Raw genomic sequence first — 115,343 nt, forward strand, 5'->3', positions numbered from 1 at the left:
TTCTTCCGCTTTTAGCAGTTATTTTATATCAAAAATTATTTAAGAAACAAAAAATAGTTCATACATTTGGAATTTCACGTCCAAAAATAAAAACACTAATTTTCTCCATATTATTTCCACTACTTCTAGGACTATGTCTCCATTTTTATTTTCATATTTATGATATAAAGTTCTTATATCATGATTGGAATGAATTAGGATTTCTCTTGCTCGTTGGTCTTACAATTGGATCTTTATCTGCATTATTAGAAGAAATTATATGGCGAGGGAATTTTCATTACTATTTACGAAAAAAATATTCATTCATGCAAACAGCTATTATTATAGCTTCGCTTTGGTCTTCATGGCATTTACCAGTAGCTATCTTTTATAAAAATTATGAGTTTCAGTTTGTAGGAATATTAAGTTATCTCTCTTTATTATTTATATTGTCTTTAATTTTGACGTACACGAGAGAATATGGTGGTTCTGCAATATCACCCGCAATTTTACATGGTATGTTTAATGTATTTTATTTAGCAGATGTAGCGCAAAACAAATGGGATGCCAGCCTAATAGAATTAATTAAATTTATAATACTAGCAATCATACTCGGCATGATGTATCTTATACATCACAAAGTTAGAAAATAGTTAAAAAGCAAAGAAAAAAGGTGTTTCCGCTTTTATTTGAAAGTACCTTTAATAGATTATGAAGTACTTCAACACCTTGCAATTATTTAAAAATCGTATAGGTGTTGAAGTTTTATAACCTTAGTTGTACAACTTTGTTATCACAACACTTTTTTCTATCATGAAAAACAAAGCAAATTTAACTAAACCCTTTAATTCTCATTCCCAAAATTAACCACATTAATCTTTTAAATAAGGAAGTATGCACTCTTTAATTAACTCCCATTTATCCACCGCATTTGGTATAACCTCAGAAGCAATCACCACTACCAATTCTCTCTCTGGAATACAACAAACCATATTCCCACCATCGCCCATTGCGCAGTATGAAAAGCTTCCATTTTCTTCTCGTAACCACCATAAGTACCCATATTGATTTGGATTCATCACCGTTGATTCTTTTACCCATGATTTTGAAATGATTCGCTTTTCATTATGAATGCCTTCGTTCAAATACAATTGTCCAAACTTAGCCATATCTTTAACTGTTAGCGTAAGTCCCCAGCCGCCCGTCGAAATACCATTTGGATCGTGAACCCATCCTTTTACATCTTTTCCGAATAAGTCATCGAATCCAAATGCTTTCATATTGTAGTTTGGAATTTCTCTCATACCGAGTAGCTGAAATAGCTGTTCATTCGCAAATTCACGCGCACTTTTCCCTGTTGCACTCGAAATAATTGCTGATAGTACATGTGCTCCTGCAGATGAATATTTAAAAGATCCAATTTCTCCGCCGTGCCCCATTCTATTAAGTGTATACTGTACCCAATTCTGTTGTGTACATAGTTCTTCTAACGGTTCCTGCCAATCTGTAAAAGGGTATGGTGCTGTCATTGTAAGTAGGTGTCGCACTGTTACTTCAGATGCCTTAAGTTTATATTCAGGGAAAAACTCTATTACTTTTTGATTAACGCTTTTTATATAGCCCTTACCTATACATATCCCAATTAGCGCAGAGATTATCGTTTTTGTGACAGATGCTACATGAAATGCATCATCTGGACCGTGGCCGTTATAATATTTTTCAAAAATAATGTTATCCTTCTGCACTACTAACATACCGTTTATATTTTTATAGTCTTCTTTTATCTTGTAATCCAACTCTTCAAAAGTTTTCATTATTCTTCCCCCTTAATCTATGATTAAAAAGGTTCGATCGGTACATATATATCCACTATATGTTTATGTTCTGGATGCTTTCTTGGATCATTTCTATACACTTCAAAAGGATACGAATCTCTCGGCTTATATCCGCTATTTGGGAGCCATTCGCCGTATAAAAAATCCCATGCACCTTTATATTCATTTTGACGTATTTCAAAATGGCCTACCGCATATTTTCCTGAAGGTATTACCATTATTCCAATATCACTCGTTCCTACTGCGGATTCATCGGGAATTGTTATACATAAACTTGTTCTTAAATGATAGTCCTCAGTAAATTCATGATGATCGTGGTAAATGGTTAATACTTTCGTATCCCCAAATATATGATAGTTTTGCTCCGTTGCATAACGAAATAATTTCTCTATCATTTTCGGAAAAGCTATAGCTAACTCTTCATATGTACCGATATGTCTTATGTATGCGACATTTCTATCGTCCGCTGTTACAATTTCAACATTTCCCCGAACCTTCTTACATTCATTGTATTGAGAAGGTTCACTTACGTCTTTGCAATTCTTGCTATTGTAGTTTCGATATTGAGACGGACTTACTCCGTAATAATTTTTAAATGTACGGGAGAAAACAGCTGAATCTGTGAACCCGAAGTGATACGCAATGTCTGTAATCGTCATATCCGGACGATATGTAATAAGGTGAGTTGCCCTTTCTAGTTTCAATCGGTTTACATACCGAGATAAAGGCTCATCTACTATCCCTTTAAAAATTCTATGAAAATGAAACTTTGAAAATCCTGCTACATTGGCTAACTCTTCAATTGAAAGTGAATCATTTATGTTTGATTCTATATAATCTTGCACTTTATATATGCGTCTTATGTACTCATTTCTACTTTGAGAACTCTCCATATCCTTGCCTCCTCACAACAAAAAGGCTAACTTCATGTTAGCCTACTTTATACATTTTTTAAAAATAAAACTCTACTCCCGCCATTCCCGTCATAATTTGTATGTACGGATACACCTTCTATTTCATCATCCCCAGCCTCAATTCGAAAGCCAATTTCTTGATGAAATTGTATCGATTTTTTATTAACTGGTGATGTGATTGCTTTTACAACTTTACGGTTATTTGCACGAGCAATATCAAAGAAATAAGAATACAATGTCGATGCAATTCCTCTTCTTCTATACTTCGGATTGACATCGATAAAATGAACGTACGCTTCCTCTTTATGCGTTTGTGAGAAGAATCCGCATAAGAAACCTAACGTTTCTCCCTCTTCTTCAATGATAAAACTCGTTTCTTGAAAGTGAATGAAGAACAATTTTGGCAACATATGAGCCATATCTCTCCCGCCCCACCAATCATTTAATACAGAATGAATCTTTACATAATCTTCCCCTTGAATGTTTCTTACTCGCATGTATTTCTCCCTCTCACTCACTTCATTTTTTCATATATTTTAATAACCGTTTCTACTAATAGAATGAATACCCAAATACCAGAAAATACAAGCACCGACTGGAATATCGATCCAAGTATCATAATACCAATCGCACCTGATATTGAAAATGATACGCCACCAAACCCTGGATCTTGTATAAGTGATCCAGCAGAAAAAGCTGTTATAATAGATACGATTAAATAAATAACACTCATTATTTTTAATATTTTTATAGAAAGATACGAAGTTTGTTCTTTCTCCACTTGTGATAATTCGATTTCCCCACTCGCAATTCCTTTTTGAAGACAATCTTCACACAAAAATTCTTCCTTAATTTTTTTACCACCATGTATTGTACCCGTTATTTCTTTACACCTTGAACATTTTCGATTTATCATTTTGATATCACTCCAATCACCAAGGATTATCTTAAATATAATTCAACATTTACCTTATTATCCCTTTTATGTATTTTATAGAGAAAGATCGTGTTTTATGATTTCAAAACTCACATTTGGTTCTAAAAATCCCACCGTTCATTATGTATTACGGCCGAGTTGCTATGCGGTTATTTTTAACAATACTTGCTCAAAAATAGCTATCATCGAAAAAGGAGACCGTTATTTTTTACCAGGTGGCGGTATGGAAGGTAATGAAACAAAAGAAGAATGTTTGCATCGTGAAATACTAGAGGAATTAGGATGGGCAATTGAAATTGATCAATATATCGGTAATGCAGCGCGATATCTTTATGCAGAAAAAGAAGGGACATATTATTTAAACGATGGGTTCTTTTACATTGCGAACATAGTACATAAACAAACTGAAACCTCTGAAAAAGATCATGTTTTAAAGTGGTTACCTCCACTACTTGCTATAGAATATTTACTTCATGATCATCAAAATTGGGCTGTTGAACACGCGCTTTTAGTACGAAACAAAAAATGATCTCCTTCTATATGAAAGAGATCATTTTTTATTGTTAGCTTACCTTTTTTAAATTGAGAGCTGGCTTTTTGATTCCGCCTTTTTTTACAACATATAAACCCACAAAGATTATAAGTCCGCCAACGAGTTGCATCATATTGATTTGCTCTCCAATTGTTACAGCTGCAAAGATCACTGCGAATAATGGTACGAGATACATATAAACCATTACTTTCGTTGAACCGATTTGACTAATACCGACATACCACATTGCTAGTCCAAATATTGTCGCAAAGATGATTGAATATGCTAGTGAACCCCAGCTTGGCATGTCTACTGGCCACGTTAATGTGTTTACGTTGAATAAACAGTATATAACTAGTGGTACAATTCCAATTAAAGTAGACCATGACGTGACTCTCATTGCGGAGTATTTTGTAATAAGAGGTTGCGCTAATATTGGATACCATCCCCATGCAATTGCTGCGACTAATCCAATTATATTTCCGAGCCACGCATATTCGTAAGTAGCTCCTCCTGTATGCCCTGTTAATAAAACGAATGCTGCACCAATAAACGCTACTATTGAACCAATTTGTACTTTCATCGAAAAACGTTCTTGTTTGTGTAATACTGCTAATATCCCTGTAAAAATAGGTGACATCGCAATTAATAATGAGGCGTTCGTTGCTGAAGTATATTTCACAGATAACATAAACATCGTTTGATACATTGTCGTTCCAACGATGCCGACTGCTACTAATCGTAACCAATCTTTTCTTTCAATACGTAATGAGCGTTCCATAAAAAATGTAATAAGTAATAATACCGGTGATGCTACTAAAAATCGTAAACTATTAAATTGAATGGATGACATAAATGCCACGCCATACTTTCCAATTGTATAATTTGCTCCCCATACTAATGCTACTGATACTAGGAGCCATTCCATTTGCCATCGTTTCATCCGAATCTCCCCTTCCCTATTTAGCATAGTAAAATTGGCTGGATATAACACCGTCCAATTGGCTGTTTTTTTACCCAGCCAATTTGCTATACTTAATGTATTGAAAAGATACGGAGGCGTTTTTTATGGAATGGAAGCTAGATAACGACAGTAAAATCCCTATTTATCAGCAAGTTGTTGACTTTATTGAAAAACGTATTACATATGGAGAACTTCCTCCAGGTAGCTTCCTCCCTTCCGAACGGAAATTAGCTACACAGTTAAATGTAAACCGAAGTACAGTAACGACTGCTTATAATGAACTACGTGCTATGGGAATTGTAGAAAGTACAACTGGTAAAGGTACACGTGTAAGTACACATATGTGGGGTGTTTCTCCAACATTAACACCAAACTGGAGAAACTTCGTAGAAGGTGGTACGTTTTTACCAAACTTACCGTTACTTCGCCATATTCGGGCAGAAGTACAACAAAATGAAAATATTATAGATTTTGCAAACGGAGAACTCGGTTGTAATCTCTATCCTCATGATCAACTACAAGCGATTTTGCGAGAACAACCGTTAACGCATTCATTAAGTTACGATCACCCGCAAGGTTATCTCCCATTAAGACAAGCGGTAGTAAAATATATGAAGGAATATTTAAAAGTGGAAGCGACTGAACAATCCATTATGATTACATCCGGCGCTCAGCAAGCACTTCATCTTATCGTACAATGTTTATTAAATCCAGGTGATGCTGTTGCTTTCGAAAGTCCTTCACACTGTTATTCCCTGCCTCTATTCCAATCAGCAGGTATTCGTATTTTCCCATTACCTGTCGATGAACATGGGATTAATCCAGATGATGTACAGGAGTTATATAGAAAACACCGTATTAAAATGATCTTTTTAAATCCAAATTTCCAAAACCCTACGGGAACGATGCTTCATCCAAACCGTAGAAAAAAACTATTATCACTTTGCGCAGATTTACGAATTGCAATCGTTGAAGATGATCCATCCAGCTTGCTTACGTTAGAAAAGAAACAACCTTGCCCTACTTTGAAATCGATTGATGAAAATGGAACAGTCATTTATGTACATTCCTTATCAAAGATGATTGCACCAGGATTACGAGTCGGCTGGCTCGTCGCCCCGCAGTCTGTAGTAGAAAGGTTATCCGACGCAAGGCATCAAATGGAATTAGGTATGAGCATTTTCCCGCAGTGGCTTATGCAACAATTTTTCGAAACTGTACCATTTCAGTCTCATATCGTACCGTTACGAAAACAATTAGCGGAAAAAAGAGACGTTATCGTTCGCGCCTTAAATGAGCAACTTCACGACAAAATCTCTTTTTCAAACCCGACCGGCGGTATATACATATGGGGAAAATTAAACGAACCGATAAACGAAAAACAACTCATTATGCAAAGTTTAAAACAAGAAATCGCCTTTATGCCAGGCAGTATTTTCGGCGCGAAAGATGGTTATATTCGTTTATCTTATGGAAAAGTGAATATTAATCAAATTGAGGAAGGGATTTCTCGTTTACGTGAGGCTATTTTGGTTTGCGGGAAATAAAATAACTTTTTAATACATTTAAAACTTCTTTATTCATTAACTCCAGATAATAAGTTAGCAAAAAATAATGAAAAGAAGCTTCATTCCAAAATTAAATTATAAGAAAGCTCCTGATGATTGATACAGGGGGCTTTCTTTTCCAGATTTTTCGTTTTTCTCTATATTTCTTTCCTACTTCTAAGAATGATTCTTATAAATTGTAACTCATTATGATTAATTCACCTTTCCGCCCATCCTTAATAGTCCTCTTTCATATTCCTAACTACACATTTATTATAAATAGAGAAAATCAACTCTCCATTCTCACAATCTAGCTGTATACTTAATAAATACTATGGGATTTGAAGTTTTTATCTCCGCATTCTCACCCTCAAATATATATATTTGTTTATTTTCAATATCAATAAATGCCATAAGTCCATTCTCATTATATGCTTCTGAATATTCACCATCTATTTTTATTCTTTCAAAAGAAGAAAAAGAAGAATGTACTACTTGATATTCGGAAAGCTTCATCATTCGCTTTCCTTCCGGTACATGCACAATTTTCGGATCATCATCGGGTAAATATTCTAGTCCGATTTTATTCGGCGCAACGAAAATTAATAGATGCAATGGTTCCATTTCATTATTTTTATAGCCATGTATATGGTTCTTCCATCCAAACACTACCTCTCCTTTTGATGCACGAATTATTTTTTTATTTGAAATATAATAATCCAAATGACCTGACAACACAACGGCACAATCTTCTCCAAACGGATGGCTATGAGGTGGTATTCCTTCTTGCAATTGAAAAATCACTTCATACACCCAATACTTATCATCATTCGTTTTATAAATAAGATCATTTTTTGATATATTAATAGTTGTTTGTGATAAATCTAAACTCCTCATTCGGCCCTCCTGATTAATTTCAGACTTACTTATCTTTTGAAACCATTGCATAGAGCAGTAACATGAAATGATCCTCTAATTTAAAATACATTTTATTTATATATATTCAATCGCTATTTTATCCAAATAAACGCTATTAAAAATCAATCCGCAGAATGAAATTCAAATAAAACTTCCTAATACTTTCGTATTAAGAAATTTTCACATCACTACATATAACCACTTATTAAAATCTATAGTACATTCGTTATTTAGTTCGAAATATTCGTTTATCTTATAAAAATACATACGTATTAAATTGCGGAAGATATTACTCGTTTGACAAAACCTAATTCTACCATTATTATCAACACGAACCTATTTATAGGAGTGATAATAATGAAAATTTACGTTGATGCAGATGCTTGTCCTGTAAAAGATGTAATTATTTTTGAAGCTACGAATGCAGAAATCCCTGTAACCCTCGTTACTAGCTTTTCTCATTATTCTAATGCTAAGCAGCCAGCAGGTGTGGAAACAATTTATGTTGATTCCGGAGCAGATGCTGCGGATTACCGGATTATGCAGTTAGCAAAAAAAGAAGATTTAATCGTAACGCAAGATTACGGTCTTGCTTCGCTCGCTTTAGCAAAAGGCTGTATCGTTCTACACCATAAAGGTTACAAGTATACGAATGAAAACATTGACCAATTGTTACAAACACGTTATTTAAGTGCAATGGTTCGAAAAAGCGGCAAGCGCACAAAGGGGCCAAAACCATTTACAGCAGAAGATAAAGAGAAATTTAGAGAGCTCTTTAAAAGTATAATTTCACTTTAGAAATGAACCTTCTATTTGTAGGGAAAGCTTTGTAAAAAAAAGAAGAGAATATCAAAATGAACATTCTCTTCTTGGAGTTTACCCGTTTAAAATGATGGTAAATTATCTAAGTTATTTTCCTTTAGACCATCCGGTTCACTACGTATAATATCTCTACCATACTTATGAAATACGTCCACATGAGCTAGCTTTCCTGATTTTGCTTCATCAAGAGCAGTAATATAATCTAACTCTCTCCCGCTACTTGTTTTAAAGGCAATTAAATCCCCATCATCATTTTTACGAACGGCAACAATTTGTTCTGCTCCTGAATCAACTTCCTGAGCTACTTCTAATTGAGCTTGCTCTTCCCCTTGGTGTAAGTATTCATTATAAACTTTTTCAAAGTCTTTTTTATCCATAAAACTCACCTCCAACACATTTTATTAGTATGGTTGGGAAGTATTGGTTTTATGTAATTTGTTTTAAACTTAAGTGTTTTCAAATGAAAACATAGTCCCCTCACTATTTGATTGTAAAGTGTATTTTATATCGAACATCTTTGATATACCTTCAATATTTTTCAAACCGAGTCCCGTTCCTTTACTATTCATATCAAACCCAACCCCGTTATCTCTAAAGGAAACAATATCATTGTCTATGAGGATCTCAAGTTTTTTAGCTTGTGAATGTTTAAGGACATTTTGAAAAATGTTATCAAATAGCCTTTGAATCCATAACTCATTACTATTCCATGTCAACTCTTTATCTTGTGAATTATATACTAATTCAATTTTATGAATGCTATACAAATAGCTCCATTTTTTAATCATATTTTCTATTAAATTATGTATATTCACTTCATCATTCACAATATAAGTATTCTCTAAGGTCTCTGTAGATTGAATATTAAATTCGTTAGTTAAATCACTTATATATTGTATCTGCTCATACAGTGATTCAAGTACTGGCGCTTGTGCTTCGTATTCGCCTTCTAAATAATATAATTGTAATCTAACTGCAGTTAAGGGTGTATTAATATCATGCCGTAATTTATTTAATAGCTCTTTTTTTATTTGTTCCTGTTGTTGTAGTTCTAATTCTCGATAAGTTGTTCTTTCTATAAGCAGGTTTACTGACCTAATCAGTTCTCCCATCTCATCATCACTTTTGACATCTATTATATTAGGGATTTTTTTATCACTAGCTAAATCTCGAATCGTTTGATTTAATACATTAATTTTATTTAATAATGAGTTTATCGATTTTGAAAATACAAAAGCTAATACTAATAGTGATAATAAAAATATGATTAACATAGTAGGATATGCAAAGGATTCGTGAAAAGGAATGTTCTTATTTTTAGTTTTAAAGGCAACATTATAAATAACTGATACAAAAATACTAATCGACAACAATAACAGAGGTACGCTAACAATAGCGGAGAATAGTAGTAACTGATATTTTTTCTTTAAGTTCATTTCTTCATATAGGTATTTAGTCTATACCCTTCTCCATAAATATTTTGAATAATATCACCTGTTTTATCATCGATTTTGGCCCTAATTTTTTTTATATGTACGTTCATGATATTTTGATTTCTATCTTCAAGTTGCCATAAGTAATCAAAGAAATGTTCTTTTGTTAGAATTCTATCTCTATTTTCATATAAATAGAAGAATATTTTACGCTCAATTGCAGTAAAAGCAACTTCATCACGCAAACCATTTATGAAAACTCTTTTATATTCTGCATCTATAAATAAATGGTTAATTTGCGCGAAAGTACCATATTGATTATCTAACATTTTCTGAATCCTTAACAGCAACTCTCTAGGATCAAAAGGTTTTATCATGTATTCTTCTCCAATAGTCAAACCTTTTAGTTTACTATCCATATCATTCCTAGCTGATAGAAATATAATTGGAATATTTAGTCCTAGATTTTTTATTTTCTTTGTAATTTGATAACCATCTTCGCCTGGTAACATAACATCCATTATGACTAAATCTATGTCATGAATTACATCAAGAACTTTCCTTCCCTCTTTCTCCCAATACACATTATACTTCTCGCGTTGCAAAATTTTTTGTAATAAATCTCCTATAATCAAATCGTCTTCAACAATTAATATGTTATATACTTTCATTATGTATAGACCTTTCGTCGCTAAAATAACAATAGCTTAGTTCTTCACTACTTTATTATTAATAAAATCCATAGCAAATTTGTATATTTCATCAGGAGCGTATAAATAAATACTATGCGTACCTTCAATTATTTTTACATCAGCTATTAATAACTTGCTAGCAAACTCCTTATAATCTTCGTTTTTTTGCTTTGTATACTTCGAATCTTTATATTGCCTAGCAATCGCATCTATAAATAAAATAGGTGTTTCTTTTGGGATTGATAAGGAATTTGATTTTTTACCGTTATTGTAGCTTTGTAAAAGCTCTTGCTTCATATCATCATTAAAAGCCCTCTTGTATGTAAGCGCTTTATAAATATCTTTTTCCTGTTCGTTTAAAAAGGATTGCCTAATGACTTCAGGATTATAAGTGATAGAGGGAACTAATCTCTGAAAACCAATTTTCGTTAAAATATTTATTCCTTTTATTTTTAATGAATCAACCATGCCTATTTTATGAGTTACGTACTGTTTAGGTAAACCAATATCTAACGCAATAATCCCTTTTACTTCATTTGGATATTTTTGTGCCCAATAAATAGCCTCTATTCCCGATAGAGAGTGTGGTACTAAAATGTATGGTGGTTTATTTCCACTTCGAATAAGCGCTTCTCTCGTTTGTTCTAGTATCATATCAATATCTCTATCATCTTGAAAAACATCACTGTATCCATAACCAGCTCTCTCAATTACAGAAATCTTGTTTTCTTTTGAAAATTCACTATATAAGCCTTTCAATTCATACACAGGAGCGGCAATTCCAGATCCGGCCATAAATACAAACGTCTCCTCCCCGCTCCCCTCATTATAAACATTCACTTTTTTATTATTGAAATTAATAAGTTCACCTTTATTGTTCATTAATTTCGATTCCATTTTTAATTGATAGTTATGATATATGAATACAGCGCCAGTTCCAAGAAAAATCATACTAATACAAACAAAAAATATTATCTTTCCTATCTTCAATACTTTTTTCATTTAACACCCCTTTCAGCCTATACTGAAAGGGTACAATGTAAAAATAAAGTTCTAATAAATTTTTCAATATTAATATCTACTTATTTTTTCTAAGTATGGACCTTTTTAATACCTACGTGCTTCCTTTAAAGTCTCCAATATATCATCTGTAAAGGCAGTGCTTCCCTCTTTCTCTAAAGCTATGAAATATAAACTTCTTAAGAAAGCTCTAATATTTTGTACTAAAATAGCATGCTGCGGATGTCGGATATCTTCAACAGTTGCTATACTATGTAACCAGTTGCTCCACTCTTCTTCAGTTAAAAGATTTTGGTTACGTAACGACATAATTGGTGCTACTAATCTCTCATCCTCAAAGTGAATGTATACGTAGTCATGTAAGCGTACCTTCTGACGAACGGCAGCTAGTATTGCATATGAGAACTCACGATTTTGGATTGTACGCGCTAAAGCATCGAGCGCATCTGCTGCATGTGCAGTAGAGTGTGCCCAGCCTTTTCCTTCTACGTAGCCTCTTACATCTTCTTCTAAATATACATATTCCAGCACTTGTTCTGCCACACTGTACAGTTGTTCTTCAGATAACAGTGGTTCTCTTTCATGAACAGATAAAATAAGTGGTGGAATTAATACGGAGAATGCTCGTTTAAAAACAGAGTCTGTTCCCTTTTCACCAATTTTATAAAATAAATAATCAGGGCTAATTGCTTGCAGCATTAATCCCCGTAATTCTTTTTGTCTAAACACATCATTTGTAATCCATTTGTGAAGCGTACTATATATCAAATCATCGCGCAGTTCAGCATCCTGTGATCCGATATAATCTAGCATCCACTGTGCATATGGATATGCATCTACGTCTTCTGGTACAGCATAATTGTTATTTTTAATTTGTAGTAGTTCTTCTTTTAGTTCTAGTACTTCATTCATTATATTTCTTGTCCCCTTTTTGCGTTTTTTATTGTCTTATCCCCTTTTATTTGCTTCATAAAATTAATTTAATTATAACAATAAACAAAAGACTATACATATATTTCTGATTATGTATTACGCTCTTTCATGAAATATAATTTCTGGATTTCCTAAATCACTATTCTGAAATATAACATCCGCACACTCTTTCGGATTATGCTCATCTATATACATTTTACAAGCTGCATGATACCTGTTCAAAAACATTTTCTCTGCTTCTTCATAACTTCCAAAAGCTTCAGTTTCCCACTTAGCACCACGTTTTCTCGCAATCTCAAAATCTGTATCTATAAAAATTGTATAATCAAATAGATGTTCAACGTCTTTTTTCAATAAAAATGTTCCATCTACTATTAACACCATATTTGGCGGGGCCACTAGCGGCGCGTTTTGTACAGGTAGGTCCGTTTTTAAATTATGAGAAATCGTTTCATACTGTAAATTCCCGTTAGGTCCTAAAGGCATTAATAATCTTTCTTTGAAAGCTGTATAATCGTGTGCATCTTCATAATACCCTCTTGCAGATTCTTTTCCTTTTGCATAACGAATCACTCTTGGATTATGAAAATCATCAATGCTGGCGCGTGTTACTGGTAATCCTCGTTTTTTTATTTCTTCCGCTAGTTCGTTTGCAAATGTTGTTTTTCCTGATGCTGTAATACCACTTACTCCAACTCTTATTGGATGAGTTAAGTTTAGCTTTAATATGTGATCTGCAATTTCTGTGATTCGTTGTTTTCGGTTCATGATATCTCCTCCTGCAATTTGTTTACATAACATAATTACGAGTAACAATTCATGTCACTTTTTTGTCGGTAAGTCGATATCCTTTCTCGAATCGTTGATATATGATGATTGGCTTACTTTCCCTTAAACCCTCGATACAAAGCAGTCCGTAACTCCTGTTTATATTCTTCAAGGTCTGGCATATCGAGTTCTTCTGCTAGCCTGATAGCTAATTCAATATCATACGGTACACGTACGAGTTGAATAGAAAAGCTTGCGGCTTCTTTTTCATTGTACGTTCCTTCAAAGATTAAATAGGATGCTTGTGTAATTTCAAGAGGATTTCCTACACTACCAGCGTTACATAACGTTTTCCCTCTGAAATTTTGAACGAACGCTTGGTGAACGTCACCATAGCAAACGACATCTGGTTTTCTTTCCCCTTCTATATTTTCCGTCAGATCACTATTTTCGAACATACTAATACGTTCTTCTCTTGAAGCGTGTGGTTGAATTCTTTCATATAAACTTCTCGGTGAAGCGTGAAACATACGAATGAGTTTTCCGCTCATAAAAAATTCGATCGAAAATGGTAAGCTTCTTAAATAGTCATTTTGTTCTTCTGATAATTGTTTTTGATGCCATTTTAATGCTTCAAATTCAGTCGGTTTTGTAATAAAATCATCCCAATTCCCCATTACAACGCCTTCGCATTCTTTACGAATGATTTCAATTACTTCGCTTGAATGAGGGCCTTTTCCTACTAAATCTCCAAGACAAATAATGCGCTCGATTCCTCTTAATTTAATATCTTTCAGCACAGATTCTAATGCCGGAATATTACCATGAATATCTGAAATTACCGCTATTTTATCCAAATGAATCCCTCCGTTATTTATTTTTCATTATATCCATATGATAGGATTGATACCATCTTGGAACATAGGACGAAAAATGATTATGTTCTTCTAAAATTCCATTTAGTCTTTCCTTCATATCATCTACTAGGTGCGGTGTGCTTCGGTTTGTCCAAACGATATCAGCTGGGAATGTCATTGCTGCATATAAGGAGTACAGCTGCCAAAAGTGAAGTGACGGTTCGCCTCCGCAATAACCGTGAACTTGTCCAACCGCAAATGGTTTGCTTATTCTTGTAGTAAAAATCGCTACATTATAAAAATCGTGTATTGGATCGCCAAAATCATATCCACCAAAATCGATAACGATAAACTCCTTGTTATGAATCATACTATTTGCTGGATGGAAATCATCGTGTAAAAGTGTGATTAGACGATTTTTTAATAAGTCTTTATGGTTTTCTACAAAGGTTAATACTGGCTTCAAATCCAGAAAATTCACCTCGTAGTCTGCTAGTGCCTCTATGTATCTTTCGTATTTATTCCATCTAAATGTTTCCCATTTATTACTTGCACTTTCTCTTTCAATTGAGTGAATTCTCCTTAATACTTCTCCTGCTTTTCTTCCTACATCATACTGTTCTTCCACCGATAACTTCCGTAAGCTCTCTTCACCATTTACTCCGTCAATCCATTCAAATACTTGAACACATTTATTTAATTCTTCAAGTTTTATAAAATGAATTAACTTGGGCGTTGGAATATGTAATAACTCTATTTGTTTCATATACGTATATTCTTCTAGTTTTCGTTCATAATTAGCAGAATCACACACTTTTACAAAATACGTTTCACGATTCTCTAGTTCAATTTTATATTTCTCCTCATGCGAAAAACCTTTTGTAATGGCTATACATTTTACAATACAGGGCCATTCTAGTTTTCTTTCTATCTCTCTTACTATTTCTTCCAAAACATCCCCTCTATTCATATATGTACAAACTACCTAACACTTCATACTCTCGTTTATTCTCCCCTTTAAACTCCACTGCAAAAGGATATTCACCATTCCTAATCAACTGTTCTTTCACTAGCCCTTCCCCAATCGGTTCACAAAACTGTACATGAATGTCACCAAACGCTACACTTTGGCACTCAGCATTCCATTTTTCATTTTTTGTGACTGAACTTGCAGTTAGCCCCATTACTTCTTTCCACTTTCGCACTGTGTCTCGAACATTTTTCACTGCATAATGGATCACTTCAATGTGTTGCACTTTGTTTTTATGTTCCGTGATCGTCCCTATGTTGCGTAAGTCGTTTCTTCTTTCTTCATCGGTTTCATTCCACTGTATAAAAAAAGGTAATCTCGGCCCGCTTTCTTCTTGCTTTACAAATAACATTTTCCATTCTAAAAGCCGGCCATCTTTTCTCATACGTTTCCCTTCAAATGGCCCTATCGTATGTAAGCCATGCTTACTAAACTTAACTGCTAGTTCTTCAATAGCATCTGTTCGAATTGCAATTTGTAGCATTCCTTCTCCATTTTGTAATTTCACCACCGTTTCTTGTACTAATGGATTTTCTGCTTCTTTCGCTTTTTCTTCATGCTGCACAGCTAAAAATTCTATGTATGATAAATCAAAATAACATAAACTATTCCAAGTTCCCCAAGTAGTATGCTCTCCGCCTAATACAGTATGAAATCCACGCTCTTGCATTTGTTTTGCTGCTTCCTCCGGTGTACAAGGCACTGCGTGAACAAGATGATCAAATCGTAACATGTCTTTCTCCCCTTTCTCTCCATCCTTTTATTGTATATTTTATTTTTCTTTCATTCAATTCAAAAAACTTAAAAACCTAGTTGATTTATATGATTAATATGTATTATAATGAAACAAATTTAATTATTGCTGATTGGAAAAACCAAAGGCACTTTTCTCATACGGGAAAAGTGCTTTTTTCATTTATTATTACAGGGGGATTATTTATGCAGAAATTAATTGTCTTTGCTATTATTGGATTTTTCGCTCAATTGATTGATGGGGCACTTGGAATGGCGTATGGGGTAACATCTACCTCACTATTATTAATGTTTGGTATTGCACCAGCTGTAGCATCCGCATCTGTTCACTTAGCTGAAGTCGTTACAACCGCAGCTTCTGGTGCATCGCACATCAAATTTGGAAACGTTGATAAATATACAGTTTCCAGATTAACATTACCCGGAGCAATTGGGGCATTTGTTGGGGCATGTTTTTTAAGTAATTTACCTGGCGATGTGATTAAACCGTACATTTCAATATTTTTATTCACTTTAGGCGTTTATATTTTATTACGATTCATTATTCAAAAACAAATTGTTACTTCCAAAAAGCGCATGTCTGCCAAACAACTTGTGCCACTCGGCTTATTCGCTGGATTCGTCGATTCAACTGGTGGCGGTGGCTGGGGTCCAATTACGACACCTGTACTGCTAGCAAGAGGAAATGAAGCTAGAAAAGTTATTGGATCTGTAGATACGAGTGAGTTTCCTGTTTCGCTCGCTGCAACAATTGGTTTCTTCATCTCACTTGGCTGGGAACAAGTAAGCTGGGTTTGGGTATTCGCCTTAATGCTTGGCGGTATTGTCGCAGCTCCAATTGCCGCATGGTTAGTACGTATCGTTCCACCTCATTTACTTGGGGTATTAGTTGGTGGCCTTATTATCTTTACGAATATTCGTACACTACTTACAACATTTAAAGTGGATCCAACTATTATTTCACTTTCTTACGTGGCAGTTGGTCTTGTCGTTATTATTTCTATTTTCATTGCTGTCCGTAATCATTCCAATCGTTCTAACGCATCAACAGGCGGCTATCCGAAAGATCAAAAACAAATGCTACCATAATGATAAAAAATACCGCTCGAACTATATCGAGCGGTATTTTTTATTTTTCTATTTTCCAATTAATCATCGTATCTGTTGTATCTACTCTCTTCATATGTAATTTCTCTAATACACGAATCGAACTACCATTTTCAAAGAGTGTCTCCGCAATAATTGTATCTACCTTTCCTGTCTGGAAAGCCCACTTTATTAATTCATCTACAGATTCTGTAGCATACCCTTTATTCCAATATTTCTCAATAAAACCGTAACCAATTTCTACTGTACGTTTCTCGTTCGGTTTCCCTTTAAATCCTATATCCCCTAGTACGATGTTATCTTCTTTTCGAATGACATACCACGCACCCCACGGTAATAAATCCTTATCTTGTTTTATATTTTCTACATGCCCTGCAATATGCGGGCCGCTATTGTATCCTTGATTCTTCGCAATCTGAACCCATTCTTCCGTACACGGGATAATATGTAATCTTTCTGTTTCTAATTTCATAACGATGTCCCCTTTTTAATTAAACAGTACTTCAATTTTACTACAAAAAGAAAGAATATTCACTTTTTTTATTTGCACATATGTTTTTTCTTTAGAACAAAATAAAAGAAGTGATACCCTTCAATCGTTATGTCGAATTATATTTTCTGAATTTTCTTTTAATTTTAAAGGGTTTTTCATTATTTTTTGCGAAACATTTGTATAACAATTTTTTCTTTGTTTATTGCTACATAATAGTAGGTTCGGGTGGAGTTATGCAAGCGTTTCCTATACAATAACCGATATTTTTTGACTTTTCCTAACAAAATTCCTTGCAATATATTCAGAAACTCATTACAATTGCCATATATTAAATATCTTAGCAATATATAAATCCTCATCAATCCGATGAGGTAGAGGTTGCGACTTTTAAAAGTAAAACGGACGAGACACAGAGAATGTCACTGACTCCGTTTGAAAGGAAAAGTTGCCGAAGTTTGTATTTCTTCTCTGGAAGTATGAGCTGGGGCTGTCTCCGAAAGGAACAGAACTGTCACGTTTACAAAATTACCGTGTAAACGTGGGGTGCTATCTTAACGGAAGGGTATGATGGGGTGGTTATTTGTGAAACGTTCCGCCTAATTCCTTTGGCGGTTTTTTGTATTTTTCTCCCCCGCTCCTTCCTAACCTACAAGAAAAGGAGTGTTGAACATGAATAGCGCAACAAATCAATCTACCTCTAAAACGCAAACTACACAAGGACAAGGTGAATTAAAACGCGGATTAAAATCTCGTCACCTTACGATGATTTCTCTCGGTGGTACAATCGGTACCGGACTATTTCTTGCCAGCGGTGGTGTAATCCATTCAGCTGGTCCTGGCGGTGCACTAATCGCATACGCCGCAATTGGAATTATGGTGTATTTCTTAATGACAAGCTTAGCTGAACTTGCAGCTTACATGCCTGTTACTGGATCTTTTAGCACGTATGCAACAAAATTTGTTGATCCATCACTTGGCTTTGCACTTGGATGGAACTATTGGTATAACTGGGCGATTACAATTGCGGCAGAACTAGCGGCCGTAACATTAATTATGAAATTTTGGTTCCCTGATACCCCTTCCCTCATTTGGAGTGGATTATGCTTAGCTATTATTTTTCTCTTAAACTATTTATCTGTTAAAGGTTTTGGTGAATCTGAATATTGGTTCGCACTTATTAAAGTAGTTACTATTATTATCTTCTTAGTTGTCGGCTTCATGATGATTTTTGGAATTATGGGCGGCGAATCTGTCGGCTTTAAAAACTTCACTGTTGCAGATGCTCCATTTAACGGCGGTATCATGGCAATTATCGGTGTATTTATGGCTGCTGGTTTCTCCTTCCAAGGAACTGAATTATTAGGTGTAGCTGCTGGTGAAACGTCTGATCCAGAACGCAATATCCCAAAAGCAATTCGTTCGATCTTTTGGCGCATTCTTTTATTCTATATCCTTGCAATTCTCGTTATCGGTTTATTAATTCCTTATACAACTGAAAGTCTTGCAGCAAGTGATGTTACAGTAAGTCCATTTACACTTGTATTTGAAAAAGCGGGCGTTGCCTTTGCTGCTTCTGTTATGAACGCTGTTATTTTAACGGCAGTTTTATCTGCTGGTAACTCTGGCATGTACGCATCAACTCGTATGCTTTGGGATTTAGCTCGTCAAGGAAAAGCACCGAAGTTTTTAGGCAAATTAGATAGCCGTGGTGTACCTGTTAACGCTCTAATCGCAACATCAGTAGTTGGTAGCGTCGCTTTCATCGCTTCTTTATTCGGTGACGGTGTTGTATATATTTGGTTATTAAACGCTTCTGGTATGTCTGGCTTTATCGCATGGGTTGGTATTGCAATTAGTCATTACCGCTTCCGTAAAGCATATATCGCACAAGGAAAAGATTTAAAAGACTTACCATATAGAGCAAAATGGTTCCCATTCGGTCCAATCTTCGCATTTACACTTTGCGTCATCGTAATTTTAGGACAAAACTACGGCGCATTTATGGGTGAATCAATCGATTGGAACGGCGTACTCGTTTCTTACATCGGTTTACCGCTCTTCTTAGTACTATGGTTAGGATATAAATTTACAAAGAAAACAAAAGTGATTCCACTTGATAAATGTGAACTAAAATAAAGTAGAGCGAGCAAACAATTTTGTTTGCTCGTTTTTTTTACAATTCTCTTTACTTCCCTATTTCTTTTGTTTTTGCAATAATAAAAGAAATAAAAATAAAGGTTGGGATACAATGAACATTCGTATTACTGATGAAGCAAAGGCAGCTATACATAGATTAGAACGTGAAGATAAAAAGATCATTCGCATTAGAGGAACAATGACAAACTCTTGTAGCATTTTCGTTGATGTTGATTTAGTTTGGGATACATACAATGCAGATGATATTGTATATGAGGATGAAATGCTTATTGTACAAATGGACTCATTCATGAAAGATTACACTGGTGATACAGTGAAACTTGATTATAAGACGACTGGTTTTAGTATTACGACTCCTAGTGAGACGTTAGTTTATGGATTGTCGATTAAAAAATAAAAATTATTTTCAACTGATCAATGAGGTGGAAAAATGGGTAAATACGTTCCATTAAAATTTTTATTTAATGATGAATTAGCAGAAAAAATGGCTGATTCTATTTGTAAACACGATTCTACTTTCTCTAAAAAAAACTTTATAGCCTCCGTAACATGTAAAGTTGAAGGTTTAGAGTTAAAGCAACGGATTGAAGTAATAGCAGATGAATTACACAATGCTTTACAAAAAGATTTTAATGAAGCAATACATATATTACTGAAAACATTGGGACCAGAAAATACAACAGAAGTAGGTACATTTACAAACGGCTATATGTACATGCCTATCGCAAAATACGTTGAAAAATATGGGCTTAACGATTTTGACTCCTCATTCCATGCAATGTATGAAATAACAAAAAGGAATACTGCTGAATATGCCATTCGGCCTTTTCTTGAAACGTACCATGAAGACACACTAAATATTTTACAACAGTGGATTCATGACGAAAACAGCCACATTAGGAGACTAATTTCTGAAGGTACAAGACCAAGACTTCCTTGGGCAAAAAAAACAGGAGCTCTAAAAGGTAACTTTAAGAACAATTTACAGCTTCTTGAACCATTAATGAATGACCCTTCTAAGTATGTTCAAAAATCTGTAGCCAATCATATTAACGATATTACGAAGGAAGATAAAGAACTCGTTTTTCAATGGTTGCAGCAATTACGTGATAAACAGCATCCTGTTAACCCTTGGATTATAAAACATGGGTTAAGAACGGTGATAAAAAATGGTACTTTACCAAAAGATTTTTATTTTTAAGTATTTTTAAATGAAAACGGCCAAAACAAAAACGCTTATGCTTCAAGAATGAAGTATAAGCGTTTTTTCTCTTTAAAACATTATCCCTGCCTTAAAATATTTTGAAACATTTCCGGTTTATTGTGTTTAAAACTCTCTATTATTTCTTTTCCAAATATCGTTATACTCTTCTCCCAAGGATGGCCTAAATACCCCCACTTAAAGTCTTTCTGAATAAAGAAATAGTAATCACCATTCGGAAATATTGGTATACGCCACTCTTAAAATTCATTTCTTTCAAACTCTAAGTGTGGATTTACCCAATAACACTCATGTTGCCAATCTAGTGCCATCATATATTCATTCAATGCTGTATTCTCTTTGAAAACTTTTAATGCTTTTTCTTCAAGTTCATCATATACATTTAAATCTACCGATTCTCCAAAATAATGAGAGATGTCATATGTGATAAACGGTCCTGGTACTTTAAACGATGGAAATATTGAAACACTTGGTGAAAATTCATAGTCACTATATACTTTATCCCAAATTCGATCGTACTCTTTATCTGTAAACTCAATCCAATTTTTCATTAAATATCTACCTTCTCTTTATATTTCAAAGGAATTCCACTCAAAAATCCCGAATATATAAATAATCATTCTCGCAAGGAGCGAATTTATATGCATCTATTCGAACACGAAACGTAAATCCGTTTCACTTTTATAAGAGGTCCTCCTTTTTACTTTTCTCATCATATCATTCATTTACAAAATAGGAGGGTACAATTATGAAACGTGATCCATTATTTTTAACTTTATTAGACAGTGCAAATACAAATTTTAGCGGCTGGGATTTTTCTTTCATTTCAGAAACGGGTCGAATGAAAAGTGAGCCTTTATCGTGGTCGTACGGTAGCACTGCTTTCCAGCTTATACAACACGCAAAATCAATGCTAGATATGGGCACTGGCGGTGGAGAGCTTTTATCTATGTTACAACCGTTCCCGCCAACTATTTATGCTACTGAGGGCTACGCTCCAAACGTGCCAATTTCCCGAAAGAAATTAGAGCCTTTAGGGGTTATTGTTGTAGAAGTAAAGGATGATGATGCCCTACCGCTTCAAGATGCTCAATTTGATTTAATTGTGAACCAACATGAATCCTATGCTGCTTCTGAGGTAAACCGAATCCTTTCTCCTAATGGAATATTTCTTACACAACAAGCTGGTGGTCTTGATTGCGCAGAACTTAATAAGCAGTTTGGCACACCACTAAATAGCGAATTTGCAAGTTGGTCACTCGAAACTGCCTGTAATGAGCTAAAGGAAAATGGATTTACTATTTTAGATGCAAAGGAAGAATTCCCTCTTCAACGCTTTTATGATATTGGCGCTATCGTCTATTATTTAAAAGCGATTCCGTGGCAAATTCCTGATTTTACTGTCGAAAGGTATTATGAGGAATTATATCGCATACATGAGATTATGTTGCAAAAAGGCTATTTTGATGTGAAGCAACATCGCTTTATCATTAAAGCGATTCGCAACTAATCATGGAGCATACGAAAACAAAAAAGAGATGGATATGCCATCTCTTTTTTGTTTTAATTTAAGTAACGAAAGTTTGTGTTACAACTTTGGCTAATAAAGTATATTTTTTCAGCATGTAATCACCTAACATATATATTTTTTCAACTAAAGTATAAGTGTAGTTTTTCATCCTATCTTCTATTGAGAAACGAGTTGTTTTTCATATCGTTTGTTCGCATCATCTTCTGTCAAAAATGCAGTTGTGTAATTAATAATATTCCGGTTATCGTACGTAAATATATGCTCTAACATATTTTCTTCTGTTAATATTAGCGGTAAGTATTTTGGTAAATTACTAACTACACCTCTATTATTCTCATCTAATATCCATCCAATTTCCTTCCACTCTAATATACCTTCATCAGTACTTAACGGTGTATCCATTTGTACTCCCTCTGGCAAATCAGCAAGGAATACGTACATCCCTTCACTACCTCGAGGCTCGTCCTTACTTTTAAAAATCACATTCCCTTTATACGTTACACTTGGAAGACCTATGCCTGTTTCCTCAAGCGTTTCTCTAATTATTCCTTCATATGGCGTTTCATTATCTTCAATTTTTCCCCCAACACCATTCCACATTCCCATATTCGGCTTTTTATTTCTATTTAGTAAGAGTATTTTATTTCCTTTTCTAATGAAGCAAATTGTGTATGTATACATACTATCATTTCCTTTCAATTACACCTTCTTTTGTAAGCAATTGATTTTCCACATGAGTTATTTGGCTTATTTTCAAGTGAAAACACTCGCCTTACAATTCCTTATCACATAATATATAGTACAACTTTCATACGTAAATACTTTACGTCAAACGAAAGAATCCTTTTTAGAAAGGAGCATTTAAAATCGATACTACAAGCAGTGAATTTTTAAAACAGTATTACGACAGCCACGTTTGGTTAAAAGATACCTACTGGTTCGGTGTTCCCATCTGCAAACTTCCCTCTGATCTCTTTTTGTATCAAGAAATCATTTATGAATTAAAGCCCGATTTAATTATTGAATGCGGGACTTTTCATGGTGGTAGTGCACTGTATTTAGCTTCTATGTTAGATTTAATCGGAAAAGGTCACGTACTTACTATCGATATAACTCCGCAGCCAAATCGGCCATCACATAATCGGATTACGTATTTAACAGCATCTTCTGTTTCTGTGCAGGCCGTCCAAACAATAGTAAGTATGCGCAAACCTGATGATGTGATTTTAGTTATTTTAGATTCTGATCATAGTAAAGAACATGTATCAAAAGAACTCTTACTTTATAAATCTATTGTAACCACTGGTAGTTACATTATTGTAGAGGATACATGTATTAACGGAAATCCTCTCCTTCCAGATTGGGGCCCTGGCCCGATGGAAGCCGTGGAAGAGTTTTTAGCTAAAAATAACAATTTCATAATCGATGAATCTAAACATAAATTTTTCATATCTTTTAATCCAAAAGGTTTTTTAAAGAAAATAAAGTGAAACTTTAATAAGTGGGGCTTTATGAATTCCCCACTTATTCTATAATTTTCATTTTTGAAAAAGGATAATACACAAATTCTACTTTTCCTATCACGTTATCTTCTTCAATATATCCTAAGCCATTGCGACTATCCCTACTAAGTTCACGGTTATCTCCCATGACAAATAGCTTATTTGGTGGAATCTTTGTCTTTTGGAAATTGTAAAATACTTGTGTATTGTTGAATAAATCTTTATTTGTATACGGCTCTACTTGTTTTTTATCATTTACATATACAGTTCCATTCGTTATGTTAATTACGTCACCAGGTAGCCCTATTACCCTTTTCACATAATATTTCGATTCGTCCTCTTCTTTAATAATGACAATTTCCCCGTGCTGTATGTTAGAAAAATGTACTGCTGCTTTATTTACAAATACGTAGTCTTCTTCATTTAAAGTCGGCTGCATGGATTTCCCTTCTACCTTACATAACGTAAAAGAATGATAGGCTATTACCATAACAAGTATAAATAGTATGTACTTCCCCCAACCTCTCTTAATCTCCTCTTTCATATCCATTCCCACCTTATAAAATAACTCAAAAAATATATCACTGCACAATATATTCCTGTGCAGTGATATTATTTTTACTGGGCCTTGTTCGGCTGTTCTACCGGGACTGAATTTGCATTTGATCTTTTCGCTTTCAAGTCAAAATACGCATCCAAAATTTCTTTACCAATCGCGGAATTAACCCCTGATTTATCATTATTCACCCATGGTACAACAACTGAAAAAGCTACTTCCGGATCAGCATCATATGGCGCATAGCCGGCAAGAGTTAAATTATAACATTTTTTTCGGTTATAGTTCTCATCTCTTCCAATATCACTTTCTCCACCATATACCGTCTCAGCTGTTCCTGTTTTTCCAGCTGGTTTATACGGTAAGCCTTTAAACGTTCCTGTACCTGTTCCGTCAGCTTCTTGAAAAACTCTTCTAAACCCTTCTTTTACATGATTAATGTATGACGTGTTCATATCCACTCGATTTAAAACAACCGGTTCAATTGATCGAATAACTTTTCCGACATCCTCTGGGCGGTTTGGCTGCTCTCTAATTTCTTGCACAATTTGTGGTTTCATTCGGTAACCGCCATTTGCAATTGTTGAAATATATTGAGCAAGCTGTAGCGGTGTATATGTATCATATTGTCCAATTGCATAATCAAGTAAAAAGCCTGGTATATTATCAGTTCTACCCATTTGACCAATTGATTCATTTGGCAAGTCAATACCAGTCGATACACCTAAACCAAATTGTCTAAAATAGTAACGCATTTTATTAAATGTCTCTTGTTTAATATCTAACGGATTGTTTGGCACATAATTAATCCCCGCCATTTTTAATGCTGTATTAAACATATAAACGTTCGACGAAACTTGTAAAGCTCTTAAATCATCAATATCACCAAAATCTTTCCATGATTTTTTCGGCTTAGTACTTCCTTTAAAGTACATTGGCGCATCAAAGAAATGCGTAAACGGTTTAATCGCTTCTGCTTGGTATCCAGATAATAAAGTAGCCCCTTTCACAGTTGATCCTAACTCATAGGAACTTGTCATCGTCCCTAATGCGTAGTCTTCTATTTGCATCACGCCATCTTTATTTACAATTTTCTTTCCTGCCATTGATAAAATTTGACCGTTTTTCGGATTCATCATTACAACGAAAGCACGATCCATCATCGGTTCTGAAGAATGAAACGCTCGTAAATTTTTTTCAAGACTTTCCTCTACCTTTTTTTGCAAATCCATATCAACCGTTAACATTAAGTTATTTCCACTTTTTCCTTCAGTCACTTTTTCAGTCCGAATAATATTCCCTGCTTTATCTGTAATATTTCTAGATTGTTCTTTCATTCCATGTAATGCATCTTCGTATTGCTTTTCGATGTAACTCTTACCAATACGATCATTTCGGTTGTAATCACGAACTAAATAATACTCTAATTGTTCTCTTGGCAATCCCTCATTTTCATTAGAAACGCTACCAAGTATAGAACGAAGGATTTTATCATTTGGATATTCACGTTCCCAATCTACTGTCGTATCTACCCCCGGCAAGCTTGCTAATCTTTCACTAACGATTGCATATTCATTTTGACTTACATCTTTTTTAACGATTTGCGGCGTCATTTTATATCCCGTATTCATTTTACTTTTAATTGCTAATACTTCTAAATCATCTTTTGAAAGCTCCTTTAATTCTTCTTGTGTAATTCTCTCCCGACGCAACTCTTCTACTTTTTTATCTAATTCTTTCCCTTCTATTTCCTGCTTCCTAAATTTACTCTCATCTGCTTTCGTTACTTTTTCTGCAGCCCTTTTTTCATTTAACTGCATCCAAAAATCTTTTTTATCTGTCTCTGTTAACTTATCCATATCCTCTTGCGACATTTCAATTAGCCCTGCTAACTCTCTCGCTACTTTTAAAACTTCTTTCGAGTCTACTCCTTTCATTTTCGTATATGTAACGGTTCGTAGTGGTTTGTTATTTACAATTACTTTGCCTTCTCGATCAAACATTTTCCCTCTAGGAACAGGCGTACTCACCGTCACATCTTCCTTTTTATTCACTTCATTTCGATACGTTTCTCCATCAATGATTTGCACTTTACCTAGTTGAATAATAATAGCTGAAAATAAAAGAAAGACGATAAAAAATAGTACATTTAACCGAAATGGAATATGAGTCTTTTTCTTTTTCGGTTGTTTCTTTTTCTCCTTGTTCTGTCTCATTTCGCTCCCTCGCTTCATTCTATTAACTTCTACGCATAAATTGAAACTTTAAACAGAGTGGTCCTCTGTTTATTAGCCCACAACAATCGGGCTTTTACAAGCGGTTAATCTTCCACCTAATTTCTTCGCCTGTGCCGAATTTTTCAGATGGGAGTCTTACTGCTCGCAAATAACGGGATAACTCATTATGTATCAAATTTATTTATATGATATATATAGAATTTTATATTAGTTACAAAAGAAAGAAAAGATTTAATTTTCAGTTTTCGGATTTCGCATCCTATTTATTACCATTCCCCTTACAATACAATATCATGAATACAAAAAACTGAGGTAGATACATTGCACCTCAGTTTTTTTACGATAACTTATTTATTTGAAGATAACCCTTCAACAAATTCACCAATCTTTTGTCGAAAAACAAAATCAAAGTTATATTCCTGCCCTGTTAACTCTTCATTTACTAAAATGGTTGTTGCTCCAATTTCCCTCTTTGCAATTTCCGGGAAAGATGCGACAGGCTGTACTTTTAATGACGTTCCCATAACGAGAAACACATCTGTTTCATATAAACGTGTAATCGCATTTTGATATTGCGGCAGTGTATCTCCGTATAAAACAACATCTGGATTTAAAATGAAATTACACTTCTCGCAGCGCGGTACTTCATGATCAATCATATATTGTAAATCATAACCCGTTTTACACTTCGGACAATGTGCTGTTTGAAGTGTTCCGTGTAAATCAATGACATGTTTACTACCACCTAATTGATGTAAACCGTCGATATTTTGCGTTAAAATTGTTATATCTTTCCCTTGTTCTTCTAGCTCAGCTAAAAAGCGATGTCCACGATTAGCTTTATATTGATGAAACGTATTAATTTGAAATATTTCTTTATAATGCTTCCAAAACTCTTTCGGACTTCTGTTATAGTACCCTCTCGATAAGTACATCTCCACATTCGCATCAGCATACAACCCATTTGCTGAACGGAAATCTGGGATGCCACTTTCTGTACTGGCTCCTGCGCCTGTTAATACAGTAATTTTCTTCGCTTTTTCTAAAATTGAACGAACTTCTTCAAATTGCACAAAAATCACCTCTATGTATATTCCTATACTTATTATACCAGTTGTTTACAGGAGGTGTTGTACATTTCATTTTACTTAATGCGTCGCGCCCCCAATTTCTACAATATCTACTTCTACTTCCGTTGTTACCTCGATTGCCAACTCTATCCCTTTACTAATAGTAGAAAGTGACATACTCGGTTGCCCTGGATAGCTACTCGCTTGTTCTGGTAAGAACGGAATATGAATGAATCCGCCTTTTATTTGCATATCATATTTTTCTAGTTCATGCATAAGTCCATAGAATAAGTGATTACAAACGAATGTACCTGCCGTTTGTGAAACAGATGACGGTATGCCTTCTTCACGAAGTTTTTTTACGATTGCTTTCATTGGGAGCGTGGACCAATAGGCAGCAGGTCCTTCCTCAACAACCGGTACATCCACCGGCTGATTCCCTTCATTGTCAGCAATTCTTGCATCATCAATATTAATTGCGACACGCTCTATCGTAATATCTGGTCTACCCCCAGCTTGTCCGATACATATAATCATTTCCGGCGACAGTTCTTCTATATATTCTTTTAAAACTTTTATTGATTTATGAAATACAGTTGGAACTTGTTTACTTATAATCTTGTATTCTCCAATTGTTTTTTCATGCAAACTTTTTGCGACTTCCCAAGCTGGATTGATACTTTCTCCGCCGAACGGATCGAACCCTGTTAATAATACTGTTTTCATCGTTTTCCCTCCTAATTAGAAACGATATACTAAGCCGTACATAATAAACATATTTATGATAAAGATTGAAAGCGCGATGGGTACTTGCGCTTTAATAACAGCATTTTTATCTTTTAACTCTAAAAGCATTGCTGGAACGATATTAAAGTTTGCTGCCATTGGCGTAAGCAGTGTTCCGCAATATCCAGCAAACATGCCGAGTGCGGCCATAATCGCTGGATTCCCGCCGTGCATTTGAACAATTAAAGGTAATCCGATTCCGCCAGTGATTACTGCAAACGCTGCGAATGCATTCCCCATTACAACTGTGAAAAGCATCATTCCTAAACAGTACGCCATAACAGCAACGAATGGATATTCTGTCGGTAACACTTTTCCAACTAAATCAGAAACGACTTGTCCAACACCAGACTTCGCAAAAATGCCGCCAAGTGCTGCTAACATTTGTGGTAAAATAACTGCCCAACCAACAGCTTGTAATAATCTACTTCCTTCTTGAACAGGCGTCGTTATTTTCGATTTTGTAATACGCATCGCCGCAACGAATGCGAGTAATGCTCCTAACGCTAATGCAACTAACGTTACTTTATCTGGATCTACAAGGGATACATTTCCCCATTTGATTTTCCCTAACGTTAACGTACCGATAATTGTAAAAATAGGAATTAAAAGTGCAGGCATGAAAATTTTATTTTTTAATTTCTCAGCATGTTTCACACGTTCTTGTACAGGTACTTCTTTCTCCTGAGATTTTGTTACTTTATTCAATGAAGCTAACACGACCATAGCGAGCACGATACACCCAACGTAAAACGAAGGTATTACATTTCCGAATAAAAATGTAACTGCGAATAATGCCCAAAATAAGCTAGAACCGAATCGGTTTGGATGTTCACGATCGAATGCGATACGCACAGCGATAAAGGCAACGATTATACCTAATACATAATAAATTGTATCCATAGTTATGATGTTCATCTTATATAGCCTCCTTCTCTTGTTTTCCTTCTGCCTTCATTGTTTTCGCTATATATTTATCAAACCTTCTGAATCTAATCCAACTTACGATTAGTGCGGATATTGCTGTTGGAATACCCCAAAGCGCCATATCCCATACTCCGACATGCATACCTACTGAATCGAAGAATCCTTTCATTAATAAAATCGCACCAGTTGCGATAAAAATATCTTCTCCGAAAAACCAAGCTGTATTTTCCGCAGCAGCTGCGTTTGCTTTAATCTTTTCTCTTAATTTTTCCGGAAGTTTACCGTATTTACCTTGTGCCGCTCCTTCTGCCATTGGTGCAACGAGCGGTCTTACTGTTTGCGCATGACCACCAATATTCAGCCCTAGTGCCGCTGATGATTCTCTTATTGTAAAATATGACATTAATACTCTTCCAGTTGTTGCCCCTTTTGATTTCGTTATAAGTGCTTCTGCTCTTTCTTTTAAACCATAACGCTCTAAAATTCCGATTACAGGTAAAGTTAGTATAATAGGCATAGACATATATCTATTTTCTATAAAAAATTTACCGAACATGCTGATGACGTCATAAAAACTTAATCCTGAAACCATACCAGTAACAATTCCTGCAACCATTACTACTAATAGTGTATTTAACCTAAATAGAAAGCCAACTGCAACAAGTAGTATCCCAATTAATTTAATCATTTCCAGCACTTCCCCTCATTTTTTATTTCGGTGCACATATAGAAACACCATTAAGTTCGAATGTTCTGTATATTCTCTCCGCAAATTGTACCGCTTTCTCTCCATCGCCATGCAAACAAATTGTTTGCGCCTGAACTGTTACTTTCTCTCCATTCACCGTTTCTACATATCCTTCTTTTACCATTTGAAGCACTTGTTTTATCGCTTCGCCTTCATCTGTTATAAGTGCATTTTTTTCTGTACGACTTGTTAATGTCCCATCTTGCTTATACGTACGATCAGCAAAAACTTCTTGCATGAATGTTACTTTATATTTTTCTGCAGCTTGTATAAACGCCTCGCTATTTGCTAATCCGTAAAGTAATAGATCCGGGTTCATATGAGAAATTGCCTTTACGATTGCATCTGCAATTGCTGGGTCAGTTGCCGCCATATTATATAGGGCACCGTGCGGTTTCACATGATGCATCTTCGCCCCTGCCGCTTTCACAAACCCGTCTAATGCACCAATTTGATATAAAACGTAATCATATACTTCACTTGCTGAAACATTCATGTTTCTTCTTCCAAATCCAATTAAATCAGGAAATCCAGGATGCGCCCCTATTGCTACGTTATGTTTCAAAGCTTTTTCAACTGTTTGACGCATAACGATCGGATCACCCGCATGAAAACCACAAGCAACATTTATAGAGGAAACGAACGGAAGAATCTCATCATCATTCCCCATTTTATAAGCTCCAAAACTTTCTCCTAAATCACAATTCAAATCGATTGTCGTCACGATATTTCCCTCCTACTCTCAGCTTCGTAAAGCGATGAACTTCTTTAATAGTTTCATATTTTCTTCCTGCTCTATGTACAATCGCTCCGCTTCTTCTATAGAAACTTTTTCAAAAGTTACATAGTCCCCTGGTTTCAGCTGGGCAAGCAGAGGTAAATCTACTGAAATGACATTTCCGATTCTCGGATAGCCACCTGTCGTTTGCCTATCTGCCATTAATATAATAGGCTGCCCACCATTTGGAACTTGAATGGTTCCAAATGTAACAGGACTTGATAGAATTTCTTGTTCTATTTCTCTATTTAAAACTTCCCCATCAAACCTATATCCCATGCGATCAGCATAATTGGACACTTTATACTCTTTCATAAAAAATGACTCTTTACTTTTTTCTGTAAACTGATTATATTCAAAATCTGTTATGACGCGAAGCGTAGGATGCTTCTTATATTTTGGTAAGACGTTATTTCGAATTGCCCATTTTGTTTTTATTCGCTCTTCCTTTTGTAAGTTCTGAATGAAACGACTCGCCATTTCTGCGTGCGTACCAATTTGAAAATAGTCACCCTTTTTGAGCATCCTTCCTTCAATCCCGCCAATAGCAGCTCGCATATATGTACTTTTACTTCCCATTGTATGATCAATATGAATACCACCAGCAAATGTTACATATGCTCTGCACCCACGTTTCGCTTTTCCAAAACAAAGCATGCTGCCTTCTTCTGCTAAAATAGGACGCCATAACGGAATTCGTTCTCCATTCAATAACGGTTCCAAATCCGCTCCGCCAATCGCGAGCAAAGTCGTTTTCTTTAGTAACAATTTAGGTCCCATTATCGTCATTTCTAAACCTGCTTCATTTTCTTCATTACCGACTAACATATTGATTAGCCTAAGTGCATTTTTATCCATCGCACCGCCAACTGGTACACCATACTGTTGATAATGAAATCGTCCTAAATCTTGGACTGTTGTAAGCATCCCCGCATGTAAAACCTCTACATCCATTCTTTAGCCCCCTCTAGCGATACGTATTCTTCCCTTGTTACCGGGATAAAACGTAAATACATACCACTTTGAATATAGGTAGGTGATTCTTCTCTTGGATTAAATAATGAAATCGGTGTTCGGCCGATAATATTCCATCCACCCGGTGTTTCAAGCGGATAAATACCTGTTTGCTTTCCACCAATCCCTACCGAACCAGGAGCAATTTGTAACCGTGGTGTTTCTTTTCTAGGTGTTTCTAATTGTTTTGATAATCCCCCTAAATATGGGAATCCTGGTGTGAAACCTAACATATACACAAAATATGTTGTTTCGCTATGTATACGAATAACATCCTCTACTTGCAAACCTTGATAATGTGCGACCTCTTCTAAATCCGGCCCATATTCGCCTCCGTAGCAAACTGGTATAGAAATATGTTTCACATTCTCGTTCACTTCTTCTTTATATGAATCACACAGCTCCTGTATATATTGGCAAACGTAATCATATGACCTTTCACTTCTCTCATTTTGCATCCATACTTCGTACAAATTATAATAAATTGCTAATGAAGTAAACGATGGCACACATTCAACCATTCCTGTAAATGGATGTTGTTTCAACGCTTGAAATAATCGCTGCACTTTTCCGTATATATCCATCCTAATTTCTTCACCAAACGTAACAATAATTGCTTGATCCCCTAACGCAGAAAATTTCATCCCATTCCCTCTTTCTATGCCAAAAAGCCGAGTTCTTTCGAAATGCGGTATGCTGTTTCTTTCACTTTCGCAGTAAAATATGAAATGTTACTTTCGCCATACTCAATTGCTAAACCTGAAATACTAATACCTGCTACAACCGTTCCATTATTTGCAAAAATCGGAGCTGCTATAGCCGCTGTATGATTTTCTAATTCAGAATAACTAATTGTGTAACCTTCCTTTTTCGCTAGTTGTAATACTTCTAGCAAATGTTCCTTATTCACGATTGTTCCATCCGCAAACTGTTTTAAATCGGTTTTCTCTACGTACTTCCTTTTCTCTTCCTCAGAAAAATAAGATAGTAAAATTCTCGGACATGCCCCCGCATAAAGAGGTGCTCTTCTTCCAACCGCTGTATAAACACGTACCGGCTGAACTCCTTCCATTTTTTCAACGTAAATTGCATCATTACCATCTTGAATAATTAAATTAACTGCCTGCCCTAAACTATCTCTAAGCTCTTTCATATATGGAATCGCAATATTTCTTACTGATAATCTTTGTGAAACAAGTTGCCCAAACCGTAAAAAAACGACTCCAAGGCGATATTTCCCCTTCTCATTTTTTTGTAAAAGCTCCATTTCTTCTAGCGAACCGATTAAACGATAAACAGATGTTTTCGGCATATTTGTAAGCTGAACCATCTCTGTTAAACTTAACTCTTCATGCTCATAAAATAACTCTAAAATATCCATTGTCTTCACTGCCGTTTTATTTATACTCATCCTATCTCCTTTTTGTTCCGAATTTCGGAACTTTAATTCCATTTTTCGAAACAAAGATATAATTTAAAATTATAAAATATTCTTTCAATTCTATCAATATTTTTTTCACGTACATAATCCGATATATTTTGTCCGCTATTAAAAAAACACAAATAATAAGTGATTTATATAAAATGAAAGGCTCTTGAATGATTGACAAAACTTTAACACGTGAAGAACGAACTATTAGAATAAAAGTTACAATAAAAAGTACGGAAGTTTAGATTTGAAATAAAATTTGATCACTTTTCATTAATAACACTGCTATAAAAGAAAATATAAAGAGCATGTTTGAATCAATTTTTGATCAAAACATGCTCTTCTCATAGTTATTCAAAGTATTCTTTTTTAACATGATTGATTGTTCCTTCGTTCAACTAACAAGTCTATTAGTTACATATTACTTATTTTTTAAAATCGTTCTTTTAGCTTTTTTAATAATTCTACTAGTTGATTTTATGTCAGTATCTTTTTCCCATTCTTCACACAGGTCCATTACCCAATCCGGTTTCGTTTTACTTGCATCATTTAACCAGTTTCCAACCGAATCTTGGACATATTTTGATGGATCTGATTTAAGTAAATTAAGAATAGGAAGTGCTTTTTCAGGTTCTTGTTTTAATATTTCAATATGTTTACTCCATACACCTCGAGGACGAATAGATTCTACAGAGAACCTACGAATATTCTCATCTTCACTTTTTGCCCATTCTACTAACAACTCCACACTTTTTTCTATATTCTGTGAAAGATCTTCTCTAATAGACATCCAAGCAATTTCTCGAACACCAAAATGATGATCCGCTGCAAAAGGTCGAATGTACGTTAATGTATCTTTTAATGTGTTATTTGATTTTTTATTCATAAACGCTGCCCAACATCGTACACTATCTGAAATATGATTAGATAATTTTAACAATACATCTTCCTTGTTTCCTTCATTCTCTTTGAGTATAATTTCATCCAATAAAGTTCCTGTTATTCGTATGACTTTCATCCCTGTTTCCACGTTCTGTTTTTCTAATTCAGCTACTATGCTTTCCAAACTATTCTTGAGTCCTATTAAAGGTAAGACATTTTTGAGTAGTTCAATATGATTTATAGCTAGCCATTCTGTTAGATTAACACTTTCTACTTTCCCTTGCTGTAGTAATTGTAAGACCTCTTTAGGAATTTCGTTTACTTTCCTGGCTCCTTTCCTGTTTAAGATAACTTCTGATTCTTTCGTTATCATTTAAATTCCCTCCTTGCAATACTATCTTCAAATAAACAGAGGCCATTTTGAAAAATAATAATCAAAATGACCTCTGTCTGTCTTTCTTAAATGAACATTCAGTTTCACAAAAAATGTGATTTAAATCCACCGGAAGAATATTTCTCCCATACTTTTTCTTTATAACGCTCTTACTTGTTTCAACGGCCAGAAAACAGCTTGTCCTTTTCCGACAATTTCATCTTCTGAAATAAAGCCAAACATGCGACCGTCCTTAGAAACTTCACGATTATCTCCTAAAACAAATACTTGGCCTTCTGGCACTTTCGTTTTTCCTGTGATTTGTTCTAACGTAAAGTCTGGAGTTAATACTCGGCCTACTGCTTTTTCTTTAAACTCTTTTAAATATGGTTCTTCCATCACTTTTCCGTTTACGTATAAAACATCGTTTTTATACTCAACTGTATCACCTGGTAAACCAATTACTCGTTTTACTAAGTCGTACCCTTCTTTTCCGTGGAAGACGATAACATCGAAGCGATCTAATCCACTTATACTATAACCAATCTTATTCACGAGAACGCGCTCATTATTTTCTAAAGTAGGCATCATTGATTCACCTTGCACTAAAGAAGGTGTAAATAAAACACCGCGAATAATTGCGATTAATACAAGGGTAAATCCTATCGTTTTAGCCCATGAGAATAATTCTTTCTTCGTATTTTCCTTCATCGTTTCTCCTCTTTCTTATGCAATTATTTTATTATTTCAACTAATTCTCGCACTAAACTTCGATCAATTTCAGAAAAACATGATTTACCTTCTCTTACCGCTGTACCGACATGAGCTTGCGAAATTCCAGTTTCATCTAATAACTGCTTTATATTTTCTTTCGTTACACCACTTCCAGCTACAAGTTGAATTTGACCATCGCTTACCTTTTGCATATCTTTAAGCACTGGAATATTATCTACTATATTTCCTTGTCCACCTGAAGTTAACACGTGAGTCACTTTATGGAATTCCTTTAAAGTTCTCATCGCTTCTACTAGGTTTTCTATATCATCTATCGCACGGTGATACGTTACATTTATTCCATCTACAACAGATAACAAATCTGCTAGCTTCTCTTTATCAACTTCTTTTTGTTCGTTTAATACGCCTAATACAACGCCTGCTGCACCTAACTTCTGCGCAACGCTAATGTCTTCTTTCATCATTTCAATTTCTTCTTCCGTATATGTAAAAGACTTCGCATGCGGACGAATCATAACGTGAATCGGTATATTTACTGCTTCTACCGCTTTTTTAATAAATGCATAACTCGGCGTTAATCCACCTTCTGTATAAGATGAAATTAATTCAATCCGCTTCCCACCCGCGCTTTCAATTCGTTTCACATCTTCTAAACATGTTGCAATAACCTCTAGCATGAGATAACCTCTTTTCGTGCTTTTTTCTTATTATACATTAGTAAAAATAAGAAGCCTAGCTTTCTCCTATAAAACTATAAAAAGAAGAATGAAAAGAAAGATTTTTTCAATTGATAACACTTATTTGTAATGTGCTATTTTTCATGAACAATACTACTAAAAAGAGAAAAAGATATACATCTTACAAAAAAACATTCCATTATCTCTCGTTCAGATGTATTATTTAGAATTGAGTTCTTCGAAGCTATTCAAGGGATGCTGCCTATTGCTATCAAGCTAATATTTTGGCGCATCCTCAAAACAAAAAATTGTACATCCTCATCTGGAGATGTCAATTTTCTCGCTTTGGAGTATTTGCTCTTCTTAGTTTGATGAGCATAGGGTAGCTCAGGAAAATACGAATTTACAACGTTAAAGAAATTCCAAAATTAAAAGCCTAATTTCTCAATATTAAAATTAAGGAATTTGGCTTTTTTGTCGCTCTGAAGAAGAGCCCTTTTATTGAATAATAAATTTCTTCAAATTGAGAGGAATGAGCATATAACGTTTTCACAGAGATGTTGCCTGAATCTCTTCCCTGCTTCTTCCCCGGCGACCAAGTGGTTCGGAGAGTCCTTTCGCTTGCATGTTATGTTATATGACGTACCCTACTTCTTAAAGTTACTTTCACACTACTATTCTGTTTCAATTTTCACTTCAGTAATATATTTCAGTAAAGTTTTTTTATAAAACGTCACTTTCTTATTTGTTACCGAGTTGTTCCGCCAAACCAATTAGAAGCCCTTCGGTTCCACGAATGTAACAGAGTCGATACGAGTCCTCGTACTGAACCACTTCGCCAACGAGCTGAGCACCACACTTAGTCGTGAGTCTGTATACCATTTCGTCAATGTCTTCAACAGTGAACATGACGCGTAAATAACCGAGGGCGTTTACAGGAGCAGTCCGGTGATCTGATATAGTAGGTGGGGTGAGAAATCGCGAAAGTTCAATTCGGCTGTGACCATCTGGCGTAACCATCATAGCAATCTCTACGCACTGGGAGCCCAGTCCGGTTACGCGACCAGCCCATTCACCTTCGACAGTAGCTCGCCCTTCGAGTTTCAAGCCAATCTCCTCGAAGAAAGAGATTGCGTCATCAAGAGATTCTACAACGATACTGACATTGTCCATTCTTAGTAATTTGTTCTTTTCCATAGTTTTATCTCCTTATGTGTAAACATTTATTATCTAATCATCTTCATAAATTATTCTATTAAAAGTTACAAATTCCTTCCCAACAAAAAACACCTTATCACCGTTTACATTCAAACTGGCATTACAATAAATATTTTTCATCCAGGAACATTCATCAAATCATGATAATCATTTATATGAAAACACTACATTTCAAACTAGGATGGCAAACAAATAAAAAGCACGTGTTCGATTACTAATCAAACACGTGCTTTCAAAACAACTATATTGTCCATAAACAATAACATTTAAATTCATAAGATCTACTCCTAAAACATCACGACCGAAATGCTGCATCCGCCAGTATAGACAATGTTGCATCATCCATCGGCGGATTGTGTAAACCCGCTCTGACATTTAAGTAATAACGATGAAGTGGATTTTTTTCTGATAAACTTTTTGCCCCTACGATACGCATTGCTTTATCTACTATAGATATCGCCGCATTTGTTACTGCGTATTTCACTGCCGCTAGTTCTGCTTGTAGTGATAGTTTATCTTCTGCCTCATCGTACTTTTTCGCAATTTGATATAAAAAGACGCGAGCTTGCATAAGCTCAAGCTCTATTTCTCCAACTAATCTTCTAACACTCGGTAATAAACTAATAGAATGGTTTAAACTATTTGGCTTGTATGATTCCGCAAAATGAACTGCATAATTTCTTGCTGATTGTGCGATTCCTAAATAACATGCTGGTATATGTAGCAACCAGCCAATACCCTTTTGTTTCACTTTCCCGCCCAATACATTCGTAAAGAAGCGGTTTTCTATCTCCACATTTTGTAAGACAAGGTCGTGGCTAGCAGTTCCTCGCATCGCAACGCTATCCCATGTTTCTTCAATTGATACACCGAGCGTATTTCTTGGAATGACAAACTCACCAACTTCTTCTCGGCCTTCCATACTTGCTGAAATAATAAAATAATCAAGTACTGGTGCCATCGTTGTAAAAGTTTTCCTTCCATTTATAATCCACTTCTCGCCTTGTTGCACCGCGATTGTTTCTGGTTTACCACCACGCGTCGGACTTCCTGTTTTCGGTTCTGTTGCTGCCCGATTAAAGAGTGCACCATTACGCACTTCTTCGCAAAACCATTTGAACATTCCATCATTCCAAGAGCGATTTTCAGCTAGCTCTTTTACAATACCGATATGCCATCCAATCGATAATGCAGTAGCTCCACAGCCTTCTGCAATTTTCCCTTGAAATAAAACGAAGTCATATAAAGAAATCGCACTACCACCAAATTCCTTCGGTAACGTTAATTTCGTATATCCGATATCTTTTAAATTATTAATATTTTCATGCGGAAATGATCCTAACTCACTTAATTGATGCTCCCTTTCCATGAACTTCGGAATCAATTTATTTATTTGTTCAATAATGAAAGATTGTTCTTCTGTTTCAACAAATGAGAGTGCCATACTATAATCTCCTTTATCCCGCTATTTGCGGGCAGTAAAACTCCCACCTCAAAATTCAGGTGGAGCAAAGAAGTTCAGTGGGAGTCGGGCTGCCCGTAAATGCTCGATTCATAAACCGTTCATTTTGTCATTATGATTATATGAAGCTACCTCTCTATTGTTTCACTATTCCGATAAAAATACAATGTTTTTGGATTATAAGAAAAATCCCTATAGAAAAACAGGTCCTTTTCTTATATTAATCCCCCTTCAATGCCTTTAGCGGCAAAGAGGTTACATATCCGATATACGAGAATAATTCTTTAAAAAAGAATGGAATTTCTGTATCTAACGTTTTATATGCTGATGTTGGAGTCGGTGAAGCATATGCCTCAATGTTAATATGTTTTGCGATTCTCATTGCGCGTTTCATATGAAGTGGATCACTTACAATCGTGTATGAGTGTATTCCGTTCTCTATTCCAACTTCCTTCGCATTCTTTAAATTTTCTTCAGTGAAAAGGGATTTTGTTTCAATTAAAATATCCTCCTCTTTTACACCTTGTTTCAATGCATATACTCTAGCAGTGCGAGCTTCCTCAAGCTCTGCTTCAAACTTTGTACCACCTGTAAAAATAATTTTCTTAATGTTTCCGTTTTTATATAGAGAAATCGCGTGATTAATTCTTTCCTTAAATACAGGAGATGGTTTTCCGTTCCATGAAGCTGCTCCTAGCACGATACCAGCATCTGTCTTCACATCATCATCCGTTTTAAAGCGATAACTCCAAATATCGTAAGCTGCATAGCTCACATACAAAATAGCAGAACAAATCATTAATAAAAACACTTGAAAGATTCGTCTTTTTTTACTCTTCTTATTTTCTTTCATTTGTAATTGCCTCCGTACATCATCCATACTTCTATAAAAAAACATTTATATCAAATCGTTTTGTTTGAGTTTGTTTAAAAGAAGGTATTTTACTTATTATATATAAAAGGGTTTTCATTTAAAATTGAGGATTATCAATTCATTTTTCATTTGCGGTTTTCATTACAATTTTAATTCATTAGTTTATTACCATACAACTACATTGTAACGAATTTTTTCTCAGAAGGGAATGATGAAACAAAAGTAAATTAAATAAGTTAGTGTTTTGTAAGAAAAAAAGGTATATTATTCGCAAATTACGATCATATACCTTACAAAATACGAATTATAGCTTTTCTTTGTATAACTCTAATTTTTCTAACAATTCTCCTTTCACGCCTGACCATTCACTCGCAATAATACTGTACACAACTGCATCTCTCACATGACCGCTCGGCAATCTTCTTTCATTTCTTAGCACACCTTCTTTTACCGCGCCTAACCTTTCAATTGCTCGTTGTGCTTTTTCATTTCTTACATCCGTCTTAATTTGCACTCGTAGCATATGCAGTTTTTCAAAAGCATACTGGAGAAGCATATACTTACATTCTGTATTTATACTCGTACGTTGCACACTTGGATGGTACCACGTCTGCCCTAACTCCACTGTTTTATCTTCTACTGAAATATTATATAAACGTGTACTCCCTACAATCTTGTTCGTCTGTTGATCCACTACAGCGAAAGGGATTTGTGTACCCTTTCCATAACTCTTTATCGCTTTTTGAACATATTGCTGCATATCTTGAACAGTTTCCATTTTAGAGATTAAATACGCCCAAATTTGCCTATTTCCTTCTACAATCAAAAACAAAGTTTCGACATCACCACTATCCATTAACCGTAACTTCGCTCTTTCGTGAATGATTTCCATTTGTAAGCCCCCTTCTTTTGTTACTATAACATATGAATAAAAATGTCAAAATTTATATATAATGATTTTAACAACAAAAATCCTCGCTCACATAGAAAGCGAGGGTTTCCTATTAAAGCACCAAATAAGCAATCGGTGTAATAATAAGCAACGTTAATATGGTTCTCTGCACGTACAAAATAATAAGTTCAGATACTTTTAACGGAATATCTGTCGATAATATACAAGGGATTGAAGCGGAGAAAAACAAAATAGATGATACCGAAACAACCGCAATGACAAACTTTGTCACGAGCGGCGCACTTACAACTAATAATGATGGTAAAAACATTTCTGCAATACCAACTGATACCGCTTTAGCAGCTAAGTCTGCTTCTGGTAATTGTAAAACCCATGTAAATGGATAAAAAATATAACTGATCCAATCAAATATTGGCGTGAACTTCGCTAAGACGATACCAATTAACCCTACTGACATAATAGATGGTAAAATTCCCATCGTCATAATAAAACCGTCTTTTAAGTTCACTGCAATATTTTTCATAATGCTCGGTGCAGATTTTGATACTTCTAATGCATCTTCCCAAGCACGTTCTAACATTTTTTCCTTATAAACGGGCTCTGGGAACCCTTCTTTCGTAATATATGTATCGGGTTTTCTACTAAGAGGTGGGATTCTTACGGTGATAGCAGTCACGATGAATGTTACTACAAGTGTAGTCCAAAAATAAACATTCCATAAATGCATAATGTCTAATGTTTTTGCGATGATGATCATAAATGTTGCGGATACTGTAGAAAATCCTGTAGCGATAATGGCTGCTTCTTTTGTCGTATACTTTCCTTCTTTATATACACGGTTCGTAATTAATAAGGCTAGTGAATAACTTCCAACGAAGGAGGCAACCGCATCAATTGCCGATCGTCCCGGCGTATTCCATAAAGGTCTCATAATCGGACGGCAAAATGTACCGATAAATTCAAGCAACCCATATCCGACTAATAACGCTAAAAACGCCGAACCAATTGGAACGAGTAAACTTACCGATATAACTAGTTTCTCATACAAAAACGGCCCAACATCTGGTGCAAAAAACCAAGCTGGTCCCACTTTAAAACAATATAATACGCCAAAAACAACACCAACTACTTTTAAAATAGAAAAGCAAATGTCTACGATAGATGCATTCCATTTCTTCGTATAAAATGGATAAATCGCACCAATCACCATAACAAACAATGCATAATAAGGTACTACGCCAGGAACTGAAGTACGGATCCACGATACGATATGATCAATCATAATAGAAGAAGCTCCATTTATCGTAACAGGTACGAAAAACATAAACATCCCAACGAGACTAGCAAGTATAAACCGAAGAATCATACTCCTCTCTCGTCCTGTCTTAATTACATTACTTTTTAATTCAATTTCACTCAAAATTCGACACCTCCCATTATCTAAATATTCTGTATAATATAGTTTTATTCCTTCTTTTGATCTTGAATATTTAATCATATAAAAAAGCCTAATTTGAAACATTTAGATCAAATTAGGCTTTTTATATACTTTTTAGATATTCTCACTTAAAGCACAAAGTAGAGTTTAAAATCATTGCTCGAAGTACGAGTCTTTCTTACTATTCTTCAATATAAAACTCCCCATCTCAATCGCTAAATCTTCACTTTGAGGATAGACACCTACATTATCTCCATACGCGTGCCCTAAACCACGATAGAGAATCGTTTCAGTATCCACTCCTTGTTTCGTCAATTTAGCTGCATACGCTAAACATTCAATCATTAAAAAATCATGTTCTCCTACCGTAATAAATGTACTTGGATAATCTGAAGATACATCAACGTATGGACTTAAATACTTCGAATGAATGTCTTCCGTACCAAGTATTTCTGCCATCCCTCCGACCATTGCATGCATCATATTAAGCATTTTTTCTAATCCTTTTTTATATTTCGGAGCAATCTCATATTTATCTATACTCCAAGAATAAAACTCGTCTTCATAGTCACACATGTTAAGTGTAGGATACAGAAGTAATTGCCCTTTAACGAAGTTTCTACCATCTTCCATATCTCTCGTTGTACAATACTGTGTTAAGTTCCCTCCAGCACTATCACCCGCAACAAAAATATTATTCTTATCACCGCCGAATGCTTCAGCATTCTCATAAATCCATTTTAAAGTAGTGTAACAATCTGTATGTCCAGTTGGAAAAGGATGTTCTGGAGCTAATCGATAATCTATAGAAAAGGCTAATATATCTGTTTTTTCTACTATTAATTTCACAAGTTCTTCTACCACATCTGGTGATCCTGCCATAAATCCGCCACCATGAATAAAATATAAAATTGGCGCGTTTTCTCGTTTTGAAATACTATTATAAATCCTTATCGGAATGTCATATCCATCTTCCGCTTTAACCGTTTCATTCGTAATATTTATATTTTTCGTTACGATTGGAACGCTTTTAATACCATTAAACTGCTTTCTCATATTCTTTACCGATTTTTCAGAAGCGTCCATTTTCATCATATTTTTAGGCATAAACCTCATTATATTCATTTGAACCTTCATATCTTTATAAAGACGTGGATCCATTGCTCCCTTTTCATCGCAATCTGGTATGTTTTTCACTATTACTTCTGCGCCTTGTACATTGATGGTTTCTTGTTTTTCTTGAATCTTTTCTAATAAATCTAAGCTATATTTCCTAGACATTCACTATTCCCCCATCTCTTTTTTAACGCTTTCGTTTTCCGAAAAATTATATAACCGTATACCTTTCCATTTACTAAATAAAAATACGTTCCATGTACAAAATGTAACATGGAACGTATTTTTATTGTTGTTCATATTTGATTCAATTATTGTCATTTTTTGATATGATATTTTTTCTATACTGTAATGGTGTATCCCCATATTTCCCTTTAAACTGCGAAATGAATGACTTCACATTGGGAAATCCATGTTTCACTGCTATATCTTGTATAGAATTCGTACTGCTAATAATATCTTCATACGCTTTATGAAGCCTGTATCTCGTTAAAAAAGAGGTGAAATTTGATCCGAAAGATTTTTTGAACATCCGAGAAAAATGTTCCTCACTTACAAAAAAGTGTTTCGCTACATCTTTCATTTTAAGCTTTTCATCATAATATTCATACATATATGTAATTATCTCTTTTTGTTTATTTCCAAATTGAAAATCATTATCTTCTTTTTTTCTATCTTTACAGTGGCGCAATAGAATATAAACAATCTCATAAATTAAACTATTCATTTTTATATAACTTAACTCATCAAAATTTGTGACTAACTCCTTTAATTCATAAAATATTTGTTGGAGCTTTTCTTTCTGCACAAATGATGCTTGTAGAGTAAATCTATATTTATCAAAATCAGCATTTAGCTCTTTAAGAAATTCATACGAAACTATTAACATCATTACTGCACAACTTGCATTCTCAACTTTTTCAAATTCGTGCACATCTCCACTGTTTACAAAAATAAACTCGCCAGCTGATACTTTCTTTTTTTGCCCATTTACATACAAAGAAACGTCTCCATATATTACCAAACTAATTTCAATACTTCTATGCCAGTGTGGAGGGATATAGTAGTGAAAATCAGCCGGAAGTCTTGTGCTATCTATATATTCAACCATACCTGGAATTCTATCACGCAATTTTATCTCTTCATATTTCCCTTGCCTGACTTTCAATTATGTTCCCTCCTTTTTATTGCATAGTAAACGTCAAATAACTTCAATCAAAACTTGTGCTACACATTACTATTTTCATCTCATTTTATAATCATCCACAATCACTTGGATTACACGATATGCTTCCTCAGCTACTTTTTCATTACTATCTCTATTCGCATCATATGTAATTAACGCCTTCCAAAGCGTCCATCCTCTCGCTCTATCCCACGTTTCCTCATCCATCCTCAACACTTCTTTAAATACGTTTCTACTATTTTCATCAAAAAATGTCCATGCCATCGCCGCGTCACACGAAGGATCACCTACTCCTAGTATACCAAAATCAATTACGGCACAAAGCTTTCCATCTTTAACGAGTAAATTCCCTGGCGCAACATCTCCATGAATCCAAACTGGTGTGCGTTCCCATTTTGATTGGAGCGCTAAATCCCAAAGGTGCTTTAACAATGCCTCATCAAAAGCGTCTTTATTGTTTTCAATAGCTACTCTCGCTTCTTCATCGTATACAGATATAAACCCGCCTCGGTAAAAGTTATGCGCTCCAGCTATTGGTCCGTTACTAGAATCAATGGATTGCAATTCTAGTAGAAATGATCCTAAGTCCGCTGCGAATTCATGTAAGTCACGAACATTTTCTTTCGTAACTGCCTCTCCCTCTATCCACTTATTAATAGACCATGGCCACGGATACTCTTCCGACGGATGCCCTTTTGCAATTGGTGCAGAAATTGGTAAAGAAAGTTCCTTATTTAATATAGGAAGCCACTTGTTTTCTTTCTCTACTTGCGGTGCATATGCTGCATCACTTGGTAATCTAACACTCATCTGATCTCCTAAGTGAAACGTTCTATTATCATGTCCACTAAACTTTACAGGTTTCACTTCTAAATGTGCCCATTCAGGAAACTGTTTCTGTATTAACTTCTCAACTAAACTTACGTTAATTGGATTCATTTATTTTCTCCTTTTCTTTTGAAACTTACTAAGCCCATCCGTACTGCCCACATACTCAAAATCATTTTTCTTATAAAAATCATTCAACGTACGATTATGTCCCACACAATCTAACTTCAAGTACTCTTTATCACACTGTACATTTTCTTCTACCCACTGCAAAATCGATTCTCCTATTCCATTCCCCTTATACTTCCGTCTCACCGCAAATCTATGAATATATACTGAATCCGAAACTTCCTCTTTACCAAAAATATGTTCATCCCATTCATTTTGTTTAGGAGATGCTGTAATCGTACCAACAATTTCATCTTCTTTCATAACAATATACGTATATTTATTTCTTATACATTCTAATATTTCAGCTGTAGCCTCTCCTCCTAACAGATACTGCCATTGATCTACTTCTTTATGTTGTAACCACTCTGCTACTTCTCTTAATAGAGTAATAATGCTATCGCTCTCCTCTTCAGTAGCAGTTCGTATTGTATATCCTTTAACTGTATTTCTCTCCATATTGCCGTTCCCCTTTCAAATTACTACTATACTGACAAACGCGTTCTACCGTCATTTTCGTCTGTAACGTATTCAACATAAAAACCTTGATTCAGTGCGTTTTCATACATCAATTCAATCACTTTTTGATCTTTAGCGTAAATGTGTATATAATCACCGTCCGCTACTAATACGACTACTTCATACTTGCTCTCTGTGAACTCTTCATATGTTTCAATCTCTTCTAATACTTCTCCTTTTGGATACGCTTTTAAATCTGCAAAAATGAGATAATATATGTTGTCTTTTATTAATTTTTTCAATTCTAATCCACTCATTACCTTGTTATCTTCTGAAAATAATTCTGATCCTAATCCATCAGGTAATCTGAAATAAGATTCCTCATTTTCCACTCGCCAATCAAATAACGTAATATCGATCGGCTTTAACACTTTCCAAAGTAGATTATCATATTCATTTGGAATATCTACAATAATTCCTCTTTTCATTTATTTGCTCCTAGCTTATTTATTTTCGTTTTCATTTCATACATTATATACCAAATTCAACTACTATATTTTGTCGATACCTATGTAACTTGTATTTCACCGCGAAAAACCGTCCCACTACTTATGAAACGGTTTCTTTCTGCTTATATTTAGGTTTTTCATTCAATTGTTGCACTGCGCTTTAAAATAATTTCTAATATATTCATCACATCAGCCATCATTCTTTATATTTACTTCGTCTTCACAAAATAATATAAAAACCACACCGCATGGTTTTGTTCATCAGCAGCTATTCTGCGCAATAACTCTTTCAAATGTGCATCCGATGTTTCATCTGAAATTTCTAAGTAAAAATCTACTGTCTTCTGTTCATCTTGTATAGCGAATTCTAATCCTTGTAAGTACCTATTTGGACATTCTTCGGTAATCTGTGGTTTAGGCTGCCTGCCAGTTAAGTTCGTATAAATTTGGACAAAGTTTTGGAAATGCTTTATTTCATCATTACGAATTTCAAGAATCTGATTTCGTTCTACTTGATTTGGAGCCATGTTAGCTAACTTTGCGTAGCAGCTTATAGCGCTATATTCTCCGTTTATAGCTTTTTCAATATCACTTATCAACTTATCATTTTGCCTATACCAATCATGATAATTCGAATTATACATCGTATCCCCTCCATAATTTCGCATAACATTTTATGCACTTTGAAATAGTAGGAGCATGTATACAAAAAAATTACTGCAAACACGAATACTTCAATCACGTATAACATATTGTAAAACCCTATCTATCGCTGCTTAATTTCCTTAACGATTCCTAATGATTTCATCAAAAAACGCTTCACTACGAGTGAAACGTTTTTTATCTTTTAAGCATTCAATTCCATTTTATGTCCCTTTACTGCACTACGCTTCAATGCAGTTGCTAGTATAACAACCATACTTACCACACCAATCCAAACGAGCACAGTAACAGGTGTATTCCAGCTTACCCCTTTTCCGAAGAAGAAGATCTCCCTTAGTCCTTCGATCATAAATTTCATTGGTAACCAAGAATAAACCCAATCTTGATAAAATGGCGACAACATTTCAGGCGCTAATGATAATAACGGTGCCCCGAAGAATAGTAAGAGTGCGAATAAACCGATACCTTTTAGCCCAACTAATGAAAGTACCGCCGATATCATTAAGAAGAAGCTAAAAGATGTGATGGATAAGAACAACGCTGTATCCGTGAAATTCGAAATATTTAACCCTACCATCCCATCTGCAATCCACGTAAGGCCAAATCCAATTACAAGTGTCGCAACTGCTCCAGCTACTATTTGTTTTAGTTTTAATCCAAAGTTTTCTTTTCTTGTACGTACCGGCATTTTACTAATCGCAATAAAGATAATCGCTGCACTAGCTAAACTTGCAATCCATAACGGCTGGAATAATGCCATTGGTGAGTTACCGTTCGCACTATTTTTTCCGACCTCATTCACATTTTTCACGTTCTTTACAATAGGTGTTACTAATTTCGAAGCTTGATCTGTTGTTAAAGTAGCTCCCCTTGCTTTCAATCCATCTAATATTTGTGTACGGACATTGTTGTTTATATTATCCACTACACCATTTAATATTTGCCCTGCCATAGTTGATGCACCTGTATTCATTCCTTGATTAATTAATATTTCTACTTCTGGTGAAGATGGCTGCGGTGTTCGTAATGAAGCCTGTTTCATACTAAATTCTTTCGGAATGACGAATGCTGCATAATACTCTTGATTATTTAAACCTTTTTGAACTGCTTCCTTATTTTTCACTTCTACCCACTTCACCGCAGGTTCTTCATCTGATTTCGCTGTTTTTTTCACCGTATCAACAATTGTTTGCCCCATATTCATTTTCGGTTGATTTGGAACTTCTACACCTTGATCCTCATTTACAATTGCAATTGGCAAGTTTTTTGGCTTTGGTTGAACAGTTGGGAATAATGTTAATGAAAAAATAAAAACAACAAGTAGTACAATAACTGGTGCTAACAATAAAAGTTTGTTTTTAAACATTTTCTTTTCTCCTCCTTTAATTTTCGTTACAATAAATGAACAACGTGTTGTTTATTTATATTTTGAATTATATGTTTGAGCTAAATCTTATTCAATAATCAAAAATCGTGAATGTGTCGGTTATAAGACACTTTTTCTAAATGTGTTGAGTAAAATTAAGGAGGGACATGCTTTGCGTGATAGTAATTTAGATTTACGTGTTATTCGTACGAAAACGGCCATACGAAATGCACTAGTGGAGCTTATTGAAGAAAAAGGTTTTGACGCCATTACAGTAAAAGATATTACAACGAAAGCAAACATAAATCGCGGTACATTTTATGCGCACTATCAAGATAAATTTGATTTAATGACGAAATGCCAAGAAGAAATTATGCATGAGTTTTCTAGCATTGCCAAACAAAAATTCCCTGAAGTGATTGCCGATCTTGGCTCAAACCCTTCCCCAACGACGCCATTTGTACTTATCGCTTCTATTCTTGAATTTCTAAATGAAAATAGTGATTTTATGAAAGCTGTGTTAAGTCCAAAAGGAGATTTATCTTTCCAAACAAAACTGAAAGACTTTATGTGGAAAACACTATTTGAAGATACGAATGGGGCTCTTATTGATAAAGAGAGTTTGCTTGTTCCAAGCGAATACCTAACTTCTTATATGGCATCTGCTCATATAGGTGTCATTCAGCAATGGCTAAATAATGGCCAAAAAGAAACACCTAAGGAAATTGCTCGTATTTTATCAACTATCGCAGTTCACGGCCCGTTTTATGCGGCTGGTTTAAAGAAGTAAGCCAACCTGCATAGAAATATATTTTAATCAATCTGGACATCAACTAATTGCTTAATGAAATTTATGTTTCTATGAAAAAAGCTGTTGAAAGGAATCCCCTTCAACAGCTTCTCCATTATTAACGATATAAACGAACTGCACCTGCAGAATTATCATCTGCTTGTCCAACTACTTCAAATTTCAATCCAAACTTCGGTAATTTACGTCCTGCATCTGGGATTAAATCATTTATATACAATTTAGAATCATCAAACTTCGTTACACCTGGTAATCCTTTGTAATCATATGTTCCGCGTGTTGGAGATACAACTTTCCATGCTGGCGTCTGGTTAAAGGAGAATGCAGCATCTGCGATTTGGTATCGTGTACTACCTTGAACAGTTGGTTTGCCGTTTAGCGTTCCAACAATTGCCTCTGGGTGAGAGTCAACAACCCCTAAGAAACCTTCGCCTGGATGAATACCAACCCAATTATCTGTAAAGCTAGAGTCTGCATACCATACAACAAGACCTGTATTATACGGTACACCGCTGCTATATTTTAATGCTTGGTCAGCACCAGCGTAGTTTCTCCACTCTAAATAGTAGTTATGTTTCTTCTTATCAAAACCGTTTGCTACAACGAAACCATTTAATTTTAATTTCGATTCGCCTTCTGCATCATCAGAGAAGACAACATTTCCATCTACAGTTAATGTAGCGTTATCAAAAGTAAAACCGTTCGGTGCTAAGCCACCATCTGTAATGTATTCAAATACTAGTTTTACTTTTTGACCTTTAAATTTGCTTAAGTCATATGACTTATCTACCCATTTACCATCCGTTGTATCTAGACCATTTTTCACATTCTTTTCGCCAATTCGATCGACTAACGTTTTCTTATTATCCTCTGTTACTGCATATACTTCAAGGAAGTCATAATCTGTTTCAATTTCATACAATGACTTGTAATCAAACTTCGCCAGTGTTGCATTTGTTAAATCAAACACTGGTGTTTCTAATGTTGTATGAAGATTATCGCCTTTTGTACTATAGTAATATTTCTTACCGAATGCAGGCTGAATGCCTTTCACTTCTTTATCTGGTAAGTTAACGCGAATTAGACCCGGACGAGCTGATTTCGTTACACTTTGGTCTAAGTACGTTGCAAAACCGATACCACGATTTAATTTATCATAGTCTACCTCTACAATATTTGCCCAGTTTCCACCCATGTTCTTTTGAAAGAACTCTTTGTTTTGCGGAGAGAAACTCGGTGGCGTTGTACCTGCAATTTTACCAGCCCAGCTGCCGCCGCTCATAACAGACCAAGAGTTAATTGGCTCCCCTGCTCCTGAATACTTCGTATCATACTCATCCGGAAGGCCTAAATCATGACCAAATTCATGTGCGAATACACCAACTGCTCCGTCTTCTGGCTCAATTGTGTAATCGTACGCTGCCATTTTACCGCCCCAGTTATCAACTTTTGCTTTTGTTCCTTCAATTGGATATGGTGTTCCAAGGTGCCAACGATGCGACCAAATTGCATCATCACCTAGTCTACCACCGCCTCCATCTTGCCCAACTCCAGCGTGAATGACCATTAAGTGATCAATCAGACCATCTGGTTCATTTTTATTGCCATCACCATTATTGTCATATTGATCGTATTCGTCAAATTCAGATAAATCAATACCACTTTCTACAGCCGCATTTAATGCTTCTTTTACAAAATCACGAGGTCCTTTTGGTCCTTTATTATCATGGCCGCCATCTCCTGCATCTGCGCCATAATCTGCCGCATTACCAGGAACTGTCAACCACTTTGTTACTGTGCCATCTACTGTATAACTACCACCAGATTGCTCTTCATAATATTGTTTAAATGTTGGTACTTTTGAACCATCAAAGAGTGTAAATGGCTCATTACCAAATAACATTTTTTGATAATGTTCTGGATTAAAATCATTTGAATACATATAACCTGGTACTTGATCAATATTGTTATGCTTAAAGTCAGCAAACTCCACCAACAATACAAGCACTTTATCTTTACGGACATCACCATTATATTGTTTTTGCTTCGCTGAAGTAGTTGGTACTTTGCCGTTTAATCCCCCTTTAACCGGCTCTTGTCCAACTACCGGGCCACTAGCAGGTTGATCAGCTTTTTCTTTCGCATCTGCTTTTGCATCTTTCACTTTTTTCAAAAAGTCAAACGCTTCTCTCGAGACACTATCCCCTGTTGCTGGTTCTTTCCCAGCATTTTCGCCTTTTTTCTTCTCTACGTATTTTTCAACAGCTTTTAATGTGTCTTCTTTCGACGCAGAATTATTAATTACACCGCGTTTCTTGAGCGCATCTGCTAGACGTTCCTCTTGAATTAAATTTTCATCAATTGGACTTAAAGATCCTACATTAGACGGCGTTGCCGCATAAACAGATTGACTACCTACCCCAAATGTGCAACTAAGCACTGCTGCCGCCGCAAGCGTAGACAGCACTTTAAAAGGCTTTTTCTTCATCCCTATTCCTCCCCAATATTAAATACGTTATAACGATTATATAATAATGAAAATTCAGACAATTTACAATATGTTGTCTGAATTTGTAATATTTTTGAAAATATTCTTTGTTTTAGATTGATGTACATTCTAATTCATCAATGTTCATGGTTGCTTCTTGCATGTGAATGAGTATCGTAGCATGTATGTCTCCTTCTACGACAGGGGCATTCAAAGAAATCCAATTCATATGCTCATTTTTATTTTAATTTTCAGTTTCAGATGGGTGATAGCAGCAAGCTTAAAATCATAAAAAAATCGTCCGCTATATTTAGTGGACGATTTTTTTATTTAAAATATAACTACACTATCTCAATATACCCTTCTGTTCCATGTACCCGAATTCGTTGCCCGTCTTTTATTCGTTTCGTAGCATTCTCTACCCCGACGACTGCTGGTAATCCATATTCACGCGCAATCACTGCCCCGTGTGTCATGAGTCCGCCAACTTCCGTAACTAACCCTTTTATAGACACAAACAATGGCGTCCAGCCAGGATCAGTAAATGCCGTAACTAATATATCTCCATCTTCTAAACTTGCATCTTCCATGTTTAAAATAACACGAGCTCTCCCTTCTACCACTCCAGAAGAAACAGGCAAACCTACTATTGCTTCGATAGGGAGATTTTCTCGTTTATATTTACCTATAATAATTTCACCATCAGAAGTAATAACACGCGGAGGCGTTAGTTTTTCATATAATTTGTACTCATTTTTTCGTTTATGAATAACCTTATAATCCAGTTTATTCGTGCGGACGACTTCGTGAAGTTCTTCAAAAGTAAGATAGTATATATCTTCTATTTCAGTAATAACGTTATTTCGCACGAGTTGCTCGGCTTCTTTTAGTAATGCCTGCTTATATATGAAATAGCGATTAATCATTCCGTATTTTGGGTATTCACGATAGCCAGCGAAATTCCGAATTATACTGATCATTCGCTTCGTCTCTTCTACTTTTTGTTTGCCATCTGCTAAATACTGCAATTTGTCTAATAACTCTTCTTCTCTTTTTAAAGCCTCCTGCAGCCCTTCTTCAAACTTCCGCTTACTAGCACCAGCTTCAAAATCTCTTATATTATTTAAAATCATCGGGATAATTGTAGTTGGTTTTTCACTCCAGCGCGTTTTCGTAATATCGATTTCGCCGCTGCATCTCATTCCGTATTTATTTAGAAACGCCCCGATTGCATCTCGAACTTTTTCCCCGTCTTTAAACTGAACTAGTTCATCTAAAAAGCTGTCATCTTCTATATGCTGTAAATACGCAATGACTTCTGGATACGGACGAATCACATCTGCGACATCCAATAATGCTAAACCCATTTCTGAAGTAATATTATTTTGTACAGATTGAGAAAGTGTGTCTGCTGCATTTTTTTCTCCTAGCCATTGCTCCATCTTTTCATTGATCCATGATAAAGCATTCATACCTGCCATAATGACAGCCATACTTTGCGGGTGAAATAATATTTTCTTTAATTGCTGAATATCTTCTAAAATAAAATCAAGTACATCTGATCCTGATTTCGTTTGAATACTTTGTTTTAACTCTTCTATCGATGCTTGACTGTTCTTGATTAAATCCGTAACGATTGCTGGGTCGTTTTCGATTTGTGGTTGCGAGCTTGCAGGTGGCATACTTTTACCAAGACTTTTTTCTTCTTCATCCGGTAACAATTTAATAAAATTATCTCGCTCTATTACAGTCATTAATGCATCTTTAATAAGCGGCTCTGATTCTCCTATTGTATTTAATAAAAATTCTCTACTAGCAGGTGAGGCCAATCTTTGTGCAACATCAACAAACAGCCTTCCCCCAGCTTGAAACCTCGGTCCAAAGGATGTTAACTGGAATAAAGACATTCCTAATGGCTTCAAAGGATCCGTCATCATTTGCTGGTGACCGACCGATACATACACATGATTTTCCTGATCATTCGCTTCTGGAATTGGATACAAAGTCGTTATCGGCCTACTTTGAACAATATAAAATGTATCATCAACTAAACACCATTCAATATCTTGCGGACAACCAAAATAAGCCTCAATCTGTCTTCCGATGCGTGCTAGTTGTAAAATTTGTTGTTCAATAAGTGTTTGAACTTTTTGCTGATTAGGAGCAATTTTCTTTGTCTCTGTTCCGCCTTCTTTTCGTCCATAGATGGCTAATTTTTTCGTTGCGATGACCTTTTCGACGATTTCGTCTTCTTTTACCTTATAATTATCGGCAGAAACCAATCCAGATACTAGCGCCTCGCCAAGTCCAAAGCTGGCATCGATTGATAACACCTTCCTATTAGAAGTAATCGGATCCGCAGTAAATAAAATCCCTGAAGCCACAGGGAAAACCATTTTTTGAACGACAACACATATAGAAACTTGATTATGATCAAAGCCGTTTTGCATTCGGTATATAACCGCTCGATCTGTAAATAAAGAAGCCCAACACTTTCTTACATGCTGCAAAACCGCTTCTTTTCCGATGATATTTAAATACGTATCTTGCTGACCAGCAAACGAGGCATACGGTAAATCTTCAGCAGTAGCACTAGAACGCACTGCATATGCATGTTCATTTCCAAAACGCGAGAGATAATGAGCTACTGATTCCACTACATCAACTGGAATTTCCACTGCCATAATGGCTTCTCTAATTTTCTTACTAATTTCACTAATTTGATCTCGGTCCTCAATTTTTAGTACGGCTAGTTGATTCAACAAATTATGAAACACTTCAGTTTGTTCGATGGCCTTTTCATACCCTACTGTTGTAACACAAAATCCTTCTGGCACTTGTATACCTTGAATGTTTGATAACTCCCCTAAATTCAATCCTTTTCCACCAACGAGAAAAAGCTGCGTTTTTTCTATTTCCTGAAAATCGAGAACGAAAGAACTCATTTAACATCTCTCCTTACTAGTCATGTGTTCTTGATTTTAGCAGTAGTAAATAAGAATAAACAGTCTATTTCGAACGTTAATTACATGATATAATTAAGTTAGGAAGAGATATAGAAAATAAAAATGGATTCACCTAAGCTGACTTACTATTATTGATTTAAGAAGCTTCTTATTAAAATATAAAGTTACTAAAAGAAAAAAGACAATCCAGACAGATTGATAATGTAAAAATATCTATTGAAATAAAAATAAGAACAGCCTTCTTCGTTGAATGGCTGTTCTTATTTTTGTTACCATTATTAAAAATTCAGGATAACACATCTAATTTTGCTCAAAGAAAGAATCCTATATTTAGGCTAATCCCTTCAAATAACTGTGTCGCACAGTTTACTTCGATTTTTCAATTCATTAGTTAGCAAAAAGGTTTTTATTTTAGTTAACTCTCTTTAACCTTCTATATAAATAAGCTCCTATCAACATTAATCCCCCACCAAAAACGGATAACCAATTCGTATCATGTCCTGTAGCAGGTAATATCTGTTCCTTCTTAACAATTTGTTTATTCAATGCGTTATTTTTAGTAATTTGCGAATTCACTCGATCTATTCCTTCTCCTTTTGGATCTGTCACTTCACTTTTTCGATCTGTCACTTCTCCTTTTGGTTCTGTCACTTCTCCTTTTGGTTCTGTCACTTCTCCTTTTGGTTCTGTCACTTCTCCTGATACTTTATCCACAACCTTTTGTATTACTGTACCAGTGTAAAAGATGCCTGTATCAGCAAATGGATCTTTTACTCCAAACTCATATGCTTTCTCACCTAACGTATTCCATGTAATTACACCATTATTGTAAGTGCCGCCATCACTTTTTAAACGGATTTTTGTAGAGATTTCACCGTCTTTTTCATAAATAGGTACTTTCACTTCTTTATGTACTTCTACGTCCTCTAAAAAGACTTTTTGATTTTGAATATTAATGTATGCTTGCTTACTTAATTCGATAACAGGTCTAACGTCACGAATTTCATTCGCTACAAGGCTTAAAAACGTTAGTTTTTTCAACTGACTAATTGGTGATAAATCAGAAATATAATTTGCCTCTAAATCAAGTTTTTGCAAGTTTACTAAATTTGATAATGGAGTAATATCCTTTAACTCATTATTAGGTACATCTAATACTTTAAGATGAGTCATTTTAGTAAGTGGTGTCACGTCTTCAATTTGATTTTTCCCAATCCATAATTCATCTAATTGATTCAATTGGTCAATGCCCGATACATCTTTAACCTTATTACGCGTTAATACTAAATCTTTTAAAGGTAATGCATATAACGGTGTAATATCTTCAACTTGATTACCCGCTAAAGTTAAGTATGTTACATTTTTTAACGAGCTTAATGGAGCAACGTTCTTAATTTTATTATTTGCTAAATTCAAGTAATCTAGTTGTCCCATTTTTGCTAATGCTGTTACATCTTCAATTTGATTGCCTGCTACATATAAACTTTTCACATTCTTCATTTCAGTTAGTGGTGCAACGTTCTTAATTTTATTATTACTTAAATCAAGAGATTCTAAATTATCCATTTTAATAAGCGGTGTTACATCTACAATTTCATTACCGCGCAAAGCTAAATGGTTCAATTGTTTTAAGTTCGCAAAGAACGACGGATCTGTTATCTTTGCATTAGCAACTGTTAAGGACTTTAAATTAGGCATATATTTCAATCCACTATAGTCGAGAATCTCATTCGTATTTAAAAATAAGTTTTTTACTTGTAATAACTCTTCTTTCGTAATTGGTGTATGTAAATCTTTTCTATTAAATACTTTTTTATTAACAAGTTCCCTTAATTTTTTGTCCGTTATCATATTTTGACTATCAATTTGATGATCTGTTTCCTTATCACCTGCATTAGAATTATCATCTGGTTTCTCAGTTTCTTTGTTATTTGCTGTCGGATCTGAAATTTCAAATTGAACTTGATATTTATGATCATATCCAATAGCAGGAATGAGAATATGCATTTGCATATTATATCTCTTTGAAAATTCTCCTATTTCAAACTGAATCACTTTCGTCCCATTTTTCCGCTTATCTTCTGACAATACTTTCACATCGTGAAATACACCTGGTTGATTTTTATCTTCTATTCTAAGATATTGGAAATAATCGCTATCTTGTACTGTTGCAGTAACAACTTTTTTCCCATTTTCAATCTTAACTTTGGGATCTTTTATGTATTGAGACACCATGGATGGCTCATCTTTTTGATCTTTATATATTTTGATTTCAACATTATATACACGATCTGTTACCATAACTCCTGCTTTATTTTCTGCTATTTTTTCCGCTGCTTGCACTGGGCTAGAATAAACAGCAAAAGGAATCGCTAATGTTGTAGCTACTACTAACACTCTCATATTATTTTTTTTCAAAGCAATATCTCCCTTTATACAAATAAATTATCTCTCAAACAAATGATAATGATTTTCATTATCATTGTCAATGAGATCTTTTCTTTTTATTTCTTGAAGCCCATACTCTTAATCGTATAACATACATTACTTTGTTCTAAAGCATTCGATGAGTTATTTCATTCCAGCCTTAATTTTTTCATAATTAGCCTCGGCGCATGCCAAAATTTTTCCTTCCGTTATAAAAATGCCGTTATTTTTTATTTTAGTGGAATTGATTATGGCTTTCCTCAAAAAAATAGTAGCAACTGCGACTTTAAAATCAATAAACTTTTAGTTTTACTTTATATAAGGTGATATATATTTGTTAAAGTCTCTCCTCTTATTCTAAAACCAAAATAATTGGCTTTTGTAATACTAAATCCCTTTTACCAAATCCCCACAAATGGATTTTCAAAATTAGGGAACTATAATGTGGTATTAAAATAACTTTAGGGGGATAACAAGTGGATAATGAAATGAATTATGGAAGTGATTACAAGTTTATTCCGGCAACTTCAATTGGAAGTGGTCATGGCATCGAGGTATTACCTGATTTATTTTGTTACACTACTCAAATCGTCAACATCTGCTTATTCGGAAGTCCGCAAGCAAATGATTTTGTTTTAGTAGATGCTGGAATGCCTAAATCTGCAGATGAAATTATCTCTGTCGCTGAAGATCGCTTTGGTGCAAATAGCCGCCCAAAAGCAATTATTTTAACTCATGGACATTTTGATCATGTTGGAGGAATAATTGAACTCGTCAAACATTGGGATGTTCCAGTCTATGCTCATCAAATGGAGATACCGTTCCTGACTGGGCAACAAAGCTACCCTGAACCAGATCCTACAGTTGAAGGTGGTATGATAGCGAAAATATCCCCTCTGTTCCCTAACGAACCAATCGATTTAGGGAATAACGTAAAAACGCTACCTGCTGATGGAACTGTTCCACATATGCCAGGGTTTAAATGGATTCATACACCAGGTCATACCCCTGGGCATATTTCGTTATTCCGCGAAAAAGACCGAATTTTAATTGCTGGCGATGCTTTTGTTACAGTGAAACAGGAATATCTATATAAGGTAATTACTCAGGAACAGGAAATAAGCGGTCCGCCTCGTTATTTAACAACAGACTGGACAGCTGCTAAAGAATCCGTCATTAAATTAGAAGAATTAAAGCCTCTGGTCGCTGTTACTGGACATGGGCTACCGATGTCAGGTGAAGTGCTATCAACAAACCTCAAAACACTCGTTCAAGAATTTGATAAAATTGCTGTACCTGATTATGGAAAATATGTGGACCGAAAGATGTATTAAACAAAGAAATATTTTGTATACTTTTCACATTCAAGAACTAAAATGTAATAAAAAATCAAAATCTTGTTCTTTGAAAAATTGCAACCTGTATATAGATGTTGACTCATCCTACCTTTGTGAATAAAACTCGATACTCTACAAATAATATCCGTAGTATAATCTGCTTCTTACCCAGGTTGTACTTCTTACCAGTAAAGAGCGGTCATTATAAATAACTGCTCTTTTTTAATTTTTTTACATAAAATTAGTTTCTTTATTCATACTATATTTAACCCATGAAATGGTTATACTCCTTAAATTCATGGATGTAACTTTCTCATTGCAGTTAGCTTTTGCTAACTGCTTTTTATTTATAATTCTTAAAACTTATACAACACTATATATCTTTAACCATGTACTAAAATTCATTTTTTTAAATGAGCTTCTAGTTTCATAAAAGATTTAATCCTCTTCAGTTAAATATTTAAGGCATCATAGCTAAAAGTAGTACCTATATAAATAAGATTTCAGATTTTCAAATTCTAATATTTTATAGTTGTAAATATTAAATATAAATTGAAAAAGAAATGTATGAAAAAGGAGAGGCCATATGCCTCTCCTCTATATCCATTCAACATATAAAATTAACGAGTAACCCCACCGCCAAGTTGTTGCTCAGCTAATGATACTAGACGTTTTGTAATTTCACCACCGACAGATCCGTTTGCACGAGCTGTTGCATCTGCACCAAGTTGTACACCAAATTCTTGAGCAATCTCATATTTCATTTGATCAAGAGCTTGTTCAGCGCCACGTACTAATAATTGATTGTTGCTTCCACTATTATTGTTTGACATGTTAATTCACCTCCTTCTTTCTTTAATATGTTAAATTACATGCCAAAATATATATCTAATTAACTGGTAATTATGACCACGTATTTGAAGGTATAATTCATGCACTTTTATCCAAAAATAGTAGTGTGTAGGAGACCGAAATGCAACATACGTGCCATGGGATATCATAAATATGCCTCCATCACAAAATGAAACGGGTTACGCTATATAAAAGCATAACCCGTTTTCAATGAAATATTTTATTCTATATACCTTTAAACAATGGAGGAAAATGATGAAACATATTGTTGCTTTATTAATTAAATATACAGCTATAACTGCAGTATTATTAATCATACTCGGTATTTTTCAAGATATTTCAATTCCTAGAATATTACTGATTTCTCTTCTTCTTACAGGAGCTGCCTATTTAATTGGAGATCTCTTTATTTTACCTAAATACGGAAATATGATTGCCACCATTGCAGATTTTGGCTTAACCTTCTTTGGAATTTGGTTGCTAACATCGTTGTTTACTGATTTAGATTCCACTCGTAACATTGGATTTTCTTCATTTATAGCCGCTTTAATTATTGGCGGAATAGAAGTTTTTTTCCACATTTATATGCAGAAGTTAGTACTGCATAAAGCCAATGAATTAAGAGAACATAATCCTATTCACCATGATAAATATGCTATGGAGATGTCAGATGAATATATAAATTCTTCCACAATAAATAAATCCAAACTTGAGGATAAATCTGGTAAACAAAAATAAAAAGTGGCGTTGGCCACTTTTTATTTTTGTTTATTAAGCTTGATCAGAATTTCTTACATGTAATGGCGGTGGAACTACCCAGCCTTTTTTCTTACTTAAACGTAGCAACGTTACACCTGCCTGCGCTTTTTTCATATGGAATTGTCCGAATAGCATGCCTACATCTTCTCGAAGACATTTTCCCATTACTTGACTACATGTCACAAGGCCAGCTGCTAACCCTGTAGAAACAGCAGCTGCAATTTCAACATCATTAATACGTGCTCCCGGAGGAATGTCTTCAATAGATGCAACTGGTCGTTCTGGAGGAGCAGGCGGTAAAGCGACCCCATTAACTTTTAAAAGCGCCTTTAATTCTTCTATTTCCGAATTCATATCATTTTCAATTAGGCTTTCTAAAAACTTCTTCAAGTCTTCATCACCTGTATGATTCATAAATACTTGATGACTTGCAATGGCACCTTGTGCAGCAAGAAGATAGCTCCAAATGTCAAATACCTCTCCGTAATGTAAAGGCTCATTTTGAGGATTTCCACTTAATATACCCATTTTTAAATTCCTCCCTTTCGAAAATATCATAATGAATATTGATTTCAATATTGAAATCAAATTTTTAAGTATGCTTTTTCCTGCAAAAGATTTTCTACTATGCATGGAAAACACCTTTCCAACACTGCGTGTTTATTGTTTAGGAAAGTAGTTTACAAATAAAATACCCAAAGATTATGAAAGAAAATTATCGATAATCTTTGAGTGAGAATCCACTTACTATAAGGGTTTATTTTTTATAAATATACAAAAGAAATTGATTTAAAGATTTGCTATATTTTTCACTAATTCACTTAGCGGTTAGCTCTACCACCAAGTTGTTGTTCAGCCATTGCTACTAAACGTTTTGTAATTTCACCACCAACAGATCCATTTGAACGAGCTGTTGCATCTGCACCAAGTTGTACACCAAACTCTTGTGCAATTTCATATTTCATTTGATCAAGAGCTTGTTCAGCTCCTCGAACTAATAATTCATTACGACTTCCACTATTACTGTTTGCCATATTTTCACCTCCGATGTTTTTAATATGCTACGAACTATGAAATAATAGTTATCCTTTTTATGGAAAGTAGATTATGTATAAATGTTGATTTTCTTCTTAAAATAGGACAAAAGACTTAAGAAAGAAAAGCTGCTATAACGTACTTTCATAACAACACTAGGTATAGACCGCCGTTTAATAAAGATTTCTGTTTTGCCAAAGGATAAATATACAGTATGTTTTGAGAAATGATTCAAAAGGAGATATGAAATTATGAAAGCTGTGACCTATCAAGGACCAAACCAAGTACAGGTTAAACAAGTTGATGATGCAAAATTAGAAAAAAAAGATGATATTATTGTAAAAATTACTTCAACCGCTATTTGTGGTTCTGATTTACATTTATATCAAGGTAACATGCCTTTACCTCCAGGATACATTATCGGCCATGAACCAATGGGAATTGTTGAAGAGGTCGGGCCAGATGTCACTAAAGTGAAAAAAGGCGATCGTGTTGTGATTCCCTTTAACGTTGCTTGTGGACATTGTTTCTATTGCCAACATGAAATGGAGAGCCAATGTGACAACTCCAATCCTCATTATGATTCTGGTGGATACTTTGGTTATACAGAAAAATTTGGTAACCATCCTGGTGGACAAGCTGAATATTTAAAAGTTCCTTTTGGAAATTTCACTCCATTTGTTATACCAGAATCCTGCGAACTTGAAGATGAATCCCTACTGTTTTTATCAGATGTTTTACCAACAGCCTATTGGAGTGTAATAAATGCAGGTGTCAAGCGAGGTGATACTGTTATCGTCCTCGGTTGTGGACCTGTTGGATTAATGACACAAAAATTTGCTTGGATGCAAGGCGCTAAGCGCGTAATCGCAGTCGATTACTTAGATTACCGAATAAATTATGCAAAAAAGATTAACAATGTTGAGGTGTTTGAGTTTACAAAATTTCCTGATATGGGAGAACATTTAAAGGAAATTACACATGGTGGTGCCGATGTAGTCATTGATTGCGTAGGAATGGATGGAAAAAAATCACCTTTAGAGTTTTTGGAACAAAAATTAAAATTACAAGGTGGAACCCTCGGCCCTATTCAAATCGCTACGAAAGCAGTAAGAAAATATGGAACGGTTCAAATGACAGGCGTTTATGGTGGCAACTATAATGCATTTCCACTCGGTGCATTTTGGGTTAGAAATATTAATCTTAAAATGGGACAAGCACCTGTCATTCATTTTATGCCAGAACTATTTGAAAAAATAACAAATAAAGAATTTGATCCAAAAGAGATTATTACACACAAAATTCCCCTTGAAGAAGCGAGCTATGGTTATCAGATTTTTAATAATCGTGAAGATGATTGTATTAAAGTCATTCTGAAGCCTTGAAGCTACAATTCATGATTCTTAATGAAAAGATAAGATTACATTTCGTAATCTTATCTTTTTTTATTAAATGCTAAGTATCTATCCCCCATTTTCATCTTACATCAAAAATAGTTATTTCCAAAAAACTTTGTATTTTGAGGTAATACTTTATTGGTAAAAAAATGAATTACAGTATTAAGTAACCAACTAACGGACACGATAACAATGTTAACTAACCTAAAAGAGGTGTACTTCATGTTTTATTATAAGGAAGAACTGATTAATATTATCAAGCCGGACAAGCCAGATCCAGCTGCCGCAAAAGTTTTACAAGAAATATTAGGTGGGCATTATGGCGAAATGCGTACAATGATGCAATACTTCTTCCAAAGCTCAAATTTTAGAGGTAAAGAGAAGCAATATCGTGATTTACTTCGAGGTGTTTTTTTAGAGGAAATAAGCCATGTAGAACTTGTACAACATACAATTAATCAACTATTAACTGGATCTGGTGAACCTACGCCAGGAAATGCTGGTGTTGACAACGCACCACTTGACGAAGCGGTTAAACATGCAAATCCTCACCACTTTATTGTAGGTGCTCAAAGTTCATTGCCTGTTGATGCAGCTGGCAACCCATGGAATGGATCTTGGGTATATAGTCATGGAAACTTAATTAGCGATTTACTAGATAATGTCGTACTTGAATCTACAGGTGTACTTCAAAAAACTAGAATTTATGAAATGAGTTCAAATCAAACATTTAGAGAAACACTTGCATTTTTAATTGTGCGTGATAATGCACATCAAAATGCTTTCGCAAAAGCTTTAGAGACATTGGGTGTTGAATGGGGGAAACTCTTCCCTGTGCCGAACTATGATATTAATAAATACCCAGAGTGCAGAAAGTATGTAGACATGGGATTCCATAACGCACAATTTAATTTTAGCTTAGATCCAACAAGAATGGGAGAAATATTCCAAGGTGAATCACCAAGTAGAAACAAAGGAACATTAGCAGTAACTGACCCGCCAAAAGGTTTTCCTGTACCAGAACTTCCTGAAATGCCAAATGAGCATAGTCCTGGATTAAAAGATATGGGTCTTTGAGATAATTGTAACCAATTATTTATTAATAGTTGGTTACAAACCTTTACATAGATTCAAGTAAATTTGATTTTAAGAGGAGGATATTCATTTGAGTACAATAAATGATAAACTATCTATTTTTGCTTTAGGTGGTGTTAATGAAATTGGTAAAAATATGTATGTCATACAATATTCAGATGACATTGTAATCATTGATTGTGGTTCTAAGTTTCCCGACGAGAGTTTATTAGGCATAGATTTAATAATACCTGATGTTACATATTTACAAGAAAATAAAGATAAAATTAGAGGTTTAATTGTTACACATGGACACGAAGATCACATTGGAGGTATTCCGTATTTTTTAAAACAATTGAATGTACCAATTTATGCAACAAAATTAACCTTAGGCTTAATCGGCATTAAATTAAAAGAACATAAACTTCAAGATTCGACACAGTTAATTGTTATTGACTCTGAGTCTTTAATTGAGTTTGGACAGATAAACCTATCTTTTTTCAAAACAAATCATAGTATTCCCGATTGCCTCGGGATTGCTTTTCATACACCAGAAGGTACAGTAGTCCATACAGGTGATTTTAAATTTGATTTGACTCCCATAAACAATCAATATCCAGACATTCACAAAATGGCTAATATCGGAAGTAACGGGGTTTTAGCTCTCCTCTCAGAAAGTACGAATGCCGAACGTTCTGGATTTACTCCATCAGAACGGTTAGTAGGCGAAAAAATTGAAGAAGCCTTTGTAAAGGCTCACAGAAAAGTTATTATATCTACCTTTGCTTCTAATGTGAATCGTGTCCAGCAAATAGTAGATGCCGCTTTAAAAACAAATAGAAAGCTTGCCCTCCTCGGAAGAAGTATGGTGAACGTAGTTTCTGTCGCCTTAGAACAAGGCTATTTGAATATACCTGAAGGAATGTTAATCGAAGCGAATGAGATTAATCAAATGGAACCCGAAAAAGTCGCTATACTTTGCACTGGTAGTCAAGGTGAACCTATGGCTGCCCTGTCTCGATTGTCTAGTGGCAACTATCGACAAGTTGATATTTTACCAGGTGACACAGTCATTTTGTCTGCATCCCCCATACCAGGAAATGAGCGTAATGTTTCACGTATTATAGATAACTTATTTCTATTAGGAGCAAATGTTATTTATGGATCTGGAAGTTCAACAGGAATGCACGTTTCTGGACATGCATATCAAGAGGAATTAAAATTGATGCTTACTTTAATGAAGCCTAAATACTTCATTCCCATACACGGTGAATTTAGAATGCTACATCATCACCGTCAATTGGCCGAATCCGTTGGTGTCAAGAAAAATAATATTTATGTTATCGGCAATGGAGATGTTGTTGATATTAAAAATCAAACCGCCATGCAAACTAGGCGTATACCTGCCGGTAATATATATGTAGATGGATTAGGTATTGGAGATGTTGGGAACGCCTTATTGCGCGATCGTAAACAACTTTCTGAAGATGGCATGCTTGTAATAGTTATCACCTTAAGTAAAACGGAAGAAAAAATAATTTCTGGCCCAGACACAATTTCTCGTGGGTTTGTATATGTTCGCGATTCAGAAGATTTCTTAAAGAAAATTAATCAATTAGTTGTGGAAACTATCAACACATTACAAAAAGCACATATTTACCAATGGAATGTTCTAAAAAGAGAAATAAGAGAAACACTTGGCCATTTTATATACTCACATACAAAAAGAAAGCCAATGATCCTTCCTATCATAATTGAAGTTTAAATTACTTATTTTCTTTAGTTATTAAGTATTGCCTTGATTATGTCTACTATTATTTAAAACGGCTTTTTCTAAATGAATATAGTACTACCTAACAGCTCGTATTCGTAATTTCAAGAAACCCTTTAACTTCTGGTAGTACTAATTCTATCGTTTAGAGAGTTCATCATTTTTCCACATTATCGTATCATCCTTAACGGTAATAAAGTGAAACTTTAATCAGTGGGGTTTTGTTCATCCCCCACTGATTATTAGCCTTCACCAATCGGGCGTTTACGGGATAAAAGCAGTAGGAAGTTAAGGATAAGATATTTTAGTATAAGTGTAGTACTTGTAACTGACCTTTCTATGCAGTAGGCTAAAAAATAATCCTACTGCATAGAAACATACTTTAATTAATCTCAATTACATCAACAAACTTAAAAGTACGCTTAGTACTAAAAGCATCAGTACACACAATCACCTCTCTTAATGGATTAATATCAACTACTGTTATGTAATTTTTATATAAGTAGCCACCTTTATAATATGTAAGTAAAATCTCTTCCTCACCTAAATAGGAACATAACAACTTATTTTCAAGCACTTCTTTTGCATCCTCTGTTAAGATCGGACGCGTGACTTTCGTTTTCGCATGTATCATTTCTTTAATAACTGCGAATTGCTCTGGCATACTAGAGAATGGTTGCCACTTTACCATCCCTCTTCCTTTTGGCATATTAGCATTCTTCACGATTTATGTCCTCCTAATAATGTGTTTCTATATCTTGCTGTTGCGACGCTTGTGTAGGAAATCCCACGTAAAATACTGTTCTTACCAAACCGTGTTCGAATTTCATCCATAACTTTCGTTAATCGGATTTCTTTTTCCCTTTGTACAATGTTATCGAAAAGCGAAATTTGCTCTTCACCTTCATTAATAAGGTTTGTTAATGAGACACTTAACGATCTAATCGGTTCTCCTGTATAGCGCTCATATAAAAAATATGTACAAACATTGTACATATCCATCGTTACATTTGTTGCCCGATTTAACGTATGTGCCTTTTTTATTCCCCCTCCATATTCCTTGCTATACCCAATTGAAAAATGAATTGTTTGTGCATATTTCTTTTCTCTTCTCAACCTATAACAAACTTCTTCTATATGCTCTAATAAAATAACTACGAACTCTCCTATCGAATAATCCCGTAATAATATTTGGCTTTTCGCTATAGATGTTGTCGCTGGAACGTATTTCTCTGCTATTCTGCTAAAATCAATCCCGTTACTATGTAAATGTAATTCTTCCCCTATTACACCGAAAGATTGCTTTAAATATTTCAAAGGATACTGAGCTAATTCTCCAATTGTATGTATACCTTTTCGATTCAATTTCATTTCAGTTTTGTACGATATACCCCAAAATTTACTGAGTGGTCTAATACTCCATAACTTCTCGGGTATATCGTCATACGTCCAGTGCGCTATTCCATCTTTACTCTTTTTCGCTTCAATATCCATCGCTACTTTACTCAATAATAAATTAGGCCCTATACCAATCGTACTTTCAATCCGTGTACGTTCATATATTTCTCGCTTGAGCTTTAATGCGAATTCGCGCGGATTACTCGCAAACAAATGAATACTTGCAGTCATATCCATGAAAAACTCATCGATACTATATTGATGAAAATCTTCCGGCGCAACATACTGCAAAGCCAAACTAGTTATGAAAGTTGAACATTTCATATACGTATGCATAATCGGATTTACAATAATAATATCTGGCCGCTTCGGTATTTCGTACAACCTTGCCATTTTCTTAATCCCTAACGCTTTTAATGGCGGTGTTGCTGCTAATACGATTGATCCACTCCGATTTACATCTCCTACGACAGCCAATTTTGTATAACGTGGATCCAGTCCTTTTTTAATACATGACACACTTGCATAGAAGCTACGAAGGTCTACACAAAGAATAATACGATTCGGTAAAAGAGAATAATCATACAAGGTTATCACCCCTAACAAGGAACACTTGTTCTTATTATATGCGAACTAACGTTCTTTTAAAAGGTATTTCTATGAAAATTTTGGTTAAAATAACCGTAATTTAATAATTTGTTTAAGAAAAACATAAGGAATTCCCTTCTATATTCATAAGAGGTTTTTTCTATACTTAAAAATATAAATAGATACAAGGAGAAACAACTGAATTCTTCGTGAATAAGCAAGGTATTTTAGAACCCATTCTTTTGTATTCAAAAAAGTCTTGTTTTTAAATAGATATGTTCATAGTAGCAATATACTTATATAAGAAAGACTTATTTCGAAAAAAATACTATTTAGCAGTACTTTTTATAGAAAATAAAATATTATTGGTTATTTTCTCACCGTTGTTTTTCTAGTTTTATCATTCAAATTTAGACACATATTTATCTAACCTACATAGACTAAAAGCGTATAATTACATACTTTATAGATTTTTTATAACAATATCTCGAACGGACTATCATGAATCATAAATTTAATAACTCGAATATACTAATCATTTTCGATCGAATTCTAAATATTTAAATAATATAACGTGTATTTCTTTTAAAATAAACATTAAATAAATTAAAATTACATCCTGTTTTTTGAATGTTGAAGAAAGATTGTTTATCTGTATTTCATCAATCAAATCTCTAATTACATAATTTTGTACGAGAAAGGGATTGAATTTATGCAAAATTTTAATTTCATTTGTGAACAATTTGCTACAATACTTAAAGGGAAAAGTAAAATAAGTCAAGGTGGTTGTTCGGTGTCTTTTCACCGCGATTTTAGGGTGCTTGTTCAAGGAAAACCGAGTACCTATGTAGTACCCGTCGGAGTAAGTTTTGAATCGTTGGATCAAAATGGTAATGCATTAAATTTAGGCGAAATCGCTATTCTACAAGAAGAGACTCCTGCATTTATGAAATCAATTGTACAACAAGGAATTATTGTAAGTGCTTTACATAATCACTGGCTTTACATGAATCCCTTAATTATGTATATTCATATCCAATCTGTAGAGCCTCCATTACATTTTGCACAAAAGTTAGCCAATTCTTTTTTGTCCTTAAGTAGCTATCCTATCGCTAATAATGAGGGGCAATAATTGGTGTTTAGGATATATTTATACATTTCACTTTTCATATGTGTGAACATAATAAAATCATTTCACTTTTTACTCAAAAGAAAACAACTGCCTATCAAATTTTTAGATAGGCAATTGTTCAATCTATTAAAATAAAGTACCCTACTATTTTATAAAATACTATTCTCCAAACAAAAAATACAGATTTCCAATTCACTTTAGCCTTCTTATCTCATATATTCCCCTAAAGTTAGTTTTTCCTTGTATATTTTTTCAGCATCATCCCCTACATAGCGAATGTGCCAAGGTTCATAAGCATAACCAGTTACATTCTCTTTTTCCTTTGGATAGCGAATAATAAATCCTGCACGATGCGCATTTTCTTTCAGCCATTTCCCCTTCCTTCGTCTTAGCAAATGATAACTCTAGTTCATTATTTATACTTTTAACATCCATCGTTAAGCCGTTTGATGTTCGCTATGTCCCGTTTTTTCAAAAAAAGACTCCCTGTACGTCCAGGATATCGACTTTTGTTTATTTCATTTTTTTTCGGCACTCTGCATCTAGACGGTATACCCATTGGCCACAGTTAGACTATTTCAAATCAAAAAACTAGATTACCTGCACACTAAAAAGTATAGCGCACAGGTAATCTAGTTGTTTTTGAGATTAATAAAAAACTAATTTATTTTTTGAATTCTTCCATCAATAATAGACTGAATTGGTTCTTTTGATTTTTTTATATAATCTACTAGTGCTTCAAAATCGGTTGGTCCTGTTTCAGCATCTTTACCGTTTTTAAAGGATACAAATCCATCTCCACCTGAAGCTAGAAATGCGTTCGCAACGACGCTGTAAGTTTTAGAAGGAATGATTTCTTCTCCATTTGTTAAGCGAATACTTGTTACTTTTTCTCCATTAGGCTTATTCGCATCCCAAGTGTATTGGATCCCTGAAATTTGAAGCATTCTTGTTATGTCTTTTTGCCATTGTTGATTTAAAATATCACGAATGTCTTGACCTGTTAAATTTACCTTTATTAATTGATTTCCGAATGGTTGAATACCATATATCTCTCCCCATGTAATATCACCAGCATCTAAGTCATTACGAATACCACCAGGATTCATAAGTGCAATTTGGGATTGCATTGTTGTACGCTGGGCATCAGCAACTAAATTTCCAAGAGTAGATTCACCAGCCGTATTGAGTTTGCGATCTAGTGGAGCAATAGACTTACCTACAACTTCATTAACAAGAGGTGCGATTTTTGCTTGATATTTCTCCATCTTCTTCTTGATTTTTTTATCAGGCTCTATGCCTTCATGATAAGTTGTAACAATTTCTGCTTTTTTCTCAACAATATCTTGTGTCTTACGATCAATCTTTACATCAACATCAGCAAAAGCCATACCATAAGAATTTGCTTGTACGACAAGTTTATTATTAACAGTTCCATTTACATAAGTGTGGCTATGGCCACCAAAAATAACATCGACTTCTGGATCAGTCTCATTTGCTAATCGGACGATATCACCATTTGTTACGCCGTTCCCATCTGTTGTACCTCCGTTATGTGCAAGAACAACGATAGATTTAACGCCTAGTTTTTTTAATTGCTTTACGGATTTGTTAATAGCTTCAACTTCATCTGTAATTTCTACATTCTTTAGCATAGTAGGCATAACAAGATTAGGAACATCCGTTGTTACGACTCCGATAAATCCAACAGGAACTCCTTGTACCTTTTTTATAGTGAATGGTGGTAAAAATAAACGACCGGTGGATTTATTATAGAAATTTGCAGCAACATATGGGAATTTTGCTCCTTTAAAATTTCCTGTTTTCTCATGGTATCCACCATAAATAAGGCGGTTCATTTCTTCAACACCTTCATCAAATTCATGATTTCCTATCGTTCCAACATCGAATTTCAAATCATTTAGAAATTCAATTGTAGGTTCGTCTTGTAATAATGCTGAAACAGGAGTACTTGCTCCAACAACATCGCCGGCATGTACCTTTAATGTATTTGGATTTTGTTTTTCACGATCACGTAAATAAGCCCCTAAGTACTCAATTCCCCCTGCATCTTTATTGTTAATTTTTTTTACAGTATCTAGTTGCCCATGAAAATCGTTAATACCGAGCATTTGTACATCTATGTAGCGGTTTTGTTCTGTACTTGCTTGGATTGAAGGCGCAGCAAATACACTAGTAAAAGTAACTGTACTTAATGCTAAAGCAACTGGAATGATTTTTTTCAACATAAAATTTCTCTCCCCTAATTAAAATCTGACATAATACGATGTTATTTTAATATATTAAGAGAATTATTTCCACAAAAATTCTACCAATTATAAAAATTAATAAGATTTTATTGTTTTCTGACAAGATATTTCTTCCTCAAAAAAATGTACATTTCTTTGTTTTGAGGATTATTCAAAATATTATCTTGATAGTAATATAACAATACTTCTAAGAAATCTAAAGAAATCTAAAAAACTCTAATCAATACATTTTAGCTGTTAAGAAGAATATTCAATCCAAAATTAATGGAGATTTATCAACCTAACATCTCAATATCACCATTAAAAAATGAATAGGAATTTCGTTATAGAAGATTTCTATTCTTTGAATTGATTACGGTGGTGCACTACTCCGCATTTAAAAAAGATGCTCCTGGATTTATCCAAGAGCATCTTTTTTTAGATTTATTTTTACTTGTTTATAATTTATCAATTAACAATTATATAGTTGTAATTAGTCATTTAAAAATAATAGGAGTGCTTCATTAAATTCTTTAGCATGAGTTGCATTTAGCCCATGTGGACCGCCCTGTATTAAAGCGAGTTTACTACCAGGAATGGCATCATATGTACGTTTTCCACTTAATTCAAAAGGTACAGTTGCATCAGAGTCACCGTGAATAATAAGAGTAGGTATATTAAACTTCTCCAGGTCTTTTCTAAAATCTGTCTTACTAAAGGCGGTAATACAATCAAGCGTTCCTTTAGGTGATGCACCGGCTGCAATATCCCAATTATATAAACGGAATGGTTCACTAACTAAATCTGTTCGATTACCAGCCGCGAAAAATCCCTTAGTAAATTCATCAAGAAATGCAAGGCGGTCATTTATCACACCACTTTTGAATGCTTCAATTGTTTCATCATCTAATGCCCCTTCAGTATGATCCTCTGATTTGTATAAATATGGAGGAACTGCTCCAGCAAAAACAGCCTTTTCAATACGATCTGTTCCATACGTACTAATGTACCGGGCTACCTCGCCTCCACCCATAGAAAAACCAACAAGTGTGACATTTTGAAGCTCTAACTGTTCTAATAGTTGATGTAAATCAGAAGTAAAGGTATCATATTCATACCCTTCCCACGGCTGAGATGATTTTCCAAAACCTCGACGATCATATGTTATAACTCTGTATCCATCCTCAACAAGAGCGGGAACTTGATATTCCCAAGATCGACCGCTTAACGGCCAACCATGAATTAGTACAACTGGTTTTCCTGTGCCATGATCCTCATAATATATCTCAATTGGTGCTTGGTTTTCGGTTCCTACAGTAATTTTAGCCATGCTTCTACCTCCAAAAAATATTCTAATATGTATCCTTTTCTTCAATAATCCGGATGAATCTCATAACTTATTCATGCACGTTTATGTTGTGAACTCTAAGTATGAAACTCTATTGTTCCAATGCATTCATTTTCTCCTTTTGGAACAATCCCCCCTCTAATATCTTTTTCATCATAAAATACTTACTGAACATTACTCATATTCAATTGTAATAACAAAAATAGGTGACTATCAATATCGTTCTATCTATAGAATGTATAGGTAAAATCAATCTATTTTATAGTGAAAACAACTATAGTTACGACCTATACGAATTATAGATAATTTAGAATTGATTAACGAATCAGTTTTCAAATACTATAAATTTGTATAGCACTTCATGTTCTATGAATGCTGCTATAACTAATATTATTGGTCAGCTTAGTTATAAACGAATCGTAACAAACGAAGAAACTTATGATAGTATTCGACTATTTAACTTTTCTTCGATTACTTAATTTTTAGGAGGAATACATAATGACTGATCTCTATTCTCGTATTAACAAAGATGATGCTGTCGTGCTTTTAGTAGATCATCAAACTGGTCTTATGTCCGGACTAGTACGTGACTATGGTGTTGATGAATTTAAGAACAATGTTTTAGCTCTTGCTCACACTGCTAAGTTTTTTGATTTACCGGTTATTTTAACAACAAGTTTTGAAAACGGACCTAACGGACCTTTAATGCAAGAATTGGTTGATCTCTTTCCTCACGCACAAAAAATAGCTCGCCCTGGACAAATTAACGCATGGGATAATGATGATTTTGTAAAAGCAATCGAAGAAACTGGAAAGAAGCAACTTATCATCGCGGGCGTAGTTACGGACGTTTGTGTTACTTTCCCAGCACTTTCCGCTATAAAAGCTGGATATGAAGTATTTGCTGTTACTGATGCTTCGGGAACTTTCAGTAAACAAGTTGCAGATGCTGCAAATACTCGCATGGCACATAGTGGCGTGCAACTTATGAACTGGTTTAGCGTAGCTTGCGAATTACAACGCGATTGGCGCAACGATGTCGAAGGTTTTGGCAATTTGCTTGCTAGTAATCTTCCAGGCTATCAAAATATAATTGGAAGCTATATGGGCGCGCAGCGAGATCTTAGTAAACAAAATGCATAAATGTATTTCAAAGAAATGACTTTAAATCACTTTCAAAAAAATGGATAGTATACATTTAGTGCTGATTAAATCAGCACTCTCTTTTAAATTAAAAGGTATAGCAATTTTTTTTTTTACGATTACAGTTTTAATTGTTGAAAATATATTATTTTCAACAATTAAAAAAAGGAGCGTTTTATTATAAGTAATTTAGAATTGTTAAATCCAGAGAACAGTGCCTTAATTTTAATTGATTTTCAGCCTCAAATGACTTTTGGAGTTGCAAGTATTGATAGACAAACATTGATTAATAACGTTATGTTGCTTGCTAAATCAGCAAAAACTTTTAACGTACCTACTATTCTTACTACAGTTGAGACACGTAGCTTTTCTGGTTATTTTTGGCCACAAATTCTTGACATATTCCCAAACCATGAAATTATAGAACGCAGTTCAATGAACTCTTGGGAAGATCCAAAATTTGTTGAAGCAGTTAAAGCAACAGGTAGAAAGAAATTAATATTTGCAGCACTTTGGACTGAAGTTTGCCTTGCATTCCCTGTGCTTGAAGCAATGAAAGCTGGCTATGAGGTGTATGCAGTTGATGATGCTTCAGGTGGTACTAGTTTGACAGCACATAACGCTGCTATGCGCCGTGTAGAACAAGCTGGTGCAATTCCAGTGACAGCAATTCAAGTTTTACTTGAATACCAACGTGACTGGGCACACAAAGATACTTATGATGCTGTAATGGAGATTGTAAAGGAACACACTGGTGCTTATGGTCAAGGTGTAGAATACGCATATACTATGGTGCATGGTGCGCTTCCAAGCAGGAAAATATGAAACAAGAAGGAGTAGCTGTCGAAGAGACTTATACAGGGAACGCGATGGATGCTGCCGATCCAGTAACAACGATTGTTACATGGGAAATTCAACAGGGTAAAGAAAAACAGTTTGAAACATGGAGACATGAAATTGAAGCTGCCGCTACTAAATTCCCAGGACATTTAGGTGTAAATCTAATAGTCCCAAATAACGAATTCAGAGAGTATACTGTTATTTTTCGCTTTGATACGTATGAGCATCTACGTGCTTGGCAAGAATCAGATGTTCGCCGAGATTTGTTAAAAACGGCCGAACAATTTCAAGTTACTAATCCAAGTTATAAAACTGAAAGCAGTTTGGCTTATTGGTTTGTTACTCCGAAAACGCCAGTCCCACCTCAAAAATGGAAAATGTCTATCGTTACCCTTCTGGGTGTATGGCCTCTTAGCATGTTAGTTCCTAAATTGATAGGACCTATCATAAAACATATGAATCCTATTATGTCCGCTTTTTTTGTTTCTGTATGTATAGTGTCCTTGCTATCATGGGTAGTTATGCCGATTTTCGGTAAATTATTTCATCCATGGTTACAAAATAATAGGAAGTAGACGAGGTGTGAATATGAATTTACCGGATATGATCTTATATAACGGAAAAATTACTACCCTTGATCCCTCTCAACCTGAGGTATCTGCTATCGCCATAACTGATGGTTTAATAACTGCAATAGGTGGAGATGAGCTTCTTGATAGCGCCACAGAAAAAACAAAAAAAATAGACCTTAAAAGAAAAAGAGCTATTCCAGGTCTGAATGACTCTCATATACACGTTATTCGTGGCGGTCTTCATTATAATATGGAATTACGATGGGAAGGTGTCCCTTCAATTGCCATTGCTCTCGAAATGCTCAAAGAACAGGCAAGGCGTACACCTGCTCCTCAGTGGGTAAGAGTAGTTGGAGGTTGGTCTGAATTTCAATTTAAAGAGAGACGGATGCCAACTTTGGAAGAGATTAATGCTGTTTCTGAAGACACACCTGTCTTCGTGCTACATCTTTACGATAGAGCACTTGTAAATCGTGCAGGGCTGCGTGCACTGGGATACACAAAAGATACCCCAGACCCTCCAGGTTGTTTAATTGAACGGGATAAACGAGGTAATCCAACGGGCCTTTTAATTGCAAATCCTAACGCTTCTATTCTTTATTCAAGTTTGGGTAAAGCTCCAATACTTAATTTTGACGACCAGATTAATTCAACTCGCCATTTTATGCGCGAATTAAATAGATTAGGTATTACAAGTGCCATTGACGCAGGTGGCGGTTTCCAAAATTATCCTGATGACTACAAAGTTGTTGAACATTTAGCTGAGAAGGAACAATTAACTTTGCGTATTGCTTATAATCTATTTACACAAAATCCAAATCATGAATATGAAGACTTTGCTTCATGGGCAAAAATTGTTTCTCCAGGTCAAGGAAATGATAAGTATAAAATGAATGGTGCCGGAGAAATGTTAGTATTCTCGGCAGCCGATTTTGAAAAATTTCAAATGCCACAGCCCGAACTAGCTACGATGATGGAAGCTGACTTAAAGAAAGTAATTTCTCTATTGGTAGAAAACCGTTGGCCATTCCGTTTACATGCAACTTATGACGAGTCAATCACACGATTCTTAAATGTATTTGAGGAAGTCAACAAAGAAATTCCTTTTAATGGTCTACGATGGTGGTTTGACCATGCAGAAACAATCTCAGATCGTAGTATGGAACGTGTTAAGGCTTTAAATGGCGGTATTGCTATCCAAGACCGCATGGCTTTTCAAGGTGAATACTTTGTTGATTTATACGGAAAGGAAGCTGCAAAGCGTACTCCTCCGATTTATCGTATGTTAGACCTAGGTATACCTGTTGGCGCAGGTAGTGATGCAACTAGGGTTTCCAGCTATAACCCTTGGGTCGCTCTTTACTGGATGGTTGCCGGAAAAACCATTGGTGGTCTTTCGATATACGACGAAAAAAATAAACTTGATAGAAAAGTAGCCCTGGAATTATATTCAAAAGGAAGTGCGTGGTTCTCTGGTGATGAAGGTAAAAAGGGAATCCTTGCAGTAGGTCAATTTGCTGATATTGCTGTATTGTCTGCTGACTACTTTACTGTGCCAGAAGAAGAAATCAAGAACCTTGAATCATTACTCACTATTATGGGTGGGCAGGTTGTTTATGGAAATGATGAATTTAAAAGGCTATCACCTGAATTGCCGCCAGCATCACCTAATTGGTCACCGACGGGAGTTTATGGTTATGGTGGTGCTAACCTAGCCCACACTATACTTTCTCACGATGCCCATGATCACAAGTTACATAGTTGCAGTAACCCTCTCCATCAACACACTCATACCATAATAGGAAAAGATGGAACTAAATGGGGTATTGGTTGTACTTGCTTTGCTTTCTAAGTCAAAACCACCGGTATAATGCCCGGTGGTTTTCTTTATGCAATAAGAATATGTAAAAAGAAATAGCAGTATATCCCTAATGGAATCTATTACTATGCGATAAGACCGAAGAGTTAATTGATTAACTTGACTTGTTTTTAACAGCCTTCTCCCCTTAAGTAAAATTCCATGGTATTCCCTTTTGAAGCGACTACACCACACATATAAATCTACTTGCCCTTTAACTGTAATTTAGGTCTTATCCTAAGAATTATGTATCATTTTTAATTCCCACACTATAATCATTATTATTTCTATTATACTAATACTTTTTTAGGTTCATTTAACTTCTGCATAAAGATACGTGCTGCAAAACTTAAAAATTTATCATCAAAGTGAATAAGATTAATATCTTGACTTGGTGTTGGTTCAATAATACGAACTATGCTCAAAGTATCATTATTAACGAAGTTAACCAGTGAAAGAGGTATTATGGCAACCCCATGTCCATTGTATACAAGACTCAATAGAGAAATAGAAGATTTTGTTTCTATATTTGCTTCAGATAAAGATAACCCTAAACTCTCACAATATATTTTAATAGATTCACGACAACTACATGAAACCATTATTCTACTCAGTCCTACTAATTCTCGAAAAGAAACAAATGATGTTTCATTCAAAGGATGATTTTTTGGAATGGCAAGGACAAGCTCTTCGCTATACAAAAGGGTGCTTGTTAATGTGTCTGGAATTTGAGCACTACGCGTGATGCCTATATCAATATTTTTATCAACGATTTGATTTACAGCAACTTCAGATTCTATAATTTTTACTACGATGTTAGGATAATGTTGTTGAAACTTCATAATATAAGGTGTTAAATAAGTGAGATCCTCTAATAAACCTCCTATAGTAATTACCCCTCTTTTTACCCCCTTTAATTCAAAAATTTCATTATAAACGTCATCAAATTGTTGCATGATAAATTTTCCTTTATCAAATAGCAACTTACCCGCTTCTGTCATTTTGATACCTCTTCCAACTCGATGAAACAAGGGTGTATCAAGTTCACCTTCTAACACACGGATTTGTTGGCTTAAAGTCGGCTGTGAAATACCTAGAACTTCCGCAGCTTTAGTAAAACTATTATTATTACAAACTTGAATAAAATACTCTAAATGACGTAATTCCATTCTTGATACCCACTCTCCGCTTTATGAAAGATTTATAATGAAAAGGACGATATGTATACGTTAATATAACAACTTCATTCCCTACTGTACTGATTGAAATAATATGATTTATTCATTTTGTATTATAATACATTTACTACCACTTATTAATTTTTCCTCCTATTTATTTAATTTATATGTAATTAGGATATTACTAAACAGAAATAGCCTCTACAAACTCACAATTTCTGTGCGTAATATCCTAACTTTTTCAACCGTTTCATTATCATTTTTTTCTCAATATAGTCCAAACTACCAAATATTTGCCGAATCTCCTCTTTATGCTGAGGAAAAATAATATCATCGATTCAATACCTTCTGAAGTAATTGACGCATACATGACACGGCAGTCTTTAGGACATGGTTTTCACCTCTTCTTTTCCAACCTATTCACTACATACGTGATACTACTACTTGCAAGTAATGTTTTGTCTTCAAGTTTTTGTATAGGCTGATCGCCTTTACTGTATAGTAGCTTAAGCACTGCAAATTCTGTTGGATTAAGTCCATAAATTTTTATATCCTTTTCAATACGTTTAGTGATTGATTGTAATTCCCTTGATAATATAACAAATAACTTTAAAGATAGGCTCTCATCGTTAATCACCCTCACAATTACCAATCCTTTACAAGTTATCTTGAATTCGAGATTCATTATATTATCGTCAAAATATTATGTCAATCATTCATTTTAGCTTTATCAAGCCACTTATAATTTATTTCTCAACATAAGACATATGGAATTAAAAGAAAACAATTGTTACTATATAAGTATCTCAATTACGTTATTTCTTTTAAAGAGAGCTTGTTTTCTAACGCAAGTTCTCTTTTGTCGTATTCTAAATTAAATCGGGACAAATTTCAGATAATGATTCTGCCCATGTGTATGATATAGTTTTTAAACAAAGATTAGAGCCCTCCTACAAGAAGAAGAGCTCTAATCTTTCATATAAATATTCACCATTTTTATCATTGCGTGAACATCAAAACTTTAACTTGATGGGGATATGATACTACCTCAATTAATAAATATTCCTAACCATATATCTAGGTTAATATCTATCATATTTTTTATAAAAAGGATTAATTGGATTTAAAAAAAGATTTCTTTTTCTTTACTCGTAATAAATCACCTGTCCATCCCTTCACTCGCATATATAAATACATACCCACTGTTGTGAAAATAATAAATAAGAGAGCGATTAAATAGCTATATTTCCATTCTAGTTCAGGCATATATTTAAAATTCATCCCCCACAATGCTCCTAAGGCCGTCAAAGGCGTACTTACAGCAGTTAATACAGTAAGAGCTTTCATAATTTCATTCCCACGATGTGAAGAAACAACTTCTTGTAAATGAATCATCGTGTCTAATTCTTCTTGGTACTCTTTAACAAGTTGTAATCCACGCTCTAATTTTACGTGTGTTTGTTTATAACAAAGGGTGTTTGTTAGGTTTTCTAACCAAGCTTCTTTCAGGCCTTGTAACACTTCTTGTATTAAGCGAAACACATGTGTGTTCATAAATAATTCATGACGAATATGATAAATTCTTTCTAAAACTGCTATGTTATTATGATGATAAAAATCCCATAATACATTTCTGAAATTGTTTTCGAAATAGTCAACCTTTCTCAAGTAGTGAGATATAAACATTGATAAGATAGCACATAATCCTTCAGCGGAACTATTACAATTTTTTACACTAAAAGAGGAATTATGTATTAATTTTTGAAAATCCTCTTCCTCTTTTTCTTGGACCGTTATCAGTATTCCATGAGCTACGAAATAATGAAGAAAGTTTTGAATTTTGGCGTCCTTTTTATCTTGATCATATAAAAACGAACCATATACACAAGTTTGACTTGGTGATAACGTATAAACATATAATCCATTTTCACAAGGAGAACTTATTTTCTTTACAAATTGAGAGAAATAAGATGTTACATCACGAGGGATTATAGAAGAAAGTTTTTCAAGCTCACTAGTTTTCACATGATACCAACTCCATTTCGGCATTTTTATGCATTCCATATTATTCTTCCTTTCTGAATAGTTTTATGTTTGATCGAATCATATCCGTAATATGAAATTTGTATGTAGGTATTCATGTCTTGGAGGAAAAGTTTTTAGATCATCTAAATTACAAAATAAATGGCATAGGAGGTCTTATTCTTTTAAAAGGAAGACCCCCTATATATTAGCTATTTTTATTCTCAATTTTAAACATTTCCTCTATACAAGCACTTTTTATCCCGCTTTAATGGGCAGTAAGACCCCCGCCTCAAAATTCAGCGAAAGCAAAGAAGTTAGGTGGGAGATCAACTGCCCATAAAAGTCCGATTGGTGAGGGCTGATAATCAGTGGGGGATGAAGAACCCCCCCACTGATTAAAGTTTCATTTTATCTTTTCTTATAAAGAATTTATTATATGTGGAAAAGAAGCAACATAATTTGGCACGTCCATTCAACGAACTCCATTTCGGTCGTTATTATAATTTAGATTCATATGCAGATTGATTGGTGATGTCCTCAAATACTTGACTTCCAATAATATAGTATCCATGAAGTGCAGCCTCTTTCGAAGCGTCTACCATACGGAAAGAAGAAATTTCACCTTGCATTTTTTCAATTCGTTTTTTGTGGAGATCTACTATTCCTCCTGTCCAAATAATAGTATCGTACTGTTCTAACTTAAATTGTTCTTGTAATACACGCATGACGTCTTGGAAGTGTGCATCCAACTCTTTTTGAATCAAAGTATGAACCTGTTTTGTCTGAGGATTTTCTTCTCGACATTCATATCTTTTTTCTAATATTTTTGGCATGTCGTTAATATGCAAGTGATTACTTTCACCCCCATGATTCTGCATGATATTCTTAACATTTTTCAAAGGCTTGCTACATCCTAGTTCTGTCTCATAATGATTTAAAATGACATTCTGTTTCATATCTGTCATTTCTAATGTACGAAATCCACCATCAATAATTAAGATACGATCTCGTTCCTGAATGATTCCCTCTTTTAAGAAATAGGCATGTAAAGCGACTGGTTGCTGAAGAATCAAAGCATTTTCCACCGTAATATTAATAAATTTCCCATCAATTTGCACGGAAGTTTCTTTTTTTAGTGCACGTTGTAATTGCTCATGCTGACTACCAAAACAAGTAACGGGAAGCCCGGTAACAACTAAAGGTAACACGACATTTTCTTTATAATCCTTTGCAATGCAACCAAATATTTGTTGTTTAAACCGTTCGCTTTCATAATAATTTTCTATTTCTTCGTCAAATGGAGGAAGAAATGATGCGTCAGATTGATGTGCTTCATTTCCCATGTAGTATGCAAAGTCTAAGTCTATAAAACTTACCTTTGTTAAATCTTCACTTTCAGCATGATTAGGTACAGGGGCTAGTGTGGAAGCTTCACTCTTAATCGTCACCTCAGAATCTACATCCTGTCGATATGCCCGCTTGGTAAAACCAATTCCAACATCAATCGCATACAGAGATCTCATACTTTTTTCCTCACTTTCTCTTTTTAGAATTAAATCTAAGCACTCTCTTCTTTCCCTTCTTTCATATATTTCTTTTCATTTTTCGTTTTTTCTCCATCTATGTCCTTACTATTTTCATTTATTTCGTAATCCTTTTCATCTTTTTTCTTTTTGTTATTTTCGTTTTCTGTTAAATCTTTAATTGTAGAAATGACAACCGGTGTGGCTGTAAGCAGTTGTGGTAATGTTTGTTTTGCAACATTAGCTGCAGTTACAGAGAATTGTTTACTTGTCTCAGTTACCTTCTCTAATGTTTCCTTTATGTTTCCTTCTTGTAGTTTGTCTTTTACGCTTTTTCCTGTTGTTTGTATAGCTTTCCGGTTTTCTTTTTTTAATAGGGAGACCATGACTCCGGTCGTAATCCCAATCACAGCATATTTAAATATCGTATGTTTCATTTTCCTCATCCTTCTCTACTTTTATTTTTTTCAATGCTACAACCTAAAATAATTACCTTACCTATTTATCAGATGTTGCAATCTATTAGAGAGAATGATAGTTTTGCGGCTGCCTATCACTCGCCGTTGGTGTTTCAGCTGTTACTAGGAGTAAAATTCTCCCTTGATCTAGTTTTTCTTCATATAAGTTAACTTCCTCCTTCGACAACCCTATTTCCTCCATTTGATTTCGGAGTTCGTCCCCTTTTTGGGAGAAAAAGTTAATAATACTTGTGCCCAATCCTTGTTCTTTTACTCCAATCGTATTTGTGTTTGTATCATCCGCAATCTTTTTTGTTAGATGTTTTTCATGTGTTAAGACGTAAATATCATCTTGGCGAATCCCTTACAATTCTAGCTCTTTTACTTTCATAACTACTTCCTGTTCATTTTCATATTCATGAACCACCGGTTTTCGTTCATTCTTATGCATGGTATTTTTCCTCCTTTAGATTTTTATTTTTTTATTTAGTTGTTATGTAATATGTAATACACCTATTTTAAAGATGTTAAACCTAAATTTTCGAAAAATTTCATACAATAAGTTATTAATGTTTTTGAATATCAAAGTGATGTCACGAGAACTTTGCTTTGATAAAAGTGTTACAAATAACGATTTATTTGGAAGGCAAGCCCTTTATTTTATAGAAAATTTCTATATAGAAAAAGTTACAAAAGGAGTACAAGATACTTTTTTCGGTAATTAAATCAAAAGAAAAATAAAAAACCAAATAACCTACCATCAAAAAATAAAGAAAACAGGTTATTTGGTTATTCATTCCGTAAGCTTAATGCTCAAGTTAGTCTTTTTTCACACGGTCAAACTTTATTAAGAAAATATTAAGGAATTTCCCTCTATATTCATAAGAATTTTTTCCTATACTTAAAAATAAGTAAATTAACAAAAGGAGAAACAATCATGAAGAAATTTTTACTTTGCATATTAGGAATAGGCCTCCTTATATACTTACTACCGTTCATATTACGCGGGGATTTGGACCGATTTAATCCACTTGCTGAAGAAAAACATGTATATGCCGTTGCGAAAGGGTATGGTGTTCCCGATTATCATACGAACGGTAGAGCTATGTACTCGTTAAAAGGCATTGATGAATCTGGCAATGAAGAAGAGTATACAGTAGGAACGAATACTCCTAATGATTTTATAAGAAAAACTTACTTGAAAATTCATGTGAAAGGTAGGTATGTTTACTCGTACGAGGCTATTTCTGACAAGGATATTCCGGAGAAAATAAGAGGGAAATTGGAGATAGAAGTTAAATAAAAGAGCCCACTCGTATGAGTTGGCTCTTTATTACCTCTCCCGTCTATCATTGTTTTAACAACCATTCTTCCATTACTTTCACTGTTTCATCTTGTTGTGCTTTTGACGTAATTAAGCTAGCATTATCACCTTTTTGCTCGCCATACATGCCGAAATTAGCATGATTCCCCCCTTTTATCATGTGCATAGTTGTATTCTTTGACATTAACTTTTTATTGTTCTCTATTTTTTCTACAGTTGCTAAAGCATCTACTTCTCCATAAATAGATAACATTGGAATCGATTTGGTAGAGAAATCATCTGCGGGATAAGAACCTAAGAAAATGATTCCGTCTACCTTTTCTTCATGCTGAAAAGCATATTTAGAAATCATAGCTCCGCCCATTGAATGCCCTGCAACATACCATTTCTGAACTTCAGGATACTGTTCCATTACACTGTCTACTGCATTGATTCCAAGTATCGCTAAATTTAATGGTAACTTAGGCATTACTACAAAATGCCCATCTTTTGCAAGAGCTTCTCCTAAATAACTATAAGCTTCAGCTTCTACTTTAGCTCCTTGATAAAAAATAACTCCTATTTTAGCATCTTTCTCTCCAAAAACTATATTCTCTTCATCTTTTCTATTATCTACTAGAGACAAAGCCTCTTTCGTTGGTTTATAAGTAAACTGAGACCAAGTCAAAAAAGTAATACTTCCGATAATTAAAATACTTAATACAGAGTACAGAACAATTTTTATCCATTTCTTCACATATATGACCTCCCTAAGATGTGTATATTCTATACTTTAGATTATCATTAATAAAGTGAAATTTTAATCAGCCCTCACCAATCGGGCTTTTACGGGCAGCCCGACCCCCACCTAACTTCTTTGCTTTCGCTGAATTTTGAGGTGGAGGTCTTACTGCCCGTTAATGCGAGATAAACATAAAAACTCGAGCATTTTTATTATGCTCAAGTTTTTATTTACGTCTTTAATTTATACTATAAATTGTCCAAGATAAATATGTAGCAAATGCAGCCCATAAAAAATATGGAATTAGCAACCATGTCGATACTTTAGATAAATTGGAAGAAACCGCTATGAGAAGTAATGTAGTAATAGTGACTAGTAAACAATCTATTGTTGCTAAAAACAAATTTTTTTGACTGAATTGAAAGTAGCTGAACGCTTGATTGCACATATAATTTAAAAGGAATACAAACCAAAATGTTTTTGGCTTACATCCATATTTGTTGTAAATAATTGCAACGGATAATGCAATAAGTCCATATAATACAGCCCAAATCATTCCGATTGTCATGCCAGAAGGCGTCCAAGACGGCTTTCCTATTGATCGTACCACATACGATCAATAGGAAATAAAATACTAGAAACATAAAACAAACCATATGTTAGTAAAAATACTATAATACTAGATTTTTTCATAAACATTCTCCTTTTTACTAGAAGATTATAGAAACTTTATATGATTAGTATGTCCTTGTAATGGATAAAATTCTAATATTTAAATTTTGAATACATATTGTTTAATCTATTTTATACGAACTCTTTCATACTTTTATATGCACAAAGTGCTCTCTCCCGCGCTGCCTTATGATCAACAACTGGCAAAGGATATGTATGACCAAGCTGTATATTGGCCTTTTGTAAAATATGCTCAGGTGCTTCCCACGGCTTATGTATATATTTATTCGGTATATCTCTTAATTCTGGCACCCATCTTCTTATATACTCCCCATTTTTATCAAACTTTTCTCCTTGTGTAATCGGGTTAAAAATACGAAAGTATGGTGATGCATCCGCTCCACTTCCAGCAACCCATTGCCACCCCATTGTATTATTTGCAATATCAGCATCTAATAGTGTATCCATAAACCATTTTGCTCCTTCTTGCCATGGGATTAATAAATGCTTTACAAGAAAAGAAGCTACAGCCATTCTTGCTCGATTATGCATAAAACCTGTTTGCCACAGTTCCCGCATTCCCGCATCAATAAACGGATAACCAGTTTCACCTTTCTGCCATACTGTTAATAACTCCTCTTCATTATTCCACGGAAAATGTTCAAAGCTCTTATTAAGAGGTTTATATACTGTAAATGGATAATGATATAGTAAATAATAAGAAAACTCTCGCCAAATTAATTGACGTATAAAGCTATTCACTTGTTTTTCAAAAAGACTACATTGTCTTTCGGTACTTTTATTTATTAAGTAATGATACATCAACCTCACTGATATTTGACCAAATGAAAGATACGGTGCCAACATCGAATGGACATTTTGATTTGGAAAATCTCTTCCTTCACTATAAGAGGCTAATTTGCTAGAGAAAAATTTCTTACATGTTTTATATGCCCCTTCTTCTGTCGGATCCCATATTGCTTCCATATGAGATGTCCACGGTATAGTCGGCAACAAGTTTAATTCTGAAACAGATAAGCTTGCTGGTAAAGAGTTTCCTCCCTTTATACTCTGCACTTTACTAATAGGTTTAGGTATTATCTGCTTTTGAAATGCATTGTAAAAAGGCGTAAACACCTTATATTCAGTGTTATCTTTCTTTTTAATAATCCACGGTTCTAATAATAAATGCGAATTAAATTCCTTACAAATAATACCTTTACCTTCTAACATCATTTTCATTTTTTGATTAGATTGTAATCTGTCCGGATCATAGCAAATATTCCAATATACAGCCGTTATACCTAACTGTTCTATGAGAGAAAATATTTCTTCCTGTGTATTTCCTTTGCGAATTATTAAAGTAGAGCCTAATGTCTCAAGTTGCTTTTTTACATCTATTATTGCATGGTGTAACCACCACTTTGACGCACTTCCCATTGAAAAAGTTTCGTCATGTACATATACCGGAACAACCTCACCAGACTGAGCAGCTTCAAATAAAGCTGGGTTATCATATAAGCGAAAATCTTTTTGAAACATAACAATAATTTTGTTTTGCATAACTATCCCTTCTAATTCTTAAAACATATTAAATTTTATTATATAACAGTAATTTCTACCTAAGAATTTATTTGTCCCTAATAGATTAAATGTATTCAACTACTTTATTAGCAGAAACTTTTGCAACCGTTTCTTTTCCACCTGTTCTATCAATCATGAAACCATGAACTTTAATATCAGAAGGTACTAACGGATGCTGACGAATCATATCTATACTCTTCTTAATATTTTCACTAACATTTTCTTGTCCACTTAGCCATGCATTCAGGCTACCACTTGAAAATTCAGGCATGCAATTTTTAAAGAGATAGTCTAATTTTATATTATCTTTTATGAAATCATGTTGAGTTTGTAGATTAACTGAAGAAGTTTCTTTATCCTCTATTCCGACAACAAAAATTTCTTCAACGTTTTCTTGATAAATAGCAATAATAACAGATCTCATTATATCTCCATAAGGATGTACAATTACAGAATCGTAGCTGTGTATAGTCAACATGTTTTCTTGTTGACTGTTAGTTACTTGTTGGATAATAGGCTCTATTCCGTGTTCAATGTCTGTTAACAATAAAACTTTTTTATTCTTTGAATTCATATGGAGCACTCCTTCTTCATTATTGTACTTATGAAACTTTTAAGCTAGTAACAATAGTTGATTCTGCATTACATGATTGTTACCAGTTTGTCCATTGTCCTTCTGGATCAACACTTGCAAGTCTAACCCATCCATTTTGAACTTTTTCTCGAAATGTGAAATCATTATTTAGCAAACGTTCTATATATTTAATAGGCGCTTGAATTACAATTAGTAAACGAAGTGGTGAATGATACGTCTCACTATCTGACTGCATAACGGATTGCCAAGGTAAGCCTGGTAACAAATCACTTGCATTTCCCTGCATAACACCGAGACCTGCCGTTACGGTTTGTGTTGTTTTGTTTCCACTACCATAATAATGTGGAACTACAGTTGAAGCGTAATATTGTAGATTTATCCACTGAGCTACTGTTCCTGGTCCTGCAATAATGTTAGCTAATATATCGCCACTTTCATCCTGTTTCCAATCATAATTATGGAGGAAAGCCCTACCTTCTAAGTCACAATCCTGAGTTAATTCTCGTTGCCCAATAATAAAAGATGCATTACGGGCTAATCCCCATTCTGGACGTATTTCACTCCAATCTTCTGCAAATCGATGTGCCTCTTTACTCGCATTTTTTATTTTCGTTTTAAAATTTGGTAATTGCGTTAAACGCTCTCTATTTGCATGTTGGCTCACATTTGGCATAATCGACTCGATACAATCAAATGCTTCTTGTGCAGTTTCCGAAAGTTCTGGGACGTAAATCCATTCCAATTCGTCCACTGTTGTTTTATGTTCAGCTGCTGCAAAAATGGTATCCTCAGGAATTTCAATACCTTCAGCAAACAACGCCTCTCGCACTTCTGGCAGATTGCATAAAGTAGCAAAAACTCTTGCATTGAATCCTCCTGCTGCTCCGCCACAAGCACCACACTCAAGTGCTGCAGCATAAGGGTTGTTCGTACTTTGACTACTGTGTCCGCACATTACAACTAAAGGAGCAAATTTTTCTGTCAGTCCCACCATTTTTAAAGCTTGACGCACATAGTTCACTTTTTCTTCTTTCGTAAAACCGATAGGTATCTCACCTTTTGTGTCATGAACATGATTAAGCGAGAATGTTGTATCAGGTTTTTGTAACATAGTTTTACGAAGGTTACGAATGAAACCACCAACTCCTCTTGGGACAAAGCTTCTTGTCACCATCTGTAGACCAAGTAAAGGACCACTTAACTCAGGTAGCGCCATACTTGTTAGTACGTTCTGTTTCATCGTTTTAAATGTATAACGCACCGAACTGCCTACCCTCTTACGTTGCTCATAAGATTTCAGTTCATTTTCATCTGTAAGCTCTTTTATTTGATGTTTCGGTTTGAGTATAACTGGCAAAGAAGGATGGTTGTTATTACTACCTAGTTCACTAGTTGCAATTGGTAATCCAAAGAAACCAGCTATTCCAAATGTTTCAAACGGACCTAATTTTTCAAGGTGGCGACGAAACGGTTCTGAACGTACATCAATACAGAATGCTAATTGAGCTAATACACGCTTTTTATCATTAGTTGCACGTTGTTTAGAAGCAATCTTCTCTCTTAATTGCTCTGCATGCGTCTGTTCCCAAGCTTCGAGCCAAAGTTTCCTGCGAATATTTTCATCAAAACGATAAGCGAATACTAATAATTCACTTTGTTCAGCAGCAGACATTTGTAACCATTCCTCTATTGAAATATTCCCCCAATAGATCCAAGAAGCTATAAGTGGGACGATCGAAACTTTTTTCTCAATCTTTTGATTTTTTAAAGGTAAATAAGGTTTTGCAATAGCCAGCTCCATAGAAATTCGAACTGCTAAATATTCTATTAAGAGCCCCTGTTCCTGAATTGATTGTTGTGAGCGCCAGCGTATCATTCCTGCCCATCCAGGTAAAGAAAGTAAGTGCCCTTCAAGGTAAGCTTGCATGTTAGATTCAGAAATTCCTAGTTCAAATAATGCTCTCGCTAAAGCTACTTGGGCATCCTGTGGCCAATCTTTTAAAACTTTACGCTCATTTTTACTGAGCGCTGGATCAAATTTAATAAGGTGTTGCCATGCCCGATAAAAACCTTTCTCTCGATTTGGCATCGTCCAACTTAACCCGGATTCATCAAGATATAATTTACACCATTTAATGATATGATAATTAAGAATATCAGATAGGTTTTCACTATTTTGATTCTCTATAAGCAAACTTATTGGCTGCATAACAGAGGCTTTCATACTTCCTGTATTTATATAACTCATTTCTTCTGCCAGTTTATTTAATTCTGGCGATGATAATAGACTAGAAGGTAATTTTTCTAACTTTAAAGCTGCTTGGCAAAATTGCTCTGCTGTCTCTCGTGGCATATGAAAAGATTGTGAATCAAGCCAACGAGACAAGCCAATTTGTAAAAATGATTCCTCAATCTCACCTTTCGCCTTTGCCGAATGAATCATGAAGGCACTAGGATAAATATCCACATTACGAGCTTCTTTTAACCAATTTGCGACTTGTTCAAATGATTGCTTTTCAAGTCCCATCCAAGGGTGATGAGCTGCAAATGTAGAGATAGGCCAAAGTGGCGCAATAACACGGCTAGCAGATGCAACTAAATCATTTATAGTATTTTCTTGCATATCAATATTTGTATCTTTCTTTAATATTGACGGTATGCTCATCACGAATTACCTCCCTTTGATACATAATGTTTAAGATAGCTTGGGTGACTTTCTACTGACTTTCTTCTCGCCTCACCTACTCGAACTAACCAAAGATAAAGTACAGCGAATAAAGTAGAAGATTGATGACGAGTAACGAAAGTACTAATAGCACTACTAAATAGTAAAATACATATAACAAAGATAACGGCTGGAGCTGAAGGTTGAACACTTTGATAAATATCAGTATGCAACCATTTATAAAGAGAATTATGAACAGTAATGTAAATGAGAGAGAATCCAATCAAAACAATTAAGCCAGCAATTCGTCCCATTCTTCCCTCTCCAAAAACAACAAGCTGTTTCCATGAAAAGTATAGTGACCACCCTAATATTAACGCACTAACTAGTTGATACCCCTCTCCAGAAGTCATAAACCAGAAAGTAATTGCTATAAATAATCCTAAAACACGCCCGACTATCATCCATAAATTGGACATCTTTTCATTAGACTGCTTCACTACCCCAAAACGTTCTACTGAAGAACCAGCTTGTAAAAACAGTGTAGCTTTAAACAAACCATGTAAAATTAAATGAATAACAGCCGCTAAATAGGCGCCTAATGCACATTGAATAAGCATAAATCCCATTTGCGCAATAGTTGAACCTACTAACTGACGTTTATAATCAACTTGGACTAAACTAATTCCTGTACCTATTAAGACAGAAATACTAGAGAAAATTAGTAAAATGATTTGTGCAATATCATCATGAAAAAGAGGTGAAAATCTAGTTAACATGATACCGCCAGCATTTACTAAACCCGCATGCATAATAGCAGAAACAGGAGTTGGAGCAACAGCAGACTCAATTAACCACCTTTGAAAAGGCCATTGTGCTGCTGGAATCATCACAGCCAATATAATTAATAAATTGATTGCTGTTCTTTCCAATGTTCCATGTTGCACTACATTTTCATTCGCTAAAACTGATGTTAACTGCCACTGTCCAGTTATTTGAAACAGCCAGATGATAGCTGATAGTAAGGCAATCCAACTTATTGTAAATAAATAGCCAGAGATTTTTGTTGCTTCACTAACTACTTTCCACCCTTTATTTAGCCCTATGAGTAGAACCAATCCTATAAGCGTTGCGCCCCAACAAATAATCATGAAGCGAAGATCATCACTTAACCATGCAACAGAAGATACACCTGTAGTAAATGTAAAAAGTGCAAAGTATTTTCGATATGAGCGATCCCCCATTAAGTAACGTACAGAAAAGCGCTGAATGATTAAACCAATTGTAAGAACAAAGAAAGCCATTAACCAAGCTAAAATATCTAGATGCCAAGGCCCCACAGCTCTATCTCCATTGTTATTAACAAGTGCGAGTAAAGAAACCAATGAAGGCAAAGCAGCGATACCCATATGGATATGAACAAAACGTAAAGGTATCCTTGCATTTAAAAACAATAATCCACTTAGCCAAGAAGCACTAAGTGCCATAAAAAATAAAGTTAACAGTGTTGATGAACTCAGCGAAATTAACATATTAAATACTCCCTTCCAAACGAAAATAACCTATAAAAATTCCTTTTAATTACGATAGTTTTTTTAATTTCAATTTTTATTCACTCTTTTTAGTACATCGTTTTTTCCATAAAAAAAACCGACAACTTCCATAATTCAATGATTTTATATCATCATTGAATTATGGAGATTGTCGGTTTCACTTCAACTAACTTCAATAAAGTTTTTTGAAGAGCTCCCATTTTATAGAGGATAGTAATGTATGTATTACTCCTATTAAAAATAACAGTATATCTCTGATCTCCTAGATTATGCAATCAATATATCAATTTATGTTATGCGCTATCTTTCAATTAAGAAACTTTTTCATTTAGTCAATATTACATATTAAAAAAATGCTAAAGCCTTAATTATAGCAAACAGTTAAAATAAGCATCTATTAATTTTTTAAAACAATTATAAGATAAACTATATTAAGCAGTTTGTCAATTTATTTATCAGTTTTTTTGAATGTTATTCGAATCAAAATTCATTATATCTAAATAATTTCAAATTTTCTTTTCTCTAATTATTACCATATCAATAAAGTTAAATAAAGTGCATAACTTGTATTTTTCTTAATTATCTCACTGCATTTTCAGTTTATCTTCCACTAACCTTATGGTGGTTTTAATTTTTAAAATTTTCCCTCAAGATTATGAAACAATTTAAAAATCATTACTCGTTCACCTGTACGGGAGCTTATATCTGTATGAAAACTCCTCACTTGTTCTCCAGTTAATTCCAGTATAATCTCTTTAAGATCTTCAATTCCAGATTCAACTAGCTCCGAACGATTTTTCTTTATAGTTAGCATACCTTCTTTTGTTTCGCAAACAGTATATTCAGCCGGCGTTAAAATACCTTGTAAATTTACGATAATCATATCCCGTAATATATCTGTCTTAACGGATATAGACCCGCGTCCTAGGTAGTCCTTTTCCCAGTGAGTAATTGCTTTGCTTATCTCTGATTCAATAGAGCCTCTTGAGTTTTTCATCTATGTATCCTCCTTCAATAAAATGTAATTACATTTATAATTACAATAACAATATAATAATCTGGATTGATTTTATTTTCAATTATTGAGAAGAATTTATAGGAATTGTAGTCAGGAATTCTTTAATATTATAGTGTAATTTTAATATAGTATTTTTCAATTATTCTCATCAAGTTACTCCTACTAAAAAGGCTCTGTTGCACAGATTTCTAAAAAACATTCCGGAGAAAATAAGAAATCTCTTGTAACGTAATACATAAACGAAAGGGCCGATTTCTTTATAAAATAGTAAATCGACTTTTGTCTTAGGTATTGATTTAGTAATAAAAACACTTTTAAAAGAAATAAGCTTATACTATAGATGTTTATTTTTCTGAAAGTTTAAACGAAAATGCCCCTCATCATTGTATACCCTAAATTCATACCCTTTCTCTTTATAAAATTTAATGATTTCAGGAAGAACTTGTAATGATAGCCTTACTATTGAAATTCTATTATAATTTTGTAATTGGAATGAATTTGAATTACATAAAGAACCAGAAGAAATAATATAATTTGGAGGTATCACGATGAACCTTTTAATTAGAGAGTTAGAAACAAATGATTTAGATAATTTTCCGGAGATTGATGACAGTTTTATAGTGAATGCTCGGTTAATGCTTTCTCTTTCAAAAGTAAATAGACGCATAGAATATACAGTAGAAGACGTTCCGATTTATGAAAAAAGTTATTTACAAAATGATAATGAAGAACTGGCGTACAATGAATATATAAATAAGCCCCATCAAATAATTTACATAGCACTGTTACATAACCAAATCATTGGATTCATAGTATTGAAAAAGAATTGGAATAACTATGCTTACATAGAAGATATAACGGTGGATAAAAAATATCGTATACTCGGGGTTGGTAAAAGATTAGTTGCTCAAGCAAAGAAGTGGACAAAAGAAGGCAATATGCCAGGTATCATGCTTGAAACGCAAAATAATAATGTCGCAGCATGTAAGTTCTATGAAAAATGCGGATTTGTAATTGGTGGATTTGATTTTCTTGTTTATACAGGTTTGGATAAGACAAGTGATGAAGTTGCAATTTATTGGTATTTGCATTTCGAATGAAACTGTTTTTAACATGAAACAAATTCAAAATAAAAACCCCAATCTCTCTATATAAAAATTGAGAAATTGGGGTTAAGTTACTTAACAAGATTTTTTATCTAAAACAGATAACTAATTAATAATCCTGCTGATAATAAGAAGCCGAAAATCGTATTTGTCATCGCTGTTGATTTCATTGCGATGCGCATATACCCGGGATCCTTTGCCCCTTTTTGGAAACTTTGAATTGCAGAGATTGGCTTTCTCAAACCTAAGAACATCACTAATGCCCAAGGGCTTATATAACCCATCAATACAATTATAGCGATCCATAAATAAGCAATGAAAAAGGCTACCGCTAGTGTTACTATTGCTTTTTCTCTCCCAAGGAGGATTACTAATGTCTTTCTTCCACCTTTAATATCTTCTTCGATATCTCGGATGTTATTCGACATGTTGATTGCACCGACTAAAATTCCAATTGGAATGGAAATCAATATACTTTCAACTGTTACAGTATTCGTTTGAATAAAGAAAGCAATGAGTACAAAGCATGTCCCCATTAATAACCCAGAAACTAATTCTCCAAACGGGGTGTACGCAATAGGTAATGGACCACCTGTATATAAATAGCCAACCGCCATCCCAATTAAACCAATGACCACTAACCACCAGCTACTATTCATACAAATATAAATACCAATAAAAGCTGCTACTACGTACAATAAAAGCGCAACTGTTAAAACATTTTTCGGCTTCAATCCATGACGGACAATCCCGCCACCAATTCCAACAGAATCAGCTGTATCTAATCCACGTTTGAAATCATAGTACTCATTAAATAAGTTCGTTGCGATTTGCAATGCTAAACATGCAACCATCATCGCAATAAATAAAAGCCAATCAATTTCGGCAACATAAAGTGATGCCACCGTCCCTAAAATTACAGGAGAAAACGTCGCCGTTAATGTATGCGGGCGCGTCATCTTCCATATTAATTTAGCGGAACTAATTTCTTTTTCTGTCCCCATAACTCTGTTCAATCTCCCAACATTTTAAGTATAAATTACTAGCAGTATCTTTCTATCTATTTCCTGCTTCACATCCATTCATTATATCAATTAATGATTATCCTTTCTAACAAATCTACTATTAATAAAGTAAAAAGTTATAAAATGAAACTTTAATCAGTATGAGTTTTGTCATCCCCACTGATTATTAGTACATATCCATTGGGCTTTTACGGGCAGCCCTCCCTCCCATTCGCTGAATTTTGAGGTGGGAGTCTTACTACCATTTAAAATAGGATAAAAAAGAAGTCAAATTACTTCCAAACAACGCCTCGCCTCTCATATTCCATTCTATATTCAACGGCAGCTGCAATTTTAGGATTTGCGAATCTTTCCGTGATCCAAAGTCCCAAATCAACTCCTGAAGTGACCCCTCTTGCAGTAATCGTATCGCCCTGATCCACAATTCTGTAAGGAAGAAGTTCTGCTCCATATTTATTAATTTCACTCTGCGCCAAATGATGCATTGTTGCCTTTTTATCATTCAACATACCGGATTCAGCTAGTAGCATCCCTCCTGTACAAACGCCAGCAACAATCGTTCCTTCATTGTGCATCGCCCTAATCATTTTGGTTAAAGTACCAAGCTCTGCTTGTTTTCGTGCCCCATGTTCAGCTTTATGATTCCAGCCACCACCAGGTACAATTAACAAATCTGGACGATTATCCATCCGTAAAAAATCATGTACTTTAACTGTAACTCCAAACGAAGTAGTAACTTCTTGCTTTCGTTCACTTGATACGAGTTCAACCGTAAACGGAGCTCCTTCTTCTATGGCTCTGTTTAATACTTCAAAAGGTGCAAAGGAGACAAGCTCTCCAAAACCATCAAACAATACAATTTGTATTTTCATTTTTAGAACACCTCATATGTTTTGTTTTATAAATCCCAAAGGAGAAGAAAGGTTATCTACAAATTAATAATGAAGACAACCTCTCTCCCCTTACTCTATAAACTTTCAAATGCTCCTCTAACCGCCTCGCATCATCTAATACACTTAGCGTTTTCTTTACAAAATTCCAATTCAAACTACCGGATAACCATAACAATGAAGAAAGTCTCTCATAATCATTTGGTGTTAAAATATTATGAGCCTTATATCCTTCTAAAAATGAACTAGTAACACTTGAACACACTTCATGTGACTGTATTCCTTCTGTTCGAGAATACCATTTTATTAAAAAGGCTAGTCCTTCAATGCGATCTACATATCCAATTGATTCAAAATCTACAATTCCTTTTACCTGTTGATTTGAGTCCCATAAAACATTCAAAGGATTTAAGTCTGTTTGTACGATAAACTCTAATTCACTCGTATATGCGCACTCTATATGATATTTAGCTAGATTTATATACTCCCGTACGTCTTTACATGCGCTTGCCTTACTTTCTAACATACTTTTAAACTGGGCATACCCATCCAAATGAGATTTCTTTTGAAAAATCGAGCTTTGAAATGTACTAGAACTATCATGAATCTTTCTTGCCGTCTTTCCAAACGATTCTGCAATAGATTCTGTGCCGTGTGTAAGATGCTCTCCTTCAATCCAATTTGCCAATACAAATCGGTACTGTTCATCATTCCAAGTGACTACTGTAAATGAATCCCCTGACCTATTCTTGTTAATTTTCATAAAAGGAATTCCATGCTCACGTAAATAATATGTAAAGCGTACTTGCTCTTTCAATTGTTCATTTGATAACGTTCCAAAAGCTGGATTGATTGTTCGTTTGCTATTTATAAACCTTGCGGAATATCGCTTTCCATTCACCTTAATTTTATAGTGTAAATCTGTATTCCAACTATTATTATGTAATTCTTCTTCGAGTACTAATGAGTCGATTTCTTTAAAATAATTTATTAAAACATTCCTAATTATGTGTTTCACCCCGTTCTCTCCTTCCATACAAAAATTAGGGTACAAGCAATTCATCCTATTCCCCATAGCAAAATTTATTTCACTTAATTAAGCATAGCTAGGATATTTCAAATAGGAAATAGAATTATAGAAAATAGTAGATGGGAGGCATATTATTGAAGACCTTAACATTCGGTATAATTGGAGCATTAAGTATCACCTTATTAATTGGATGTACAAGTAATTCAAATGAAACGAAAGCTTCCAATAAAGAAGCATCCACAGCAGTGAAAGAAAAAGAAATTGTATATGAAAACGTTATGTTTGAACAAAAAGAAGTGAGAAAACTTGAGATTAGTCCTGTGAATTCAAAAAGTAGTAATCCAGTAGTAAATAAAGAAAATATGAAAAAAATTTTTACAAGTATGGAAAGCGCAGAGAAAAAAACACTCCTTCTAGATCAAGAGGCCAAAAACTATATACATTCAAAAATGAAGGTTACTTATCAAGATAATTCTATACAAGAATTCTTTGTTTGGATAGAGTCTGATGGTGACATCGTAATAGCAAAAGCGAGCGATGAAACGCACGGCGAAGGTTATGATCTACGTGAGGATAATTCTAAAAAAATCATTCAGTTTTTCAAAAAAGAATCCTAAAACTAATTACGACACAAATAAAAAAGCCGCATTTGCGGCTCATAAACTTATAGAACTAACTCATGCCTATCGTTTCATCGCATCAACAAATTATTCATCAAATAGAAAATAATATCCTACATAGTTACATACATTTGTAAACCCTACATTTTCCACAACTGCGACAGAAGGCTTGTTCAATTCCATACAGTCCCAATATGGAGTAATGTTATTCTCTAAACAATCTTTCACAAAACTATGAGCTATCTTTTGAGCTAATTTTTTCCCTTGGTGCCCTTCTATTGTTTCAATATCTATGCAGTGTATATTTTCAAATACAAACCCTGAAAAACAAACACTCACAATTAGATCATCATAGACAATGCAATAACCGATTCCTTCATTGAAAAAACGATCCGGTGAAGACCAAAACTCTAAAATTTTTGATTGTAAAAATTCAATATTCTTCAATATGTTTCCTTTATTTTCATAGAGAGCTTTACTCATTTTTAGCACTGTATATCCTTCTTCAATTTTAGGTCCATAATGATCTTCATAATCTTCTTTTTTTTGCGTATACACTCTTTGATTCCAACTCTTTAAGTTAATGTGCTGAAATATTCTTTCAATTGTTTTGTTCCACTTTGAATGATTACCAATTGCTTCAAAACAATTTAGTCCAACCTTTCTCGCCTCAGGCTCTATCACATTATCAATAAAACTATTAATTTCATTATTAAACTTTTCATTTTCTACACTTCCTATAAAAAAGAAGCCATCATTATTGCCTAACCAAATAAGACCCGAATTAGGAGAAGATATGTTATCTACAAATATACGACCAGGATTCATCCCTGCAATTACAGCTTTGACTTCTACTTGGCCTTGTTCATTTATTAAACTACTACATTTATAAAAATCATTCTTGCTTAATTCAGAAATCATAAGTTAAACCACCTTTATGAAACCACTTTATTCTAACTTTACCACCATGACAGAATATTCTATATTCTTTTTAATAGTTGTTTTAAACCAATGAAATATATAATAAAGAAAATCGTTTTATACGTTCTCCAATTTCATCGCGAACACGTTGAAATTCAGACCATTCTTTTCCTGCTGGATCATCAAATCCCCAGTGAACACGATTCACATGCGGCGGAGTAGATGGACATACAGCATCTGCATGACTACAAAGCGTAACAACTAAATCAGCACTATTTAAAATGTTTGCATCAATTATATCTGATGTTTGATTTGTTATGTCTATATTTACTTCATTCATTGCTTTAATTGCGTTTGGATTTACTCCATAATACGCAAGCAGTTATGCATAAAAACTTGCATATTTTAGGCTATTTAATTGTATTCCTTATTTTGTTAAAGTTACCCGTTAGTTCCATTCCAAAGGCCTCAGCTGATGATTAACTCAAGTACCGATTTCGGATGACCCCCATGTGATGAAATTCGTGTCCTGCGATGCCGTACGCGAGGGCGCGCGCCGTAATGCTTAGGTTGTTGGCTGTGCCCTTGCGGGTCCACGCCTCCGCCGGTAGCCCGCGCAGCAATGTGATCGTTGATTGCCGTACGGCCCGGTAGTCTTCGGCCAATTGCGCGGTTGTCCAGCTTCCGAAAGGAGGCATGAACAATTCCTGATCGAAACCGGTCAGAGACGTCTGGTCCCCTCTTGCGAACCGGAGCAGGCGGTAGGTCATGACGCGTTCCGCGTCTGCGATGTGGCCCACGACTTCTTTCAGCGTCCATTTTCCTTCCGCATACCGATATGCGGCCTGGCTTTCGGTCAACGATGCCAGGAGCTCGGTCATTTGCTTTTCCTGGGCGAGCAGAATGTCGATGATGTTACCGTCCGGCACCAAACGGATATATTCGCCGGAGCTCCCGGCGTATTCTTCTTCTGACGGTCTTTGATTCATGCGTAGTCACCTCTTTATGTAGATATAGAAAATTATAGCACTCGTCTATGTCTAATCAATTCGCGAAATAATAGAACTTCCCTTCTAATACTTGAGGATAAGCAACTATTTAGTCGGTCGCCACACTATCCTGATTCGTTAACACAATAAGCAATGCTAATCATAATGCATAAAAATTATCTGTTATACAATATTTCGAAGTTATTAATATATAAAGGTAACACCTTCTTTTTTTAATTTAAAGATGAATTTTCAATTATATTTTGAAATGAACCAAAGTAAAACACACTAGTCTAACTACTTTTCTATACAAGATTTTATGCAAAGATCCCTAGAATCCCCGCTATATCAATGATGTATAAAATCTTGTATAAGAGATAGATAGACATAGAGACAAAAAATTTTGTAAAAACAAGGATGCTATGAAAAACTTGCTACCGATAATAGGACGTTATGTTAACCTTGTATGTATACGATATTCACTGTTTTTTAAATAGGGTCTTATGAAAGCTATAACGAAATAAAATAATATATAAGGAGGAGACTATTCTGTTTAGAATGTTATTTAAAAAGTTTATCAAGAAAAAATATGTTTGTTTAGTTTGTGGCTACGATCAGTTGCCGGGACCACTCTATAATGAAAAAGGAATCCCCGATGTAAGTTTAATATGTGCTTGTTGTGCTTTTCAACCAGGGTATGACGATGAAGAAATTGTATGCATTATTGAAACATATCGTGAGAATTGGCTTCAAGAAGGATCTCCTTGGCTAGATACTAAAGAGAAACCAAAACATTGGGATTTAAAGCAACAATTAACCAATGTTAATATAAAAGAGTAACTACCAATAACGAGAATTATGTAAATAAGCTGGCCATGTGGACAGCTTATTTTTTTGCTTAGCGTGCAAAATTCGTGTCTCGTTGGCGGTACCCCATGCCCATCAACTTAAGGGATTTATTAAATAAAAACGTAAGCTTTCTGGTTTGGGTTTAAATAGAAACCTGTCAATAAGATTAGGATTGCATTGGAAATGTATCTCTGTTGTTTTTTGTTATATATTTGGACCAGTATACAGTTATGCCAAATCCAATAGTAAGAATTAATCCTGCAAAAATATATGGTAGATTAACATTTACATTAAGTAAAATGCCTCCCGTTGCTGGCCCTATTATATTCCCGAGACTTGTATAAGTAGAATTCATCCCTCCGATAAATCCTTGATTTTCTCCAGCTATTTTAGAAAGTAATGTTGTAATTGCTGGTCGAAGTAAATCAAATGCCAAAAAGATGATAAACGTTAAAATCGCGACCATCCAATAATTACCGACAAATGTAGATACAACTATAATTATAGCAGCTATGAATAAGCTATATTTAATGATTCCTTTTTCACCAAATTTTTTTACTAATTTTTCAAAGAACATGATTTGTGCTATTACTCCTAATATGGCGCTTACTGAAATAATTATTGATATATCTTTAGGTGTAAAACCAAACTTTTTATCAACAACAAAGCTAAACATATGTTCATAAGCTGATAAACCACATCCTAAAACAAAAACAAGTAATAGTGGGATAAAATATAAAGGGTGAAAAGATTGTTTAATTTCTTTTAAAAAACTAACTTGTATTTTGTTATCTTGCATTTTAATTCGTTGTTCTTTAGATACAGGTTCTTTCAAAATGAATACTGAAAAACACGCAGCGATACCAGAAATTACTGCTGCAAAAAAGAACGGTGCACGTATGCCAAAATCAGATATAAAGCCACCAATACCAGGTCCAATAATGAATCCTGTACTAATAGCTGCTGATAAATACCCTAATGCTTTTGCTCTGTTTTCTAATGATGTTGTATCAGCTATAAAAGCAGTGACTGCCGGCATCATACATGCAGCACTAACACCTCCTAGTGCTCTAGAAAGAAATAATACCCATATTTGATTTCCAACTCCAAATAAAAATTCAGAAAAGGAAAATAGAATTAACCCTGCTATGATCATTTTTTTTCGACCAAATATATCTACCCATATTCCGGCAATAGGAGATGTTAATAGTTGAAAAAATGCAAACATAGCAATTAAATATCCCATAGTGTCAGTGCCTAAATGTAATACCCTCATATAAGATGGCATTACAGGAACTACAAGACCAATTCCTAAAAATACAATAAATACATTAAATAATGCTAAAACTAAAGCTAAATTTTTCCTATTGTATATACCCATATGACTTTCCTCACCTTATGATTAATTATATATAGACATAAAAAAGCTTTTTTATGTAATTGTCTTTAGCATAAACCTTAAAGTAACTTTAAGGTCAATACAAAAATTAAAGACGTAAAAATATCTATAAGGCGTACGACCAGATCAGGTTGCCCCAAAACGATAAAATGAACTTTATTGCTATAAAAGACTCAAATTTTTCGTTTTGAAGCATTATAAAATTTTAACTTGATGGTGATGGGGTGGGACCCCAAACAGTACGATTTTATTTCAAAGACACAACAATCTTACTACACACTTTTTATTTATCCCACACTCTCATCTGCTAGTATTACTATTTTTTATTACTAATGTTGCCGTTTCACTCGGGTGGCTAAGAGGAAAATGATGGCCATATGGAACAAAATCAACCTTACCAAGATGCGATGGAGCAGAATAGCCTCTGTCATAATCCCCCCAAATAATGTGAAGATTATACTTTGTTACTTCATTGAAATCACCTTGATCGTTTTTCAGTAATAAACTGTTAAGCTGAACCGTAGTATTTAAAATTCTAGGGGAAGTAAAACTTTTACTTATTTTTTCAATATACTGTTCAGGGATGCTCTCCATACTTTCAAACAAACCATTACTTAATAAATAACGCCCTATCAAATTAGTAGTTGCCAATTTTAATGTCCATTTGTTCATAAATTGAGGAACATTTAGCGATTTAGCATTTTTTTTAGCAACAGGTGGCTGAAGTAAAGTGATTGAATACTTCTTATCTATGTACTCTTGTACCAATGCTTCCAGAAGAATAAATGCACCGAATGAATGACCAATTAGATGTGCACCATTAGTAGCTTTCTCCAATAACTTTTTCACTACATTCAAATAGATATCTAGAAGATTTTTCTCTTGTTTAAAAGGAGAACGTCCCAAACCTGGAAGATCCAAGATCCATACAGGTTGACCAGTTTTTTCATGAAGCTCTTGTGCTAAAGGAAATAAATCCTCTCCATCACTCAATAAACCATGTAATAAAATAAACGGTTTACCCTCTCCTTGTAATTGGTAAAGGGTAGTGTTATCGCATAATGTTCGTTTAAATAAATGATTATGCTGGCCATTTTGATACATCATTCGATAATCCAGATCAGCTACTACGGCAGGGAAAAATTTCATTACACTCGCCTTCTTAAACCAATCTCCTCCCATAATTTTTTTCGCTGAAACATTCGAAAAATTTCGTTTTGTAATAAAATTCAGTCCATCAGAAGGAATTTTTGTTATTTTACTTACTCCACTATTCATAATTGCTTTCATAAGTGGCATTGGGACAGAGATTTTTGGTGCCCTCATATTCATACTTTCCGACATAATACTTAATAATTCAGCAATGTTCTGATCGTACTGTTTGTCTTCAACAAGTGTATATGTTTGAATAGTCGGTTGCTCCAATCTGAAAACCTGCACAATAAACTTCGCAAGCTCATCGTTTGAAATAAGTGGTAACCTATATCCCTTACCTCCAGGAATCATTGGCATGAGCCCTCTTCGCATACTCATCACAAGCAAACCTAATCCTGCTATCTGCTCTGTACTCCCTGTTTTACTACTACCGACTACAGTTGGCGGATTAATTACAGAAAGCGGATAACCTACTGCTGATGCCTGGTGACGGATATAAAGATCTGCTAAAAATTTTGTTCTCTCATATGGATTTTTTATTTTCAAATAATTATTTCCTTCTTTAAACACATCAATTGCAATCTTACTATTTTTATCATCAAAGGGACTCATATAACCTACAACATGAATAAATTGTTGCAAGCCCTTCAATTGATGAATACTTTTAGCTAATTCACTAATATGTTTGGCGCCATTTAAAAATACGGAAGCTGCCTCTTTACTTGTCGCTTGAATATCCATGGGGCCTCCTGCGTGAATAATCACATCCGTTTTCAATACCCTCTCCTTATCTTCAGCACTTAGACCTAAATCTATTTTCGTCAAATCACCTTCAATAAAGTGCATAACTGCCTTTTTTAAGATGCCTCTTTCTTGAAAAATGCGTATTGCTTTACTTTTCGACCTTACTAAAAGAAGAATTTTAACATCCTCTTTGGCTAATTCTTTTACTAATTGCTTTCCAATAAAGCCTGTTCCACCAGTTAAAAATACTGTTCTCATATAAAATCCCCCTTTTTAGTACTACTCAGTACTAATTTGATGTAAAAAAAATGCTTCTTTTATCGAAGCAATTTTAAAAAATGATCTGCTGTTTTCGTGATTACAGTTGCATCCTTCAATGTTTCTGAAATAAATAACGCTCCTTCAAGATTTGTAATAAAAAGTGATGCAACCTCATCAATATGAATCGTATTTCTGAATTCTCCATTCTCTACCCCTTGTTTAAGTAATAGAGAAACTTTCTTTTGTAATCCTGTAAAAAAAAGACCTATTTTTTCTTTTATTTGCGTGGCCTGTTTAGGACTTTGAATATAAAGAGTAATAAATGGACAGCTCCCCTTATACTCTCTCGATTGAACTCCTTGTGATAATTGCTTTAAAAACAGTTGGATACGATCTTCAACTAAAAATTGGTTCTGAGAAAGTACGTCATCAATTGCAGATTGATACATTTCAATCCAATAATCAACGACCCCTTCTAATAATACTTCCTTATTAGAAAAGTGATAATACACATTAGACTTTGAAACTTTGCTTACACGTACTAATTCATCCATACTTGTATAAGCAAACCCTTTTTCTAAAAATAATGTTGCAGCTACTTCAATCACACGTTTTTGATTCATTAATTTTACCTTTGTCATAACTAGAACTATATAGTACTAATTTAATTATTGCAAGTATTTATGTTAATTTAGAAAAAAGTTTGATTAAAAAGTTCCACTAACATTAATTTTACTGCGAAAAAATCTTATTTTGAATAAAGTTGAACTGAACCCCGAAATTATTAATTCACTATCGTCTAATAGAGGTCACCATACATGCCCATCAACTTAAGAAAAAGAAATGCCCCCAAAACGAAAAAATGAGCGGCTTCTCAGAATAGCTATATGTAGAGAAAGAAAATTTTAATTTAGGGGGATATGAAAGCATTAGCTTGATGGTGATGTGGTGCTCCCCCATCGCTATCAAGCTAATATTCTGAAGTACGCCCAAAATGGAAATTTTATATTTCTATGGTTAATTAGATCTTAGTTATTTTAGGAATCCTAAATTTTCTCAGTCCAATTTAGAAGTTCTTTTCAAAAATAGGGTTCTTAGGATACTTATCTTAAGAACCCTATTTTTTGATTTAGCATGGAAAGTATAATCTTTTCTAATTCAGCTTTATTTAAAACATCCTCAATAATTACAACTTGATAGGCATTGTCCTACAGGAACAATCATTTTCATCCCCTTTATATTCCTTCCAGTTCATAATTTTCTATCTTGCCATTGTCATTAATCATAAATAAAATGGATCTTCTCCTCGTTCTATAGTGATGGTTTTTTCCTTTTTCTAAAATAGCGGATTGATAAATAAATTTTCTTAAAATTAAAGAAGTTGAGTGCGAAAGCAATGAAAATAAACTATTCTTTTCATAGAAATATATAGAAAGTTCGACAATCCTAATTATAAAAATTCACTCCTTTACCATTGACAGAAAATTCAAATTCATTATATAATTTTGGTATTACCAATGTCTTGAACATGTATTACCATAAAATAAAGGAGACGATGACTTGAAAGAAAAGGAACGCACCTCAGATAGAATTGTGAACGAATTAATTAAATCCATATTGGCCGGTGTTTATTCTATAGGAAGCACTTTACCGCCGGAAAGAGAGCTTGCGAAAGAATTTGGTGTTGGTCGCCCAACTATTCGTGAGGCGCTTCAACGTTTAGGAAGAAGTGGGTGGATAACAGGAAGAAAAGGAATGCCATCGATTATTAATGATTATTGGAGCAATGGTAATCTAACGACTCTTATTAATATTGTTGAGAATCATCATACCATTACAGATGAATTTATTATGTATTTATTAGAATTTAGAAGTTCGTTGACTCCGACTTATATTCGTAATGCTGTTACGTTTAATCAACCTAAAGTGGTTGCTCTCCTTGCTAATCTTGAGCAACTTGAAGATAGTGCAGAAAGCTATGCAGCATTTGATTGGGATTTGCAAAAAAGGTGTGCTGGGCTTGCTGCCAATCCAATCTTTCTACTCATTTTAAATAGCTTTGATTCCATTTATGTAGATATGGCAAAAAGGTATTTTTCTGTAAAAGATCATCGTGAGTTATCCTTCAACTATTATCACGATTTATTAAAAGCTGCATTAAAGGGAGATGCGATTGAAGCAGAAAGATTGTGTAAGACAACATTGGAGAAAAGCTTGGCTCTTTGGAAAGATAGAAAAAAACAAAGAAAGCTGGAGGCGTGATAAATGAAACTAAAATATTTTAAAGAATATTTTTCCTATCCTGATATTTTGATTATGAGCTGTCTTTTCCTCACTAGCTTTGGATTTATGATTTTACATTTAACCTCTATCGGAATTTGGGGTGCTTTTATTTTGGGAATGATTATGTATTCCTTAGCTGAGTACGCTACTCACAGGTTTATTTTTCATCTAAAGCCACCAAAGAATGCATTTTTATTAAAAACGCTTAAGCGCCTACATTATGACCATCATACAAATCCGAATGAATTACATTTATTATTTTTACCCTTATGGTATAGTGTGCCAAACATTGCAATTTCAGGAGCGATTTTTTATTTTCTTTCATCCAGCTTTGTCATGACAAACGCATTTATTGCAGGTATTATGCTCTTTTTATTATTTTATGAGTGGAAGCATTATATCGCGCATCGCCCCCTTCAACCAATATCACCATGGGGGCGATGGATGAAAAAAGTTCATTTATGGCATCACTTCAAAAATGAAAATTACTGGTATGGTGTTACGAATCCAGCCTATGATTTTCTCATGGGAACCTTTAAAGACCAAAAAGATGTTGCCCAAAGTAAAACTGCTAAAAACCTAGAGAAACGTGGTGACCAGAAAATAGAATTATAAAAATAATCCATTGTCATCATCCTGGAAATGTTGAATGAATTTTGCAGATTCGACATTTCTCAGGGAGTGGCAGGCATTTTTTCCTATTGAGTAGTACGCATGGTAATAGATTGCGTAAGGATCTTTTGGAAGTTTGTTCTGATCATTTACGAATTTATGTTCTTTTTAGAGTTATTTGTTGGAATGTCTATTGATCAATGAAAGATGAGAAATGAATGTGAAAATAAAAAAGAACTCTTTCATCTGTTGAGGAGTTCTTTTCATATAAATTACGATTGGGGTACCGTCACATCACCATCAAGCTAAGAAATGCAAATACCCCCAAAACGAAAAATAAGCTGCCTTCTGTCAAAAATACACGAAATTTTTAGCTTGAGGTGTTATAAAATTTTTAAGTTGATAGGTAGGGTCAATACCCCATCGCCATCACCTTAAGAATTCAGAATTACCCCAAGACGAAAAAATGAGCGTTTTTGTTACAAGTTAACACAAACTTTCGTTCTGGGGGTACTATAAAATTTAAGGTTCATAGCGATGTGACGGTACTCCTGCTAAAGACATTTCTCCTTCTAAAGTAGACAGTACTTGCAATCTTAGTACGAATCACAGTTGAATTCATGTTACTTAATCGTACCCATTCCGGCAATTTTAATGTTAACCTTGACGTTTACATCGCCTTTTGCTAATTCGTTACCCCAATTATTTTGTATTTTTTTCCATTCAGTATATGTGTATGTTCTTGCATATCCTCCAAGCCCAATAGGATCAATTTTGGCGGTTTGTATTTTTTGTATTAATTGCTTGAAATCAGCTTCCAACTTAGTTTCAATCGCCTTTTGTAATTTTGCTGCGTCCTTTCTTGTATTAAAGGTAAAAAGTCGTTCTGTAATACCGATTCTCATCTTTACATTTACATTAAATATAAAATGCTCATCATATCTTGCCTTTGTCTTTACTTCAATACCATAGGCAGTAAAACTTATTAAATCTTTATCTTGACCATCCGAATTTATCTTAATTGGAACTGTAAATGGTAACTCCCCTGCAGTTCCTTGTTGCAAAATGCGTAAAAGCTTGTTTTCATCATGTTTTAGCGTTAATTTATATTTTCCTTTTTCATCCAACAAAGCTGTACCTGTCACCCATATTTTATTCTTTTTTTTCACTTCAGTAATATTTACTGTTAGCCCTTTGTCTGCTCTTTGCTCATATAGTTCTTGAAGAGTTGTTTTTACTGTGATATTTCTTAAAAAAGCCGTATCAACTAGTTTTGTTAAATATATAGGAAGTCGTGGCTTATCCTTTGGGCTATAGAAGATAACGTCCGAAACAGGTCCATCTACAGCGAGAACCCTTGCAGTAACTGTATTTTTTGGATCACGGTAAAATGGATCGAGGTAATTTTCCCAGTTTTTTTGTTTCAGTAACCTTTTTCCAACTAAAATAACCTGTGTTTTACTTCCCGCAGTAAGCGCCATAACCGTAGCATCAAATTGGTCTCTAGCTTTTCGGACCGTAGCAGATTTCACACCAGTTGTTTCTTCTTTTATTTTTGCTTCTTTATTGAAAACAGGGCTTGATATATACACTAATAAATTATCATTACGATCTAAATCGATACCAAGAATAAGAGTAAGAGAAACATCTTCAACATTTCTTTGATCGAAGCATCCAGTCATCATGAACACCAATAACAAAATACAATATAGTACTTTTCTTTTCAATGTACCCTCCCCTGGCGAAACTTCTCATATAGACAGCAATACAGCCATAAAATAATAGGTGATATATATGTTACCCCTAATCCAACATTCGATAATACCTGTTGCCAAATTTCAGATTCATTCCAACTAGGATGACTCCAACATGTGAATCCGATAATAAGTAATAAGAGAACAACTACATGAGAGCTGTGATTTTGTTTTCCAAGTAATTGGCTTGAACAAAATACAGAACAGTATAGGGCAGGAATCCATGATGTGGAAACAATGGTTAAGTAAACAGCCAATAAAATCATGTCAAAACGTTCTAAAAAACGAAACTCAATTACTTTCAGTAAATTTAGTACCGGTTGATTATATTGCGTAATGCTATCAGGGCTAAAATAGGCAAAGCAAACAATAGTAGCAAATAAATAAAATAACATCGTTAAGGTGTTTGCTATAACCATTCCATGGACTGCATACTGTTTTTTTTGTAAAAATGGATATAAAAAGAAAGCAATATCAAATCCTAAATAAGCATAAACAGTGCTTGGTACAGCGGTTAATATAGGTTTCCATCCTTCTTTTAAAAGCGGAAAGAAGGGCATCCAACTTCCATTCCCTATAAGAGGGATTAAAAAAAATATCGGAATCCAAAGCGCCATATAAAAAAAAAGTTCGGCGTATCGTCCTAAAATACTAGGACCGTTACGTGCAACAAAATAGGTAGGAATCGAAAACAAAAAGATAACGATATAGTCAGGCGTTTTCGGGAGAAGCCATCCCTTAAGGTAAAGCATAGCGTTTATAAGAACGATACAAGAATAAAAAGCGAAGTACATCATGTAAATAACAACCAATGCTTTCCCTACTATTTTTCCAAACAATCGTATAAGAATATCATAAATCGTATCCTCAGGATATCTTGCAGCTGTTTTCACTATAAACACACCTGATATTGTGGAGAAAATCCAACCAATCAATATAGCTATCCATCCATCTGTTCCAGCCTTTTCTGCAAGCACACGTGGAAGCGATAAAACGCCAGTGCCCACCTGCACTCCATTAATTAAAATAATATACTGCATAAGAGTGATTTCATTATAGGCATACTTTTTCATAATTTCACCTTTTATTACGATTCTTTCCTTGTCGAATAGTTTGATTGGTTCCATTCCCCTTAGGACGCCTTCTTATTGTCCATAAAGGAAAGCGTACAAAAACATCTTTCATATCTGCAAAACGAAAGGGTGCTAATGGTGTTCCGTAAGAAGTACCTAGCGATTTAAGACTACTTAGATGCCCAATTAAAGTCATCCACCCGATAACAAGTCCTACAATTCCAAATAAGGCAGCTGCTAGCATCATTGGAAAACGTAAAAGTCTTACTGACGCTCCCATATCATAGTTAGGAATAACAAAAGAAGAGATCGCGGTAACAGCGACAACAATAATCATAATGTTGCTTACAATTCCTGCCTGAACAGCCGCCTGACCAATGACAATACCACCTACAATTCCAACTGTCTGACCAATCGGAGTAGGTATCCGTAAAGCCCCTTCTCTCATCGTTTCCAATGTTATTTCCATAAGTAATGCTTCCATAACTGGAGAAAAGGGTACGCGCGTTCTTGATTCAGCAATAGATAAATATAGCTCTACAGGAATAACTTCAAAATTAAAGGAAATAAACGCAACATAACTCGCCGGCAGAAATAAAGCAACCATAAAAGCGATAAAACGAAGCAACCGAATAGACGAAGCAACTAACCACCTTGTACCGTAATCATCAACTCCTTGAAAAAAGGAAATAAAATTTGTTGGAGTAATTAATACATTAGGTGAATGATCCATTACAGTTACAAATCTGCCCTGTAAAATGTGAGATACAGCCAAATCAGGTCTTTCAGTTAATATAAATTGCGGAAACGGCGAGTAAGGGTGATCTTCAATGAATTCTATAAGTTCGCCATTACTAGTCACAGCGTCGATTGTAATATTTTGAATTCGTGTTTCTAATTCCTTCAGCACATCTTCAGAAGCTACATCTTTCAAATATAAAATAGAAATTTTGGTTTTGCTTCGTACACCAATTACTATTTCTTTTATCGCTAATTCACGATGAGGAATATATCTTCGAATCATTGCGATATTTTGACTTCCAGTTTCTATGAATGCTTGATGTGCACCCTTTAGAGCTATTTCGTTATGTGCATCTTCAACACTTCTTTGTGGCCATCCTTTTGTATCCAATTGATGTGCTGTTGTTCGACTGTGGATTAATAAAACACTATCTCCCCCAAAAATAGCATTTTCAATCTGACTCAATGTATTAATAATCTTAATTTGTCCTAATGGAATTGGAAGTTCTGTATTGGTATTAAAATCACTATTCATCAAAGGACTTAGAACATGATTTTGAATCAATTCTTTATCTGTTAATCCAGACAAATATACTAAAGCTGCTTCTAATCCATCTACTGTTATTTGAAACCGCCGAATTACTAAATCAGGCGCTTGACGAAATATATTCTGAATATTAGCTATGTTTTTGGTTAAATCAGCGTCTAAGAGGGCGTCTTCAATATTTTTTTCCTGAAAATGAGTATTGTCTCGTATTGGAAATGACTTAGGATTATCTCTATATTTTAAACGCCTCAAAAATTTAGCCATGATTCTCTCACTTTCTATGTACTTTTTATAGTATGTTTAGTATGCATATATTAAGAAAAAATATCCTACTAACTAGAGAGGTAACATTAGAATTATTACTATAAATTTTCGGGTGCATATTTCATAAATATCAAGTTCAAAAATAGTCCTTTATGTTGATGGATGTGTGGTACTACCAAGCTAGTAATGTGGTGCTCCCCCATATAAAGAAATTTTAAACATCTTAATCTGCCTTTCCTTTATGTAAATATGGGAATAATGAAATTATCCCAAGGATAGCTAAACAAGCTCCAATCCATAGCGGAGATACAAAACCATATCCTTTACTGATCCCAAGACCACCTAGTGACGAACCAATAACAATACCTAGCGTAATAAAAGAACTATGAACGGTATTTATCATTATTCCATTACTAGCTGTTTTCATCACCCTCGCAACCATAGCTGGGTTCAATGCTACACCAGTTAAACCAATAAAAATCGTAGAAATAACTGCAATGTATTTATTCTCTGCACTTAAAGCAAATAAAGACAACGCTATGATTAATATAATTAATCCACCCATAAGTATTTTCATTGTAAATTTATCAGCGAACTTGCCAATTATTATATTCCCAATTACCGTCGCACTACCATAGAGAGCAAGTAAATATGGAATACTTGCACTTGAAAAGCCTGTGATATTTGTAAAGATCGGAGTGAAATAACTAAATGCTGCAAACGTACCACCAATAATGAACATACTTGTTACGTACGCTGCCCAAAGATGAATATTCTTAAATCGCAGAAGTTCATCTTTCCAACTTAATTGCTCTTTATTTGAAGATGATGGTAACAACCGTTGAATCATAATCCCTGATACTAGCACAAGAACAGAAACAGCCCCAAAACTAATACGCCAGCCAAAATAGTGCGAAATAACGGTTGTTATAGGTAAACCTAATACAGTTGCGAACATTAAACCTGCAAGTACAATTGATGCAGCTTTTCCCCTTGAATCAGAGTGAACCAATGTTGCAGAAAAGGAAATCGCAACTCCAAAAGCTGAAGCTGAAGCAATACCAGTTATAATACGTGAAATCATCATAATATTATAGTTCCAAGCAATGGCTCCGAGCGATTGACCAATTAAAAATACGAACATTAAAAACAATAATGCTTGTTTGCTGCGTATTCGTAAGAGGATTGCAGTTAAAATGGGGCCTCCTATTACCATTGCTCCTGCATAAGCTGAAATTAAATACCCAATAGATGATACAGAAACCTGGAATGCAAGAGCAAGTTCATTCATCATACCTGCAACCATAAATTCTGATGTAGTCATACAAAAGATTGCTAAAGCTAATAAATAAATAATCGATGGCATAAAAACACTCCTTATTCATTATTGTAATGATTGGTACAAAAATAGTGCGAAAAAAGAGCGCACTAAGCGCCACAAATAGACTCTACTGTTCCTTTGATAACTTGTTCAGACAACAACCGATTTTGCATCGATACATTAAGAACACGGAATCCGTAATAACTGCTTAAAAGCAGACTAGCTAATTCCTCAGCTGATTGCTTCTTTAAAATTTCACCTGTTTGCAATCCTTCCTCCATCACTGTTTCAATAGCTTGTTTAAGAAGTTCAACATGCTTCGAGAAAATTTCTTGTACCATTAAATCGTTTTTAGCACGTTCTATACTGGCATTAATCAATAAACATCCTTTTTGATCAATATTCTCAAAATCTTCTTTCAATGCCCATTCAAAAAAATTACTTAATCGTTCTTTAACTGGAATTGGAGTATCTAACAATTTCCTTTGTTCCCTAATCCCAATTTCATGGTAGCGTTCTAATACTTGTTTATACAGTTCATGTTTACTACCGAAAGTATTGTATAAACTTCCTTTTCCAAGTCCTGTATCACTGCATAAATCTTGTGTAGAACACCCTTCATATCCTCTTAACCAAAATGTTTTCATTGCAACATCTACAATTGAGGAATAATTAAACTCTCGAGGTCTGCCGCGTTTATTCAATCGTATCCTCCTCTCATTTTAAAGATAACATGAATAGAATACTCTTTTTTGTACCGCGTGGTCAATAACTTTATTTTATTGTTACTGTAAAATAAAATTTGATTATTTTAGATTACGAATAATTAAAAATAGCTCCCTTATTCAAGTTGCCTAGCGAAAAAATCACGTTTTAATAGGCTTCTTTAGCATGCCTACCTTTCTATAAATTACTAGTTATGAAACAAGAATCGTTTCATATCTAGTAATTTGCTTGATTAGCTTGATGGGTATGGAGTAGTGCCCCTATAAACAAAACCCTCCAGAAACATCTATAATCTGCCCCGTTACCCAGCGGCTATCAGAAGAAGCAAGGAATGCTACTGCATCTGCAATATCTTCAACTTGCCCTATTCGTCCAAACACAGATGAATTCGTAGCAAAATTTCGTATTTCCGGATTATCTAGCAATTTCACATTCATATCAGTCTTCGTATATCCAGGCATAATTGTATTCACTGTTATACCTCTTTCTCCAAGATGTTTAGCTAGAGGAAGTGTCATCGTATTGAGTGCACCTTTACTTAAACCGTATGCAATGGATCCTGTAAAACCAAGTCTTACTTCAGCTGATGAAATGTTAATAACGCGCCCCTCTGCTCGTAGTAACGGTAATGTTTGCTGAATTAAAAAGAATGGCGCCTTAATATTTACGGCCATAATTTCATCAAAAAATTCTTCTGTCGTATTTTCAATCGTTCCTTGTGTACCTATCCCTGCATTGTTTACTAAAATATCAATCTCTGATGTACCAACTCTTATTTGTAATTCATTTTTTAATTGTTCTACTAGCTTTTTGACACCATCCATTGAATTGAGCTCAGCTTCAATTAAGAACGCTTTTCCTCCATTAGATTCAATCTCACTAATCGTTTCATCTGCAGCTATTTTATTTCGGCCGTAGTGAATCGCAACTAATGCACCATCTTTCGCCAATCTCATTGCAATGGCACGGCCAATGCCGCGACTCGCTCCTGTTACTAACGCTACTTTTCCATCAAGATTCTTCATTTTTTCCATCCTTCCTAAATTTTCGTTTGATAAAAACCTATACTTATATTTTCATGCAAACACCAATCATTTTAAATATAGATTTATAGGTAATTTAGTTCATTCACTTATGATATTATAGTTATAATTTGTGATTCACTTAAAAAACAAAATAAGGAGGCTACACAATGCAAAACGCAGTAAAATTGGATGAAATTGACCATAAAATTATGAACTTGTTGTATGAAAATGCAAGAATTTCTGTTTCAGAAATAGGACGGATTATATCCATGACGCAGCCTGCTGTAAAGGAACGTATGAATAAACTTGAAGATCAAGGAGTTATCGCAGCTTACCGAACAAAATTTGAGCCTTCCAAAATTAATAAAAACATTCAAGCATTCATCATGTTTAAAACGAGCCAATGCTCTGATTTTATCCAATATTGTAATGCCGCTCCTGAAGTAACAGATTTATACCGAATTAGCGGGGAATTTAATTATATGATGAAGGTCATGAGCGATTCGATGGATTCTCTCGCTACATTTTTAGACTCGTTAATGCAATTCGGATTATCATCTCCTTTAATTGTTTTAAAGAGTGAGTTTGAGGAGAAATTGTCGTTCTGATAAAGGGATACGTATTATCTCCTGCTAACAGTAAAAGTTTTTCCTTTATGAGAAAAACCAACAAAATCAATGATTAGTAAACAAAAAAGAACATTGATATTTCAATGTTCTTTTTTGTTATCTCTACTTATTAATTAGATTGCTATTCGAAAAGAGCACCTTAATTCCCTTATCCCTGATTCCTCTGCGCCTCTCTAAACTCTTCCTTCACCTTCTCTAACAACCCTTCTTCCGTAATTAATCGATACGCCGTATTTGCTAATGCTTTTGCCGATGTAATTAACGCTTTGTCTCCTAATTCTGAACGGGCTGCTTCTCTAAATTCATTCGTATGCGCAATTAAGTCATCTGGACCTATTTTAATGTACGGGTGAATGGTCGGTACGACTTGGCTGACGTTTCCGGCGTCGGTTGAGCCGATGCCGATTCTTTCTTTACGATTTACTTCTTCACCTAGTAGTTCTAGTTCTTCCGCTACGATGTCGTTATATGTTTTAGTTACGAGTAGTTCATCGATTTCATTTTGGAATTGATGAATTTTTACTTTTGCACCTGTTGCTAACGCTGCTCCTTGTGCTATATTTCTTACTTTTTCTGTTACTTCCGCACATCTTTTTCGCGTAGCTGCACGGATGAAGAACCTTGCTGCGGCGTAGTCAGGAATAATGTTAGGTGCTTTTCCGCCTTCTGTAATGACGCCATGAATTTTCACGTCTGAGGGAAGTTGTTGGCGAAGCGCATTAATACTGTTGTATAGCTGAATCACCGCATCTAATGCGTTAATCCCTTCTTCAGGTGAAGCTGCGGCATGAGCTGTTTTTCCGTAAAAATGAAAATCAAGTGGATCGACTGCTAGTGAAGGGCTCGTCGTCGCTGTCTTTCCGCTCGGATGAATCATAAGCGCCGCATCAATGTTTTTAAATAACCCAGCTTTTACATAACTCGACTTTGCGCTACCATTAGGCCCGCCCTCTTCTGCTGGTGTTCCAAACACGACAACTTCTCCGCCGATTTCTTCAAGCGTTTCTGATAATGCGATTGCTGCTGCAACGCTAATTGTGCCAATTAAATTGTGACCACACGCATGACCGAGTCCTGGTAAAGCATCATATTCCGCTAAAAATGCGATAACTGGTCCTTGTTTTCCTGAACTTTTTCGTGCGATAAAACCTGTTTCATGCCCAGCTATATTATGCTGCAGCTGAAAACCAGCACTACCTAGTAATAAACTTAACGTTCTTGATGCATAAAATTCTTGATTACCAATCTCTGGATTCGCATGAATATCATGACTTGTTTTTATGTACTTTTCCTTATTTCTTTCTATGCTCTCTTCAATTGTTTTTCTTTGTGACGTTACTCCTGTCGCTCCCATTTTTCTTCCTCCTTTTATTTTCACGTAAAAAAGCCTCTTTCTAAAAGATAGAAAGAGGCTTCTGTATATACAGTCAAAATGAGCTTCTTTCTTATCTTTCAAGTTACCTTGCTGGAATTGGCACAGTATTCGTAAAGAATCCGCTGCCGAGGTGTCATAGGGCCAGTCCCTCAACCTCTCGTGATAAGAATTTTCATAAAATTGTATTAAATTATTTTCATTCTAAGTTCATTCCAAACAAAAGTCAAGGAATTCCTATCCGAATTTACCGAATATCTAAAAATCCTTTTAATACACCCATTGTCTCAG

Annotated in this window: 107 protein-coding genes, 8 pseudogenes and 2 riboswitches (2 of these 117 running past the window's edge); of the genes and pseudogenes, 29 read left to right on the plus strand and 86 right to left on the minus strand. The window is 34.6% G+C overall.

What is annotated here, in order from left to right; genetic code table 11:
- Positions 1 to 632 carry the 3' portion of a CPBP family intramembrane glutamic endopeptidase gene (locus JDS98_RS03015; protein ID WP_085450339.1) on the plus strand. 124 nt of this gene lie to the left of the window's left edge, so only the last 632 of its 756 coding nucleotides appear in the window; its start codon lies beyond the left edge, outside the window; it ends in the stop codon at positions 630 to 632.
- A 219-nt stretch (positions 633 to 851) separates the two neighbouring features.
- Here JDS98_RS03015 and JDS98_RS03020 read toward each other — a convergent pair whose 3' ends face one another.
- The 4 genes from JDS98_RS03020 to JDS98_RS03035 are packed head-to-tail and all read right to left on the minus strand — an operon-like array spanning position 852 to position 3,644.
- Positions 852 to 1,793 carry a serine hydrolase domain-containing protein gene (locus tag JDS98_RS03020; RefSeq protein ID WP_000846448.1) on the minus strand — a complete coding sequence of 314 codons (942 nt, stop codon included), beginning with the start codon at positions 1,791 to 1,793 and terminating at the stop codon, positions 852 to 854.
- Between the two features lie 23 nt (positions 1,794 to 1,816).
- Positions 1,817 to 2,707, minus strand: coding sequence for an AraC family transcriptional regulator (locus JDS98_RS03025; protein ID WP_087970873.1), 891 nt, complete (start codon positions 2,705 to 2,707; stop codon positions 1,817 to 1,819).
- A gap of 47 nt (positions 2,708 to 2,754) precedes the next feature.
- Positions 2,755 to 3,225, minus strand: coding sequence for a GNAT family N-acetyltransferase (locus JDS98_RS03030; RefSeq protein WP_199633540.1), 471 nt, complete (start codon positions 3,223 to 3,225; stop codon positions 2,755 to 2,757).
- A gap of 17 nt (positions 3,226 to 3,242) precedes the next feature.
- A complete protein-coding gene (locus JDS98_RS03035; protein WP_085450492.1) occupies positions 3,243 to 3,644 on the minus strand; it encodes a DUF3980 domain-containing protein in 402 nt (133 codons plus the stop codon).
- Between the two features lie 97 nt (positions 3,645 to 3,741).
- Here JDS98_RS03035 and JDS98_RS03040 point away from each other — a divergent pair, with 97 nt between their 5' ends.
- The gene (locus tag JDS98_RS03040; protein ID WP_199633541.1) at positions 3,742 to 4,194 is read left to right on the plus strand and encodes an NUDIX hydrolase; all 453 of its coding nucleotides are present in this window, start codon (positions 3,742 to 3,744) and stop codon (positions 4,192 to 4,194) included.
- 34 nt (positions 4,195 to 4,228) lie between these two features.
- Here the strand turns inward: JDS98_RS03040 and JDS98_RS03045 are convergent, their stop codons facing one another.
- Positions 4,229 to 5,140 (minus strand): DMT family transporter, encoded by a 912-nt coding sequence (locus tag JDS98_RS03045; protein WP_098711470.1) that lies wholly within the window; start codon positions 5,138 to 5,140, stop codon positions 4,229 to 4,231.
- Between the two features lie 125 nt (positions 5,141 to 5,265).
- Here JDS98_RS03045 and pdxR point away from each other — a divergent pair, with 125 nt between their 5' ends.
- Positions 5,266 to 6,708, plus strand: coding sequence for a MocR-like pyridoxine biosynthesis transcription factor PdxR (gene pdxR / locus JDS98_RS03050; protein WP_098711469.1), 1,443 nt, complete (start codon positions 5,266 to 5,268; stop codon positions 6,706 to 6,708).
- A gap of 303 nt (positions 6,709 to 7,011) precedes the next feature.
- Here the strand turns inward: pdxR and JDS98_RS03055 are convergent, their stop codons facing one another.
- Positions 7,012 to 7,605 (minus strand): cupin domain-containing protein, encoded by a 594-nt coding sequence (locus JDS98_RS03055; RefSeq protein ID WP_097980563.1) that lies wholly within the window; start codon positions 7,603 to 7,605, stop codon positions 7,012 to 7,014.
- A 378-nt stretch (positions 7,606 to 7,983) separates the two neighbouring features.
- Between JDS98_RS03055 and JDS98_RS03060 the strand changes: the two genes are divergently transcribed.
- Positions 7,984 to 8,424, plus strand: coding sequence for a YaiI/YqxD family protein (locus tag JDS98_RS03060; RefSeq protein ID WP_000708767.1), 441 nt, complete (start codon positions 7,984 to 7,986; stop codon positions 8,422 to 8,424).
- An 86-nt stretch (positions 8,425 to 8,510) separates the two neighbouring features.
- Here the strand turns inward: JDS98_RS03060 and JDS98_RS03065 are convergent, their stop codons facing one another.
- The 9 genes from JDS98_RS03065 to JDS98_RS03105 form a co-directional block, all read right to left on the minus strand.
- The gene (locus JDS98_RS03065) at positions 8,511 to 8,825 is read right to left on the minus strand and encodes a DUF3892 domain-containing protein (RefSeq protein WP_098711468.1); all 315 of its coding nucleotides are present in this window, start codon (positions 8,823 to 8,825) and stop codon (positions 8,511 to 8,513) included.
- A 69-nt stretch (positions 8,826 to 8,894) separates the two neighbouring features.
- A complete protein-coding gene (locus JDS98_RS03070) occupies positions 8,895 to 9,884 on the minus strand; it encodes a sensor histidine kinase (protein ID WP_199633542.1) in 990 nt (329 codons plus the stop codon).
- Positions 9,881 to 10,552, minus strand: a complete 672-nt coding sequence (locus JDS98_RS03075) for a response regulator transcription factor (RefSeq protein WP_098711466.1) — start codon at positions 10,550 to 10,552, stop codon at positions 9,881 to 9,883. Before JDS98_RS03075 ends, JDS98_RS03070 begins: the two co-directional genes overlap by 4 nt.
- A 36-nt stretch (positions 10,553 to 10,588) precedes the next feature.
- Positions 10,589 to 11,575 carry an alpha/beta fold hydrolase gene (locus tag JDS98_RS03080; protein ID WP_098911272.1) on the minus strand — a complete coding sequence of 329 codons (987 nt, stop codon included), beginning with the start codon at positions 11,573 to 11,575 and terminating at the stop codon, positions 10,589 to 10,591.
- Between the two features lie 105 nt (positions 11,576 to 11,680).
- Complete coding sequence (locus JDS98_RS03085; protein ID WP_098911271.1) at positions 11,681 to 12,505, minus strand: DUF2785 domain-containing protein; 825 nt, start codon at positions 12,503 to 12,505, stop codon at positions 11,681 to 11,683.
- 117 nt (positions 12,506 to 12,622) lie between these two features.
- The gene (locus JDS98_RS03090) at positions 12,623 to 13,294 is read right to left on the minus strand and encodes a nucleoside/nucleotide kinase family protein (protein ID WP_098911270.1); all 672 of its coding nucleotides are present in this window, start codon (positions 13,292 to 13,294) and stop codon (positions 12,623 to 12,625) included.
- Positions 13,295 to 13,407: 113 nt separating this feature from the next.
- Positions 13,408 to 14,151 carry a metallophosphoesterase family protein gene (locus tag JDS98_RS03095; protein ID WP_098711463.1) on the minus strand — a complete coding sequence of 248 codons (744 nt, stop codon included), beginning with the start codon at positions 14,149 to 14,151 and terminating at the stop codon, positions 13,408 to 13,410.
- Between the two features lie 13 nt (positions 14,152 to 14,164).
- Entirely contained in the window at positions 14,165 to 15,103 is a 939-nt protein-coding gene (locus tag JDS98_RS03100; protein WP_098911299.1) for an aminoglycoside phosphotransferase family protein, read from the minus strand.
- A 10-nt stretch (positions 15,104 to 15,113) separates the two neighbouring features.
- Entirely contained in the window at positions 15,114 to 15,914 is an 801-nt protein-coding gene (locus JDS98_RS03105; protein ID WP_098911269.1) for a VOC family protein, read from the minus strand.
- A gap of 98 nt (positions 15,915 to 16,012) precedes the next feature.
- Between JDS98_RS03105 and JDS98_RS03110 the strand changes: the two genes are divergently transcribed.
- Complete coding sequence (locus JDS98_RS03110) at positions 16,013 to 17,023, plus strand: sulfite exporter TauE/SafE family protein (protein WP_043323018.1); 1,011 nt, start codon at positions 16,013 to 16,015, stop codon at positions 17,021 to 17,023.
- Between the two features lie 40 nt (positions 17,024 to 17,063).
- Here JDS98_RS03110 and JDS98_RS03115 read toward each other — a convergent pair whose 3' ends face one another.
- A complete protein-coding gene (locus JDS98_RS03115; RefSeq protein WP_000764584.1) occupies positions 17,064 to 17,513 on the minus strand; it encodes a GNAT family N-acetyltransferase in 450 nt (149 codons plus the stop codon).
- Positions 17,514 to 17,898: 385 nt separating this feature from the next.
- A riboswitch (Lysine riboswitch) is annotated at positions 17,899 to 18,091 on the plus strand.
- A 112-nt stretch (positions 18,092 to 18,203) separates the two neighbouring features.
- On the opposite strand from JDS98_RS03115, the gene JDS98_RS03120 reads away from it, so the two are divergent.
- The 3 genes from JDS98_RS03120 (at position 18,204) to JDS98_RS03130 (ending at position 20,892) form a co-directional block, all read left to right on the plus strand.
- Positions 18,204 to 19,670, plus strand: coding sequence for an amino acid permease (locus JDS98_RS03120; protein WP_001083390.1), 1,467 nt, complete (start codon positions 18,204 to 18,206; stop codon positions 19,668 to 19,670).
- A 112-nt stretch (positions 19,671 to 19,782) separates the two neighbouring features.
- Entirely contained in the window at positions 19,783 to 20,088 is a 306-nt protein-coding gene (locus JDS98_RS03125) for an iron-sulfur cluster biosynthesis family protein (protein WP_097959355.1), read from the plus strand.
- Between the two features lie 33 nt (positions 20,089 to 20,121).
- Positions 20,122 to 20,892, plus strand: coding sequence for a DNA alkylation repair protein (locus JDS98_RS03130; RefSeq protein WP_000521685.1), 771 nt, complete (start codon positions 20,122 to 20,124; stop codon positions 20,890 to 20,892).
- Between the two features lie 80 nt (positions 20,893 to 20,972).
- Here the strand turns inward: JDS98_RS03130 and JDS98_RS03135 are convergent.
- Positions 20,973 to 21,464: pseudogene (locus tag JDS98_RS03135) on the minus strand (DUF2716 domain-containing protein).
- Positions 21,465 to 21,661: 197 nt separating this feature from the next.
- Between JDS98_RS03135 and JDS98_RS03140 the strand changes: the two are divergent.
- Positions 21,662 to 22,423, plus strand: coding sequence for a class I SAM-dependent methyltransferase (locus tag JDS98_RS03140; RefSeq protein ID WP_000817560.1), 762 nt, complete (start codon positions 21,662 to 21,664; stop codon positions 22,421 to 22,423).
- Positions 22,424 to 22,600: 177 nt separating this feature from the next.
- Here the strand turns inward: JDS98_RS03140 and JDS98_RS03145 are convergent, their stop codons facing one another.
- On the minus strand, positions 22,601 to 23,143 hold the full coding sequence (locus JDS98_RS03145) for an NUDIX hydrolase (RefSeq protein WP_140154104.1): 543 nt from the start codon (positions 23,141 to 23,143) through the stop codon (positions 22,601 to 22,603).
- Positions 23,144 to 23,310: 167 nt separating this feature from the next.
- Here JDS98_RS03145 and JDS98_RS03150 point away from each other — a divergent pair, with 167 nt between their 5' ends.
- The gene (locus JDS98_RS03150) at positions 23,311 to 23,934 is read left to right on the plus strand and encodes a cephalosporin hydroxylase family protein (RefSeq protein ID WP_073990597.1); all 624 of its coding nucleotides are present in this window, start codon (positions 23,311 to 23,313) and stop codon (positions 23,932 to 23,934) included.
- Between the two features lie 34 nt (positions 23,935 to 23,968).
- Here the strand turns inward: JDS98_RS03150 and lepB (JDS98_RS03155) are convergent, their stop codons facing one another.
- The 25 genes from lepB (JDS98_RS03155) to JDS98_RS03275 all read right to left on the minus strand — a co-directional run bounded on the left by lepB (JDS98_RS03155) (position 23,969) and on the right by JDS98_RS03275 (position 48,358).
- Positions 23,969 to 24,490 carry a signal peptidase I gene (gene lepB / locus JDS98_RS03155; RefSeq protein ID WP_000656825.1) on the minus strand — a complete coding sequence of 174 codons (522 nt, stop codon included), beginning with the start codon at positions 24,488 to 24,490 and terminating at the stop codon, positions 23,969 to 23,971.
- 74 nt (positions 24,491 to 24,564) lie between these two features.
- Positions 24,565 to 26,718: a peptidoglycan D,D-transpeptidase FtsI family protein gene (locus tag JDS98_RS03160; RefSeq protein WP_199633543.1), complete on the minus strand. Its 2,154-nt coding sequence runs from the start codon at positions 26,716 to 26,718 to the stop codon at positions 24,565 to 24,567.
- A gap of 368 nt (positions 26,719 to 27,086) precedes the next feature.
- Positions 27,087 to 27,812: an NAD-dependent protein deacylase gene (locus tag JDS98_RS03165; RefSeq protein WP_001159146.1), complete on the minus strand. Its 726-nt coding sequence runs from the start codon at positions 27,810 to 27,812 to the stop codon at positions 27,087 to 27,089.
- Between the two features lie 75 nt (positions 27,813 to 27,887).
- Entirely contained in the window at positions 27,888 to 28,535 is a 648-nt protein-coding gene (gene pcp, locus JDS98_RS03170) for a pyroglutamyl-peptidase I (RefSeq protein WP_097959353.1), read from the minus strand.
- Between the two features lie 15 nt (positions 28,536 to 28,550).
- On the minus strand, positions 28,551 to 29,513 hold the full coding sequence (locus JDS98_RS03175; protein ID WP_001021667.1) for a DUF979 domain-containing protein: 963 nt from the start codon (positions 29,511 to 29,513) through the stop codon (positions 28,551 to 28,553).
- A gap of 1 nt (position 29,514) precedes the next feature.
- Positions 29,515 to 30,210 (minus strand): DUF969 domain-containing protein, encoded by a 696-nt coding sequence (locus tag JDS98_RS03180; RefSeq protein WP_000593386.1) that lies wholly within the window; start codon positions 30,208 to 30,210, stop codon positions 29,515 to 29,517.
- Between the two features lie 22 nt (positions 30,211 to 30,232).
- On the minus strand, positions 30,233 to 30,994 hold the full coding sequence (pxpA, locus tag JDS98_RS03185) for a 5-oxoprolinase subunit PxpA (RefSeq protein ID WP_070173412.1): 762 nt from the start codon (positions 30,992 to 30,994) through the stop codon (positions 30,233 to 30,235).
- Positions 30,995 to 31,012: 18 nt separating this feature from the next.
- Complete coding sequence (locus tag JDS98_RS03190; protein ID WP_000382262.1) at positions 31,013 to 32,002, minus strand: 5-oxoprolinase subunit C family protein; 990 nt, start codon at positions 32,000 to 32,002, stop codon at positions 31,013 to 31,015.
- Positions 31,993 to 32,706 carry a 5-oxoprolinase subunit PxpB gene (pxpB, locus tag JDS98_RS03195; protein ID WP_087970891.1) on the minus strand — a complete coding sequence of 238 codons (714 nt, stop codon included), beginning with the start codon at positions 32,704 to 32,706 and terminating at the stop codon, positions 31,993 to 31,995. The genes JDS98_RS03190 and pxpB overlap by 10 nt, the downstream gene beginning before the upstream one ends.
- Positions 32,707 to 32,720: 14 nt before the next feature.
- A complete protein-coding gene (locus tag JDS98_RS03200; RefSeq protein ID WP_097959349.1) occupies positions 32,721 to 33,473 on the minus strand; it encodes an IclR family transcriptional regulator in 753 nt (250 codons plus the stop codon).
- A gap of 439 nt (positions 33,474 to 33,912) precedes the next feature.
- On the minus strand, positions 33,913 to 34,746 hold the full coding sequence (locus tag JDS98_RS03205; RefSeq protein WP_097959348.1) for a DNA alkylation repair protein: 834 nt from the start codon (positions 34,744 to 34,746) through the stop codon (positions 33,913 to 33,915).
- Positions 34,747 to 34,905: 159 nt separating this feature from the next.
- Complete coding sequence (lepB, locus tag JDS98_RS03210) at positions 34,906 to 35,457, minus strand: signal peptidase I (RefSeq protein ID WP_097954340.1); 552 nt, start codon at positions 35,455 to 35,457, stop codon at positions 34,906 to 34,908.
- Positions 35,458 to 35,480: 23 nt separating this feature from the next.
- Positions 35,481 to 36,158, minus strand: a complete 678-nt coding sequence (locus JDS98_RS03215) for a copper homeostasis protein CutC (RefSeq protein ID WP_000895104.1) — start codon at positions 36,156 to 36,158, stop codon at positions 35,481 to 35,483.
- Between the two features lie 741 nt (positions 36,159 to 36,899).
- Positions 36,900 to 37,355: a VOC family protein gene (locus JDS98_RS03220; RefSeq protein ID WP_000414361.1), complete on the minus strand. Its 456-nt coding sequence runs from the start codon at positions 37,353 to 37,355 to the stop codon at positions 36,900 to 36,902.
- A 316-nt stretch (positions 37,356 to 37,671) separates the two neighbouring features.
- Positions 37,672 to 38,820, minus strand: a complete 1,149-nt coding sequence (locus tag JDS98_RS03225) for an acyl-CoA dehydrogenase family protein (protein WP_097959345.1) — start codon at positions 38,818 to 38,820, stop codon at positions 37,672 to 37,674.
- A 238-nt stretch (positions 38,821 to 39,058) separates the two neighbouring features.
- Positions 39,059 to 39,691: a YdcF family protein gene (locus JDS98_RS03230; protein ID WP_000662220.1), complete on the minus strand. Its 633-nt coding sequence runs from the start codon at positions 39,689 to 39,691 to the stop codon at positions 39,059 to 39,061.
- A gap of 325 nt (positions 39,692 to 40,016) precedes the next feature.
- A complete protein-coding gene (locus tag JDS98_RS03235; RefSeq protein ID WP_097959344.1) occupies positions 40,017 to 40,604 on the minus strand; it encodes a GNAT family N-acetyltransferase in 588 nt (195 codons plus the stop codon).
- A gap of 112 nt (positions 40,605 to 40,716) precedes the next feature.
- Entirely contained in the window at positions 40,717 to 42,045 is a 1,329-nt protein-coding gene (locus JDS98_RS03240; RefSeq protein ID WP_097855333.1) for a YjiH family protein, read from the minus strand.
- A 171-nt stretch (positions 42,046 to 42,216) separates the two neighbouring features.
- Positions 42,217 to 43,344, minus strand: a complete 1,128-nt coding sequence (locus JDS98_RS03245; RefSeq protein WP_097959343.1) for an alpha/beta hydrolase — start codon at positions 43,342 to 43,344, stop codon at positions 42,217 to 42,219.
- 142 nt (positions 43,345 to 43,486) lie between these two features.
- A complete protein-coding gene (locus tag JDS98_RS03250; protein WP_097959342.1) occupies positions 43,487 to 44,347 on the minus strand; it encodes an AraC family transcriptional regulator in 861 nt (286 codons plus the stop codon).
- Between the two features lie 75 nt (positions 44,348 to 44,422).
- The gene (locus tag JDS98_RS03255) at positions 44,423 to 45,304 is read right to left on the minus strand and encodes an aminoglycoside phosphotransferase family protein (protein ID WP_097959341.1); all 882 of its coding nucleotides are present in this window, start codon (positions 45,302 to 45,304) and stop codon (positions 44,423 to 44,425) included.
- Positions 45,305 to 45,820 (minus strand): GNAT family N-acetyltransferase, encoded by a 516-nt coding sequence (locus tag JDS98_RS03260; RefSeq protein ID WP_097959340.1) that lies wholly within the window; start codon positions 45,818 to 45,820, stop codon positions 45,305 to 45,307. It abuts the gene before it with no gap.
- Between the two features lie 26 nt (positions 45,821 to 45,846).
- Entirely contained in the window at positions 45,847 to 46,308 is a 462-nt protein-coding gene (locus JDS98_RS03265) for a DUF2691 family protein (protein ID WP_016108708.1), read from the minus strand.
- A gap of 230 nt (positions 46,309 to 46,538) precedes the next feature.
- Positions 46,539 to 46,973: a ferritin-like domain-containing protein gene (locus JDS98_RS03270; RefSeq protein ID WP_016108709.1), complete on the minus strand. Its 435-nt coding sequence runs from the start codon at positions 46,971 to 46,973 to the stop codon at positions 46,539 to 46,541.
- Positions 46,974 to 47,176: 203 nt separating this feature from the next.
- A complete protein-coding gene (locus JDS98_RS03275) occupies positions 47,177 to 48,358 on the minus strand; it encodes a YhgE/Pip domain-containing protein (RefSeq protein WP_097959339.1) in 1,182 nt (393 codons plus the stop codon).
- Positions 48,359 to 48,530: 172 nt separating this feature from the next.
- Here JDS98_RS03275 and JDS98_RS03280 point away from each other — a divergent pair, with 172 nt between their 5' ends.
- Entirely contained in the window at positions 48,531 to 49,148 is a 618-nt protein-coding gene (locus JDS98_RS03280) for a TetR/AcrR family transcriptional regulator (protein WP_001205673.1), read from the plus strand.
- Between the two features lie 118 nt (positions 49,149 to 49,266).
- Here JDS98_RS03280 and JDS98_RS03285 read toward each other — a convergent pair whose 3' ends face one another.
- The 4 genes and pseudogenes from JDS98_RS03285 to JDS98_RS03295 all read right to left on the minus strand — a co-directional run.
- Positions 49,267 to 51,654 carry an immune inhibitor A domain-containing protein gene (locus JDS98_RS03285; RefSeq protein ID WP_199633544.1) on the minus strand — a complete coding sequence of 796 codons (2,388 nt, stop codon included), beginning with the start codon at positions 51,652 to 51,654 and terminating at the stop codon, positions 49,267 to 49,269.
- 341 nt (positions 51,655 to 51,995) lie between these two features.
- Positions 51,996 to 54,599, minus strand: coding sequence for a phosphoenolpyruvate synthase (gene ppsA, locus JDS98_RS03290; protein WP_097959338.1), 2,604 nt, complete (start codon positions 54,597 to 54,599; stop codon positions 51,996 to 51,998).
- 432 nt (positions 54,600 to 55,031) lie between these two features.
- Positions 55,032 to 55,271: an LPXTG cell wall anchor domain-containing protein gene (locus JDS98_RS30535; RefSeq protein WP_472926307.1), complete on the minus strand. Its 240-nt coding sequence runs from the start codon at positions 55,269 to 55,271 to the stop codon at positions 55,032 to 55,034.
- A pseudogene (locus JDS98_RS03295) lies at positions 55,263 to 57,023 on the minus strand (leucine-rich repeat domain-containing protein); the annotation flags it as partial. The gene JDS98_RS30535 and the pseudogene JDS98_RS03295, both read right to left, overlap by 9 nt.
- Before the next feature lie 500 nt (positions 57,024 to 57,523).
- Between JDS98_RS03295 and JDS98_RS03300 the strand changes: the two are divergent.
- Entirely contained in the window at positions 57,524 to 58,381 is an 858-nt protein-coding gene (locus JDS98_RS03300) for an MBL fold metallo-hydrolase (RefSeq protein ID WP_000368296.1), read from the plus strand.
- 623 nt (positions 58,382 to 59,004) lie between these two features.
- Here JDS98_RS03300 and JDS98_RS03305 read toward each other — a convergent pair.
- Positions 59,005 to 59,217, minus strand: coding sequence for an alpha/beta-type small acid-soluble spore protein (locus JDS98_RS03305; RefSeq protein ID WP_000069658.1), 213 nt, complete (start codon positions 59,215 to 59,217; stop codon positions 59,005 to 59,007).
- Positions 59,218 to 59,491: 274 nt separating this feature from the next.
- Between JDS98_RS03305 and JDS98_RS03310 the strand changes: the two genes are divergently transcribed.
- Positions 59,492 to 59,974, plus strand: a complete 483-nt coding sequence (locus tag JDS98_RS03310) for a YndM family protein (RefSeq protein ID WP_142345888.1) — start codon at positions 59,492 to 59,494, stop codon at positions 59,972 to 59,974.
- A 33-nt stretch (positions 59,975 to 60,007) separates the two neighbouring features.
- Here JDS98_RS03310 and JDS98_RS03315 read toward each other — a convergent pair whose 3' ends face one another.
- Both JDS98_RS03315 and sasP read right to left on the minus strand, forming a co-directional pair.
- Positions 60,008 to 60,523 carry a DUF3231 family protein gene (locus JDS98_RS03315; protein WP_000512128.1) on the minus strand — a complete coding sequence of 172 codons (516 nt, stop codon included), beginning with the start codon at positions 60,521 to 60,523 and terminating at the stop codon, positions 60,008 to 60,010.
- A 293-nt stretch (positions 60,524 to 60,816) separates the two neighbouring features.
- On the minus strand, positions 60,817 to 61,029 hold the full coding sequence (gene sasP / locus JDS98_RS03320; RefSeq protein WP_016108716.1) for a small acid-soluble spore protein, SasP family: 213 nt from the start codon (positions 61,027 to 61,029) through the stop codon (positions 60,817 to 60,819).
- Positions 61,030 to 61,281: 252 nt separating this feature from the next.
- Here sasP and JDS98_RS03325 point away from each other — a divergent pair, with 252 nt between their 5' ends.
- The 3 genes from JDS98_RS03325 (at position 61,282) to JDS98_RS03335 (ending at position 65,266) form a co-directional block, all read left to right on the plus strand.
- Positions 61,282 to 62,415, plus strand: coding sequence for a zinc-dependent alcohol dehydrogenase (locus JDS98_RS03325; RefSeq protein WP_000649070.1), 1,134 nt, complete (start codon positions 61,282 to 61,284; stop codon positions 62,413 to 62,415).
- A 234-nt stretch (positions 62,416 to 62,649) separates the two neighbouring features.
- Positions 62,650 to 63,504 (plus strand): manganese catalase family protein, encoded by an 855-nt coding sequence (locus JDS98_RS03330; RefSeq protein WP_097920288.1) that lies wholly within the window; start codon positions 62,650 to 62,652, stop codon positions 63,502 to 63,504.
- An 88-nt stretch (positions 63,505 to 63,592) separates the two neighbouring features.
- A complete protein-coding gene (locus JDS98_RS03335) occupies positions 63,593 to 65,266 on the plus strand; it encodes a ribonuclease J (protein WP_098911758.1) in 1,674 nt (557 codons plus the stop codon).
- 388 nt (positions 65,267 to 65,654) lie between these two features.
- On the opposite strand, the gene JDS98_RS03340 is transcribed toward JDS98_RS03335, so the two are convergent.
- On the minus strand, positions 65,655 to 65,996 hold the full coding sequence (locus JDS98_RS03340; protein ID WP_098911759.1) for a YolD-like family protein: 342 nt from the start codon (positions 65,994 to 65,996) through the stop codon (positions 65,655 to 65,657).
- Positions 65,993 to 67,258: a Y-family DNA polymerase gene (locus tag JDS98_RS03345; protein ID WP_016108720.1), complete on the minus strand. Its 1,266-nt coding sequence runs from the start codon at positions 67,256 to 67,258 to the stop codon at positions 65,993 to 65,995. Before JDS98_RS03345 ends, JDS98_RS03340 begins: the two co-directional genes overlap by 4 nt.
- Before the next feature lie 712 nt (positions 67,259 to 67,970).
- Here JDS98_RS03345 and JDS98_RS03350 point away from each other — a divergent pair.
- Positions 67,971 to 68,390: a DUF1259 domain-containing protein gene (locus JDS98_RS03350; protein ID WP_001178952.1), complete on the plus strand. Its 420-nt coding sequence runs from the start codon at positions 67,971 to 67,973 to the stop codon at positions 68,388 to 68,390.
- A 206-nt stretch (positions 68,391 to 68,596) separates the two neighbouring features.
- Here JDS98_RS03350 and JDS98_RS03355 read toward each other — a convergent pair.
- From JDS98_RS03355 to JDS98_RS03365, 3 genes and pseudogenes are all read right to left on the minus strand, one after another.
- Positions 68,597 to 68,863, minus strand: a pseudogene (locus JDS98_RS03355) (M15 family metallopeptidase); the annotation flags it as partial.
- Positions 68,864 to 69,049: 186 nt separating this feature from the next.
- Positions 69,050 to 70,639, minus strand: a complete 1,590-nt coding sequence (locus JDS98_RS03360) for a bifunctional metallophosphatase/5'-nucleotidase (RefSeq protein WP_098911761.1) — start codon at positions 70,637 to 70,639, stop codon at positions 69,050 to 69,052.
- A 493-nt stretch (positions 70,640 to 71,132) separates the two neighbouring features.
- Entirely contained in the window at positions 71,133 to 71,969 is an 837-nt protein-coding gene (locus JDS98_RS03365; protein ID WP_199633546.1) for a bromoperoxidase, read from the minus strand.
- A gap of 516 nt (positions 71,970 to 72,485) precedes the next feature.
- On the opposite strand from JDS98_RS03365, the gene ycaC reads away from it, so the two are divergent.
- The 4 genes from ycaC to JDS98_RS03385 all read left to right on the plus strand — a co-directional run bounded on the left by ycaC (position 72,486) and on the right by JDS98_RS03385 (position 76,394).
- A complete protein-coding gene (gene ycaC, locus JDS98_RS03370; protein ID WP_000131223.1) occupies positions 72,486 to 73,130 on the plus strand; it encodes an isochorismate family cysteine hydrolase YcaC in 645 nt (214 codons plus the stop codon).
- Between the two features lie 180 nt (positions 73,131 to 73,310).
- Positions 73,311 to 73,955 carry a hydrolase gene (locus tag JDS98_RS03375; protein ID WP_000067163.1) on the plus strand — a complete coding sequence of 215 codons (645 nt, stop codon included), beginning with the start codon at positions 73,311 to 73,313 and terminating at the stop codon, positions 73,953 to 73,955.
- Positions 73,952 to 74,545: an antibiotic biosynthesis monooxygenase gene (locus tag JDS98_RS03380; RefSeq protein WP_000806845.1), complete on the plus strand. Its 594-nt coding sequence runs from the start codon at positions 73,952 to 73,954 to the stop codon at positions 74,543 to 74,545. The genes JDS98_RS03375 and JDS98_RS03380 overlap by 4 nt, the downstream gene beginning before the upstream one ends.
- Positions 74,546 to 74,558: 13 nt before the next feature.
- Positions 74,559 to 76,394: an amidohydrolase gene (locus tag JDS98_RS03385; protein WP_016108723.1), complete on the plus strand. Its 1,836-nt coding sequence runs from the start codon at positions 74,559 to 74,561 to the stop codon at positions 76,392 to 76,394.
- Between the two features lie 296 nt (positions 76,395 to 76,690).
- Here the strand turns inward: JDS98_RS03385 and JDS98_RS03390 are convergent, their stop codons facing one another.
- The 6 genes and pseudogenes from JDS98_RS03390 to JDS98_RS03415 all read right to left on the minus strand — a co-directional run bounded on the left by JDS98_RS03390 (position 76,691) and on the right by JDS98_RS03415 (position 82,035).
- A complete protein-coding gene (locus tag JDS98_RS03390) occupies positions 76,691 to 77,569 on the minus strand; it encodes a LysR family transcriptional regulator (RefSeq protein ID WP_016108724.1) in 879 nt (292 codons plus the stop codon).
- 218 nt (positions 77,570 to 77,787) lie between these two features.
- Positions 77,788 to 78,221: pseudogene (locus JDS98_RS30075) on the minus strand (MarR family winged helix-turn-helix transcriptional regulator).
- A gap of 470 nt (positions 78,222 to 78,691) precedes the next feature.
- Positions 78,692 to 79,642, minus strand: a complete 951-nt coding sequence (locus tag JDS98_RS03400; RefSeq protein WP_098099720.1) for a magnesium transporter CorA family protein — start codon at positions 79,640 to 79,642, stop codon at positions 78,692 to 78,694.
- A gap of 458 nt (positions 79,643 to 80,100) precedes the next feature.
- Positions 80,101 to 81,126 carry a ParM/StbA family protein gene (locus JDS98_RS03405; RefSeq protein ID WP_199633547.1) on the minus strand — a complete coding sequence of 342 codons (1,026 nt, stop codon included), beginning with the start codon at positions 81,124 to 81,126 and terminating at the stop codon, positions 80,101 to 80,103.
- Positions 81,127 to 81,161: 35 nt separating this feature from the next.
- Positions 81,162 to 81,563, minus strand: coding sequence for a hypothetical protein (locus tag JDS98_RS03410; protein ID WP_000683233.1), 402 nt, complete (start codon positions 81,561 to 81,563; stop codon positions 81,162 to 81,164).
- Between the two features lie 85 nt (positions 81,564 to 81,648).
- A pseudogene (locus JDS98_RS03415) lies at positions 81,649 to 82,035 on the minus strand (YflT domain-containing protein).
- A 118-nt stretch (positions 82,036 to 82,153) separates the two neighbouring features.
- On the opposite strand from JDS98_RS03415, the gene JDS98_RS30080 reads away from it, so the two are divergent.
- Both JDS98_RS30080 and JDS98_RS03420 read left to right on the plus strand, forming a co-directional pair.
- Positions 82,154 to 82,309, plus strand: a complete 156-nt coding sequence (locus JDS98_RS30080) for a hypothetical protein (protein WP_002093610.1) — start codon at positions 82,154 to 82,156, stop codon at positions 82,307 to 82,309.
- A 212-nt stretch (positions 82,310 to 82,521) separates the two neighbouring features.
- Positions 82,522 to 82,887 carry a YxeA family protein gene (locus JDS98_RS03420; protein ID WP_098710901.1) on the plus strand — a complete coding sequence of 122 codons (366 nt, stop codon included), beginning with the start codon at positions 82,522 to 82,524 and terminating at the stop codon, positions 82,885 to 82,887.
- A gap of 46 nt (positions 82,888 to 82,933) precedes the next feature.
- Here the strand turns inward: JDS98_RS03420 and JDS98_RS03425 are convergent, their stop codons facing one another.
- The 8 genes and pseudogenes from JDS98_RS03425 to JDS98_RS30845 all read right to left on the minus strand — a co-directional run.
- On the minus strand, positions 82,934 to 83,644 hold the full coding sequence (locus JDS98_RS03425; protein WP_098710900.1) for an alpha/beta hydrolase: 711 nt from the start codon (positions 83,642 to 83,644) through the stop codon (positions 82,934 to 82,936).
- A gap of 223 nt (positions 83,645 to 83,867) precedes the next feature.
- Positions 83,868 to 84,322, minus strand: a pseudogene (locus tag JDS98_RS03430) (TspO/MBR family protein).
- A gap of 111 nt (positions 84,323 to 84,433) precedes the next feature.
- Entirely contained in the window at positions 84,434 to 85,864 is a 1,431-nt protein-coding gene (locus JDS98_RS03435) for a cryptochrome/photolyase family protein (RefSeq protein WP_199633548.1), read from the minus strand.
- A gap of 85 nt (positions 85,865 to 85,949) precedes the next feature.
- The gene (locus JDS98_RS03440; RefSeq protein WP_097959823.1) at positions 85,950 to 86,459 is read right to left on the minus strand and encodes a carbonic anhydrase; all 510 of its coding nucleotides are present in this window, start codon (positions 86,457 to 86,459) and stop codon (positions 85,950 to 85,952) included.
- Between the two features lie 79 nt (positions 86,460 to 86,538).
- Positions 86,539 to 89,145 (minus strand): DUF2309 domain-containing protein, encoded by a 2,607-nt coding sequence (locus tag JDS98_RS03445; RefSeq protein WP_199633549.1) that lies wholly within the window; start codon positions 89,143 to 89,145, stop codon positions 86,539 to 86,541.
- Complete coding sequence (locus JDS98_RS03450) at positions 89,145 to 90,677, minus strand: NADH dehydrogenase subunit 5 (RefSeq protein ID WP_199633550.1); 1,533 nt, start codon at positions 90,675 to 90,677, stop codon at positions 89,145 to 89,147. Before JDS98_RS03450 ends, JDS98_RS03445 begins: the two co-directional genes overlap by 1 nt.
- A gap of 655 nt (positions 90,678 to 91,332) precedes the next feature.
- On the minus strand, positions 91,333 to 91,695 hold the full coding sequence (locus JDS98_RS03455; protein WP_199633551.1) for a Na-translocating system protein MpsC family protein: 363 nt from the start codon (positions 91,693 to 91,695) through the stop codon (positions 91,333 to 91,335).
- A gap of 355 nt (positions 91,696 to 92,050) precedes the next feature.
- Positions 92,051 to 92,167, minus strand: a pseudogene (locus JDS98_RS30845) (polysaccharide deacetylase family protein); the annotation flags it as partial.
- Between the two features lie 97 nt (positions 92,168 to 92,264).
- Here JDS98_RS30845 and satA point away from each other — a divergent pair.
- On the plus strand, positions 92,265 to 92,816 hold the full coding sequence (gene satA, locus JDS98_RS03465) for a streptothricin N-acetyltransferase SatA (protein WP_199633552.1): 552 nt from the start codon (positions 92,265 to 92,267) through the stop codon (positions 92,814 to 92,816).
- Between the two features lie 98 nt (positions 92,817 to 92,914).
- Here satA and menA read toward each other — a convergent pair whose 3' ends face one another.
- The 3 genes from menA to JDS98_RS03480 all read right to left on the minus strand — a co-directional run bounded on the left by menA (position 92,915) and on the right by JDS98_RS03480 (position 95,773).
- Positions 92,915 to 93,826: a 1,4-dihydroxy-2-naphthoate polyprenyltransferase gene (gene menA, locus JDS98_RS03470; RefSeq protein ID WP_097859506.1), complete on the minus strand. Its 912-nt coding sequence runs from the start codon at positions 93,824 to 93,826 to the stop codon at positions 92,915 to 92,917.
- 293 nt (positions 93,827 to 94,119) lie between these two features.
- Positions 94,120 to 94,719 carry a DJ-1/PfpI family protein gene (locus JDS98_RS03475; protein ID WP_016108735.1) on the minus strand — a complete coding sequence of 200 codons (600 nt, stop codon included), beginning with the start codon at positions 94,717 to 94,719 and terminating at the stop codon, positions 94,120 to 94,122.
- 52 nt (positions 94,720 to 94,771) lie between these two features.
- The gene (locus JDS98_RS03480; protein WP_199631353.1) at positions 94,772 to 95,773 is read right to left on the minus strand and encodes a phosphotransferase enzyme family protein; all 1,002 of its coding nucleotides are present in this window, start codon (positions 95,771 to 95,773) and stop codon (positions 94,772 to 94,774) included.
- A 128-nt stretch (positions 95,774 to 95,901) separates the two neighbouring features.
- On the opposite strand from JDS98_RS03480, the gene JDS98_RS03485 reads away from it, so the two are divergent.
- On the plus strand, positions 95,902 to 96,384 hold the full coding sequence (locus JDS98_RS03485) for a YhfM domain-containing protein (RefSeq protein WP_016108737.1): 483 nt from the start codon (positions 95,902 to 95,904) through the stop codon (positions 96,382 to 96,384).
- A gap of 90 nt (positions 96,385 to 96,474) precedes the next feature.
- Here JDS98_RS03485 and JDS98_RS03490 read toward each other — a convergent pair whose 3' ends face one another.
- The 3 genes and pseudogenes from JDS98_RS03490 to JDS98_RS03500 all read right to left on the minus strand — a co-directional run bounded on the left by JDS98_RS03490 (position 96,475) and on the right by JDS98_RS03500 (position 98,297).
- Entirely contained in the window at positions 96,475 to 97,308 is an 834-nt protein-coding gene (locus tag JDS98_RS03490) for a GNAT family N-acetyltransferase (protein WP_199633553.1), read from the minus strand.
- 82 nt (positions 97,309 to 97,390) lie between these two features.
- Positions 97,391 to 97,678: pseudogene (locus JDS98_RS03495) on the minus strand (arsenate reductase/protein-tyrosine-phosphatase family protein); the annotation flags it as partial.
- Between the two features lie 109 nt (positions 97,679 to 97,787).
- A complete protein-coding gene (locus tag JDS98_RS03500; protein ID WP_199633554.1) occupies positions 97,788 to 98,297 on the minus strand; it encodes a DinB family protein in 510 nt (169 codons plus the stop codon).
- 558 nt (positions 98,298 to 98,855) lie between these two features.
- Here JDS98_RS03500 and JDS98_RS03505 point away from each other — a divergent pair.
- On the plus strand, positions 98,856 to 99,137 hold the full coding sequence (locus tag JDS98_RS03505) for a hypothetical protein (RefSeq protein WP_199633555.1): 282 nt from the start codon (positions 98,856 to 98,858) through the stop codon (positions 99,135 to 99,137).
- A 175-nt stretch (positions 99,138 to 99,312) separates the two neighbouring features.
- Here JDS98_RS03505 and JDS98_RS03510 read toward each other — a convergent pair whose 3' ends face one another.
- The 3 genes from JDS98_RS03510 to JDS98_RS03520 form a co-directional block, all read right to left on the minus strand.
- Entirely contained in the window at positions 99,313 to 100,527 is a 1,215-nt protein-coding gene (locus tag JDS98_RS03510; RefSeq protein WP_199633556.1) for an MFS transporter, read from the minus strand.
- A gap of 318 nt (positions 100,528 to 100,845) precedes the next feature.
- Positions 100,846 to 102,702: an alpha/beta fold hydrolase gene (locus tag JDS98_RS03515; RefSeq protein ID WP_199633557.1), complete on the minus strand. Its 1,857-nt coding sequence runs from the start codon at positions 102,700 to 102,702 to the stop codon at positions 100,846 to 100,848.
- A gap of 59 nt (positions 102,703 to 102,761) precedes the next feature.
- On the minus strand, positions 102,762 to 103,328 hold the full coding sequence (locus tag JDS98_RS03520; RefSeq protein WP_001072318.1) for a TetR/AcrR family transcriptional regulator: 567 nt from the start codon (positions 103,326 to 103,328) through the stop codon (positions 102,762 to 102,764).
- Between the two features lie 937 nt (positions 103,329 to 104,265).
- Here JDS98_RS03520 and JDS98_RS03525 point away from each other — a divergent pair.
- Entirely contained in the window at positions 104,266 to 104,967 is a 702-nt protein-coding gene (locus tag JDS98_RS03525; protein WP_199633558.1) for a GntR family transcriptional regulator, read from the plus strand.
- A gap of 3 nt (positions 104,968 to 104,970) precedes the next feature.
- Positions 104,971 to 105,603 carry a sterol desaturase family protein gene (locus JDS98_RS03530; protein ID WP_061530651.1) on the plus strand — a complete coding sequence of 211 codons (633 nt, stop codon included), beginning with the start codon at positions 104,971 to 104,973 and terminating at the stop codon, positions 105,601 to 105,603.
- A 620-nt stretch (positions 105,604 to 106,223) separates the two neighbouring features.
- Here the strand turns inward: JDS98_RS03530 and JDS98_RS03535 are convergent.
- From JDS98_RS03535 to JDS98_RS03560, 6 genes are all read right to left on the minus strand, one after another.
- A complete protein-coding gene (locus JDS98_RS03535) occupies positions 106,224 to 107,327 on the minus strand; it encodes a Ger(x)C family spore germination protein (protein ID WP_199633559.1) in 1,104 nt (367 codons plus the stop codon).
- Positions 107,324 to 108,427 carry a GerAB/ArcD/ProY family transporter gene (locus tag JDS98_RS03540; RefSeq protein ID WP_098001556.1) on the minus strand — a complete coding sequence of 368 codons (1,104 nt, stop codon included), beginning with the start codon at positions 108,425 to 108,427 and terminating at the stop codon, positions 107,324 to 107,326. Before JDS98_RS03540 ends, JDS98_RS03535 begins: the two co-directional genes overlap by 4 nt.
- A gap of 4 nt (positions 108,428 to 108,431) precedes the next feature.
- Positions 108,432 to 109,979, minus strand: a complete 1,548-nt coding sequence (locus JDS98_RS03545; protein WP_098710886.1) for a spore germination protein — start codon at positions 109,977 to 109,979, stop codon at positions 108,432 to 108,434.
- Positions 109,980 to 110,202: 223 nt separating this feature from the next.
- Positions 110,203 to 111,345 carry an MFS transporter gene (locus JDS98_RS03550; protein WP_087969171.1) on the minus strand — a complete coding sequence of 381 codons (1,143 nt, stop codon included), beginning with the start codon at positions 111,343 to 111,345 and terminating at the stop codon, positions 110,203 to 110,205.
- Positions 111,346 to 111,407: 62 nt separating this feature from the next.
- A complete protein-coding gene (locus JDS98_RS03555) occupies positions 111,408 to 112,004 on the minus strand; it encodes a TetR/AcrR family transcriptional regulator (protein WP_087969170.1) in 597 nt (198 codons plus the stop codon).
- Between the two features lie 282 nt (positions 112,005 to 112,286).
- On the minus strand, positions 112,287 to 113,051 hold the full coding sequence (locus tag JDS98_RS03560; protein ID WP_199633560.1) for an SDR family oxidoreductase: 765 nt from the start codon (positions 113,049 to 113,051) through the stop codon (positions 112,287 to 112,289).
- Positions 113,052 to 113,218: 167 nt separating this feature from the next.
- Here JDS98_RS03560 and JDS98_RS03565 point away from each other — a divergent pair, with 167 nt between their 5' ends.
- The gene (locus tag JDS98_RS03565; RefSeq protein WP_001178574.1) at positions 113,219 to 113,659 is read left to right on the plus strand and encodes an Lrp/AsnC family transcriptional regulator; all 441 of its coding nucleotides are present in this window, start codon (positions 113,219 to 113,221) and stop codon (positions 113,657 to 113,659) included.
- Positions 113,660 to 113,828: 169 nt separating this feature from the next.
- Here JDS98_RS03565 and JDS98_RS03570 read toward each other — a convergent pair whose 3' ends face one another.
- Together JDS98_RS03570 and JDS98_RS03575 are read right to left on the minus strand one after the other, a co-directional pair.
- Positions 113,829 to 115,034 carry a M20 family metallopeptidase gene (locus JDS98_RS03570; protein ID WP_000501381.1) on the minus strand — a complete coding sequence of 402 codons (1,206 nt, stop codon included), beginning with the start codon at positions 115,032 to 115,034 and terminating at the stop codon, positions 113,829 to 113,831.
- Between the two features lie 88 nt (positions 115,035 to 115,122).
- Positions 115,123 to 115,224: riboswitch (SAM riboswitch) on the minus strand.
- Between the two features lie 75 nt (positions 115,225 to 115,299).
- Positions 115,300 to 115,343 carry the end of an AAA domain-containing protein gene (locus JDS98_RS03575; protein ID WP_141555948.1) on the minus strand. The gene runs 2,266 nt beyond the window's last position, so only the last 44 of its 2,310 coding nucleotides appear in the window; the start codon falls outside the window, past its right edge — the gene reads right to left on this strand; it ends in the stop codon at positions 115,300 to 115,302.

This window comes from Bacillus cereus group sp. N11 (assembly GCF_016483605.1).
GTDB lineage: Bacteria > Bacillota > Bacilli > Bacillales > Bacillaceae_G > Bacillus_A > Bacillus_A toyonensis.

Bases quoted from the DNA above. Each gene is read 5' to 3' on its own strand.
- JDS98_RS03385 (WP_016108723.1), top strand. From the start codon at position 74,559: ATGAATTTACCGGATATGATCTTATATAACGGAAAAATTACTACCCTT.
- JDS98_RS03020 (WP_000846448.1), bottom strand. From the start codon at position 1,793: ATGAAAACTTTTGAAGAGTTGGATTACAAGATAAAAGAAGACTATAAA.
- JDS98_RS03310 (WP_142345888.1), top strand. From the start codon at position 59,492: ATGAAACATATTGTTGCTTTATTAATTAAATATACAGCTATAACTGCA.
- JDS98_RS03040 (WP_199633541.1), top strand. From the start codon at position 3,742: ATGATTTCAAAACTCACATTTGGTTCTAAAAATCCCACCGTTCATTAT.
- JDS98_RS03550 (WP_087969171.1), bottom strand. From the start codon at position 111,345: ATGCCATCGATTATTTATTTATTAGCTTTAGCAATCTTTTGTATGACT.
- JDS98_RS03175 (WP_001021667.1), bottom strand. From the start codon at position 29,513: ATGAACATCATAACTATGGATACAATTTATTATGTATTAGGTATAATC.
- JDS98_RS03085 (WP_098911271.1), bottom strand. From the start codon at position 12,505: ATGAATGAAGTACTAGAACTAAAAGAAGAACTACTACAAATTAAAAAT.
- ppsA (WP_097959338.1), bottom strand. From the start codon at position 54,599: ATGAGTTCTTTCGTTCTCGATTTTCAGGAAATAGAAAAAACGCAGCTT.
- JDS98_RS03435 (WP_199633548.1), bottom strand. From the start codon at position 85,864: ATGCAAAACAAAATTATTGTTATGTTTCAAAAAGATTTTCGCTTATAT.
- JDS98_RS03570 (WP_000501381.1), bottom strand. From the start codon at position 115,034: ATGGGAGCGACAGGAGTAACGTCACAAAGAAAAACAATTGAAGAGAGC.
- JDS98_RS03090 (WP_098911270.1), bottom strand. From the start codon at position 13,294: ATGAACCGAAAACAACGAATCACAGAAATTGCAGATCACATATTAAAG.
- JDS98_RS03410 (WP_000683233.1), bottom strand. From the start codon at position 81,563: ATGAAACATACGATATTTAAATATGCTGTGATTGGGATTACGACCGGA.
- JDS98_RS03505 (WP_199633555.1), top strand. From the start codon at position 98,856: ATGTTATTTAAAAAGTTTATCAAGAAAAAATATGTTTGTTTAGTTTGT.
- pdxR (WP_098711469.1), top strand. From the start codon at position 5,266: ATGGAATGGAAGCTAGATAACGACAGTAAAATCCCTATTTATCAGCAA.
- JDS98_RS03070 (WP_199633542.1), bottom strand. From the start codon at position 9,884: ATGAACTTAAAGAAAAAATATCAGTTACTACTATTCTCCGCTATTGTT.
- JDS98_RS03365 (WP_199633546.1), bottom strand. From the start codon at position 71,969: ATGGCTAAAATTACTGTAGGAACCGAAAACCAAGCACCAATTGAGATA.
- JDS98_RS03305 (WP_000069658.1), bottom strand. From the start codon at position 59,217: ATGTCAAACAATAATAGTGGAAGCAACAATCAATTATTAGTACGTGGC.
- JDS98_RS03270 (WP_016108709.1), bottom strand. From the start codon at position 46,973: ATGTATAATTCGAATTATCATGATTGGTATAGGCAAAATGATAAGTTG.
- JDS98_RS03110 (WP_043323018.1), top strand. From the start codon at position 16,013: ATGTATTATAATGAAACAAATTTAATTATTGCTGATTGGAAAAACCAA.
- JDS98_RS03245 (WP_097959343.1), bottom strand. From the start codon at position 43,344: ATGTCTAGGAAATATAGCTTAGATTTATTAGAAAAGATTCAAGAAAAA.
- JDS98_RS03190 (WP_000382262.1), bottom strand. From the start codon at position 32,002: ATGGATGTAGAGGTTTTACATGCGGGGATGCTTACAACAGTCCAAGAT.
- JDS98_RS03445 (WP_199633549.1), bottom strand. From the start codon at position 89,145: ATGAGCATACCGTCAATATTAAAGAAAGATACAAATATTGATATGCAA.
- JDS98_RS03545 (WP_098710886.1), bottom strand. From the start codon at position 109,979: ATGGCTAAATTTTTGAGGCGTTTAAAATATAGAGATAATCCTAAGTCA.
- JDS98_RS03235 (WP_097959344.1), bottom strand. From the start codon at position 40,604: ATGGAAATCATTCACGAAAGAGCGAAGTTACGGTTAATGGATAGTGGT.
- JDS98_RS03220 (WP_000414361.1), bottom strand. From the start codon at position 37,355: ATGGAAAAGAACAAATTACTAAGAATGGACAATGTCAGTATCGTTGTA.
- JDS98_RS03315 (WP_000512128.1), bottom strand. From the start codon at position 60,523: ATGGGTATATTAAGTGGAAATCCTCAAAATGAGCCTTTACATTACGGA.
- JDS98_RS03530 (WP_061530651.1), top strand. From the start codon at position 104,971: ATGAAACTAAAATATTTTAAAGAATATTTTTCCTATCCTGATATTTTG.
- menA (WP_097859506.1), bottom strand. From the start codon at position 93,826: ATGGGGACAGAAAAAGAAATTAGTTCCGCTAAATTAATATGGAAGATG.
- JDS98_RS03420 (WP_098710901.1), top strand. From the start codon at position 82,522: ATGAAGAAATTTTTACTTTGCATATTAGGAATAGGCCTCCTTATATAC.
- lepB (WP_097954340.1), bottom strand. From the start codon at position 35,457: ATGAAGGAAAATACGAAGAAAGAATTATTCTCATGGGCTAAAACGATA.
- JDS98_RS03180 (WP_000593386.1), bottom strand. From the start codon at position 30,210: ATGATTAAATTAATTGGGATACTACTTGTTGCAGTTGGCTTTCTATTT.
- JDS98_RS03080 (WP_098911272.1), bottom strand. From the start codon at position 11,575: ATGAAAAAAGTATTGAAGATAGGAAAGATAATATTTTTTGTTTGTATT.
- JDS98_RS03515 (WP_199633557.1), bottom strand. From the start codon at position 102,702: ATGAGAACAGTATTTTTAACTGGTGGAACAGGCTTTATTGGAAAGCAA.
- JDS98_RS03325 (WP_000649070.1), top strand. From the start codon at position 61,282: ATGAAAGCTGTGACCTATCAAGGACCAAACCAAGTACAGGTTAAACAA.
- JDS98_RS03120 (WP_001083390.1), top strand. From the start codon at position 18,204: ATGAATAGCGCAACAAATCAATCTACCTCTAAAACGCAAACTACACAA.
- JDS98_RS03160 (WP_199633543.1), bottom strand. From the start codon at position 26,718: ATGAGACAGAACAAGGAGAAAAAGAAACAACCGAAAAAGAAAAAGACT.
- JDS98_RS03230 (WP_000662220.1), bottom strand. From the start codon at position 39,691: ATGAAAGAAAATAAGAAGAGTAAAAAAAGACGAATCTTTCAAGTGTTT.
- JDS98_RS03140 (WP_000817560.1), top strand. From the start codon at position 21,662: ATGAAACGTGATCCATTATTTTTAACTTTATTAGACAGTGCAAATACA.
- JDS98_RS03450 (WP_199633550.1), bottom strand. From the start codon at position 90,677: ATGTTAATTTCGCTGAGTTCATCAACACTGTTAACTTTATTTTTTATG.
- JDS98_RS03440 (WP_097959823.1), bottom strand. From the start codon at position 86,459: ATGAATTCAAAGAATAAAAAAGTTTTATTGTTAACAGACATTGAACAC.
- JDS98_RS03565 (WP_001178574.1), top strand. From the start codon at position 113,219: ATGCAAAACGCAGTAAAATTGGATGAAATTGACCATAAAATTATGAAC.
- JDS98_RS03125 (WP_097959355.1), top strand. From the start codon at position 19,783: ATGAACATTCGTATTACTGATGAAGCAAAGGCAGCTATACATAGATTA.
- JDS98_RS03560 (WP_199633560.1), bottom strand. From the start codon at position 113,051: ATGAAGAATCTTGATGGAAAAGTAGCGTTAGTAACAGGAGCGAGTCGC.
- JDS98_RS03055 (WP_097980563.1), bottom strand. From the start codon at position 7,605: ATGAGGAGTTTAGATTTATCACAAACAACTATTAATATATCAAAAAAT.
- JDS98_RS03540 (WP_098001556.1), bottom strand. From the start codon at position 108,427: ATGAAAAAGTATGCCTATAATGAAATCACTCTTATGCAGTATATTATT.
- JDS98_RS03475 (WP_016108735.1), bottom strand. From the start codon at position 94,719: ATGAAAATACAAATTGTATTGTTTGATGGTTTTGGAGAGCTTGTCTCC.
- JDS98_RS03390 (WP_016108724.1), bottom strand. From the start codon at position 77,569: ATGGAATTACGTCATTTAGAGTATTTTATTCAAGTTTGTAATAATAAT.
- JDS98_RS03380 (WP_000806845.1), top strand. From the start codon at position 73,952: ATGAAACAAGAAGGAGTAGCTGTCGAAGAGACTTATACAGGGAACGCG.
- JDS98_RS03060 (WP_000708767.1), top strand. From the start codon at position 7,984: ATGAAAATTTACGTTGATGCAGATGCTTGTCCTGTAAAAGATGTAATT.
- satA (WP_199633552.1), top strand. From the start codon at position 92,265: ATGAACCTTTTAATTAGAGAGTTAGAAACAAATGATTTAGATAATTTT.
- JDS98_RS03200 (WP_097959349.1), bottom strand. From the start codon at position 33,473: ATGAGTATAAATAAAACGGCAGTGAAGACAATGGATATTTTAGAGTTA.
- JDS98_RS03350 (WP_001178952.1), top strand. From the start codon at position 67,971: ATGCAAAATTTTAATTTCATTTGTGAACAATTTGCTACAATACTTAAA.
- JDS98_RS03075 (WP_098711466.1), bottom strand. From the start codon at position 10,552: ATGAAAGTATATAACATATTAATTGTTGAAGACGATTTGATTATAGGA.
- JDS98_RS03030 (WP_199633540.1), bottom strand. From the start codon at position 3,225: ATGCGAGTAAGAAACATTCAAGGGGAAGATTATGTAAAGATTCATTCT.
- ycaC (WP_000131223.1), top strand. From the start codon at position 72,486: ATGACTGATCTCTATTCTCGTATTAACAAAGATGATGCTGTCGTGCTT.
- JDS98_RS03285 (WP_199633544.1), bottom strand. From the start codon at position 51,654: ATGAAGAAAAAGCCTTTTAAAGTGCTGTCTACGCTTGCGGCGGCAGCA.
- JDS98_RS03455 (WP_199633551.1), bottom strand. From the start codon at position 91,695: ATGAAAAACTCAAGAGGCTCTATTGAATCAGAGATAAGCAAAGCAATT.
- JDS98_RS03105 (WP_098911269.1), bottom strand. From the start codon at position 15,914: ATGTTACGATTTGATCATCTTGTTCACGCAGTGCCTTGTACACCGGAG.
- JDS98_RS03215 (WP_000895104.1), bottom strand. From the start codon at position 36,158: ATGCTAGAGGTTATTGCAACATGTTTAGAAGATGTGAAACGAATTGAA.
- JDS98_RS03265 (WP_016108708.1), bottom strand. From the start codon at position 46,308: ATGAAAAGAGGAATTATTGTAGATATTCCAAATGAATATGATAATCTA.
- JDS98_RS03115 (WP_000764584.1), bottom strand. From the start codon at position 17,513: ATGAAATTAGAAACAGAAAGATTACATATTATCCCGTGTACGGAAGAA.
- JDS98_RS03225 (WP_097959345.1), bottom strand. From the start codon at position 38,820: ATGGCACTCTCATTTGTTGAAACAGAAGAACAATCTTTCATTATTGAA.
- JDS98_RS03500 (WP_199633554.1), bottom strand. From the start codon at position 98,297: ATGAATCAAAGACCGTCAGAAGAAGAATACGCCGGGAGCTCCGGCGAA.
- JDS98_RS03490 (WP_199633553.1), bottom strand. From the start codon at position 97,308: ATGATTTCTGAATTAAGCAAGAATGATTTTTATAAATGTAGTAGTTTA.
- sasP (WP_016108716.1), bottom strand. From the start codon at position 61,029: ATGGCAAACAGTAATAGTGGAAGTCGTAATGAATTATTAGTTCGAGGA.
- JDS98_RS03520 (WP_001072318.1), bottom strand. From the start codon at position 103,328: ATGAATCAAAAACGTGTGATTGAAGTAGCTGCAACATTATTTTTAGAA.
- pcp (WP_097959353.1), bottom strand. From the start codon at position 28,535: ATGAAAACAGTATTATTAACAGGGTTCGATCCGTTCGGCGGAGAAAGT.
- JDS98_RS03255 (WP_097959341.1), bottom strand. From the start codon at position 45,304: ATGAATCCAATTAACGTAAGTTTAGTTGAGAAGTTAATACAGAAACAG.
- pxpB (WP_087970891.1), bottom strand. From the start codon at position 32,706: ATGAAATTTTCTGCGTTAGGGGATCAAGCAATTATTGTTACGTTTGGT.
- JDS98_RS03205 (WP_097959348.1), bottom strand. From the start codon at position 34,746: ATGATAACGAAAGAATCAGAAGTTATCTTAAACAGGAAAGGAGCCAGG.
- JDS98_RS03480 (WP_199631353.1), bottom strand. From the start codon at position 95,773: ATGGAAGGAGAGAACGGGGTGAAACACATAATTAGGAATGTTTTAATA.
- JDS98_RS30080 (WP_002093610.1), top strand. From the start codon at position 82,154: ATGTTTTTGAATATCAAAGTGATGTCACGAGAACTTTGCTTTGATAAA.
- JDS98_RS03360 (WP_098911761.1), bottom strand. From the start codon at position 70,639: ATGTTGAAAAAAATCATTCCAGTTGCTTTAGCATTAAGTACAGTTACT.
- lepB (WP_000656825.1), bottom strand. From the start codon at position 24,490: ATGAAAGAGGAGATTAAGAGAGGTTGGGGGAAGTACATACTATTTATA.
- JDS98_RS03260 (WP_097959340.1), bottom strand. From the start codon at position 45,820: ATGGAGAGAAATACAGTTAAAGGATATACAATACGAACTGCTACTGAA.
- JDS98_RS03025 (WP_087970873.1), bottom strand. From the start codon at position 2,707: ATGGAGAGTTCTCAAAGTAGAAATGAGTACATAAGACGCATATATAAA.
- JDS98_RS03035 (WP_085450492.1), bottom strand. From the start codon at position 3,644: ATGATAAATCGAAAATGTTCAAGGTGTAAAGAAATAACGGGTACAATA.
- JDS98_RS03330 (WP_097920288.1), top strand. From the start codon at position 62,650: ATGTTTTATTATAAGGAAGAACTGATTAATATTATCAAGCCGGACAAG.
- JDS98_RS03400 (WP_098099720.1), bottom strand. From the start codon at position 79,642: ATGGAATGCATAAAAATGCCGAAATGGAGTTGGTATCATGTGAAAACT.
- JDS98_RS03130 (WP_000521685.1), top strand. From the start codon at position 20,122: ATGGGTAAATACGTTCCATTAAAATTTTTATTTAATGATGAATTAGCA.
- JDS98_RS03405 (WP_199633547.1), bottom strand. From the start codon at position 81,126: ATGAGATCTCTGTATGCGATTGATGTTGGAATTGGTTTTACCAAGCGG.
- JDS98_RS03045 (WP_098711470.1), bottom strand. From the start codon at position 5,140: ATGAAACGATGGCAAATGGAATGGCTCCTAGTATCAGTAGCATTAGTA.
- JDS98_RS03065 (WP_098711468.1), bottom strand. From the start codon at position 8,825: ATGGATAAAAAAGACTTTGAAAAAGTTTATAATGAATACTTACACCAA.
- JDS98_RS03275 (WP_097959339.1), bottom strand. From the start codon at position 48,358: ATGTTTAAAAACAAACTTTTATTGTTAGCACCAGTTATTGTACTACTT.
- JDS98_RS03510 (WP_199633556.1), bottom strand. From the start codon at position 100,527: ATGGGTATATACAATAGGAAAAATTTAGCTTTAGTTTTAGCATTATTT.